This is a genomic window from Flavobacterium sp. FlaQc-48 (genome assembly GCF_044007335.1).
In the GTDB taxonomy this organism is placed as follows: domain Bacteria; phylum Bacteroidota; class Bacteroidia; order Flavobacteriales; family Flavobacteriaceae; genus Flavobacterium.
Genome location: NZ_JBIPCR010000002.1, coordinates 115,344 through 230,686, shown reverse-complemented (window position 1 = coordinate 230,686; position 115,343 = coordinate 115,344). Strand labels below are relative to the sequence as shown.

Sequence of the window (115,343 nt, the reverse complement as noted above, 5' to 3'; positions counted from 1 at the left end):
AATAGTCTGGTCCGGAAGCCAGTTTCCTGTTTTTTCAAAAGCTTTTTCACCTGCATATATTTCCTTCCACTGGATTTTTCTGCTGCTCCCGTACGCTTTTTGAACTGAAGCGTCAAAAACTAATCTTGAAGCTTTCCAAATATCCGCCCCTATGCCGTCTCCCTCAATAAAAGGAATTATAGGATGGGAAGGCACGACGAGTCTGCCGTTTTGAATACTTATTTTATTCTCATTCATCATACTGTAAATTTTTGAAAAAAAGTTCCACGCAGACTTTCTTTGGTTCAACTTTATTTTCGTTATTTAACCTTCGCTATTGACTTACTTAATTAAACGTAAGAAGTACAGCTAACTTTTACAAATATATAACATTTGTTATGTATTTAATTAATAAATGTTATATTTGTTTTATGAAAGATTTCTTTTCCCAATTTGATTTCCAGAGTAATCTGCTCTTTGAAGACCTAACGGAGTCAGAAAATCAGGCTGTTCAAAACGTTATGGAACCTCTTGTTATAAAAAAGGGCAGTATGCTTTTTTATGAAGGGGGCATCCCTACTGGTATTTATCAGATAAAGCAAGGCAAAGCCAAAAAATTCAAACGCGGTTTTAGCGGTGACGAACAAATATTTTACATTTATACCCAAGAAGATGTACTGGGGTATCATGCCCTGCTTGGACAGGAACGATATCAGGACTCGTGCGAGGCTCTCGAAGATTTAAAAGTAAATTTTATAGCTAAGGAAGATTTCCTTAGACTGCTCAGGGAAATTCCGGCCTTACAGCAAAAACTCATTAAAAACATCGGTCACGAATTTGGTGTACTGGCCAATATCATTGCTGTACTGGCACAAAAGAACCAGAATGCACGTCTGGCGCTGTTTTTACTCCTTTTGGAAAACAGGTTCAATCGAAACTCCCCAACAGTAAAAGGCATAGACCTGACACGTGATGATTTGGCGAACCTTATCGGGACATCACAGGAAAGCCTTGGCAGAAGCCTGAAACAATTCAAGGAACAAGGCTGCATTGAAACTGACAAAAGAAATATTTATATAAAAGACAGCCTACAGCTCGAGCAGCTCCTGCAGGTGAAAACAGACTGATTTTTACCTGCATAAAAATAGAACGGCAGCGTGTTTTAAAAAATGACGAAGATTACCTTTTGGGGTGATGTTCGTCATTTTTGTTTTTTTTACTTCCTCTTAACTTGCTCTCTGATACCTAACAACCAATACATGGAGATGCAAGTACAGAAAAAAAAAGTAGCTCTGATCGTGGCCCATCCTGATGATGAAACCCTATGGGCTGGAGGAATGCTGCTCAGTAATCCCCATTGGGAATGCTTTATAGTATGCCTTTGCAGAAAATACGACCCTGACAGGGCTCCTAAATTTTATAAAGCGCTGGAAGTACTGCAATGCACAGGTACCATGGGCAATCTGGACGATGGACCTGATCAGTTACCGCAGGATAAATCAGAAATCGACCGCCTAATACTGCAATTATTACCTGCAGATCACTATGATTTCATCCTTACCCACAATCCGCTGGGCGAATATACAAGGCATCTAAGACATGAAGAAGCAGGCTGCTCTGTAATAGGACTCTGGGATGAAGGAAAAATTTCATGTGGTGAGCTTTTGGTGTTTGCCTACGAAGACCACAATAAGCAGTATTATTCCAAGGCCATGCCTAATACTGATATTCAATTAACACTTCCATCTGATATCTGGCAGAAGAAATATGAAATTATAACCCGAATATACGGCTTTACCCCCGATAGCTGGGAAGCTCAAACGACTCCAAAAACAGAAGCATTCTGGAGATTTTCCAGCAAAAAAGACGCCCATAACTGGCTTAAAGAAACAAAATTATGAAAGTACTTGTACTATACGATTATCCGCCCACACCCGGTGGTCTTGCTACCCAGGGGGACCTGCTCTATAAAGGCCTTCTGGCCAATGGCGTGGAGGCCCATGCGGTTCATGTTGAATCAGCACTTGAAAAACAATGGTATTACGACTGGTTTAAACCGGATGTTGTCGTAGGCACCGGCTACTGGGGGCATACGCCACAGCTGGTGCTGCACCCTCAAAAATTCGGTATCACGGCTGTACCCTGGCTCGTGGCCGACGGCTATATTGCCAATTACCAAAATGTACTGAACGGGTTGCCGCTCATACTGGTCACCTCTAACTGGGTAAAGGAAATGTATGTAAGGGATGGCATAAGCGGGGATAATATTGAAGTTCTTCCCGTGGGCTGTGATACCGAAGCCTTTACGCCTTATGATGAAAATGATCCAAAAGTACTTGCAGCCCGCAAAGCTCTTGCAATAGCACCCGAGGAGCAGCTCCTGCTGACCATTGGCGGGGATGCAGCCTCCAAAGGCGCCCGCGAGGTCATGGAAGCCCTGGCTATTGCGGGGAAAGAACTGCCACCCTGGAAATATGTCTGCAAGGTGTGGCCACAGCCCAGAACTGCCCTTCAGAGCAATCTGGATCAAAAGCTTGCCGAACAACTCGGAATTAGCAATAACGTGATATTCCAAACCAGTATCATATCCAGAAATTTTATTCCGTATCTGTTAAATGCCTGTGATATCTATGCCGCCCCATCAAGGCTCGAAGGATTTGGTATGCCCCAAGTGGAAGCAGGTGCCTGCGGTAAACCCGTAATCGGGATTAAGGCAATGGGAATGCTTGATACCCTTATAGACAACAAGACTGCCTGCCTGGCGGGTATCGGACAAAAAATAGTAGTCAATGAAGTAACACTGGGTTCTGAATCAGGCTTTGAGGAAAACAGGCGAATTGTATTTGATGAGCCCAGAACAGTAGATTACCGCGCCAATGTAGCGGATATCAAAGATGCCCTTGTCAGATTAATGAACAATAAAGACCTGCGCGGACAGATGGGAACAGCAGGGCGAAAACGGGCAGTTGAAAACTTCGACTACAGGATTGTGGCAGCGAAATTTATAAAAATCATCAATGAAAGACTCCAAATTTATTAAATCCCACAGCTCATGGACAAAAGAAACTGGACAGAAATAGAACAAGCAAAGAGTGCAGCCCTTCAGGTACTGCTGCACAATGTAAAAGGTCCCTTTGACGGGCTTCCCAGAACTGCGGCATGGGGGTATCCCGAGCCTTATACGCGCGATTTAATGATTAGTATCCTTGGTGTTGCCGTATCCGAAAATGAAGAGTTAATAAGTGCGATGCAGAAAACACTTCAGGTGCTTTCTGAAAATCAGTCTCTAAGGGGAAACATCCCTTCACTAGTCCACGATCCTGACAATAGAGGAGCAAGTGATACCACGCCTCTATTTTTACTGGCAGTGGGCATTTTCCGAAAATTAACCGGGGAAAAGGATTTTCTGGAAGAGGCAGTCCAAAAGGCATTAACCTGGATGGAATACCAAAGTCCTTCTGATGATTATCTTGTGGCTCAACAGCCTACGAGTGACTGGCGCGACGAGCAATGGGTATTGGGCTTTGGCCTGTATGTTAATACCCTAACCTACAGCTACCTCATGATACTGGGGCATACGGAAAGGGCAATCGGGCTGCAAAACGCAATGGAACATTTTACCATTACCACCCCTACAAATCCTACTCATCTGCATGAGGGGATGCTGATAAAACAAAAGCCCTATTACGCCTTATGGTCTTATAAAATATACAACAGTGAACGATTTGACCTCTTGGGCAACAGTCTGGCTATTCTCTCAGGACTTGCTTCTGAGCAGAGGGCAGATGAGATTGTGAAATGGATAGAAAATCAATGTGATATTATGATACAGAATAAAGATCTGGCCTTAAAACTGGCCCCGAATTTCTTCCCTTATATCCTGCCTCAAGATCCCGACTGGATCCCCAGATATGAGCAGTATAATCTTCCCGGGGATTACCACAATGGAGGTATATGGCCTTTCATTTCAGCCCTTCACATAGCGGCTCTGGTTCGGGCCGGAAAACGGGAACTGGCAAGAGAAAAATTATTCCTGCTTACTGACCTTATTAAAAAATCAAGAAACAAAGACCTCGATTATGGTTTTAATGAATGGTACAAAGCCCAGGACGGCGAGCCTATGGGGCAGGACTGGCAGAGCTGGTCAGCTTCTCTTTACCTCTATGCCGTGGCCTGCGTAGAGGCCAATACGACCCCTTATTTTGGGGTGTCAAATCACTGAAATTGAAAAAAGCATTTCATCGAAAGAAAATCTTCCTGATTAAATCCAATAGCCTATTTTTTTCGATTAGCAGGTACAGCCTTAAAAAAGTGTTTCAGATCACTTTCAAATGTGCTGAACATCATTTGCTGGCTCCTTACCTAAATACATCTTTGCAATAAGAAAATTTCTCAAAAAAAATTAATCCCGATACTTATAAACAACCAGATCAGGCAATTTCAAAAAAAATAACCACAGTGGATCAAAAAGAAAATTTGAGGTTAAAAAATGAACTGAACCAGAACCACGAGAAGCTCAAAACAATGAGAGAAAAGCTGCGGGAACGTAACACGGAATTCGAAAATGGCATGCTCAGATTTGATGATTCTATTGTATCCAAAAATGAATCTTTTCAACGAGAATTCAACTACGATATGGATGAACTTGGCAAAGCGGTCAAAGACCTTTTTAAAAATAATGCAAAATAATCTAAAACAAATATCATGTCAATACAAACAATTGATCCCAATACCAACAGGCTTATCAAAAGCTTTGAAGAAATGACCGATGCTGCTCTGGAAACAGCCGTTGCCACAGCAGCTGAAACTTTCCAGAACTGGAGAAAAACATCCTTTCCCCAACGAATTGATTTGATGCATAAAGTGGCATCGCTTATGCGTAAAAATAAGCAGGAACTCGCCAGGATCATTACGCTGGAAATGGGAAAACTGATCTCGCAGGCAGAAGCCGAGATTGACCTTAGCGCCAATATTATCGATTACTATGCTGACAATGGAGAACAATTCCTGTCTGACAAACACCTGAATCCTGAATATGGCAAAGCTTTTATACGTTACATGCCTCTGGGTGTCTTATTTGGCGTAGAACCATGGAACTTTCCGTTTTATCAGGTAGCCCGTTTTGCAGGTCCTAATATCATCGCAGGAAATACAGTACTTGTCAAACATGCCTCGATTGTTCCTCAATGTGCTATTGCTATAGAAAAACTTTTTAATGAAGCCGGTGCTCCAAAAGGATTGTACACCAATCTTTTGATCTCCGGAAAAAGGGCTTCAGCGCTTGTTTCAGATCAGAGAATCAAAGGAGTTTCCTTAACGGGAAGCGAAGCCGCCGGTTCAAGTCTGGCAGCAGAAGCGGGACGAAACCTTAAAAAATCGGTTCTGGAACTTGGCGGAAACGATGCTTTTATTGTACTGGAAGATGCCGATATTGAAAAAACAGTCGATTGGGCCATCGTAGGAAGAATCAATAATAACGGACAATGCTGCGTTGCCTCAAAAAGATTTATAGTCGTTGAGGCTGTAGCCGATGAATTCCTTGCCAAATTCACTAAAAAAATGGCCAGCCTGAAAGTAGGTGATCCGATGGACAGAACAACAGAGTTAGGTCCATTGTGCAATGAAGAAGCTGCGGTACTATTGGCTGATCAGGTCATGAGATCTGTAGATGCAGGAGCAAAAATTGTACTGGGAGGCAGCCGCCTGAAACGTGAAGGAGCTTTTATGGAACCCACTATACTAACAGACCTAAAACCGGGAATGGCCGCTTATCATGAAGAACTCTTTGGTCCTGTCGCCTCGTTTTACAGGGTAAAAGATGAACAGGCCGCCATTGACCTTGCCAATGACAGCCCTTTTGGACTGGGAGGTTCTGTATTTACAAGTGACATAGAACGCGGTAAACATGTGGCAGACCAGATTGATACCGGAATGGTATTTATCAATCACCCAACCTGGACACAAGCCGATTTGCCTTTTGGCGGAACCAAAAGATCAGGCTACGGAAGGGAATTATCTGAACTGGGAATTAATGAATTTGTGAATAAAAAACTGATCCGTGTAAGTGAACTCTCTGATCCTTTTTGAATTGAATATTACTTATACGAAAAACACATTGTGAATTTTTAAAATATACCCTATGAAAACGAATGAAGAATTACAAAAAGACGTACAGGAAGCCATTAAATGGGAACCGCTTTTGCATGCCGCAGAAATTGGCGTTATTGTGAAAGACGGCGTTGTGACCCTTACGGGAACTGTAGACAATTATTATAAAAAGACGGAAGCTGAAAATGCTGCCAAAAAAGTAGGCGGTGTCAAGGCGGTAGTCGAAAAAATTGAGATACAGGACGCGCGGCACTTTATAAAAAATGATACTGATATCGCTTCAGATCTGGTAAAATCCTTTTCAGAAAACCTATTCCTTCCTCATAATAACCTGACAGTTAAAGTTGAGGATAGCTGGGTTACACTAGAGGGTCAGCTGGGATGGAATTATCAAAAAGAGCTGGCCAGAAAATCTGCTACCGAACTCAGGGGAGTTAAAGGTGTTATAAACAATATAACCGTTCAGTCAGAATCCAACAGTGCCATTGAGAAAAAACACGTTGAGAATGCCTTAGCGCGCCATTGGGCCATAAATGCCAAGGATATTACCGTATCGGTATCAGGAACAACGGTAACTCTTTCCGGCGATGTTACCTCTTTGTACCAAAAAGAAGAAGCGGCCAGAATTACCTGGAATGCCCCCGGAGTGGCCTTTGTAAAAAATGAATTGATAGTCGATTACGACTATTCTTTTACAGCATAACAATACAGGCCACTACCTGAAATATTACAAATACAAAAAAGCTTCTCTGGATAACTTAAAATTCAGGGAAGTTTTTTTTTGGACTTTTCTAAATGTAATAACGGTCACTTCCTGCAATGATGTTCATCATTTCTAAACGCACCATCTCATTGCATCTTTGTCTCAGGATATTACAATTATCCAAACGAAAGCTAAGTAAAAGTCCTGTCTGTAAAGTTCAGAATAAACTGCAGCAAAGTAAAACATATTCAATTTTATAGCGGTCAAGAGAAGAAAATTCACCTGTAAGGAAGATGCGGGTCCTAACCCGATAAAATTGTTTTTTAAACTATAATCTAAATCAAATCATCAATGATAGCCATCGTAAAAGAGCAGCTAACACAGGCAGGAAATTTTTCATTGTTTATCGGCCGTTTTTTTAGAGAAATTTTCGTCCCTCCTTTTCAAATCAATGAGTTCCTGCGCCAATGTTACACCATCGGATGTAAATCACTTCCGCTTGTAAGCATCACGGGTTTTATCATGGGTTTGGTACTGACTATTCAGTCCAGGCCGACCATGACAAAATTTGGGGCAGAATCCTGGCTGCCCAGCATGGTTTCACTTTCTCTTATCAGGGAAATAGCGCCTGTGGTTACGGCACTTATCTGCGCCGGAAAAATTGCGTCTGGAATTGGCGCCGAACTGGGCTCGATGAAAGTATCCTCCCAAATTGATGCCATGGAAGTTTCTGCCGTCAATCCTTATAAATATCTGGTAGTTACCCGAATATTAGCCACAACATTAATGGTGCCGCTGCTGGTTATTTTTGCTGATCTGGTTGGTATTTTTGGAGGTTACATCGGGTATAACATACACAATACCATTACAATGAGAAGGTACTTTTCAGAAGTCATTGAACATCTGGATTATCTGGATCTTATGCCCGCTACGATAAAAACGTTCTTCTTTGGATTTTTTATCGGAGTCATTGGCTGCTACAAAGGTTTTAATGCTTCAAGTGGTACGGCAAGCGTGGGACTTGCGGCAAATTCAGCAGTCGTAACAGCGTCACTTTCTATTTTTATTGTGGATATGCTGGCAGTTCAAATCACCGATTTATTTTTTTAAACCATGAAAGAACAACCCATTATAAAAGTCAAAAACCTGTACAAAGCCTTTGGGAAAAACAAAGTACTCAAAGGGATTAATTTTGAGGTAAACAAAGGCGAAGATCTCGTAATCTTAGGACGTTCCGGTTCAGGAAAATCAGTAGCCATAAAATGTCTTGTGGGTCTTCTCGATCTCGACAAAGGAAAAATGGAAATCCTGGGCACAGACATGACCAAACTTACGTATAAGGAACTTAATGAAATCAGGCTCAAAATAGGTTTTATGTTTCAGGATGGAGCCTTATACGATTCGATGTCGGTTCGTGAAAACCTGACTTTTACCCTCAAACACCATACGCGCCATTTGACAGAAGAAGATATTCAGCAGCAGATTCTTGAAGCCCTGGATAGCGTAGGACTACAAGAAGCTATTGACAAAATGCCTTCTGAATTATCAGGCGGAATGGTCAAACGCATTAGTCTGGCACGAACGATAATCATCAAACCCGAAATTATATTTTATGATGAACCCACCGCGGGACTCGACACCATTACGGCACAGGAAATCAGCGAATTGATCTTATCGGTACAGAAAAAATACAAAACAACTTCCATCATTATTACGCATGATATGATCTGCGCTAAAATGACCGGAAATCGCATCATTATTATCAAAGAGGGTCTAATCTATGCGCAGGGTACGTATGAGGAACTCGAAAACAGTACCGACCAATGGGTAAGATCATTCTTTTTTGGAACCAATTAATATCCCCACAAGCTCTTGCTTATTTATCTAAATAATACCATCATGAAGAAAAAATCAGACTATATCTGGAAATTGGGATTGTTTGTCATTGCCGCACTGACGATTTTTCTCGTTGCGGTTTATTTCATTGGCAAAAGCCAAAACCTTTTTGGTGACACTTTCCATTTAAAAGCAAAATTTAAAAACGTCAGCGGACTCAAAAACGGCAATAATGTGCTATTGTCCGGAATTACTATTGGCACTATAAAAGACATCTCCTTTATTTCCGATTCTACCGTAGTGGTCGACATGATCATCAGGGAAGAAGTACATCAATACATTAAAACCGATGCCTGGGCCAGTATTGGCTCCGATGGGCTGATGGGCGATAAAGTGCTGACGATTTCTCCTAAAAACAGTCTGGCGCAGGTGGTAAAAGACGGCGATATGATTGCGTCTAATGAAGCTGTCGGGATGGAAGATCTAATTGCCGGACTCAAAAAAAGTGTCGACAATGCCCAGATCATTACCAAACAACTTTCTGAATTCAGCTATAAAATCAATAACGGAAAAGGTGCACTCTCTAAAGTATTAACCGATGAGAATTTTGCAAACAGTATTGATGTTACGATGAAAAATCTAAAGGTCAGTTCCAATGAATTTGCTGTTTTTACCAAAAAAATAAACGACAAGGACGGCACATTATCAAAACTCATGACAGATCCTTATTATGCCAACAGTATTAAAAAAACACTCTCCGGTTTTGAGAAAAGTGTCACTGATTTAAATGTTTTTACCTCAAAACTAAATACCGGAAAAGGCATTTTGCCAAAACTGATCAGTGATGAGAAATTAGCCGGTTCCTTAGATTCAACCTTAACAAATTTACAAACAGGTTCAAAAAACTTAATTGAAATTGAACAGGCTGCCAAACAGAATTTCCTGCTAAGAGGTTATTTCAAAAAAAAGAAAAAAGAAGAGGCAAAAAAAGAACTGGAACTGCAAAAAGCATCCAATACTAATTAATACAGTAAATCTCAGGCAAAGTATGATTTTGATCTTCTCAATAAGTAATAACCGTCACTTATTGGTACGTTGTCTGTCATTTTGGTTTACCTCTAATAACTTCAACTTTGCCTTGAAAATCACCAACTCCAAAAACGAACATGAAAACCACTACTTCAAAAAGAGCTCATATAAGAAACCTTACCAACAAACTCTCCAGTATTCTTTGTGATGAATATATCCTTTTAACCAAAACTAAAAGTGTAGATGCGAACCTTCAGTATGTTGATTTTCAGGACAAGTATCTTTTTTTCAGTGCTCAATCCAGCGAAATTGATATTATAATCCAGCATATTGAAAAACGTGTTCATGCTTCAGGTCATTATGCAGATGCCATGCTGAAGGCTTTTTTAAAGGTAACGCGATTCAATAAAAAAAGAAAAAAAATAAATGACCGTACGGGTTATCTCAATGAATTACTTGGTGATCATGAAAACCTGATTGCCATACTAAAAAACAATACATCGCTGCTTGAAACGACTTCTAAAGACAGTAAAACAGATGATTTTGTTACCACACTAACCGAGAGCCATGAGAAAATGGCCTGGTTCCTTCGCTCCTACTTAAAATAATGTCTTTAATAAATTAAAAATAATCATGAAAACTAAAATAAAATTCGCTGTACTATTCCTGACGATAATCTTTTCAGGGCTGAACCAGACGGTTCTGGCACAATCCCATTTCAAAATTGGAAAATCTATAGTGAATGAAATGAAGATATCCGGAACCTCTACCTTTCATGACTGGACGATGAAAACAGGTACTTTTTCGGGAAAAGAAACATTTAATATCAGTGCTGAAAATCAAATTACAAAACTCAGCGCCATTGAGTTTAACCTCCCTGTGCTCACTCTTAAAAGCGGTCAGAAAAAATTAGACAAAAATGCGTACAAAGCCCTGAAAACGGATGAGTTTAAAGAGATCACATACAAACAGGTTTCTGCTGAAGTAATGAGCTTAAACAATTCCAAATTCCATATCAAAACGGCCGGAAAACTGACCATTGCGGGCGTCACCAAAGATGTTGTTATCGATTTATACTGTTTTGTAAATAAAGACGGAAGTATCAGCTGTGATGGCAATTACCCCATAAACATGAGCGACTACAAGGTCACGGCACCTGTTTTTATGGGCGGAGTCATGAAAACAGGTGATTCGATCAAACTTGAATTCTCTTTCCTTTTTGAAAAATCTTAATTCAAATGAAAAATACAATATCGCTATTACTGTGCCTTTGGATAACATTGGCGCAAGCACAAAAGAAACCTATGCAGTATTTTAGGTACAATGATCAAAGAGGCCTGAATATTTTTGAAACTACCAAGAAAGATACTGCATCTTTTGACGGTTTTAAAGTAAAAATGGGTGGTAATTTTACACTGGATTTCCAGGGATTAAACCATCAAAATACAGCGACTCCGGTACTGGTTAACGGCATAAACAGCAATGAGCTTATTGGTATTACAAATGGTTTCAATCTGGCTATGGCCAACCTGAACCTAGACACGCAGCTCGATGATGGAATCCGAATGAACCTTACTATTTACTTGTCTTCAAGACATCATGAGGAAACCTGGGTAAAAGGAGGCTACATACAGTTTGATAAACTGTTATTTTTAAAGAGCAATTTTGTCGATCAGGCCATGAAATATGTAACCCTGAAAGTTGGTGCCTATGATGTTGATTATGGCGACCAGCACTTTAGACGAAGTGACGGAGGAAACGCCATCTACAACCCTTTTATTGAAAATTACATTCTGGATGAATTTGCTACTGAAATTGGTGGTGAAGTATATTTTCATCATGATTCAGGCTGGATGGGTTTAGCAGGAATAACCAATGGCGCACTAAACCCAACGGTAGTTATTTCTACCAAAATAGATGCGGCAACAGGAGAATTAAACAAACCTACACCTGCATTGCACGCAAAAATTGGCTATGATAAACAAATAAACCAAGATCTGAGATTCAGGCTGACAGGTTCTTTTTATAATGTAAAAAGAGCTGCAAACAATACCCTTTTTGCAGGAGACCGAACGGGTTCACATTATTTTTATGTAATGGAAAATACAACGGCAACGGCCGTTGATAATTTCAGGTCCGGGCGTTACAATCCCGAATTCAGCCAGCAGGTGACGGCTTTTATGATTAATCCTTTTGTGAAGTTTAAAGGTTTTGAACTCTTTGGAACTTATGAAGTAGCCAAAGGCCGAAAAATCACTGAGGCCGATACACATCAGGTTATTCAATCTGCTATTGATCTTATTTACAGATTCCCGGCCGGGAAAGAAAATTTCTGGATTGCAGCCAGATACAATACCCTAAAGGATAGCCCGCTAAACCAAAATGACCAGACCATTAATCGTGTGGTAGGTTCTGCAGGATGGTTCCTGACCAAAAATATCCTGATGAAAGCCGAATATGTAAATCAGAAATATAAAAATTTTCAGGATACTGATATCAGACACGGCGGTCAATTCGACGGTTTTATGTTAGAAGCGACTGTGGGATTTTAAATAATAACCCAAAAACATACTTCGTAAAAAAGTGTCTAACATCAATAATGAAAATGAGTAACGTCATTTTGTGTAACAAAAGTTCTGCTCAATTTTGTACCCATATAACACGTCCGGTTTATTCCAATAAATCAGATATCAAACCTAACATCTATAAAATTTAAAATTATGAAAGCAAATTCAAAAAAAATGGTAGCTGAAATAACTACCGCAATTACCACTGCCATAACAGCAAAATCAAACAGTAAAAAGATTCTGAAAACAATTGATAATACAGCCAAAAGGATAGCTAAAAAAATCAATAAAAGAATCCTGAAAACTACTGAAAACACTAACGGAAAGAAATTAAAAAAAGCTCTAAAAACAAAAAAAAGCGACAATGGAATCCTGCCTGAGGTGAAAAAAAGAAAATTACTCACAGAGATGGCAGCTGACGAAATTAAAGCCAATTAAAATATCCTGCATTAAAGAAAGGTGAACATAACAGTATCTATTGTTATGTTCATTTTAATTAAAACTTATTCCTTACAAATTCCAGTGTCAAGAATCCCAGGCTAATAACTCCCCAATGAAATATAAATATATCTTGATTTTCTTAATGTGTAATCTTTGGATGATGTCCCAGGCAAATTCTATGGATCATGTTCAAAAACAGCTTCAGGAAAATGCTGCTGTGCAAATTGACACCACAAAAATTGCTGCTTTTTTTGAGAACTATCCTAAATTCAGCCCGTATCAGGCTCAGGTAAAACAGCTCTACAAAAAACATGGCGATTATATCTGGTACGACCAGAAAGGACTTATTGAATTTGCCTATGTACTGCACAAACAGGTAGGACAAATGAGAGAAGAAGGGCTTCCTGTTCCAATTCCGTATGAAATGGAATTTGCAAAAATATTTGAGCAAAATTCCAATAAAAACCCGAATTTAGAATCTGAGCTGCTGATCAGCTGCATGTATTTTTTCTATACAACCAAAGTTTTCAGCGGATTTACCATAGGAAAAAGCGAAGAAACAGGCTGGTACCTTCCGAGAGAAAATGCTTCAAATGCCGCATACCTCGATACTCTTGTGCAGGGAATTGGATCTAAAAAGGAATTCAAACACGACTATTTCAGTCAATATTACACTCTTAAACAGGCTTTAAAAAAATATCTTGAAATTGAAAAAAACGGTGGCTGGAAAATGGTTAAACTTGAAAAAGAAATTAAATTCCTTCATCAGCGTGATTCTTCTACTACGATACAAGAGGTCAGAAACAGGCTGTTTTTAGAAGGTTTTATCAGTCAGGATAACGCGTCTCTTCTTTTTGACCAAACCATAACTGACGGTATTTTGGCTTACGGAACCAGTCAAAATCATGATTTTGAAAACAAGATCACGCCCAGACTTATTGAAATGCTGAACGTTCCCGTAGAGAGCCGGATTAAAACCATTTCGGTCAATATGGAAAGATGCCGTTGGATCAGCCCTAAAATAAATACAGCACAGGAATATATCGCCGTGAATATACCTTCATTCAGATTGCTGTATTACCGTGATGGAAAGCCTTTTCTTGTTTCTAAAGTGGTAGTGGGAAAAGAATTTCATAAAACCATTGTTTTTAGTGGCAATATGAGTTATTTGGCCTTTAGCCCCTATTGGAATGTTCCCACAAGTATCCTTAAAAAAGAAATACTGCCCAATATAAAAAAGAATCCAAATTACCTTCAAAATCAGCATATGGAATGGCATGACGGACAAGTAAGACAAAAACCCGGAGGCAGTAACGCTTTAGGATATGTAAAATTTATGTTTCCCAATTCCCATAACATTTACCTTCATGATTCGCCATCCAAATCGTTTTTCAATAAAGACAAAAGAGCTCTTAGTCATGGCTGCGTACGGGTCGAGAAAGCCCGGGAACTTGCCATCGCTATTATGGAAAAAGAAGCCAACTGGAGTACCCAAAAAGTAGATGAAGCTATGCATTTGGGAAAAGAAAACACCTATGTACTTCAGGATAAAATTCCGGTTTACATTGCCTACTTTACCGCCTGGGCTGACGGCAGTGGAAATATTGCTTTTTACGATGACCTTTATAATCGGGACAATGCTTTGGCTAAAGTACTTTTCGAGAATTAATTTTTCATTTTACTTATTTTTATATAATCCAGAATTTTCAGCTGGCTGCCTTTTTTTTCTATTAATCCTTCATTTCTAAATTCGGTTAAGGTCCTGCTCACGGTTTCGGAAGCAGTTCCTGACATTGCTGCCAGATCATCCCTTGTTACATTGATACTATCCCTTTTTGCGGCTTCTTCCTGACGAAAGAGTCTCAGCAGGGATTCTGCAATACGCTTTCTGACTGACTGATAGGCCAGTTGCAGCAAATGCGTGTCTTTGCTCCTAATCTCATTCGACAAAATTTTAATGAATTTCTCCGCTACATCGGGATATAATTTTAGCAATTCTTCGAGTTGTTCTTTTGGAAAAAAACAAACCTGACTGTCTTCCAGTGCTGTTGCAGTATCGGTGTAGGTATCATCAGAGAGAATTGTATTGACCCCTAAAAAATCATTGGCATGATACATACCGGTCATCAGTTCTCGCCCGTCTTCAGACATTTTCACGGTTTTGATTTTACCTGAAATTACCAGATAAAGACCTATAGCACGATCGCCTTCATAGTGAATGATCTGGTTTTTCTTAAAGGGCCTGTGAATATGCTCATCGATCATTTTTTTTAGTTCAGAAAGCCCTTCCCTGTCCCCAACTAAACTCTCAAGATGTCCCAGGGACTGACTATAAAAATCCCTTTCTGAATTCTTTTTGTTCAGCCTGCTTTCAATGGCCTGTAAAAGCTCCATATCATCAAAAGGTTTGGTCAGGTAATCATCTGCCCCCATTTCCATGGCTTTTCGCAAATCAATTCTTTCTGATTTAGCAGTTATAAAAATAAAAGGAATAGTACTTGTTTTCGGGTTTTTATTCAGCATATACAATACACCGTAACCGTCGAGCTCCGGCATCATAATATCGCATAAAATAATATCGGGCAGGTTGACAACAGCAGATTCAACCCCCACTTTACCATTATTGGCCTGATAAACGGTGTAACCGGCCAAAGCAAGGATTTCAGCAATGTTTTCCCTAATCTCATTATGGTCTTCAATAATCAGTACTTTGCTCATGATATGGGAAATGTTAGGGTGAATAAGGTTCCTTCTTTTTCATTACTTTTAAAATCTGCTGTTCCTTTCATAAGTGAAACGTAACGGCTCACTATATTTAGGCCAAGGCCTGTCCCGGGTATACTTCCGGTGTTGTGCGCCCTGAAAAAAGCCTGAAATAAATGTTTTTGTTCCTCTAAAGGAATACCGATTCCGTCATCGTGAACTGAAATAATATAATCTAAATCATTAATTTCTGTTGTAAAATCAATACAGCAGCTGTCTCCGGAATACTTTATGGCATTTCCAATTAAATTAATGGCACAATTCTTTAACAAATTAGCATCGAGGTATATCATGGTTTGATCTCCGAGATGTTTACAAATGATATTTTGGCTGGGTTTGGCCAAGAGCTGCATTTCTTCGGTTATTTCCTCACCAAATTTAACCAGGTCAAAACAAGTGAAATCAGGTTTCATCTTGCCTATTTCCAATTTTTCAACATACAGGAAATCATTGAGTATCGCCGTTAAACTCTTTACCGAATTTTTGATCTTGGCAATATGTTTTCCGATAGGCTCACTTTCAAAAGGTATAGCGTATTTTTCTATTAGTGAAGCGGATAACTGCACGGTACTTAGCGGTGTGCGAAACTCATGGGAAGCCATCGATAAAAACCGGTTTTTTAATTTACTGAGTTCTTTTTCTTTCTCCAGGGAAATACTCACTTTTTCTTTTGCTTTTTCCAAAGCAAAAATTGTATCGTTGAGCGATTTTGTCCTCTCCTCGACCAGTTCTTCCAGATGCGATGCATAATCCTTATACCGTTCCTCATCTACTTTCTGCTGGGACAGGTCGTGAATGAAACCGGCATAAATAGTCCTGCCTGAATATTTTACCTCACTAACCCCAAGTTTCATCGGAAACAGATCACCGCCTTTACGCATTCCTGTGAGTTCACGCCCCACACCAATTATGCTGGCTTTTCTTGTTGTTTTGTACTTGCTCAAATAGTTATTGTGCCTTTCCCTGTCAGGTGAAGGCATGAGCATTGAAATGTTTTTACCTATAACTTCCTCTTGCTGATAACCAAAAAGTACACAGCCGGCCGGATTAATAGTTTCGATAGTACCAATATCATCTATGGTAATAATGCCATCCAAAGCATTTTGTACAAGAGCGTATAACAGTGCGGCATTGTCCATCATCAAATCGATCAAATTATGATGATCCTTATAAAGGTCGGCTATTTAAAAATGGGAAGTTACATTCTGTCTGAATTTCACACTATAATTAACACATTATCATTCATTTAACAGCAATCAGAACTTATCACGATAATTTTGACAACTCGACGTACTATTAAGGAATCTAATACTCTGGTGCTAAAAATGCTTCATATAGATTAACATTTTGAGTAAGTAAAATTTACTCTTTTTAATAACAGTTCATTTTTTATTCTAAAAGTGCCCAACATCATTTTTATTGCTGATGCCTGTCATTTTAGATTCTTTCCTGTTACCTCAACTTTGTACAGCAACGAAGAAGTATAATGAGGTCTTCTCAAAAAACATCTGATAAATTTTATAAAACAGCTCATTCAATACCATCAACATGAAAAACACAAATACATTAGTCGCTTTTTATGCCACGCATCAAAAAGCTGAAATAGCTATTAAAAAACTCGAGAAAAGCGGTTACGATATGACCAGGCTATCCATCATTGGAACTGACTACCATAGTGATGAAACTGTAACAGGTTACTACACTGTGGGAGACCGCATGAAAAAATGGGGAAGCTTTGGAGCCTTTTGGGGAGGCTTCTGGGGTTTACTATTTGGATCCGCTTTCTTTTTTATTCCGGGACTTGGTCCGCTGCTGGTTGCAGGGCCTCTTGTTTCTGCTATTATTGGAGCATTAGAAGGTGCTGCTTTACTGGGAGGCAGCAGTGTTATTGCAGCTGCATTAGTTAGTTTGGGCATTCCAAATGATGAAGTGCTAAAATACGAAACCCAAATTAAGGCAGGCAAATTTATGCTCCTGGCACATGGCAGCAAAACCCAAACTGAAAATGCCCGAAAAGTGTTGGGAATCCACATCCCTAAAGAAAACGGTATTAAAGAAAAAAACTCCGTTTCCCCTGAGGAAAGTGAAGCCTCAACAATACAATAAGTAAAAAACATTAAAACTTACACCTTAAAAAAAATGAAAACAATACATCAATTAGGCATTTACTTAGATCATGCCTCCGCCAATTTAATCGATTTTACCGATACTGATAAAGAGAATCAGACTATAATCTCTGAATTTGATATTCAGGACAAACATGAAACCCTGCAAAGGAGCGAAAGTGAAATGCATCATAAAGAACAGGATAAACAAAGAGCATACTTTAAAAAAATTGCGACTCTTGCCATTGGTTATAATGAACTCATCTTGTTTGGCCCCACTACGGCAAAAACTGAATTACTGCACTTTTTACAAAAAGACAACAGTTTTGGAAAAATCAAAATAGATACTGAAAATACCGCTAAAATGAATCTTCAGGAACAAGAGTTTTTTGTTTGGGGACATTTCAAAAAGTCTGACTTTAAAAATAGTTGAGATGGAAAATATACTTTTCAAAATAAACTACTATGCTGTGCAAAATGGAATCGTAGTCAAAGCTATTGCCTTATATCAGAGCATTCAGTATTATCTGGGAATTGTTTTTCGAGTCTGATAAACCCCTTAGCATTTGTCTCAACGCATTTTTCAAGGGATAATAACCCTCAAAATAAATTATAAATTTTTAAATACATACATTATGAAAACCAACGAAGAACTACAAAAAGACGTTCAAAATGCCATTAAATGGGAACCACTTTTACATGCTGCAGAAATTGGAGTAACCGTAAACGATGGTGTAGTTACCCTTACGGGCATTGTAGACGGATATTTTAAGAAAAAGGAAGCTGAAAATGCGGCCAAAAATGTATCCGGGGTAAAAGCGGTTGTTGAGGAAATAGAAATTAAATACTCTAATACGTTTACCAAAACAGACAATGATATTGCCCATGAAGTGTTAAAAGCCTTAAAAGACAATTGGTCCGTATCAGAAGATCATGTTAAGGTAAAAGTAGAAGATGGATGGGTAACTCTTGAAGGTGAACTGACCTGGAATTTTCAAAGACAAGACGCAAAAACGGCTATCAGCTTTCTCCCTGGTGTAAAAGGGGTGACCAATGAGATTAAAATCAAATCAGACATCAAGGATGCTATCGAGAAAAAGGATGTCGAGAAAGCACTTTCACGAAGCTGGTCACTGAACGCTAAAGATATCACGGTAACTGTAAATGGAACCAATGTAAAATTAACAGGTTTTGTTGATTCTATCTATCAAAAAGATCAAGCCGAGAAAATCGTCTGGAAAACTCCTGGCATTTGGTCTATCGACAATGATCTGGTGGTGGAATATGATTATGCAATGTTGTAAAATACAGAAGAAGCAGAGGATCATATCTTCTGCTTTTTTATTTAAAACCGTTTGTTATCGCTGATAAAATAACGATAGCTAAAATGAGATTATAAACTATAAATTGTGTACACCGGAAAGATGCAGGTCTGCCTTAAAGGTGTAAACCCTTGGTATTCCAGTTGCAATATTTACTTTGACAATGTCAAGGGGATTGATGTTTTCAAGGTACATCATCAGGGATCTTAAACTGTTTCCATGAGCTACAAGCAACACATTTTGTCCCATTTTTAATTTAGGTTCTATTTCTGCTTTATAATAAGGAACTACCCGGTTGTAGGTATCAAGAAGGCTTTCTCCTCCGGGAGGACATATATCGTAACTTCTTCTCCAGATATCCACCTGGGCCAAACCATACTTTTGAGCTGTTTCATCTTTGTTGAGCCCTTGCAAAGTGCCGTACATGCGCTCATTAAAAGCTTTATTTTTCACAATAGGAATCGTTACCTTCATTTCATCCAGGATAATCTGCAGGCTCTCCTGGGCTCTTGTAAGCATGGAAGTGTATCCAATATCAAAAACATAACCTATTAATTTTTGCCCTGCCAGTTTTGCCTGTTCTTTTCCAAGATCTGTTAGTGGAATATCCAAAATTCCTGTAAAACGATTCTCTAAATTATAAAGTGATTGTCCATGTCTGACAAAGATTAATAGTGCCATTTTTTTTCTTTAAAACCAGTATCAAAGCTAACGTAATAATAGCTAAAAAAAGTGTTTCAGATCACTTATTGCAATGTTGATGATCATTTCTCTATTAGCTGTTTTAGGTCAAATTTGCTGGACAGATTTAAAATTCAATCTTCTAAAAATTATAATCATGAAAACATTATTCGCACTTATCGCACTGGCCGCTTTAACAGCCACTATTCTTATGGATACTGTAGGCCGAAGAGTCAAACCAACTAAAACCAAGCTATAACCCTAACCCTAATATCATTACAACTTTTTTTTACGAAAGTTATCTTGTATCAGATGATGCTTTTTTGCTTGTGTAATCGATCTGTCAGTATAGTTGATCATGTCAGAAATAAGAATCAGTTATCTTAAAAAAAATATAAATTATGGAAAAAGTAAACATGGATAGTCTCGTCACTGTACTGGCTGAAATAGAAAACCTGGGATTTACATCCCAATTTGAAGTGAAAGGAAAAAGTCTGGTTTCACTCAAGACAGATCATCACTTTATGCCCAATCAGATAAAAATCGTCCATTTTTATCGTTTTGAAGGCGAATCAAATCCTGAGGACAGCTCGATCATGTATGCCATTGAAACCAATACTGATGAAAAAGGTACTCTTGTGGATGGTTACGGAACTGCAGCAGATCCTGCAACAGCAGATTTTATGCGCAAAGTAAATGACATTCATAAATAACAAATCCTATACTAAAGATGAAAAAACTGAATCCCTCCATTGCTGTCATTTTTGTAATCTCGATAAGTATTATTTTACTCAACAGATATACCCATTTTCATATCAATGATTATCGGGTACATTTCTTTTTTTTGTTTTTTGCAGCTTCATCACTGGTAATTGTTATTGGACAATTCTTTAAAAAATTAAAAACCAACTGGTCCATTGTTACGGTATTTGTACTAATTGGAATCCTATGCGGACTGAAAGCTTTTTTTACCTGGGGCGGAGACTGGAAAACACAAATAGTGCTTTACAAAAATATAGAGAATCCGGCTAAAACAATTAATTATCAGCTTCGCGGAGACCGATTTGCATTTGGCTACAAAAAACGTGTTGTGGGCATTTACCGTTTAGCACCTTTTATGGAGTGGACAACAGATATTGATACGCTTCATTTGGATAAAACAAAATGGAAAAAACTAGATCTGAAGCTTAATGAAATGAAACTAAAATAGGAAAATCATCATCTAAAATTGCTGAAATAATTTCAGAAAAACCTTCAAACAACGATTTCAGTTAAAGAACAAACACCATGAAAAAATTACTTGTTACCACAGACTTCTCGAGTATCTCAAGGGCAGCAATACGATTTGCGATTCAATTTACTGCCCAGACTCCCTGTGAACTCATATTCTACAGCGTAAACACCAAAACCTTTGAGGATAGTATCGACAATTATTATAAAAAAACCACGCAGGATTATAAACTTAAAAAATTCATATTATCGATTTACAAAACGACCAAAAAAGAGCCTGCTAAGGTGGAATTTGTAACAGAGAACCATACTCATGTAGACCAGGCCATTATAGCTTATGCACAAAAATGCCATGTCGATTTTATTTGTATCAATACATCCGGTCCCGGAATATTTAATCAATTGACAGGAACTACTGCCACAAAATTGATTACTACTTCCCCTATTCCCCTTTTGGTTATTCCCTACAACTATCGCAGGAAGCCAATACAGCTTTTATTGTATGCCTCAGATCTTGCTAAACCAGGTGTGGAACTGCCTTTTGTTAAAAAATTTGCAGCCCTGTTTGCTGCGGATGTTGCAGTGTATCATTACGACGAATTATTAGATCAGGGAAATTTCAAGGAAGATTTCAATACAATAGCCCAAAACTACCAATCAGACAAAGTCTCTTTTAATTTTAAAAAATTAAATATCGAATATTCCTTACTGAATCATTTAGAAGTTGATATCAGAACAATAAGACCGTCAATCGTTGTCATGTTTACCAAACAAAACCGTGACTGGTTTGAACGTCACTTTCTTTCGAGTAAAACCAAGGAATTTGGCTTTGACACCCATACTCCTATACTTGTTTTTAGAAAGTAAAAAATACAATTGAACAATGACTGCAAACAAATTCAATACAGCTGGCTTAACCAATGCGCAAGTACTTGCGGCCAGGAAAAAATACGGCCAAAACGTATCTTCGTATAAAAAAACAAACCGTTATACTGCTGCGATGATCCAAATGATCAAGGAACCCATGATGATTCTGTTATTGGTTGCATCGAGTATTTATTTTATCAGCGGAAAAACTGCCGATGGTTTCTTTTTAGCTTCAGCGATTGTTTTAATTGCGGCTATTTCATCTTATCAGAATGCCCGAAGCCGAAATGCTTTGGATCAATTGAAAAACTTTACCAAACCCAAATGCAAGGTCATAAGAAATGGCGATTCTGTAGAAATAAAAACAGAAGAGATCGTTATTGGAGACAGCCTTCTGGTCGAAGAAGGTGTATTGATAGCTGCTGATGGAATCATCGTGCATTCCAATGATTTTTCGGTAAACGAATCAATTCTTACCGGAGAATCCATGGCAGTCAGCAAAGACAAAGAAGCGAAAGACAATAGCATTTATCAAGGTACCACGGTTGTTGGCGGACTCGCCATTGCAGCGGTCACTGCCATTGGAAGTGAGACCAAACTGGGTAAAATAGGCAAAAGCCTTGAGGGAATAAAAGAAGAAAAAACACCTCTGGAGATTCAGATTGGTAATTTCGTAAAAAAAATGGCTATTGCCGGAGCGGTAGTTTTTTTGATTGTTTGGGGAATCAACTACTTTCATTCCTTTAAGATATTCGACAGTCTGCTAAAAGCCCTAACACTTGCCATGAGCATCCTGCCTGAAGAAATCCCGATTGCTTTTACCACCTTTATGGCCATTGGCGCCTGGCGGATGATGAAAGAAGGGATTATTGTCAAACAAATGAAAACCGTCGAAACATTAGGCAGTGCTACCGTGATTTGTATTGATAAAACAGGAACTATTACTGAAAACAAAATGAGTCTGGCTAAGATTTTTTCGTTACAATCAGAGAAAATTACAGATTTAGAGGGTTCGTTATCTGAGGATGAAAAAAAGTTAATTACCCTATCGATATGGGCAAGCGAACCCATTGCCTTTGACCCGATGGAAATTGCTCTTCATGAAGCTTATGCAAAAATCATCGAAAAAGATCAGAGACCTGATTTCAAACTGGTACATGAGTATCCTTTGTCGGGAAAGCCCCCTATGATGACGCACGTTTTTGAAAATAAATCAGGTAAAAAGATCATTGCCGCTAAAGGAGGCGCAGAAGCATTAATGGAAATATCGGTACTTACTGCCGATCAGAAAAAAATAATTCTAAAAGCAATTCAGGAATTATCACAGGAGGGTTACCGTGTCCTGGCAGTTGGAGAAACTCACGATACCTCTGAAAATTACCCTAAAACGCAACAGGAATATAAATTTGAATTCATTGGATTGTTGGCCTTTTATGATCCTCCAAAAAAGAATATCAAACTCGTTTTACAGCATTTTTATAAAGCCGGAATTAATGTAAAAATTATAACGGGTGACAATGCACTGACTACTTCATCCATCGCTAAACAGATTGGCTTTAAGGGATACGAAAAAAGCATCTCGGGAGATGAGTTGATGAAACTTAACAAAAAAGAACTCAAAAAATGCGTTAAGGATACAACTATATTTACCCGAATGTTTCCTGAAGCGAAACTGAAAATTATCAATGCCCTGAAATCAAATAAGGAAATTGTTGCCATGACCGGTGATGGTGTAAATGATGGGCCAGCGTTAAAAGCCGCTCATATAGGAATTGCAATGGGTAAAAAAGGAACTGAAATTGCCAAACAGGCAGCTTCACTTATTCTGGTCAATGATGATCTATCAAAAATGGTGCATGCTATTGCCATGGGAAGAAAGATTTATGCTAACATCAAAAAATCAATCCAGTTTATTATTTCGATCCATATTCCCATCATATTTACAGTTTTTATTCCATTGGCGCTGGGCTGGCGATATCCAAATATATTCTCCCCTATTCATATCATCTTTTTAGAATTGGTGATGGGGCCTACCTGCTCTATTGTATATGAAAATGAACCAATGGAAAAAAACACCATGGCACAGCAGCCAAGACCTTTTACTTCGACATTTTTCAACTGGAAGGAACTCTCTACCAGTATTATTCAGGGATTGGTAATCACTATTGGTACATTATTTACTTATCAATACGCTATTTATAACGGTTATGACGAGCAGCATACCCGAACTATGGTTTTTATTGTACTGGTAACAGCCAATATCTTTTTGACATTAATGAACCGCTCTTTTTATTATTCCATTTTTACCACTTTGCGCTACAAAAATAATTTAGTTCCTTTAATTATAAGTATTACTATTTTCATTACCGGAATGCTGCTTTACATCAAACCATTTGCAGTATTCTTTGCATTTGAACGTCTTGATCTCCTTTCGCTGTCTATGGCAATTGGAGTAGGTTTTCTGTCTGTTATCTGGTACGAATTGGTAAAATTATGGAAACGAAATTTTAAGGAATTCAAAGCCTGAGTTACCTGCCTTTAAATTGTATCAGATGCCTGTACTTCCTTTCCAGTAAAACAGCATTAAAACGAATCCTGTCATATAAAAGTCCTAAAAGCAAAGCGACAACTCCAATAAGTAAAACATGTAATCCCATATTCGAATAAAAAATACCGCCAATAATGCCACCAAAAAAGAAAAAGCTAATAATGGTCATTCGCAATTTTATAGATACAAAGAGTTTTTTCCGAAAGAGTTCCTCCTGATAAAAAAACAGTTGGGATAATTCGATTCCAAGGTCTGTAAAAAGCCCTGTTAGGTGTGTTGTTCTTACTGTGGCATTAGAAATTTTTGTTACCAATGAATTTTGCAGCCCCATGGCAAAGAGTAACGTATAGGCTATAAAATCAGGATTATGTACAATTAAATGCTGCCCAAAAACTGCAATGCCAAATAAAATAGCACTTTCAATTGCTGTTGGAATTACATAACTGTATTTTTCATTTCTTCGCAAAAGAAACTCTACAAGCAGACTGGAGAAAAAAGACCCCAGGAAAAAGAAGAATATATATAAAAAGTATATAAAACCCTGTTTGAAATTGAGTTTAAAAACCTCATCTACAAAAAAGGCAAAATGTCCTGTAACATTGGTAGTCAGTTTTTGAACTGCCAGAAAACCAGCTACATTGACCAGTCCCGCAACAAACGATAATAAAGAGGCTATTTTTAGATTGTGCCTTAAGTTTCTTTTATTTCCGTGATGTTTGAACATTGTTTTGTGGTATTCTATAATTATTGAATTATAATATCCTTTTAGAAATATTTTGATTGTATTTAATTGCTGTGACTTTAAACTTTGCATAACTGAAATCTCCCGCTTTTAATTTCCAAATTACTTCAGCTGAAACAGGAATTTTCACTCCATTAATTTCTTTATAATTTTCCATTTTGCAAAGCCATGGTTCCCTTTTATTGGTCATGAAGCGTTGGGTTTCCATTGTAACAATTTCACCCACAGTATTAAATGTAACGATACAATCAAATGAGATCTCTTTGTATAGAAATGATAATTTTGCCGAATTTTCATCTATTGCGATCCATGTTATATTTTCTGAAGGTAGCAAATTTGTTGGAAACCAAACGCTTTCAGCCAGCCAACGCTGCATTTCGCCTTCGTTAATTTCTGTGCCTTTGCCATCAACCACTGTAAAAATATTAAATAATGAAACTTTTAAATTTCCGTTGTCAGCAATAAAACTATCTCTTGCTGTAAAGAACAGGGTTGTGCCTTTCCATATAAATTGTGGTTTTTGCGCAGAAAAGTATTGCTCGCCTTTAATATTGATAAATGCTTTTTTTAGATTAGTTTTGAACAGGCCATTGTGCTTTAATCTCACTAAACTTATATAAGACATTCCGTCTTTCAGTACATAGTTAAAATAGCGCTGCACTGGTTCGGGCAAGCCATTTAATTGACTTATAGTATAAGTTTTATCAGATATATTCAATGCATTTGAATACAATACCTTAACCTGATTTTTGAATTTTAAAAACATGGTTATTTTTCCCAGAAGTACAACCAAAAGTAATACTCCAATAATCATTAGTAAAAGTATCATTGTTTGTTATTTTTATTAGGTTGGAAGGTAAAGGGTTTTACATAATTATTTCTTGTCTGCGGCAATAACGAAACAATAAGCATCGGAATGGTGTATAGCATATAAAACATTTGCAGCCAACCAACTCCCTGTATGAAATAGGTTTCTACCTGTATCCAAATAATGAGCGCAAAAGCGATATAAATACTATAAGTCCAAGCCCAATACATGTCTTTAAAAAGATTTAAATGTTCTGCAAACGGTATGAAAGGTCGCTTGACTAAAGCCATTACAATCAGAAGTGGTAAAAAGCCCAAAACGAAAAATAGAATAATACCTGGAATCAGAAAATCAGGAAATGGTGAGTTTTCTAAAATAGATAACGGCAATCCTCCAAGAAGTTTTCCCGATGGTGAAATAATTAATGCACCTCCGCCAATCATAGCGGTAAGTCCCAAAAATGAGAGAAGTACACGATGTGTTTTTTGAGCTGTTTCTTTCATCACCCTATTTGGTTTAACCGTCTATTATAATTACTCCTATTATCAGCCAAAAGTCTTTAAATTGGCAATATGATATGAAATTCTGCCCCAACATTTTCTTCGGCTTTAGAGAAAATAATTCCCTTATGATTTTCTACAATTTTTTTTCCAATTGATAATCCAATACCTGTACCGATATAGATTCCATTATTGTGAAGCCTTTGAAAAATAGTGAAAATTTTATTTTCATACTCCTGATTAAATCCTATGCCATTGTCTTTAATTATGATCTCACAATATGCTAAACCCGGGTCCAGATCAGGATATGTTTTAACTTGTTTTAAAGTCAGTTTTTTGGAACTTATCTCTATTTTAGAAATTAAATTATCCTTTTTATAAAACTTAATAGCGTTACTGATTAAATTATAAAATAACTGATTCATTTGCAACGGAATTGCATTGATAATGGGTAAATGACCTGTTTTTATTTTAAAATTGCGTTCCTGAATCAACAGTTCAAAATCAATTAAAATATTGCCGATAACGGTATTCAAATCCGTCGCCATAAATTGCCTGTCAGGATTATCAAGGTAGGAATAGGACAGTAAATCTTTAATAAGCGTATTCATCCTTATAGATGATTGACTTATTTTTTCGAGCAGCATAAGAGCCGGATCAGAAATTTTTTCCTCCATTTGCAAAAGCCTGCTGATAAACATCAGGATTTTACGCAGCGGCTCCTGCAAATCGTGGCTGGCCACATAAGCGTATTCCTGTAATTGATCATTGGCAGTGTGCAGATTTTTGACAGAGGTTTCTAATTCTTTGTTGGATGTAAGCAGGTCTACTGTACGCTGCTGAACTTTAACCTCTAAATCATCAGACATTGCCTGTAATTTCTTTTCAATGTTCCTGCGTTCGGTAATATCTTCAATCGCCAGCAGAATTAGTTGTCTTTTACTACTCTCGTAAGTGACCTGTCTGGCATTTAGAAGCAGGATACTTTCACCGTAAGGCAAAAGATTTACTGATATCTCATAATCGTCAAGCTGCGTTTTTTGCTGAAGTACTTTTTCAAGCATGGCGCGCATTTGAATATCCCCAAAAAGATGATTTTGAATTTCATATATAAGCCGGTCTGCCGCTTCTTCTTTGGTAATATTATATTTTTTGGAAAATGCCCTGTTAATGTTTTTTATTCTGAGCTTGTTATCCAAAACCACTATAGGTTCACGAAGCGTGGCTACTATTGCCTCTGTATAATTTTTTGCAATATTAATTTCCAGCTGTTTGTTCAAAAGTTCCTGATTAATCTGCGATAGTTCTTCATTGCTGGATTGTAATTCTTCTTTAGAAGTTTCCAATTCTTCATTCAGACTTTGCAATTCCTCGCTTCCGCTTAATAATTCCTCATTGGCGCTCTGGAGCTCTTCATTAGAAGCTTCCTGTTCTTCACTAATCGCATTTACGTCATTGTGTATTTTTTCCAATTCTTTTTCAAGCTGTGCAATCCTTTTTAAATTGACATCATTGCGGATTTCTTCAGCCGTCATATTATTTGAGGATACTTCGGGCCGCATCATGCTGGTTTTATAAAACAAGATTAGAAAGTAAGGCTCAGAAGTATCAGGCAATGGCTGTACTTCTATTGTAACTTCACTTATAACTTCTTTCTTTTTAACCTGTATTCCTTCTTTTATGACAAGTGATCCTGTTTCTTTAGATTTATGCAAGGCATTACGAAGTTCAAAAGCCAGTCCTTCGTGAACCATTTTGAGCAAACTAAAAGTGGGCTTGCCCTGTGAAAATTTAATAAAATCAGTAATATTTCCCATAATATGTAAAATATCCACCTGTTCATTCACTATGATACTCGCTGGTCTGTAATTCGAAAGCAAAATTGATTCTGCACTTTTTATAAAATCCTCTTTTATGATTTCTTTTTTAGGAAGTTCTGATTTAAAACTTTTCAATTTTTCAGTCCCTCCCGATCCCCAGCGAGAATTTGGCGATCTTCCTGAAACCTCTTTTCTGGTGTATATTTTTCCGGCTTTATCAAAAGGCTGAAAAAGTTCACCAGCCGGAATGGCAGTTTCAGATTTTCCTAAAAGTAAAAAACCGTTTTCTTTTAAGGCATAATGAAAAGTACTCAGAGATTTTTTCTGTAAAAATGCATCCATATAAATAAAAACATTCCTGCAGGTAATCAAGTCCATTCTGGCAAATGGAGGATCTGTGAGGAAATTATGAACGGCAAAAACACATAAATCCCTTATTTGCCTTTTAATAGTGTAACCATTGGTATTGGATGTAAAATATTTGGAAAGCGTAGCTTCAGAAACATTACGCATTTGAGATTTTCTGTAAAATCCGGCCCTTGCCTTTGCAATAGCTACTTCTGAAATATCCGAGGCAAAAATCTGGATTTCTTTTCCCTGAAGATTTTCACCCAAAAATTCATGAAGGGCAATAGCCAGAGTGTACGCCTCTTCACCGGTAGAACATCCTGCAATCCAGATTCGTATTGCATTGCCTTCCGGCACCCTGCCTACTAATAGAGGGAAAACTTTTTCTTTTATCACCTGAAAAATTTTAACATCCCTGAAAAATTCCGTTACCGGGATCAGCAGATCGTTAAATAAATCTTCAGAGGCCAATTTATCACCTCTCAAAACTTTAAGGTAATCCCTAAGATTGATGATTTTATTTAATGCCATTCTTCTGGCAATACGTCGGCGTATGGTCGTTTGTTTGTAATAGGCAAAATCTACCCCGCTGTGATGATGCAGAATTTTAATTATTTCATGAAATACGGCCTCATCGTTAAGTTCATTATCTTCGCCAGAAATCGCTTTTGCTTTACAAAGCTCAATTAATTTAGCTACCATTTTTACTGGTGATAAAACGTAATCGACCACTCCGGCATTAATTGCATTTTGCGGCATTTCATTATAAGAAGCATCCATATCCTGGGCAAAAGTTATGCCTCCGTGTTCTTTGATCGATCCCAGGCCAATTGTCCCGTCAGATCCGTTTCCCGAGAGCAATACGCCGCAAGCCAGATTCAGATGAACCTCGGCCAATGAATTAAAAAATATATCTATTGCCTGATTTTTTGTGTCCTTAATACGCGGACTCAGTTTGAGTACGCCGTCAAAAGAAGTCAATATTTTATTTTCCGGAATAACATAAATAATATTAGGAGCCAAATGAACATCATCTGTAATTTCAATAATTGGTATTCTGGACACACGAGAAAGCAGTTCTGTAAGTATACTGTCATGCAGTGGATGTAAATGCTGTACAATGACATAGGCCATCTGAGAGTCATCAGGAATAGCATCAATAAACTGTGTAAAAGCCTCAAGTCCTCCTGCCGAAGCTCCAATACCGACAATAGGAAAATCCTGGCGTGTAGCCTTAGGCAGAATATTTTTTTTATGGTACATGACTTGTAGTTTTATTTTGTTGTAAAGAGCTTGCTCTCAAAGAACAGGAATCTGAGTATAGAATTCTTTTCAATCCTAAAGCGCGATGATAAAGGATTCGAATTTCGAATGTTTTAACCTTTCTTTCCAATCCAATTGGATAACCTTTTTTACCAATTTCTTCAAATCATTAAAATCAGTAGGTTTAACCACATAGGCATTGGCACCCAATTTAAAAGTATTTTTTACACCCTCTTCGGTTGCCGAAGTAGAATAAATGGCTATTACCGGAATATTCTTAAATAAAATGTCTTCCCTAATTTGCTGCAATGTTTCAAAACCTGACATTACCGGCATATTAAGATCTAAAAAAATGATATCAGGAATAAAAAGAGTGCTGTCGTAAAGACGTTTTAAAAGTTCTACTCCATTTTGACAAAATTCAACCGGAAAATTAAGGTGAATATCCTGAACTGCTTCAGCAAAAAAATCCCTGTCATCCTGATCATCATCAGTGAGCAAAATACGTATATTCTCCTTATTATTCATTAGTTATCTCTCATTTACTTCAAATGTACGCTTTAATAAACGTTAAGTAATTTATTATTGTTTCAACAATAAATTAAAACCAGACAGCAAGTACCACAATTGTATTGCTTTATCCATCCCTTTAATAATATTAACCTATACTAATCAAACTCTACGTAAATTTCATTGTCGACTTGCCAGACTCCCGCTGTATTCCACGCTATCCTTTCTGCCTCTTCCTTCTGAAAAAGGGAACTAACTATACCACTAAGAAATATTGTTTTGCCATCAACCCTGACTTTAATATTCCCTATATCAAGTATCCAGCTGCGCTTAAGGGCTTTCTCTACGATCTTTTTCTCTAACTCATTTTCTATTTCAGCTTCAATCATTATTTTGTCAACAACTCCTCTTACACCTTCCAAATATCGAATAGCATCATCTGCAGTTTTCCTTTGGAAATTCCAATGCAAAATACCCTCAAGGGTTACCCATCCGTCTTCGACTGTAACTTTTAATCTGTGGTTAGGTATAACCCACTTTCCGTCTAATGCTTTGATAACCGCCCTGGCAATCTCTTTATCATTTCTAATTGTTGAAACGGAAAGGTCTACCCTGACATCATCGATAATGGTCTTTACTCCTGAGATATCCTTAACAATATGTTCAGCTTCCTTTTTTTGATTGTAATTATCGACAGTTCCTGCCAGAGTAACAATCCCTTCCTGAACACTAACCTCTATTTTATTAGATTCTAAAACAGGTTCCCATTTTATAGCTTCCATAACTTCTTTACGTAAAACATCGTTACTTTTTTTCATTAGATTTTCATTATTATTTTCAATAGTAAGCATTGATATACTTATTTTTATAAGTATAATAATCTCTATATCCATAGGCAAAATTGAAACATATAGAGGCGAAAAAAAATGATTTCTATCAATCAAAAAAGTGATAAGAAACATTTAATATAGTAAAGCGACAGCCAGATTAGCGCATTGTAATCACTCAATTTAAATTAGAAAATATAATCTAAACCCCAGGGAAATTCAAGAGAAATACCCTTATTGGGTTGTATTTACAACCTGAACTTTTGTGGGTACTTTTTCTATTGAGAGAAAAGAATTTAATAAAAGAAGAACTATAGCTACAAGAATGGCAAAAGTGGTCAACCCCACGCCTTGCATGTACCTTTTGCTTGCTTTTAATGTTGCTCTATTATTTTTATTGTAAGAAACCTTGTTTGCTTCGATTTCATAAAGCAATATCTCTTCATATGATTTCTTTAGTAAGGCTTCATACTTCGTAACAGATAAAGCCTGATCCAATGGTTTACTTCTAAAAATACTAAGCATTAAAAGAATAGAACTGATAAAACATGCGATAGGTATAATCGTAATTAATTGGATACTTTTATTAGCCCCCTCTAAACTATTTAAGAAGAAAGGAATAAACAGTACCGTAAAACCAATAATGGTACCTGCATAAGAATGTTGCTGGCGATAGGAGTCTACTTGTTTTTCTATAACTTCTTTAGAATTCAGGGCTAGAAATTCTAAATATTTAAGGTCTTTTTCCATGTAAAATAATCTTAAGGTATTAAAGGCTGTAAAAAATCCTGTTGAAAATAACTTTCCAACAGGATTTAATGTATTGCTTTAAGATTGATCCAGTATCTGTTTCTTTTCGTTAAATTCTTTTATATCGATCTTTCCGCTGGCATAACGTTTTTTCAAAATATCAAGTGGCGTCTCTTTTAAGTTTCTTTGTCCCGGTATGTTATAAGGAACAGCAAATATCCAAAACAGAAGCAGTACCCAGATAATCCACCATATAAAATTCATTCCCCAATAATAGTTTTCGTAGTGTATCATAATGTTTATTTTACAAATAACAGATTAGATACAAAAGTCTCCGTATAGGAATCTCTTTTGTCAGGACAACCCAAACGGTTCTATTTTTTAATTTTATATCCCCAAATTTCAACATGGGCTTTGTCATCCTGGCGATTAGGCAGCGTTTTATAAACAAAAATAATTTTTTGAAGTTTGCGCTCCCCTCCTGTTAAAGAGATCTTGTGGCTTTCACCATTGGCTTTAATTGGGCTGTTCACTTTTACAGTTTGGTCATTTCCCTCACTAAAATGTAGTTTCAGGCTTATGATATCAATAGGCGTTTCCTTTACCACGAATTTAAGTTCTGTAAATTTGTTCTCCCCTATTACTAAAATTTCATCAGTGTCCTTTTTGAAATTAACTGTAGTCTCCCCAATCTTGTGCCAGCCTTCTTTAGTACTTGTCATCACTTCAACTTTTTGTGCCTGCAGCGTGTTGCCTGCCACTGTAATTATCAGTAACATGGCCATAACTATCTTTTTCATATGTAATTGTTTTAAATTATCATACAAATCTCGGGGATAAATATTCATTTAGAAATGACTGCTGTCACTGCTTAAAATGATCCTTATCACTATCCATCTATGTGATTTAGGAGAATGCAAAATATTATCCTTTAAAGTTGTGGCTTTTATTATTAAATAAATACAGCATATTGTAACAGTAATCACCAACTGTTGCTTATAACTTCATTGCATGATTATATATTATCAGAAATCTTTTAATGCATCTTCTAACTTAAATTTCTCCTGAAGATAGTCTTCTTTTAATGAGTCAATTGTATGCTGTAGAGCTGGATCATATTTTTCAATATGAATTGCAAACTCTCTAATATATTTTACTTTTTTCTTCAATTGATCAAGATGCTGTTGAGCTTCCCCAATACATGAATTAATGTACTCGCGCTCATCTGGCGGATGAGATTCCACTTCCTTTCGCTGCTGCTCTATAGTGAGCTTGGCCGAAGCCATTATACTATCTGATTCCCTATTCAATAAGAACCACTTTCTAACCATCCTATTACTGATTTCTGAAGTTTCAGATGAATCTGTGTCAACACCATTCTCATTAGAACCTGTCCAATCCTTTTGTTGGCAGCAATATAACAGTGTGACCATGACAATCAGCAAACTTAACTTTGTTTTCATCTGTTTATTCATTAAATTTTGCCTTTTATTAAATATTTAGAAGTGCTCTCTCTCTGAAGAATTTCAGTTCCCTCCAAAAATTAACCAGAACTACGAAACGCTGGAATTATAAATCGCAAAAAAGGCATTTGCAATTGATGTACAAGAAATTACTACAGGAATAAAAGTAGAATAAAAGGAAGTTCAGGAAAATGATATTTATCCATTTAATATGTGATATATAACATATAATTTATCTAGCTCTGAGGTGTCGAATAATCCATACAATTGATCGTCCGCACTAAAATATTCCAACCACTAAATTGATTTAAAATGACAAGTGAATTTTTAAATATTGTATTTCATTAATTCAATTATATTATATTAGTAAAATAAAAACCGGAAATTGATACCTTTTTTACCACAAAAAATTAAGTCAATCAAGCTATTTGCAGCATATGGTTTTATAAAAAACCGAAACTTGAGTATTGACTATAAGTACAGTAAGTGGGCTTGAATCTAAAGTCCTTCAATACAAAACAGGGCTTCCCGGCATCCCTCGGCCCCGATAGCAGTGAAATTCTTTACGACGGGGTGCTGGCGCAAAGATTGGAGCATATAGCGGGAAGAGCTCCTGAAAAACAGATACTGTCAATCCATACTCTATTTTATGATGCTAATAGGATTTCATATTATCTTAGACAGGCCGTTCACAATCAATTCATCACTGACATATTTTTCTTCCGGGCTTTTAAAAAACCAATTCTCAAAAAAAGAAATTATAGCCCCTGCAGGTCAAAAGAAAGAATATCTTTCCTTTCTATTTTAGCCTGTAAACTAACTGCTGAATAATCATAAGCCAGATTGTAGTTAACAGCATAGTTGAAGTAATTACAGCCAGTGTTATTTGATACGTATAATTTTCTACTAATTGTAAAGAAGCTGCCATGGTCATCAAAATAAAGCTGAATTCCCCTATCTGCGATAAGAGTGCCCCTGCATATAAACTGTCGCGCCAGGAGTTCTTAGTCAGTTTAAAAAGAATCGTATTGATGAGACTGTTTATAAAGAGTACTGAAAATGAAATCAATATAATCGTACCTGCATTTTGAATAAAAAAATTAATATCTAACTGCAGTCCTACAGCTAAGAAAAAGAAAGCCATAAAAAATACCCTAAAAGGAATAAGGGAACTGCCCAGCCAGTGCGTTGCCTTATCATGCCCGATTAGTATACCTGAGGCAAAAGCACCAAAAGCAGTAGACAAGCCAAACCATCCGCTGATCCAGGCCATTGTGAAACAGATACTAAAGCCGATAAAAACCTGCAGTTCATGGTCAGCAGTAATCTCTTTCTGCATCGGAATTTTAAAAAGTTTCTTCGTCAGAGCCCCTTTCAAAAAAAGAATCATTAATACGCCTCCTGCGCATACTTTTATCAATTGGGTTGCTGATACAGCAGCACCTGACATAAAATTCAATGCCAGCATCATAGGTATAACCAATATATCCTGCATTAATAAAACACCGCAGGTAATCATGCCGAGCTGACTTTTAATTTCGCCTGTTCTGGCCAGATACTGAAATACAATGGCCGAACTGCTGATGCTGATTATAAAAGCAGTCAGTACAATTGTTGTAATTTCCCATCCCGCATATGATCCTACAAAATACATGCACATAAAACTAAGCACAATCTGAACAACTGCAATCAACAGCGGCTTGTAAAAATTACGTGTGAGATAACGAAGGTCAATTTCACTTCCTATAGAAAACATCATAATAATGATCCCTATTTCACCAAGTTCTGATATCACATCAGGTTTTTGAATAATATTAAATACTTGAGGACCCAGAAGTACACCAGCCACTATGTAGGCGATAAAGTAAGGCTGCTTTAAACGCCGAAGCAATAAAATCAACAATAAGACAATAAGGGAAAGCACAGCTATCCCTGAGAATAATTGTGACAGCATATTTTTAAATTATTATCAAGAAAGCTGCCTTTATGGGGCAGCTTTCAATAAAAAAATAGATAAAAGTTTTTAAGAAATCTCTATCATCCTTGGGGACTTTTGTCTGGCCTGTTCCAGTTTTGGAATCGACAGCAGTAAAATTCCATTTTCGTAACGGGCACGAATTCTATCTTCGTCCACTACATTTTTAGGAAGTACAAAACTTCTCTGGAAAGATTGATAACTGAACTCTCTGCGGGTGTAATTTTCTTCCTCTTTATTTACGTGTTCCTGCTTAAACGAAGAAATAAACAGCTGTCCATTATCAAGGGTAACCTTAAAGTCATCCTTGCTCATGCCGGGAGCCGCAACCTCGACTTCATAATTCTCGTCAGTTTCCTTAATATTCACTGAAGGCAGTGTAGTGCTTGTGGTTGAAAAATTGTTGTTTTCCCAATTGAAAAGATCGCGGCCAAAAACATCATCAAAAAACAAGCGTTGGAAAGCCGGCACGCGGCCTCCGTTTCTTTTAATAAGATTCATAACAGTAATTTTTAAAATTGTTATACAATAAATTTTTGAACTTGCACAAAGGTGTGCACAAGGAAAAAAACAAAAAATATGCCAGGGGTTAATTCTGACATTTTTTCATTATTCACTATGAAAAAATGTCATTTTAATCTCCGATGAATGCCCTTTTTTTTGCGCTGCTTATTTTCAATATTGAGAGAAGCTGCTGTCCTTATTTTTTACGATCCAAATTTAATAGTTTCAGGAAAAAATGTCACTTCACCTGTAGTAATGTCGTGTGATCCTCCAACAATTCCAATTTCTCCACTTTCTATCATTTCTTTCAATATCGGACTGCGTTCCATTATTGATCTAACGGTACGTTTAACATTAATGATTGAAACATTCTCTACAAAATCAGGATTGCCTGAATTACGATTTTCTGTGGTCTGTGTCTCATCATCAACTGCCGGTCTTATTTTGGTCAGCAGCGCTGTGAGGTTACCCATTTCAACGTGGTCGCAGGCACCTTTTACAGCTCCGCATTTTGTATGACCTAATACCACGATTATTTTTGAACCCGCCACTTTACAGCCAAACTCCATGCTGCCTAAGATGTCCTCATTGATAATGTTTCCGGCGATACGCACACTGAAAATATCGCCAAGTCCCTGGTCGAAAATTAATTCCGCTGAAGTTCTGCTGTCAATACAGCTCAGAATCACAGCAAAAGGATGTTGTCCGTCTGAAGTTTCATTGGCCTGTTGTAAAAGATTACGGTTTATTTTCAGGTTGCTTACAAATCTCTGGTTTCCTTCTTTTAAAAGCTCTAAAGCCTTTGAAGGAGTTATTGCGGCCTGCATTTCTTTGGTTAACGTTTTCATTTGTGATTGGTTTTAAATGTTTATGATAAATAAAATTTTTCCGGCTGTTGCGGTTTAGGCACATCCGATTCTTTTAATAACTCCTTAATATTGATTTCAATTGTTCTTGCTATTGCTGTCATAGGAGTATCAGTAGGACGGTTTCTAAAGGGGTCCTGCATGTGGGTAGCAGATCTTTCTAAAAGAAAAAACATCGTTGAGATCGTCAAAAGCAGCGGAATTTCAAAATAGCTTTTTATATCCCGCAATGCAATGGAGAGCGTGACAATAAAAATGTAGATAAAAAAGTGTAAAAATATACGATAGGTTACAGGAAAAACGGTGTTTTTAATGCGCTCAGCCATTCCCATAGCATTTGAAAAATTAACTAAAGTATTATTTATCTGAATTTGTGAGAAGATGCTTATTGCTCTTTTTTCTTTTAATTCCAATATCTGAAGTGTATTTAACTGTAATAATGCTAAAGGTTTATTGCTCTGTTTTTCTATTTCTTCCAGGTCTTCTTTAGAGATCAAATTCGTTAAATTTTCAACAGGATCAAGACCCCGAAGGCTCTGCCCCAGACTGTAACACCATGCAATATGCCTAAAAGCGATTTCTTTAACTTCATCTTGATTTTCCCTGGCAACAAAAGACTGCAGCTGCAATACAAAACTACGGCTGTCATTTACGATACTTCCCCATATTTTGCGGGCCTCCCACCAACGGTCGTAAGACTGACTGAGTTTGAATGAAAGAATAACAGAAATCGCTGTTCCGATAAATGCAGGTACTGTAATGGGCATCACCGGAATAATATTTTCAAATTGAGTAGTAACATAATGAACTAAGGTGCCAATAATTAATACGTAGAAAATTTCATACTTTACCTTATTAAAAAGATAAGAAACCGGGATTTTAGTATTGATCAGCATATAATGGGATTTGAATTGCCATACAAAAATAGTAAAAACGATTTTTCATAATAGTAATACTATTATAAATAGTTGTTAAATATTTTTAAAGATATGATTACTATTAAACAGTAAATGTTTATTACATTTGCTGAAATGATTATTAATATGGAATTTCAAGTAAAATTTGATATCAATGAAAAGATATTTCTGCGAAATCCTGAAAGCAGTGAATTAGGTAAATTAATGGTAAAGAAATCAATTGACTTAATAAGTCAACTTGGTTTTGAACAATTTACTTTTAAGAAACTCGCCATAGAAATAAACAGTACTGAAGCCAGCATTTACAGGTATTTTGAGAATAAGCACCGTCTTTTGCTCTATATCTTAAACTGGTATTGGTCTTACATGGAATTTTTAGTAACTTTTAAGTTAGAAAACGTAACTGACAAAAAGGAAAAGCTGAAAATAATTATAAGCCTGCTTACCCACGAATTCGAAGAAAGCACTACTCAATTTGACTATAATAAAAAGCTGCTTAATCAAATCGTTATTGCAGAAAGCAGTAAAGTTTATCTGGTAAAAGAAGTTGCCCAAATCAATAAGGATGAGGTATTCAAGCCTTATAAAGACTTATGTGGAAAGATAGCAGAAGTTATCTCAGAATATAATCCTAAATATAAATACCCAAGATCACTAAGCACTACCCTGATTGAAACTTCTCATCAACAGCAATATTTTAGTGCTAATTTGCCTAAACTTACAGATGCTACCTCAAAAACAAACCTGGAATTTACGGGCCAGTTTATCGAAGATTTTTTATTTAAAGTACTGGATTAGAAGCTAAAGGATTTAATCTGCTTTTTAATAACTTTGGTTTTATGTCCCAATACAAGCACATGTAAAAAAGTCGTTTAAATAAGACCTGAAATTATTTTTTTCAAATGAACAGATACTATGTTCTTATTTTAATACTGAATCATTCTTTTATCTTCTTCAATACTATTTCTATATCCCAGAAATGAGGGACAATGCTAACAGATAGACTAATAATTCTAATTTCTAAATTGTCCGAATCTAATTTCACAGCGTCATTATTGGCCTTAGAAACAACAAAAGTATTTAAGGCTTTTTAAAAGCGAAAACAGAAGAAACCAACATCTGGTCGAATCTTTATGATTCAGATTTTATAGTTAAATAGTTATTTTATAAAAATACCTCATATGGGGCATTCCCAAAATTCATAAAAAATGATCCCTTTTATTCTAAAATTTTAGGCATAAAAAAAACTGGCTTACGCCAGCCTTATTACTTAAAAACGATTCTTTTTTAGCTGACCGCATACTCTATGAGTAGGTCTCCTTTCTCCACTAGATTATTTTCAGCAAGATGGATTTTTTTAATAATCCCTGCTTTTCCAAGTACGGTATTTTCCATCTTCATGGCCTCAATGGTAAAGAGAGGCTGATCATGTTTCAGTACATCCCCTTCCTTTACCCATATTTTACTCAACAGTCCCGGCAGTGGAGCACCAACATCTGCATCAGTGAGCGCTTTTCTATTTTTTACTCCTTCTGTTTTTATAGATTCATCTTTGATTTCAATAGCTTTGGTCTGGCCGTTGAGTTTGAAATAAACCGTTCTCATTCCATGAAGGTCGGGCTCGGACTTGTAGAGAAACTTTACAATAATGGATTTGCCCTGAGAGATATTCACAATCACTTCCTCATTGGGTTTAAGTCCATAGAAAAATACCGTAGAAGGGATAACACTTACGTCCCCGTATTTCTCACAGGTTTTAAAGTATGCTTCAAAAACTTTCGGATAAAATTTGTACGACAAAAAATCAGCCAGTGTGCAGGAGCCAGAGAACTTCTGCTGAAAAATCTCAAACTCCTTATCAAAATCAATAGGCGTTAAATGTGCATTGGGAAGATCTGTAAATGGTTTTTCTCCTTTAAGCACCATTTTTTGAAAGCCCTCTGGCCATCCTCCATCAGGCTGTCCCAGTTCTCCTTTAAGCATTCCTTTGACAGAATCAGGAAAAGACAGAGAATCTCCTTTTTCTAAAACATCCTTTTTGCTTAAATTACCACTGACCATAAACATAGCCAGATCTCCTACCACTTTTGAAGAAGGGGTAACTTTAATAATATCACCTAAAAGATTGTTTGAATCCTCGTATGCCTGTTTAATTTCGGTCATTCTGCTCTCCAGACCCAGCGAATAAGCCTGAGGTTTTAAATTGGAATACTGTCCCCCTGGAATCTCATGTTTGTAAACTTCTGCCGTGCTGGATTTTAAATCCGACTCAAAAGGATAATAATACTCTCTGATATCTTCCCAATAATTGCTGTACTGATTTAATTTTTCAACATCAAAACCCGCATCACGAGAAGTGCCTTTTATGGCCTCTGCAAAAACATTGAAATTAGGCTGTGAGGTAAGTCCCGACATAGAGGCCAGTGCCACATCAATGATATCCACTCCCGCCTCTACGGCCTTGAGATAAGTCGCCGACTGAATACCTGCCGTATCATGGGTGTGCAGGTGAATCGGAATAGTAATAGACTTTTTGAGCTCGGTTATTAGTTTTTCTGCCGCATAAGGCTTTAATAATCCTGCCATATCTTTAATACATAAAATATGGGCTCCCGTATCTTCAATTCTTTTGGCTAAATCTAAATAATAATTGAGATTAAACTTAGGGCGTTCTGGATTGAGTATATCACCCGAATACCCCATACATACTTCAGCAATAGAGTCTGTGTCTCTGAGCACTGAGTTTATACTGGTTTTCATATTGGCTATACTGTTCAGCGAATCAAAAATCCTGAAAACATCGATCCCCTTCCGGGCGGAAACTTCTATGAATTTCTCCACCAGATTGTCCGGATAGGCCGTATATCCCACTCCGTTGGAACCTCTGAGCAGCATTTGAAGCAGTACATTTGGCATTGCTTTTCTCATCTGCTCGAGCCTGTCCCAGGGACTTTCGTTTAGAAAACGCATCGCAACATCAAAAGTAGCCCCGCCCCAGACTTCCATGGAAAACATCTGCGGAAAATCTTTGGTGAAGGCTTCCGCGTAAGGCAGCATATCTATGGTACGCACACGGGTAGCCAATAAAGACTGATGCGCATCACGCATGGTACAGTCCGTATATAAGATTTGATTTTGATTGGTGATCCACTGCGCAAAAGCTTTGGGTTTAAGAGTCTCAAGCAGCTGTTTGGTCCCATCGGCATGAACCAAACTCGAGGGCAGGGGTAATTTTGGGGTCAGAAATTTTTTCTCGGGCAGAACAAATTTAACATCCGGATTTCCGTTTACAATCGTATTGCCTATATAGGCCAGGCTTTTAGTTACATAATCCGATTTTCTTTTGATCTGCATAAGGGATGGGTTATCCCCTATGAAATTCACGGTAATGCTTCCCGACTGAAAATCAGGATGAACAATCAGGTTTTCCAAAAAGGGAATATTGGTCTTCACCCCTTCAATGGTAAATTCTTTAAGGGTTCTTAAAAGGCGCTGGCTGGTGCCCTCCAGCGTTCTTCCCCGGGCCGTAATCTTTACAAGCATCGAGTCAAAGAAGGGCGAAATTTTAACTCCAGAATACGAACTTCCCTCGTCTATCCTGATTCCATATCCCCCTGCATTTCTATAGGCAACAATGGTCCCGTAATCGGGCGTAAAATCATTGGCTGGATCTTCGGTGGTGATTCGGCACTGAATGGCAAAACCGCTGCACTTTAAACTTTCCTGGCTCTTGATATAAATCCCGGGACTTGAGAGCTTGTGCCCGCAGGCAATAAGGATCTGACTTCTGACAATATCAATTCCCGTTACCTCCTCAGTAATGGTATGTTCCACCTGAATTCGGGGATTGACCTCTATGAAATAAATATTTTCCTGCGCATCGACTAAAAACTCAACGGTTCCCGCATTATTGTAATTTACTTTTCTGGCAATACTCAGGGCATACTCATATAATTTATCTCTGGTTTCCTGTCTTAAATTAGGCGCCGGAGCTATTTCCACTACTTTTTGAAATCGCCTCTGCACACTGCAGTCGCGCTCAAATAAGTGCACAATATTACCATGCTTGTCCCCTAATATCTGTACTTCAATATGTTTGGGGCTTTCTATGAATTTTTCAATAAATATCGTATCGTCTCCAAAGGCTGTTTTGGCTTCTCTTTTGGCATCGTTAAACAAGGCCTCCAGATCCGTGGCTTTTCGAACCACACGCATTCCGCGGCCTCCTCCGCCAGCAGCCGCTTTAAGCATCAGGGGATAACCGATACGATTGGCCTCCTCTTGGGCGATAACAAACGAAGAAAGATCGATTTTACTATCCTGAATTAAAGGAACATTTGCGGCAAGGGCAATCTTTTTGGCCGCAACCTTATCACCTAACTGCTGCATAATTTCAGCATCCGGCCCAATCCATAAAATACCGTTCTGGGCACATTTAGCCGCAAAGAGTACATTTTCAGATAAAAAACCATAACCGGGATGAATAGCATCCACTCCCTGGGCTTTGGCTGTTTTAATAATTTCATCAATATCGAGATAGGGCTTTAAAGGATCTGTGTCCTTACCTATCTGATAAGCCTCATCGGCTTTGTACCTGTGCAGTGAATACCGGTCTTCATAGGTATACACTCCAACAGTTTTAATTTTTAATTCCGCAGCGGCGCGGAAAATACGTATTGCAATCTCTCCTCTATTTGCAACTAGTAACTTAGAAATTATTTTCATTGTAAAAAATTAAGTTAAATATCCATAAACAAAAAAATATTTCATTTTAAATAACAGGCCTGCTTTAGATCGTCTACTCTTAAAACTTTAAATCCAGTTCTTTCAGGGCTCACTCCCCGATCGTGTGAATTATAAATAAAGTAAGAATCCTCCCTGCCCATATTTAGAAATGTAAAAACTATAAAACCATTATTTTAATAACTCCAATCCCGCTCAATCCTATATTGACCAATGCTCTGGGACATTCTTTTTAAAAATAAATCAAAACGCTTCTGCATAAAATTTCGCGCCAGTACCCGAAATAAAAACATCTCAACCTTTGAACGCATTTTGAATTGATAGGTTGCCGAAACTGTACAGCTTTCCTCTGCGCTGTCAAAAAAGACAAACTGATATTCTACCCATCTCAGTGGAGTTAACCATATAGAGGAAAAATTATCAATCCGCACTGAGAAGGACCAATCGGTAATAAAGGTCAAGAAAATCTGCCGGGCAGAATTGCTGTCCTCAAAAAAAATAATTCGCTGACTTCCCGGATTGCGCTCTGTGTCCAGCGAACCAATCGGGGCAAAATCAGCAACAAAGGGAATATTATCAAAAGCTGTTAAAAGGTCTCTCTCCAGTACATGTTTAAACAATTCTGCAGCAGGGGAACTAATAACTTCAGAGGATTGTATCACTATTGTATTCAAGATTATTTTTTATTTCGTTAATAGAATTTGACCCTTAGTCCAAAACGTTTTACAGCAGCACTGCTGCTATAGTTACAACTAATACCAAATGCTGTTTTTATAGATCCCAACATTTAAAATAACTTTGCCAAAAGGGTAATTTACTCAGCGAATGTAAAATATACCCGGCACAGTTTCTGTGTGTTTTGTCACAGTTCAGCAAATATTTAGCTCATTAATTATGAAACACTTACACATACGGTAACCATTCACAGTCTGCAGGTTTTAGCCTTGGTGTAAATTGAAATCCAATACTGACTTTTCTAAAAAAAAAGAGCTGTTGGCAAACAGCTCTTTTAGGTCTTTCATGAAAAATAATAACTAATTCTACTTCTAAAATAAAAATGATGAAAGACGACCTATTAAAATTTATGGTAAAAAAATAGTAGCCTATTTTGTGATAATTGTTTATTTAATTCCAATGCTGCTTTTCGATAGCTTTTAATTAGTTGCAGTAAGCTAAATTTGGTGCTTTTTGAATTGTATTTTCTAACCCAGTCCGATTTGTAACAGTACACTGCGCACCAATGTGTGATCACTAGGAAACCAGGTCTGAACAATAAGCGCGGTTCCAAAAACAAAAAGGAAAAGCCCGGTTATTTTTTTCATTACTATGATACGCCCGGTGGTAAGCCTGCTTTTTAGTTTTTTTGCCAGTAGTATTTTCGGCAGATCGGCAAGCATGTAGCTTGCAAATACAATTATAAAAAAATAAAATATTTTCCCTTTATCCATATCCATCTTGGGACCAACAAGAAGCACCACCATCAGCCAGAAGCCGAAAACACCAACATTTACAATATTGATCAAAAAACCTTTCGTAAAGAGAGCGGCAATATTTTTTCTGCCTAAATCCATACTCGTGCCATCCTGTGAGCCCTTTGCAGCTGTAATAAAGGAAAAAACACCGTAAAGAGCCATCACAGCGCCCCCTGCTATATAAAGTTTCGGCTCATTTTTAATGGTCTGCAGAAATTTGTAACTGAAACAGACCGATATGATGATAAAAATAATATCAGCCGTGCAGGCGCCAATATTAAATGCAATGGCCGCCCTTACCCCTTTTGTAGCACTGGTCTGAATGAGCATTAATAAAACCGGACCTACCATCAGGCTCAAAAAAACTCCCGTATAGAAAGCAATTAGTATCTCGGCTAATTTCATATGCTAAAAATTATATTTAAGATTATTTAAAAAGCGATAGTCAGATCGATACTATGAAACGAGCTGGGTTTGTATCCGTTTGAAAACAGTGTCCCTACCCTAAACTGCAAAGGAAGAATGAGCTGCAGCGGAATACGGACTGCCGCAGGCATATCATAGTAATTTAGTTTTAGTAAAGACGCCAACTGTATCCCTACCGAGGGGACAAAAACCGGATTTGCCCTTCCCTTTGAAAACAGCAGTCCTGTTTCGAGATAACTGTTAACCCCAATAAACCTATTATCGCTTATCCATACATCAAAGTTGCTGCGAAGTCCGCCTTTGATAACTTTCATCTCATCGTATGAACCCAAGGGACTCAACGAACCTGATGAACTAATAGTACCAATCTTTCCCCATCCGTAGCTGAGCGTATAGCCATACCAGGAATCCAGCTTTCCTTTTTTTTCTCCCTCCTTGTTATAGGAATACTTTCCGGCAAAATACCCAAAGTTTAACCGGACTTCGTAACCCTGCAGATAATTTTGGCTTAAAAGAGGGGTGCTGCGTCCAAACTCTATTGAATTGGCAATACGGCTTCTGATGAAATTACGCTGCTCGGGCATACCCCTTGTGCCGAGCCCCTGCATCGTTATACGCTCTGTTGGAAAAGAATCATTAAGATGTCGATTGTAGGGCAGCGGTATTAAATCCAGTATCTTACTCTGCTGCGCAGTTCCTAAGCAGGCCGCTCCCTTATCAAAGGCAATAAGGACCTCTTCAAGAGAATTCTCTACAGCCTCAATAACTTTATCCTCACCCCCTTTGTAAAGGAAACCGTCTCCGTATGCCTTCCACTCCACACCATCTTTTCTTATAACCGGAGTTCCCTGTTCTGAATAAAAATCATGCAGGGCCTTCGTATTGGTAAAGGAAGAAAAAATACTGCGGTTGATCACCATATGCCCCGATGAGAACATATCTTCGAGAAAATGATCTGCAAAACCATTAAATAGTATTGCCTTACAAATCAGCTCTTTTGCTTTTGCAGGATCACTGGCATAGATTTTACCTGCCTGATCGGCCAGGGTTATAGCCATTTGGTGCACCGTAGTGTACATTAATACAGAATTGGTACTGTTTAATTTTGAAAATACTGCCTTAGCCTCCTCAGTATCCGCACTGAGCCCTTTTTGTACCATATCGGAATCGAAGCTTTTCAGGTGATATTCAAGATCCTTTCCATACATATAAAAATGCGATTTGTTGGTAAGAGCAAGGGTGACATAGCGAAAATCTATTTTTGCCAGTTTCTTATCAGGAGCGGCAATAAAGCCATTGGCAAGATACTCTTCATGAAGGCTGAATATTGACTGTAGTTTGGAGTTTTGATCCAGCAGTTCTTCAGAGAGTGACAAGGGATCCTCCACATGGTCTCCTGACAGCCCCCCAAGCACTCCGTAGGTCACAGGGTATGATGATCCTTTTGATAAAAAAGAAAGTGCTTCATGGGCGGAATCAACCCCCAGTGACGAAAAAAAGAAAGTACTCTTTGCTCGTTTGCTTTTAGTAAAGAACATTGCAAAAGCCCTGTCTCCAATCCTTTTGTGCTCGCCATAAACATAAGCATGACATTTAGTGGAAAATATAATGAGAAAACTCATTACAGCCGCCTTTATGGGAGAATTATTCATTACTATTTTTTTTCTTTTGATTTTTTTACAAAGTTAGAATTTCATGCCCCCTTTAAAATGACTTCTATACAAAGCCTCCCAAAAACTATATCAAAGCTTTCGAAGGATTTTTTGGTCGAGACAGAAGGGCACTTGGTCTAAAATACCAATAGGGATCCCGAGATTTAACAAAATTTTGCCTGTTGTATAAGCAGGCCCGATGCATAAAGATTGGAGCTTTCCTTATTTCTTTTTCATACAGTATACTCAGGGCGCATGCTACTGCCTTGAGAATCCAGCCCTTTACTAAAAAAAAGTGCTGATAACCCTTTTTGTATAATATTGGGCAGGGTTTGTATAATAAAAAAAAGCACAGTGGACCCACCTGTTACCTTAGATGCGTTAAATAAAAAGATCTTTCTGCAAAGATCATAAGCCACTACTATTTTATGTCTAAAAATATAATTACCACACTGCTGCTCAGCTTTATATTCCAGGCGCAGGCGCAGGAGAACTGGAAGCTTAAGGAGTGTATCGCCTATGGGCTGAAAAACAACGGGAACAACACCATTTATGCCAACCAGAAGCTGGCTGCTGATGCCAGGGCCAAACAGGTGCTTGCCGATTATCTTCCCCGTGTGAGTCTTACCTCTTCACTGGACAATAACCTTAAACTGCAGCAAAACGTAATTCCTGCCGGGATTTTCGGACCTGATGAAATGCGGGTATCGCTCACTCAGAAATTTAATTCCAATTCCGTTGCACAACTCGATCAGGTCATCTATGACCAGTCCATTCTCACTGGTATCAAAGCCAGTAAATACCACAAAATGGAGGCGGATGTCAACACTCAGATCGGTCAGGAAACCATCATTTATAATATTGCTGTGGCCTATCTGCAGATATTCATCTACAGCCAGCAGCTGGAAATCCTCAACTACAATAAAAATACCTATGAGAGCCAGATGCAGATTTATGCCCTGCAGGTCAGCAAAGGTGTTACCCTTGAGAAAGATCTGGACAAGGTAACGGTGGACTACAACAATACACTCTCACAGATCCGCGTAGCACAAAGCAACATAGAGCTGGGAGAGAATGAACTGAAATTTGAAATGGGGTTTCCCATTAGTGAGCCACTTAAAGTAAATGTATCGGGAGAATTGCAGGATCTGGCAGGCCTTAATGATGTCCCGGGGATATTTTCTGCCCAGCAGCGGTCCGATTACAAACTCAGTGAGCTCAACATCAACATACTCCAAATCGAACAGGACCGCATCAGATATGGAGCCCTTCCCAAGCTTTCGGGTTATGCGCGCTATGGGGCTGTTGGTTTTGGGGGCCAGTTCAAAGGGGCATATGATGACCTGCTTCCCTATTCGGCTGTGGGTTTAAAGCTCAGTATTCCTTTTCTTGATTTTTACAAGCGTAACGCGCAGTATAATGAGGCTAAGCTCAACCGCATGAATGCCGAGGAAAACCTCAAACTCTCGCAAGGGAAATATCAGGTGGAATATGAAAACTCCCACACCAAACTCTTAAGAGCCAGGGCTAATGTGGAAAATGACCAGCGGAATGTAAAACTGGCAGAATCGGTCTTTAAGGTAACGGACCTTCAGTTCCAAAAAGGAACCACTGACCTTACCGACTGGCTCAATACCCAGAACTCACTGCGGGAAGCCCAAAAAAATTACCTCAGTTCTCTATACAGTTATTATCAGGCCCGCATTGATCTGGAAAAAGCAGCCGGTACACTCAAAACTTTTTATAATTCACTCTAAAAAACGATGAAAAAAAAAATTATACTCATCCTGATTCTTCTCACAGCGGTCTTTATTGTCTATAAACTCTTAAGTAACAAAAAACAAATTAACCTGAGAAACAGGCCCTCAGAGAGCGAAAATTTGCACATCCCTGTAACTATAGCTCCGGTTAAAGAAGAACTATTGGAAAATAAACTCAAAAAAACAGGAATGCTCGCCCCGTTTCAAGAGGCAAAAGTACTCTCGGCAAACAGCGGAATTGTAAAGCGTCTGCTCTTTAACCCCGGAGATAAGGTCAGCAAAGGACAAATTCTCGGCATTATTGATACGCGTCTGCTGCAGATTGATCTTCAGAAATCCCAGTCCAATGTCTCCAAACTCAAAGGCGACCTCAAAACCTATACGGAACTCCTGCAGGGTAATGCCGCTACACAGGAAAAAGTCAACGAAATCCGTCAAAACTATAATGACGCAGCCAGCCGCTCAGAGCAGTTGCGCCAGCAGATTGCAGATGCCACCATTAAAGCCCCGACTAACGGTATTATCGGTTTAAAATCCGTAGAAGAGGGAATGTTTGTAAGCACAGGAGCGGAAATTGCATCGATTGTCAATCTTTCCTCTGTAAAAGTGGCCGTTTATCTTACAGAATCAGAAGTATATAAAATCAGTACAGGGCAGCAGATCAAACTCACAACCGATATCTACCCCGATAAATCATTTTTTGGAAAAGTTACCTTTATCAGCCCCCAGGCAAATGAAACCTATAATTACAAGGTAGAGATTACAGGGGTCAATGATCCGCATTCCCCACTTCGTTCGGGCACTTTTGTCACTGCGGACTTTTCGGTAAAAACAAAACAAAAAATCCTTACCCTGCCTCGTCAGGCTCTCCTTGCCAGTATGCAGGATGCATCGGTTTACGTATCTCAAAACGGTAAAGCCATTCTTCGAAGTATCAAAACCGGGGAAGAATACGGCAGTACTGTACAGGTTATTACTGGTCTTGCTAAAGGGGATCAGGTTATTACCTCGGGACAAATTAATCTTCAAAACGGCACATTAATTAAAATTTCTAAATAAAGAGAATCCAGATGTCAATAACCGAAATTGCTATAAAAAGGCCCTTACTGCTTATTGTAATATTTACAGTACTGGTACTCTTTGGCCTACAGTCTTATCTGAGCCTGAACTACAATCTGCTTCCAAAAATTGAAGTGCCTACCGTTACTATAAGCACTATATATCCGGGTGCCTCTGCGGCCGAAGTGCAGACAACAGTAACAAAAAAACTCGAAGATGCATTCTCCTCTGTAGAGCGGCTCGATCAAATCAACTCCACTTCTCAGGAAAGTCTTTCCATTATCACTATATCCTTCAAAAGCGGTACCGATATTGACAAGGCCGAACGCGATGTGCAGCGCAAGGCTGACCAGGCCATAAATACACTACCTGACGATGCCCAGCGGCCGCTTGTCAATAAAGTTAATCTCGAGGAAACTCCCGTGATCAAGTCAAGCGTAACTGCAGCAATGTCCCCGGAGAAACTCTACGACCTTATCGACAAACAGATTAAACCTATACTGCAAAATACAGCCGGTGTGGGACAGGTGAATATCATAGGCGGAGACAAACGCGAGATCCAGGTAAATATTAACCAGGAAAAACTATTGTTTTACGGATTGTCGATTACACAAATTACCCAGGCAGTAAACAACAGTAACATTTCTTTTCCTGCGGGAAGCATTGAAACAAAAAACCAGCAGCTTTCCATCTCTTATGATGCTAATATTAAATCACTTGATCAACTACGAAATCTCATCGTGCTTAATCACCCTGCGCAGGGTGCCGTTTACCTGAAGGATGTTGCCGAAGTAATTGATGCAGCAGCAAAACCCACAGCCGTGAATCACAGTAACGGTATTCCCTCAATAGGTATTCAGATCATCAAACAGAATGATGCCAATGCCGTAGAGGTGAGCCGTGAGGTAAAAAAAATAATTGAAAACCTGCAAAACCAATATAAAGCAAAGCAGTTAAAATTCAATATATCCACAGACCAGAGTATCTATACACTTCATGCAGCAGATGCCGTTATGTTTGACCTTATGCTCGCTGTATGTATCGTAGGAATTGTAATGCTCGCATTTCTGCACTCGGTGAGAAGTTCTATTTTCATACTCATCGCACTTCCTGCCTCGATTATACCCACCTTTATTGCCATGTATCTTTTGGATTTTTCACTCAACCTAATGACACTTATGGCGCTATCCCTGGTAGTGGGTATTCTGGTGGACGACTCCATTGTAGTACTGGAAAACATATACCGCCATATGGAAATGGGTTCCGACAAACGAAAAGCAGCCTTGGAAGGGCGAAATGAGATTGGATTTACTGCCCTTTCCATTACCCTTGTCGATGTGGTGGTATTCCTTCCCCTTGCACTGGCCGGGGGGATGATTGGTTCGATACTGCGCGAATTTTCAATGGTTGTGGTCATTTCCACACTCATGAGTCTTTTTGTTTCTTTTACCATAACCCCGCTTTTGGTGAGCCGCTTTGGAAAATTGGAACATTTAAGCCCTGATACGCTCTGGGGCAGGATCAACCTCTCCTTTGAAAGGTTTATTGATACCCTCAAGGAAGATTATGCACAGCTGCTTGAAAAAGTACTAAGTAAAAAAAGATGGCTTTTATCGGGCACCATACTTTTGATAATAGCCTCAATTGCCCTGGTGCCAATGGGCTTTATAGGAGCTGCCTTTATACCCAAAGCAGATCAGGGGGACCTGATACTGAACATGGAACTGGAACCGACAGCTACAATTTACAAAACCAACATGCTCATGCAGCAGGCAGAGAAAATTATCCTTGAGCAGCCGGAAGTCGAAAAGGTATTCTCTAGCGCTGGTTTTGTCAACGGAAGTATCTCGGGAACGGGAAGCAATAACAACCTTGCAGAGCTTTCAATTTCTCTTGTCGATAAAAACAAGCGCAGTATGAGCGCAGAGCAATACGGCAGTTACCTACAGCAAAAACTCAGCGGTATAATTACAGGGGCGAAGTTTACACTCTCCTCCACATCCATTACCGGAAATGTCAGCAAGGCACCCATTCAGATTGCCATTAAGGGAGTTGACCTGAATCAGGTGCGAACCGTTGCAGAGGCATACCAAAAAATAATAACCCAGGTGCCCGGAACTCAGTTTGTAAAGTTATCGGTTAAGGATAGAAAACCTGAGGTCGAAATCAGGCTCAACAAGGAAAAAATGAGCTTTATGGGAATTAATGCCCAATCAGTAGGCGCTGCGCTGCAGAATTCCTTTAGCGGCAGTAATAAGAGCCAGTTCAAACAGGACGGAAATGAGTATGATATCATGGTTCGTCTGGACAAATTTAACCGTTCCGATATGGGCAGCATCAGGAATCTTCCCTTTATTAATGCGCAGGGACAGACAATTGTTCTAAATCAGTTTGCACAGGTAGGTGAATCTCTCGGTGAGACGACCCTGCAGCGTATTGACCGCATGGGCTCTATAACTGTACAGGCGAACGTAATGGGAAGGCCCACCGGAACTGTTAGCGATGAGATAAAGGCGAAAATCCAGTCCTTAAAAATCCCTCAGGGGGTCAGCGTTGAATTCCTTGGTGACTCCAAAAGCCAGAGTGATGCCTTTGGAAGCCTGGGCTTAGCCTTACTAACAGCTATACTGTTGGTTTATCTCATTATGGTGGCACTATATGAGAATGCAGTATATCCGTTTGTAGTTTTGTTTTCCATACCGGTCGCTCTTGTAGGTGCTTTTTTAGCCCTTGCCCTTACTATGGAAACCCTAAATATATTTACCATCATCGGAATGATAATGCTTCTGGGACTTGTCTCCAAGAATGCTATTCTGATTGTCGATTTTACCAACCATCTTAAAGAGAAGGGATATAAGGTCAGGGAAGCACTTGTAGAGGCTGGAAAAGAGCGTCTGCGCCCGATATTAATGACTACTTTAGCTATGATTTTCGGAATGCTGCCCATTGCTATTGCAGGCGGTGCCGCTTCTGAGATCAAGAACGGAATGGCATGGGTCATTATAGGGGGACTGAGTAGCTCAATGATCCTGACACTTTTTGTCGTTCCAAGCATGTATCTGATCATCGATAATATGCTCGCCCGATTTTCAAAGAAAAAAAAGACCAATTAATTAGGTGAACGCCCTAGGTAGTACATAAAAAGTACTGCAGTTGTATTGCAAGTGTCAAACCAGAATATCAGTTTCCCTAAACGGATGCTGGTATTACTGGTTTATATCCATCGAACAACATTAGGAATACGATTTTACACTAATTTAACCGTTACTAATTTAAGAATCCAAATTAATGGCACCTCCCAGATAAATCCTGAAGAAGTCTTTTTTATAGACTTCACCTAAAGGAATTTCCTGATCTGCCAGGTAAATATTATGATGATCAAATGAATTGATCAGTTTTAAGTTCACCACATAAGATTTGCTCACCCTTAAGAATTGCTGCTGGGGAATCTTATTATGAATGGTCTTCAGGTTCATGGCGGTGATCACTTTCTGGTTTTCCATATGGATCACCACATAGTCTTTGAGGCCTTCTATAAAACGGATATCAGCAAAGAAAATCCTGAAAAACCTTCGCTCAGCCTTTACGATCAAGAAATCAGCTGTATGCCCCTCAAGTGTTGCCTTTTGGGTATCATCGGATAAAAGCTTTTGGTATAACTTTGCCTTGGCTATGGCTTTTTCCAGTCGTTTTTTTTCAACGGGCTTCAAAATATAATCAATAGCATCAAGCTCATAACTCTTCAGGGCATACTGCGGGTAGGCCGTGGTGAAAATCACCAGTGTCTGCCCGGGAATATGTGCGGCAAATTCCAGGCCGGTGGTCATAGGCATTTCAATATCCAGAAATACAAGGTCAACCTTATTTTCCTTTAGAAAATCCATTGCAATAGCAGCATTGGAGAATTGTCCTGCGATTTCAAGGTCCGACACATCTTTAATAAGGGCCTGCATTTCCTGTCTTGCCAGGGGCTCGTCGTCTACGATAATACAATTCATAACGGGATTGTTAGTTTTACTTCATATTTGTTCACTGCAGATTCGATTTCCAGAAGATGGCTATGTCCGTATAAAAGCTCAAGGCGTCTTGTGATATTGGCAAGACCAAGCCCGTTGCTCTTAAACATTTTGGAAGGCCTGTAATTAGGGTCTTTGGAATTAACACAGACAAAATAAAGCCTGTCTGCATTTACTTCAATCTCTACACGCACAAAGGAAGCCCCGGAAATTGTATCAACGCTGTGTTTGACGGCATTCTCAACAAAGGTGGTAAATAAATTGGGCGGCAGAAAAATGCTGTTGATGCTGCGGCCATGGGCATTGAGTTTTATGTCAGTGGAAAAATTATCTCTTCTAAGTGTTTCCAGGTCCAGAAAATTAGACAAAAAGTTGATTTCTGATTTAAGCAGTGCTTTTTGATCGTTGCTCTCATAGAGCTGGTAGCGCAGAAGCTCGGATAATTTCATGATTACCTGAGTGGCCTTTTCCGAATCTGTTCTGACCAGTGATTTTATGCTATTGAGCATATTGAAAAGGAAATGAGGATTAATCTAGTTTTTAAGCTCGTTGAGTTCCATTTGCATCCTGATACTGTTGAGTTCAATGATCTTCTGGCTGTCACGCATCCACCTCTGGAAAAGCTTAATCATCGTGGTGACCAGTATAACCGAGGCCATAATTATAACGCCTCTTAAAAGCTTAGGGCTTTCATCGCTCATGGATCCCGGGAAAAATCTTACCGTGGCCATTGTCATAAGCATCAGGGTGATGAATGTCAGTACAAAAAGAACTATAAGATAAACCAGATACCGGCCTTTAAAAAAAAGCAGCGGCACCAGGATATACATATTGGTATACAATATCGCTACGACGGGGATATAGATAAAGAAAAACTTCAGGTATCTGACAGCACCATGGTATTCTATAATGTCTTTTGAATACAGAAGGACACCAAAGAGCCCCACAAGGAGTGTAACATGGCGCAGCAACCTGTATTTGTCTTCTGTTATAAACCTGATAACCTTCGTATCCTGCACTTCTAATGAATCGTATTGCATAACCGCTTTCACTTGATTAATCACTAACAAAGTTAGGGTTAAGTCTGTTATAAAATTTAAAAATTATACCAATGGGGTGCTGTTTCATACCAAAAGCTTCGAAAAAGGGAATTTAGTATAAAATATAAGTCAGTTGGTATAATAACCAAAATTGCTTTTTCGATTATCTGTTCATTTGTCTTGTCAATAACCCAAAATTCAATTTCAATATGTTTGACGCATGCTCTACGGACATTAATCAAAACTTTATAAATAAAATATGGAAATAATTAAAAAAACAGTCTTATTCATCGTCTTGTTATTTTGTACTGCAAAGGGTTTTTCCCAAAACAATGATACGGTTCCAAAAATCAAAAAAGACAGTACCGGTACACCAAGGCGCGCGGTAGCCTACGCAGCCGATAAGTTTGCCATAGTGCGGCCCCTGAATATGGAATATTCAAGTGTTTCTCCTTACAGTTTTAGTTCCAAGACACCCAACAATTCCTTTCCCCAGGGTAGAACCAACAGCTTTAATCAGTTTAAAATCAGCGCCAACTATAATTTTATTAAAAGAAAGACCTGGCTCCTGGGAGCCACCGCGGGATATCGCTACACTCAGGCAGATGCCGGCATGACCAATCCTTTTTCCGGAAGCCCTGCTGCACTTAATGAAAATTTCCACCACCTGTTCTCATCGGTAAATTTCACCTATTTTTCTACCCTTTTCAACAAAAGAGCCATCTATGGTTCGAGCTTAATAGTGGACGGAAGTGACCAGCATCTGGAAAGAATTAAAGGTCTGCTAACCGGGGTAATCTTACTGAAAGCCAATCAGAAAACAAAAATGGCTGTAGGGCTTGCACTTTCTATCGACCCCAGTAGCGGACTGCCAATTATTCCCGTTTTTACCTATGAGCACAAGTTCAACAACGGTCTTATTGCAGATGTCACCCTTCCCAAAAGCGTATACCTGCGCAAATATGTCTTTAATACTGCAAGGCTGTCCCTCGGATCGGAGCTTGATATGTCGTCCATGTATCTATATAATTTAGATGGTACCCGTCAAAGATATGAGTACAGGCAGGTAGATATTAACTCGGGCCTGGTTTACGAGCATGCAATCGGTAATTTTGTAATAACAGGAAAAACAGGAATGAAATTCACCCCTCAGGGAAGATTGTTCAAAAAAGAAGATTCCTTTAATGATCCCGTATTTGAAACAAAACCCGACCCTGCCTTTTATTTTAATCTGGGCATCTCATTTAATCCTTTTACATTCCTTAAAAACAATAATAAATAAGAGCTGCAGGATAAAAAACTTGAAAATTAATTTTAATTCAAACATTAAAGGCAGCCAAGAGGCTGCCTTTAATGTTTTTTATTCTTTTTATAATCCCGCAAGATAGCGCTCTGCATCAAGGGCTGCCATACAGCCAGTGCCTGCAGCGGTAATAGCCTGACGGTATACATGATCTGCGGCATCACCGGCTACAAAAACACCGTCAACATTCGTTTTAGAGGTTCCCGGAGTGTTGATGATATAACCGGTTTGATCTAGATTTAAGTAAGCTGCAAATATATCTGTATTTGGTTTGTGGCCAATGGCAACGAAAAATCCTGTTGCAGGAATTTCAACAACTTCAGCAGTGGTTTTATTTAATGCTTTTATGGCATGTACCACATTCTGATCTCCTAATACTTCAACAGTATCGTGGTTCATTAAAATCTCTATATTTTCGGTTTTGCGAACGCGTTCTTCCATGATTTTTGAAGCCCTGAATTTTTCACTTCTCACAAGCATGGTTACTTTTTTACACAGTTTGGATAAGTAATGCGCCTCTTCGCAGGCAGAATCTCCAGCTCCCACAATCACGACTTCCTGATTGCGGTAGAAAAAACCGTCACAAACTGCGCAGGCTGAAACTCCACCTCCCATCTGCAGGTAATGCTGCTCTGAGGGCAGTCCCAAATATTTAGCCGAAGCTCCTGTAGAGATAATAACCGTTTCACAGTGCAATTCGATGCTATCGTTAATCCAAACTTTATGGATACTGCCTGAAAAGTCAACTTTCGTAGCCCACCCGTCCCGGATATCGGAACCAAAGCGTTTTGCCTGTTCCTGTAATTGTATCATCATTTCAGGTCCTGTAACTCCATCGACATAACCGGGAAAATTCTCCACTTCGTTTGTGGTTGTGAGTTGTCCCCCAGGCTGCATCCCTTGGTACAATACCGGATTCATATTTGCCCTGGCTGCGTATATGGCCGCGGTATAACCTGCAGGGCCAGAGCCTATAATTAAGCATTTAATTTTTTCTGTTGTATTTGCCATCATATTTTTTGATAATTGCTTTATTGCTGTGCGTGTTTTAGAGGCTAAAAAAGTCTTTCGTAATCTCAGCTGTCATGCTTTGGCGCCCTTTATGAATATATTCATTTGCAGATGGTTCATAATAATAGTCATTGGACCATTGATGGCAGTTTTGGGAAACCTCTATAATCGAGTCACATATAAAATTGATTTCAGCATCTGTGAGTGTGGGATGAATCGACATGCGGATCCATCCCGGCCTGTCTATCATAGAGCCTTCCTGTATCTTGTTTTTAATTGCTGTGGATCTCTGCTGATCCACATTTAATAAAAAATGCCCATAGGTACCCGCGCACGAGCACCCGCCCCTGGTCTGGATACCATACCGGTCATTTAATAATTTTACAATTAGATTAAAATGCACATCGGTAATGTAAAATGACAAAATACCAAGTCTGTCAGTATGCTGGCCAGCGAGGATAACGATATTATCCACATTGGAGAGTTTATCAAAAACAATAGCCATCAGTTCATGCTCCCGTTCCAAGATATTGGCAACGCCCATCTTCTCTTTCAATTTTACCGCCATGGCAATTCTGATGGTCTGCAGAAAACCGGGAGTACCTCCGTCTTCGCGAACTTCCACATCATCAATATAATCATGGTTCCCCCACGGATTGGTATAGGATACAGTGCCTCCTCCAGGATGATCCGGAACAATATTTTTGTATAGTTTTTTATTAAAAATTAATACCCCTGATGACCCCGGGCCACCTAAAAATTTATGAGGAGAAAAAAATATGGCGTCCAGATAGGCATCATGATCCCCCGGGTGCATATCGATTTGCACATAAGGGGCTGAGCAGGCAAAATCAACAAAACAAAGTCCCCCATATCCATGAATCATTCTGGCTATACGATGATAATCAGTCTGAATACCAGTAACGTTGGAACAAGCCGTTACTGATGCTATTTTTATGGGGGTGTCCTTGTGTTGAATTAACAATTTTTCAAAACTTTTATAACAAACCAGGCCCTGCTTGTCGCACGGGATTATTTTAACCTCCGCAATGGTCTCCAGCCACGAGGTCTGGTTAGAATGATGCTCCATGTGCGTTATAAAGACAATCGGGCGCAGTGCGTCCGGAATTTGGGTATAAGGCCTTAAATTCTCACTGACCTTTAACCCTAAAATACGCTGAAATTTATTGATCACTCCGGTCATACCGGATCCCTCGACAATCAAAACATCATTAGCATCGGCATTAACATGCTTTTTAATCATCTCGCGTGCATCGTGATAGGCATGGGTCATAACCGAACCGGTTATGGAAGTTTCCGTATGCGTATTGGCCACAAAGGGACCAAGTTCATAACGCATTTTGGTTTCGATGGGACCATACAATCTTCCACTGGCTGTCCAGTCGGCATAAACAATTTGTTTTTTCCCATAAGGAGAATCAAAGGTCATGTTAATTCCAATAGTATTTTCTCGGAAAACAGAAAAATAAGATTCTAATCTCGAGGATTCCTCCTCGGTTTTATGATCCTTTTTTATGACTTTTTTTAAACTTGAAATAATTTTCATACTATTTTACTATTTTTGGTGCTTTCTTTTTCAGAAGACCTGCCCATGTAACATCTTATTTAGAACAGATTATAAACAAACATTAAGGTTCCTGACACATAATCAAATATCTTTTCTGCCAGGAACTCCTTCATTCTCTCATAAGTATTGATCCTGGCTCCAGTTCCGCCAAAACAAATACTCTGGTTAAAATTTGCCGCATCGGCACCAATTTTCAAATCATATCCATTTTTAAGATAAATGAGTGCATGCTGCGATCCGTCGGAAAGATTATAATTGCCGGTTTTTACTTTAACACTATCAGAGAAAGTTCCGTCATCGGCAACGGTAATGGTTTTTATAATTTTACTCTGTGAGATAATCATCAGAGAATCTGAACTCTGATGGTTCAGGGTTCCCGACAATATTGCATAATTCTTATCAGCATCAGTTTGGCAGGCTGTCAAAGAGCATACAAGACCCAATAGCAATGCTACTTTTTTCATATTTATATAAATTTAGATTCTATCCCTTATTAATTTTTAACAGACTATAGATTGTTACTAGGGCCAAAAGACATCAGTAATATTTTTTAAAAGAGCTGTCGGCAAAACAGCTCTTGTTTTGTCTTCCATAGAAAATGGCTTACTAATTCAGATTCTAAAATGAAATTATGAAAGACTACTATTAAAATTATTGTAAAGGATTACCATTCTGATCCAGAGATCCTGACTTGATGGTAATCATTTTGTCTAATTGGATGTATTTTTTAATGGCAGCATTGACTTGCTCCAAGGTCACCTTATCGATGTCTTTGGGATATTGCTCGATATAATCAGGCTCCAGGCCTCTTTCCACAAAATTCAAAATTGTTCTGGAAATCCCCTCTGTTGTGGCCATCCCTACTTTAAAACTTCCAATTAGATTGGTTTTCTTGTTTTCAAGCTCCTTGGCCGTAATACCTTCTTTGACCCATTTGCTAACCTGAACTATAGTAGCATCCAGGCCTTTTTGAAATAAAGAAGGATTAAAAGAAGCGTTGATGTACCAATACCCTCCTGTGGTTATATTTCCCCCTATCAGTGAATTAATTCCATAGGTTAGCCCGTCATTATCACGAACAGTCTGCATTAAACGGCCTGCAAAACCACCTCCCAGGGTATAATTGGCTATGAAAAACGGAATATAATCCGCATCGGCTCTCTTAAGTCCGGTATACTGCCCCATGAATAATTCAGCGCTTGGTTTTTCGGCAATGGTAATAACTGTTGTTTGAGAAGCCCCTTTTGTGACCTCTCCAAACTTCAGACTCTCCGTAACACCGCCTTTCCAGTTAGCAAATGATTTTTTTAAAGATGAATTTAAATTTGCCCCATCGGTGTCCCCGACAATAACTAAATGCATGGATGAAGGACCAAAATATTTGGCATGAAACGCTTTTATATCTTCCAGAGATACACTTTTTACATTGGCCAGTTCCTCTTCTAAAGTTAAGCTGTAATTTGGATTTCCCTTTGGGTAAATAGCCTGCGTCAGGGCAATGTTTCCTTTTTCAGCCGGATCGTTTAAACTCTGCTGAATCCCTCCGATAAACTGCTGTTTGAGATTTTCCAGTTCCTTGGCGTCAAATAAAGGGTAACGCAATTCCTCAGCCAACAGGACAATAACCTGGTCTAAATCTTTTTTCAGGCATTTAAAACCAATATTTATCTTAGCTGTAGTGGCACTCACATTAATCGTTACGCCTAATTTTTGAAGTTTTTCAGAAAACTTAAATTTATCATTACGCGTAGTCCCTTTAGAAAGCATGGATGCTGTTAAAGAAGAAATCATTGAATTTTTGTTCTCATTTGTAAAGTTTCCAAGCGAAATACTTCCTGCAACAGTTACAAAATCCTTAGCCGATGTTTTTACCGAAACCACATCAATTCCGGCGACTTTCTCTCTTTTATAAACCGATGCACTTTTATCCGTGGAAATATCGGCGGGCATATCAGGTGTTTTTACAATTGCAGTATTTGAAACAGTTGTAATTTGGGCTGATTTTTCTATGTGGTTATATTTTGGATCCCTGAAATAATAAGGCCCGTTTTCTGGCATAAAGTTATTGGCCCCAGGTTGCGTCTGCTCCTGTGCACCGGACTGCTTTGGAATGAAATATCCTGTTGTACTTTGGTCTTCTACTAAATATTTTTGAGCGACACGCAGCACATCCCCAGGTGTTACCTTTTTAAGTTTTTCAACACCGGTAAAAAAATCGGTCCAGTCTCCTGCTGCAATGGCCTCGGTCAGTCCCGATGCGATAACCCCGGATCCGTCACGGCTTAAAATAGTCTGTGCGCTGATTTGAGCCACCACACGGTCTACTTCCTCTTGCGTGACACCGTCTTTTTGAATTTTAGCAATAACTTCGCTTATTTTAGCGTCGATATCCTCAGGTTTTGATGAGGTTGAAAATCCAACACCAACTGTAAAAAGCCCGACTTCTTTCAAATTACTGGCATTTGCATAGGCATAAATTCCCATCTGGGTATCCACAAAAGTTTTATTAAGAACAGCTGAGGCCCCGGATCCCATGATTTGGGACAGGATAGTTAAAGCAGGCAGATCCTGGTGCAAAGCTCCCGGGATTTTATAGGCTTTAAATACAACACCCATTTCCCCTGGTTTTTTAATTGTGATCTTACGCGGACCGTATTGCTGCGGTTCTTCTGTATAAGGTTCCGGCATTACATTGGGCGCTTTTGTAATTTTTCCAAAATAAGTTTCGATCAGTGCAAAAACATTTTCCTTTTTAAAATCGCCAATAATGGTTAAAGTAGCATTATCGGGCCAGTAATAGGTATTATAAAAATTGCGCAGTACTTCAATTGGGGCTTTTTCTATATCTGATTTCCAGCCAATTGTAGTATGGTGGTAAGGGTGTGCCATATAGGCAGTTGCCCATATTTCTTTATATAACAAAGCATTTGGATCATTCTCCCCTTGCTCAAATTCGTTACGCACCACGGTCATTTCAGCCTCTTTGTCCTCTTTTAAAAGGGAACAATTGCGCATTCTGTCCGCTTCAATCTCCAGTGCCAACCCTATTTTATCACTTGGCAGTGTTTCATAATAGTTGGTACGGTCGTAATAAGTAGTAGCATTCATTTCAGCGCCTGTATTCTGCAGGACATCTGTAACGCTGTTTCCATTATTTTTATTAAATTTTGGAGATCCTTTAAACATTAAATGCTCCAGAAGATGCGTGGATCCGGTGTTTCCGATAACTTCATTTTTAGATCCAACGCGATATACGATCTGGACCGTTGCCACTGGTGATGCATTGTCCTGCAAAAGCAGTATATTCATACCGTTTGGCTTATAAAGATATTCCTCTATACCTCCCAGTTCTTTGATCTTTATAAAATTATCCGTCTTTTTTTGTGCCGACAAGAGGGTGCAGAACGCCAATGAGCAGTAACCCGCAAAAATATACTTTTTCATTTTTTTTGATTGTATTGTTGCTAACTTAAGTAGTAAAAGAAGCTATGATTTACTGAAAATTTCTTTGATTTTGGATTGAAGTTCTTCTCCCCTGAGATTTTTTGCTATGATTTTACCATCGGGCCCGATCAGCACATTGGTAGGAACTGACTGAACACCGTATAAAAGGGCAACTTCATTTTTCCAGCCTTTCAAATCTGAAACCTGACTCCAGAGAAGTCCGTCTTTTTGGATCGCTTTCTCCCAAGGGTCTTTTTTATCATCGAGCGAAATACCCAAAACATCAAACCCTTTCTTATGATAGGCTTTATAAGTCGAAACTACATTAGGATTTTCCGCACGGCACGGTCCGCACCAGCTTGCCCAAAAATCTATCAGAACATACCTTCCCCTGTAATCTGATAATTTTACCATCTTACCATTTACATCACTTTGAGCAAACTCGGGAGCGCTAACGCCAACTGCTGTTTTAGCGGCTATAACAATTGTTTCTTTTATTTTTTTTCCATAAAAAGATTTTTGAATCTGCGGAGACAAAACCCCATAGTATTTTTCTAATTTTTCAGGCATTCCAGAGGCAACAATATCAGATATAATCAGTGCTGCCGCCACTTTATCTTTATAGCGTATGATGTATTTGTCTGTTATTGCGTCTGCATAGGTTTTTAAATCTGCCAGTCTTTTATCTATCATTGCTTTTTGATCAGCAGTAAGCTGAACCTTTCCACCTTTGGACAAAGAATCAGAAGCCTTAAAAATTGGAGCTGCTATTTTCTGGATTTCCTTATATTCATTGTTGTAATACAATTTATAGATGGAATCCTGTTTTGCTCCGCTCAAAGTACCTTTCATAATAGAATCTTTTTTAGCCTTGAAAGTAACCTGTTCATTGGCTAAGAGAAAAAAAGTACCGTATTGCATACCTTTAAATTTAATGCTGCGCATCATTGGCTCATCCATAGTTCCTGTAAAAGAAAAATGTCCGTCTACAACCTTCGCAGAATCAATGACCTTCGCAGTATCCTCGACCGTTTCAAGATAGATCATTGCTGATTTGAGCCCTTTGATTTCTCCGGTAATTTTATATCCGTCCTTTTTTTCCGAACAGGCAGTAAATGCTGCAGCAAATCCCATTAAAAACAGGCTGTTTTTTAAAAAATTCTTTTTCATATGTTATTGTTTTAAATATTGTTTTGATATTTTAATATTGAATCAATATTTCTATTTTTTAAATTTTGAAATCCCCGATTGCAGCCACTTGTAATACTCTTCCTTGTCCGGTGTATAGGCAACAGGATCCACAAGGTTTTCCTCTTTATGATCCATAAGCACATAAAAAGGCTGAGAGTTTGCTTTGTATTTTAAGGTCTGCAGCTCACTCCATTTTTGCCCAATGTATTTGAGTTTTTTCCCCGGATGCAATTTAGATTCCACAACATCTCCCGGGTCAAGTTCTCTTTTATCATCAACATACAGAGAAATAAGTACAACATCATTTTTCAATACCGCAAGTACTTTGGGATCAGGCCATACATTCTGTTCCATCTTTCTGCAGTTTACGCAGGCCCATCCGGTAAAATCCAGCATAACAGGCTTCCCTACTTTCTTTGCGTAAGCAATCCCTTTATCATAATCATTAAATGCCAGAATATCATGTGGGGCAAGCAAGTGAGCACCTTCCGGGATATCTGCATGGCTGCTTCCTGTACTATTTTCTCCACTTGATTGTGAAGATCCGACACCATAGGGTGATTCGCTGTAGTCCTGAGGTGGCGGAAAGGCGCTAATTAAGTTAAGCGGTGCTCCCCAAAGCCCGGGAATCATATAAATCGTAAACGACAACACTACAAGTCCAAACCCTAATCTTCCCACTGAAATATGATTTAAAGGAGAATCATGTGGCAAAGTGATTTTACCAAATAAATAAAATGCCAGAGAGCCGAAAACAGCAATCCATATCGCTAAAAACACTTCCCTTTCCAATAAATGTGTCTGCAGAACCAAATCTGCCTGTGATAAGAATTTAAATGCCAAGGCGAGTTCTAAAAAACCTAAAACCACTTTTACTGTATTGAGCCAGCCCCCTGATTTGGGTAGTGAATTCAGCCAGCCCGGAAAAGCGGCAAACAAGGCAAATGGCAAAGCTATAGCCAGAGAAAAACCAAACATCCCGATAATTGGAGCCAATCCTCCTTTTGAGGCAGCCTGTACCAGCAGGGTTCCTACTATTGGGCCTGTACATGAAAAAGATACAATTGCCAGGGCCAAAGCCATAAAAAAGATCCCGATAAGCCCTCCTTTGTCCGCCTGCGAATCTACTTTATTAGCCCATGAGTTAGGCAACATGATTTCGAAAGCACCTAAGAAAGATACAGCAAAAATGATCAACAGGAAAAAGAAGATGATATTGAACCATACATTGGTTGCCAGTGCATTTAAGGCATCTGCGCCAAAAATTCCCGTTACGGCCGTTCCCAGTAATACATAGATAACAATAATAGAAATTCCATAAATAACGGCATTTCTGATCCCTTGTGCTTTTGTTTTGCTCTGCTTGGTAAAAAAGCTGACAGTCATTGGAATCATTGGAAATACACAAGGTGTAAGAAGCGCTGCAAATCCTGATAAAAAGGCAATAAAAAAGATACTCCAAAATCCTTTCTCGGGCTCAGTATCGTTTGCTTTAATTGAATTTTTACTGGCAACTTTAACCTCGGCTGTTTTTACCGTATCGTTTATAACTGTTTTTTGTGATTTACTTAGAGCTGAATCTGCATTTAAAATGGTATCTGCTCCTTGATCTGTACCCTTATCCGCATTCTTAACAGGAATTACTTCTTTAATGGGAGTGATTTTCATCCCCACGGGAACAGTAAAGATCAAATCTACTTCACTCGGAGGCAGGCAGCGTGTATTGTCACATACCATAAACTCAACCGAGCCGGATATTTCCTTTAGCTGCTCAGTGAGGACCACCTTTTGTTTGAAAATGGCTTTATCTTCAAAAAATTTAATTCTAATTCCAAAAATGGGATCATCTATAACGTGGCCTTTTCCTTCTTTGGTAGTGCCTGTGATTTTAATACCTTTTTTGGAATATTTAAATGATGTGGCCACAGGGCCATCTTCAGGTACAATCTGGGAATACAAATGCCAGCCTTTTTCAATTGTAGCGGTGGCTATGAGCTCAAGGCTGTTGTCCGATAACTTTTCCACTGAAGTTTTCCATTTCACCGGCTCAAAGATCTGGCTTTGAGCAAGATTCATGGTCAGCAAAGCCAATATGAATACTATTTTTTTCATTTTTTGAATACTAATTTTAAGCATAGTTTTAGTGTATAAAAACCATACTTATGTTTTTATAATTTGATATTTAGTAAGTTTAAGAAAAGCCCCGGATAACATTTAGCGTATGAATACTATTCTTTATCCTCAAGAGAAAAAGCGTAAACACTATTGATCCAGGTAAAGGATCAGCTTCTTGTTTAGTTAGTTTTTCAAAAAGAAGCTGTCTTTACTATTTGGTCAAACCAGAAAGGATTTTGTAATTTAAAATAGGGTTAAAATGAATTTTATTTTTTCATTTTTGGCCAAATCATACCCTGTCCAAATTCAATTGGAGAGCATTACTGCCAAAATAATTTCACGTTTAGTTTTTATCTAGTAACCAGGGTTCTGTTTGATTACACCGCCGCCTTGCTGAATGGAAGAATACGGAAAAGGCATGATGAATTTGTTGGGATTAGTCGCTGTTGCTTTTACATCTGAAACCTGAAAACCGGTCCCGAACCCATCGGCATAATCATAGCGTACTAAATCAAACCAGTCTTCACCATTCTCTGTGGCCAGCTCAATTCTTTTTTCCATCCTTACCAATTCCAGAAACTGAGCATAGGTTACTGTTGATGGATAAACTTCAAAACCATCTCCACCTGTAGCGGTAGCACCGGCTCGAACCCTAATGTCATTTACAGCTTTTAAAGCTTCACTTGACACGGCTTTTTTACTTCTGGCATCCGCCTCGGCGTAAATTAGATACATTTCTTCAATTCTTAAAATATATAAGGTTTCACGGCCTCCGGACATTTGTCTGAATTTCATATTCCCATTACCCAACCCTGCAATCAAAGGTGCTCCGGTTAAAATAAAGGGCACCCTTGTAGCATCGTAATTGATTTTCTGCCCATTGATATTAAAGGTATCCTCTGTGGCCTGTTTTGCGAATGTGTCAGAAAAATTCAGGAAATAACCATTCCAGTAAAAACCCAGTCCGATTAATTCATCGTTATCCGAGTACACATTAAAAAGAGAACTTACATTATCAAAAACTTCAGCTGACTGGTGATCAAACAACCCGGCGTAGGTTGGTAATAATTTATAATTAGCACCAGAATTATGAATCACATCATACGCTAAGGCCGCAGCCTGAGTGTAATCCCCCTCATAAAGCAGTACTTTGGCTTTGAGCGCTTTTGCAAAGGTCTTACTAACATAATACTTAGGCTTGGCGTCCGCAGCGCTGGCAATAGCGCTGTCAAGATCATCCATAATAGCAGCATAGGATTCTTTAACCGAACTTCTAGGGAGCACTTCTTTGCTCTTTGCCGGTTGTAATCTAATTACAATTCCGTACTCAGAGTTCATATCGTAGAAATACCCAAAAGTGCGCAATAAATTAAAATGCCCTAATGCACGGAGTGTTTTGGCCTCTGCAATAATTTCATTTCGCCTTGCCGGGATCGCAAAATCAGTGTCTTTTAAAGCTCCTACTTTTTCAATAACCCAATTGGCACGGTTGATTAAATTATACTGCGTAGAATAAACATCCAGTAATTGTGTACCGTCCGTCACCGGATTGTTTTTGGCATAACCCATATGCTCAGGATCGGCATTACCACTGGCAATAAAAAAAGAACCTTCATCCATACCGCTTAGCATGCTTGGCAAAACAGAATAATAAACATTTTTCTGCAATACACTATAGGTACCCGTTAAGGCAAGCTCCGCTGAAGATTCATTATAAATTGCCCCTTCAGCCGGCAGTGAATAAAGAGGTTCGTAATCATCCAGATTAGGCGCTAGGTCACAAGATGTCATTACTGTAATAAATAATGAGAATAATAATATTTTGGTTCTAATATAAATTTTCATAATTTTTTTTTTAGAATGTTACATTTATCGACGTAGTGAAAGTTTTAACAAGCGGATAAGAAAACCCCTCATCCCTGGTCAGATCAAAAACACCAGTTCCAGGTCTTACTTTACTTACCGCCTCAGGATCTAAGCCGCTGTATTTGGTAAATGTCAATAAATTATTCCCCATTACAGAAAAACGCAAACTTGAAAGGCCATACTTTTTAAGTCCCTGTGATGGTAAGTTATACCCCAAAGACAATGATTTAACCCTAATAAAAGAAGCATCTTCTACAAACGTGGACAAATAGCCGTTACCTCCTGCGTCAACCGGTGACCCTAAACGTCCGTATTTGGCACCTGTATTCTCAGGTGTCCAGGTATTATATGCTCCGGTTGTCGTAGTGTTACTATAAGGATCCTCATTAGTCAGGTATCGAGTCATCACATTACTGATCTCCCTGCTGTTTCCTTTAACAAATTGAAAGTTTAACCCCAGGTCAAAGTTTTTGTAACGGAAAGTATTGCTCCACCCTCCGTAATAATCCGGCACAATGCTTCCTAAAGGAACCCTGTCATCGGCAGTAATTTTACCATCTCCATTGACATCTTTTATGATATAATCCCCAGGCTGCTGAAGTGAAGCCCAATAACTCCCATCACTGGATTCGCTATTGAGTTTATCAATTTGAGCCTGTGATTGGGCAATTCCAATTACCTGATAACCTATCAAAACTCCTAAAGGCTGCCCCTGTACCAAACCACTTATATTACTGCCTCCGGAAAAATAAGACCCTCCATGTAAATTATCAACCTTGTTTTTTATAAATGAAATATTCAGGTCCGAAGTCCAGCTAAAATCTTTAGTGCGGATAATATTAGCCCCTAAACTTATTTCCCATCCTTTATTACTGACATCGGCAATATTGGAATTAAAGGTAGAAAAACCTGTTTCAGGCGGCAGTGGAGTATAGAGAATAATACCGCTGGTGTTTTTTTGAAAATACCCCACTTCTCCATAAATAGCATTGTTAAAAAGCCCAAACTCCATACCCAAATCAATTTGATTGGTCTGTTCCCATCTTATATCGGGATTAGGAATACCATTTACGGCAGTACCATTGATATCAACATATCTGTTTCCGGAAGTAAAATAAGCCAAATAAGAAAAAGAAGCTAAATTATCAGAACCTGTTCTTCCCACAGAGGCTTTTAGTTTTAACTTATCGACCACTTTATTTTGAAAAAACTTCTCGTTGTGAAGATTCCATGCAATGGCTCCCGATGGGAAAAAACCATATTGGTTATTAGGTCCGAACTTTGTAGAACCATCTCTTCTGGCAGTAAAAGTAGCCAGCCATAAATCCTTATAGTTGTAATTTACACGTACAAACTGAGAATTGAGCCCGCTCTCAATTGCATCACTACTGAACTTATTGACCCTGTTGGCATTTCCTATATTGGTCAGGATATAATCATCAGGAAATCCTAAATATTCCTGTGAATTTAATTCCTGCTTTGACCTGTCCCAGGAAACTCCCAATACTGCGTCAATATGATGAGATCCAAATGCTTTTATATAAGATAAAGTATTACTGAAAACCGTTGTATACCCGGTTGAAAACTGATTATATAAGCTTGCCTCTAATGTCCCGCCATTTAATACTCTGGAAATAGCATTAAATGAAGGAGAAAAATTATTGGTCTGACTTGAGGTTAACCCAACATTGACCTGGGATTTAAATTTTAAACCTTCAATAATTTTATACTCTCCGTAAACCGTTCCGTACATATTCTGACCCGTTCTTTTATTGCGATCCTGCCCTACTCCGCCTACAGGATTTCTGACATTTAATATACCATACAAGGGATATGAGGTATACGCACCCGACTGATCGTAAACACCAAGGTCAGGTCTAAATGTGGAGATACTCTCCATATTGGTAATTCCTGAAGTTTTATTAACCGTATAACTGTAGTTTATCGAAGCTCCAACTTTAAGTGAATTGGTTATATCTGAATCTATATTCATTGTCAGGTTATAAGCATTGTACTTGGATCCCAAAAATATTCCCTGCTGATCCGTAACATTACTCGAAACAAGAAAATTAGTATGCTCCGTGCCTCCGGTAAACCCTACCCTGTAATCGTACCACATTGCAGCAACATTGGTAGACTTACGCTGCCAATCTGTATTTTGTGTTCCAAAAAAAGAGGCAGGATCATTTACAATCTGATCATCCAAAGCTGTAGAGGAGCCATTTGCAATTCTTGCCGCGGCACCGGCACTTACAAAAGCTTTATACTGTGAAGCATTTAAAACATCGTAAGTCGCTATAGGGGTCTGAATAGTAGTATTGACAGAAGCGGTAAATTGAGGTTTAACATTTCTTTTGCCTCTTTTTGTGGTAATTAAAACCACTCCGTTTGCAGCCCTTGATCCATAAATAGCTGCAGCTGAGGCATCCTTAAGTACATCTACACGTTCTACATCATCAGGGTTGATTGCCAATAGTGGATTCTCTCTGTTACTGGCTAATGTTGAATTGCCAAAGAGCGGATTAATTACAATGGGAATACCATCAACAACATAAAGGGGCTGATTATCTCCCGTAATTGCGCTCATACCTCTAATGGTAACCATCGAACCGGCTCCCGGCCCTCCTCCTTGTCCCTGAACGTACACTCCTGACATTCTTCCTGCCAGGGCGTTGTCTATACTCTGGGTCTTAACCTGTTGTATTTCTTTGGCGCTTACCGATGCTATACTTCCGGTAAGATCTTTCCTTTTTGTCTGGCCATATCCCACAATTACAACCTCATTTAATTTACTGGTTTCTAATTTAAGCTGAATTTTATAAAAGGATTTCGCACTTGTTACTACCTCAGAATAGCACTCATGGCCCATGTAGGAAATAATTATATAATAACCTGTCTCGGCATCTAATGAAAAACTACCGTCATAATCCGTACTGGCCTGCCTTACTACATTTGCAAAAGTTCCGTCTGCATTAGGTTTATTTCTCGATATGACAACGTTCACACCAGGAATGGAAATCCCCGATTCATCCACAACCTGGCCTTTAATTTTAACCAATTGCGGTTTTACTGGGCTTTCATCAATAACAATAGTGCTTTCATCAGTAAATCTAAAATTAAAACGGCCTTTTCCCAAACTAAGGGCAAGGAGATCATTCGCTTTTATGACACCTTTTTTTACTTCAACTTTCGGATAACTATCAAAGAGATTTGCCTGATAAATAAAGACATAGTCAGTCTGACTCTTAATCAACTTAAATACCTGATCAACAGTAAGAGTTTGATTCGAATTAATAGTAATTTTTGCGTTCTGTGATAAAATTTTACCTGGGGTAAAACCAAAAACTGCAGAACATACTAAGAAGAGAAAGGTTCGCATAAGAATTTGAAAAAGTTTATTTCCATTAAAGAAACAAACATTAATAAATTTATTTTCCATAAATTTGGACGGTATTAATTGGTTAAATTATTTTGGCTAATTGTATTTGAGGGGATAGAGCCGAATATACTTTGGCGAGTGACAGCTTTATTCCCCTATTTTTTTAATAAAATAGTCTTGTTTTTTATTTCATAGGCATTAATAAAATGAGTGTTTTTAATTAAATCTAATATTTCCTTTAAATCCTTACTTTTTTTAATTTGTCCGTTAAACTTAATGGATTCGAGTTCTTTATTCTCAAAAACAATATTGACATCATACCACCTTGATAAAACGACCATAATTTCTTTTAATGTTTTATCGTCAAAACTAAACACTCCGTCTTTCCATCCTGTTTCATATTGTGTCTCTACCTTTTTTACGGTTATCAAATTGGTTTGCTTATTTAGTACTGACTGCTCTCCCGGAACCAGCTTTCTGCTTTCTTTAAATAAATGGTGCGCTATAGAACCTTCCACTAAGGTGGTATAAATGTCGTCCTCATCCTGATAGGCTTTGATATTAAACTGGGTACCCAAAACCTCAATCTGCTGTTCTCCTGTTACGACCTTAAACTTTGACCCCTTATGCAGCGTACTTGGAGAAACCTCAAAATAAGCCTCACCGTAAACCAGTTCTACATCCCTTGGATTTCCATCGACAAAATTTACAGGATACTTAATCTTGGATTCTGAATTCAGCCATACTTTGGTTCCATCGGAGAGCATAACAAAAAACTGGGCTCCCCTTGGAATAGTTAAGTAATTATAGGCCGTTTTTTTTGCGATATAATCCTGTTCATCATTATAATAGATTTCACTTCCCTTACTATGGGCATTGCTTTTATTAAATGTTTTTCCCTCTTCGAGCAGCACTACAGTCCCGTCTTCCAGGGTCAAGGCAGCCTTATTACTTCCTGCGGGAATAGAAACAATCTTTTGTTCGATCCTCTCTTTAGGGGTATTAGTAGTTGAGGTAGAAAAATAATACCCAATTCCAAACAAGCCAATAACGGCGGCGGCGGCATAACTCCAATACATTTTTCTTACCGGTACCTCTATTTTTGACTTTATAATCTTCCAGTCTTCCTTTGAATCAATCTGACTTTTTAAATAATTACGCTCAGCCGACTTTTCTTTATCAGTGAACTCTTTAAGTATATCCTGTTTCTCTTCAGGGGTAAAAAAATCTAAACGGTCTATCTCCGTCGGATTTTTCCCCTTTAGTAAAGAGGATGCGATTTGCCTGGAAGCACTGATGATTTTATCTATATTTAACATGAAATTAAAGATCTGTTTATTAGTAACACGATTAAACTTTACAATAGGGTAAAAAAAAGTTAATTTATTTTATTATTTTTTTTAATGAAGAAGAATTATTTTATCCCGAACATAAACTCTGTTAGAATTTAAAGCCAAATAGTTTGATAAATAAGAATAATAAATGATAGTTTTTCAAAAGAGGCCTTAATTTTTCATAGCCGATCTTCTTATAATACTTAACTGTATCTATAGAAACATTTAATTTCTCAGCAATTTCAACATTGGTGTGCTCACTAATGCTCAGCCTTAAAATTACAGCGCATTTTTTAGGTAATGTATCTATTGCTTTGTCTATATGAGAAGAAATTTCGGCAATAGCCACTTCTTTTAAAAATACCGAATCGTTATCCACTATTTCAACCTCTTTATCAGAAAGAGCATCAGTGATTTTTACACGTTTGCTTTTTAAATGATCCAAAGACTTATTTTTTACAGAGGTGTATAAAAAAGACCTGATAGTATTTTCACAGATATAGGGCACTTGTTTTTCCCAAACTTTTATAAATACATCCTGAACAATATCTTTAGATAAATCCAGGTCATGTACATACTCGTTAGAAAACAAGCATAAACTAACATAAAGCTTATCATATATTTGTTTGAATTCTTTTAAAGTCATTACTGTAAATTAAATATTTATCTGTGATTCTTACCAAATTTAAGTAAAAACAGCTAAAAACTTAACGTTAACATAAATTTAATAAAATTGTTTTTTTTTATCCCTTTTTTTTGAAAAAAATCAGGGATATACTTTTTTAATGTTGATTTAATAACATACATCACTTAATTCGCTTCATTTGATAATTCAGCAGTTTTGGCAAAAAGCTTTAAAATCCTACAATCTTATTTTAAAAACAGTAGTGTTGGTTATACAAAATTACAGTATAATAACGGTTAAAAAAGCAGTGCTGTCATAACACCAAAAAGCAATACTTAAGCATCTTTTTTTAAATAAAAACGAGCTGAAAAAACACTTTGTTATTATAATATTATTCATTCTTTTAACTATTGTTTTTAGGTTCATTTACAAAGAGTAAAACAAAAAGCTCAGCATACAGCTGAGCTTTTTGAAAATTATTTCACTTCTATTTCCTGGGGCTATAATTCTATTATGAGATATTTCTTTTGGCAATATTCACATATCCCAAAACGGCAGTAACTGCAAAACATATACTACTAAAGACAGTAACTGAGGAAACACCAAAAAGTAATGGGACTTTAGTGACTCCCGAAACCGATAATACGCAAAACGAATATGGAAAATAAATCGCTTCAGGCAGCTGAACAATCAGAACACCAATAATGGCCAAAAACACACCAAATCCCAGAGGAAAAATAAAGTTCTTGAACCTAAAACTCAACCAAAACTGGATTCCAATAATTCCCAGACAAGCTAGAAAAACATTGCCAAGGAGCTTTATATTCTTTAAATGTTCAGGTTGAAAATTTAAAAAAGCCAAATCGGAATGAATGAGTCCCAATAATAAACCCGATAATACAATGGCAGAATAATTAAGAATAAAAATAGTAAAGATGGCGAAAATGACAATAGTCAGTTTACCAAAATACACACTCCATTTAGGGACAGGCTGAGCAAATACATATTTCAATCCCAGTGATTTATGTTCAATTTGCATAATTAAACTTGCAATCAGCACAATAAACATTGGGATAAAAAAAGGAACGAAAGATTGAATCTGTGAAGTAATAAACTGCTCCCATGGGTTTACTCCTGCCAGAGGAGCTAATTTTTTATGCATAAAAAAGTATCCGGTAAAAAATAATACCGGGAAAAGTAATGCCGTGATAATTGTGAGCCAAAAAGCAGACGTATTTTTTAGTTTAATAAGTTCACTTTTTACACTTGATATATAAAATGATATTGCTGTCATAAGGTTTAGTTTTCTGTCAGTGATAAGAAGAGGTCTTCCAGATTATTTTTTATTGAAACTTGATAAATATTAATCTTCTGAGCCCTCAAAGCATCAATTACTTTTGTGATTTCTTCTTTATTTTCTACTTCAATTTGTAAAAAATTATCAAGCAAAGAAGCGTTTTCTTTTTTTAAATTTTCTAAAACTCTCATTGCCTCAATAAAATTATCAACTTCGATATCTATTACAATATTTTTTCCCTTAGATTCTTTTAAGGCCGCTACAGTGTCCTGATAAACCATTTTGCCATTTCTGATAATACCAACATGGGTACATGTTCTCTCTATCTCACTGAGTAAGTGACTGGAAATAAAAATTGTAGTCCCCAATTTTTTGTTTAAATCGATAATCAGGGCTCTCATTTCAATAATCCCTTTGGGATCCAGACCGTTTGTTGGCTCATCCAGAATAATAAGTTCCGGATTGCTTAACAGCGAAATAGCCAGCCCCAGACGTTGTTTCATTCCCAAAGAATATTCTTTTACTTTTTTCTTTCGGGCACCTGCCAGATTTACAATCTCTAAAACTTCATCAATTCTGGCAGGGGAGATATCCTGACGGTAATTTGCTGCAATCCTTAAATTATCTACAGCATTTAGATGCTCATACAGAGAAGGATTCTCTATCAAGGCTCCAACTTTACTTAAAATATCAGTCCTTGTTTTTTCATCATATTTTTGTCCAAAAAGAGCAACCGTTCCTGAATGCTTTTTTAAAAGTCCTAATATTAAACGAATCGTTGTGCTTTTTCCGGCACCATTTGGTCCTAAAAACCCATAAATACTGCCTTTAGGAACATTGATTTCCATATTTTCAATATCCTGATGTGTTTTGTTATAGGAGAAATTAAGGTTTTTTGTATCTATTATAAACTCGCTCATATACTTTCTGTGATTATTTAAATAATCTATAATTGTTTTTCCTTATTTTAAAAGGCTTAACAATGTGTATAGCTAAGCCTTTTTTTTAAAATATTCAATATTATTTCGCTGCTTTTTTCTTGTAATCTTCAAGATTTATTTTGTACTCTTTTAGAAGATCATCATTAAAGAAGCCTTTCATCTCAGGCTGTACTTTTACAAGTTCTATGGCTCCATCTATGGCTTGTTGCTCTGATGCCGCTGCCTCTTTATAATATCCGGCTCTCGCCTCTAGTAAAGCAACTACATGGTAGATGGCAGGACTGTCCTTTTTTAATTGTCTTCCAAAATCCACCGAATATTTTTTCATTTTAGGAGATAGGTCTTCTCTTTGCAGCATATAAATAGTCAAAGACTGTACCCCAACATTTCCTTTTAATACTTCATCTCCGTATGCGATGGCCTTGTCTTCGCCAAATTGATCTAACAATATTCTAAACTTATCAGTCATAAATACAAACTTAAAGTCAGGCATGTCGGCCATTGCTGCATCTACATAACCCAAAGCCTTTGTATAATCTTTTTCAGATTCTGCCTTGGCAATTAAAGATTTATGATCTTCCATCTTTTTTGTAAAGGCAAGTCCTTCAGCCTGCTGTTTATCAAATTCTGCCCTTGCCTTATCCACATCATACGAACCCTCTGCAATAGCTTTTAGAATATCATTTAAACCATCAGGGTGTCCAATCCAGGCGATTTTTCCTTTTTGAATCACAAAAGAGGACGGTATCCCTTCCACACCTGCTGCCTCAAGCCAGTTTTTGTTCATATCCTGTGCATTGTTATCCATAATGACATTATAAGTCATCCTTTTAAGCTCATTTTGCTTCTGAACAAAACGGGTAACTTTTGCAGTACTGGATTCATACGGTTTATCTCCCACTTTCTCCAGTACGTTACAGCCAATAAAAACGTGTGTTTTACTGTATTCTTCTGCCAATTTTGAAAGATGCGGCATCGCCATAATACATGGGCCGCACCAGGTTGCCCAAAACTCGACAACATAAATTTTATCCTCTTTGATCTCGGTAACAGGTTTTCCCTGAATCCATTTTGAATACTTAAGTTTAGGTGCCGGGTCCCCAATATTTAACTTAGCTGGCGCGGCAGATGCAGTACTTCCACTTTGTGCAAATACTTGTGTCGAAAATATTGACAATGCTGCCAAAGTCATAATTCCGAAATGTTTGATTCTCTTGTTCATGGTTATATTTGATTAATAATTATTTATTTCTTTTAACAGTATTTAATCCATGTTAAATAGCAACCTATTTAACCGTGATTTTAATCCTTTGCTTTTTAAAACAATTTTATAAAATCCTTAGTTGCAGATTCTTAAAAAGGCTTGATAGCAAAACAGTAAACCTGGAAGTCCATAAAATAGCATCAGTCTATTTTATTGCCTTTTTCTTGTACTCATCCACCTTATTTTGGTATTCTTTCATAACATCAGCATTAAAAAAGCCTTCCATATCAGGTTTTTCTTTCATTAAAATTTTAGCCTGATCAATTGCTTTTTGTTCAGATACTGCTGCCTCAGCATAATATCCTGCCCTATCCTCAAATGATGCTATGATATGAAATGCTTTTGGAAAATCCTGTTTCATGCTTCTTGCAACTTTCACTGCGTACTGGTTCATCTTGGCAGACATATCTTTTTTTTCATATAGGCAGGCTACAAAAACCTCTAAGCTTACACCTCCATTTTTTATTATTTGATCTCCATATTGCATTGCTCTTTCTTCACCATAATGATCCAGTAATACTCTAAATTCATCCTCTATATACATAAACTTAAACTCAGGTTGGGAAGCCTTCGCCTCATCTACATATTGCAATGCTTTTGCATAATCCTTTTCAGTCTCCGCTTTTGAAATTCGATCCTTATTTTCTTTTAGTTTCTGTTGAAATTTTACTCCGGGATCATTCTGCTCTGCATATTGTTTCTTTGATTTTTCTATGTCAAAAGAGCCATTTTCAATAGAAGCAAGAATATCACCCAAAAAATCAGGATGTCCCATCCAGGCAACCTTTCCTTTGTTTATCACAAAAGTTACAGGTATACCTTCAATGCCTGCTGCTACTAACCAATTTTTATCCATATCCTGCGCATTGTTATCCGCAATTACATTATAGGTTAGCCTTCCAAGTGCTTTTTGCTTTTGAACAAAACTGGTCACTTTTGGAAGTATGGACTCATAAGGTTTATTTCCTACTTTCTCCAATACATTACAGCCAATAAAAACATAGGCTTCACCATATTTTTTTGCCAATTCTGAAAGATGCGGCATGGCATGAATACATGGACCACACCAGCTTGCCCAAAATTCGACAACATAAGTTTTGTCATTTGTCATTTCACTAACAGGATTTCCCTGTATCCATTTAGAATAAGCAAGCTTAGGCGCATTGTCTCCAATAGCTAGTTTAACTTGTTCATTAGAGGCCGAATGACCTGTACTTACCGTATTTTGTGAAAAAGCTTTTGTGGTACACACACTAAGTATATATAAAGCTGTAAATCCAATTTTTTTGATAGTTTGGTTCATTATTTTACTGGTTGGTTTGTTATTATATTTGATAATAGTTATTAGAAAATTAATTTGGCAACATGATATAAACTCTTAAAAAAATCACATCTTAAATGGTTAACAAGCAGACTTATATAAATTAGCACCTTACTAAATGACGAGCTGTTAAAATTTTGTTTTTCATACACTCCTTAACAAAGAAGCTGTATTATATTTATCAATAATTGTAATTTTCTAAACATATCTTATAAAATTCAGGCACTTTTAATACTACTTACACGATTAATAATGATCGAAGGGTAAAAAAAATTGAAAAATTTATATTTTTTTTAAACTTGATTCCAATAATTTAACCTTTCTGTAAATTCTATTTCATGTAAAATGCTATTAATTCCACCAATACATTTTCACCAATAAGTCTGCCGGACTGCAATGGGTAAAATATCACTACTATATATTATGGTGCTTTTTTGGCATAATAAATAAAGGCCGGAGGAAAATTGAGCAGCTCGAACCCTAATTGAATTTCATCATAATGATCTTTAATCAAGCCATAATCATTTAAGGCATACTGAAACTGAATATAGAGTCCTCCAGGTTTTAAAATAGCATAACACGATTTTAAAATTTCCTTTTTAGTATGCTTGTCCATATTGGCAAGGGGAAGACTTGAAATGATAAAATCTACCGAATTTTGCGCATTGAAACTCGAAAGCCTAAGGGCTGATTCCATCATAGGGTTAAATCGTTTATCTTCTATTTTTGCTATTTCACGAAATAGATACGGGTTGATCTCAAAACTCATCAAACTTGAAAAGGAACTCATCTCATGAAGAATATGTCTTGTAATAACTCCCTGACCTGCCCCTAATTCAACTATTTTCAATCTCTGGCTAAAGTCAATATCCTGGGTCATTTTAGCGGCAAGAAACCTGGAACTTGGAGCAACTGACCCCGTCTGTTTTATATTTCTAAATGCTTCTCTAAAAAATGTTGACATTTTGCTTTCTATTATTTTCTTTTACAAATTTAGAGTCATTTATAATTGTTTTTTTTCTTTCTATACCAAGAGGGGAGAATACTAGACTAAAATATTTTTTAGATTGTTTTATCTATTAAAAGTCCTGTTTTGTATAAAAAACATCAAAAAAGTAATTAAAAATTCGAAATTTGAACTTTAAAAAGCCTAAATTGTAATAGATTATGAATGAGCCAGAGAAACATCAAATCCCTAAGGAAGAACCCTTGTTAAGGTTTATTGTGGATGACAGGTACAGTATATATCGAAGAGGTATCCTGTTCCTGTTTTTAATGCTGTTTCTTTTATTTGTAAGTTCAGGAATTGACAAAGGCCGGGAAAAAGATCTTTTGGGGTTCTATATTATAATGATGATCGCGCTTATAGGCCCGATCCTTGTGAACATGTTTGTTCTTATTCCAAAATTTCTTTTCAAGGGAAAATATCTTCGCTATTTCCTCTGGCTGATCCTAAATCTTATTGTTTTTTATATTATTCTGGCTGCTTATCTTCGGTTCTGGCTGCCCAAAAATGCTGAAGGGCCTAAAACGATCCCAATGGAAGCTTTGTGGGCGGGTGGCGTATTTTATATCATTATTTTAGTTATCCTCTGCAGCGCCTCTGCCGCTATTAAACTCTTTCAAAGATGGCTCAGGGATAAATACAGAATCGTTCAGCTTGAAAATAGTCTCTTGCAGACAGAACTGGATCTGCTCAAAACCAATATCAGTCCACATTCCCTATTTAATATGCTAAACAGCACTGAAGTGCTTATTCAGACTGATCCCCTCAAAGCAAGACAGATCGTGCAGAAACTATCAGAGTTTCTCCGGTATCAGTTATATGACAGCAATCGCGAAAAGGTGCTTTTGAGTGCTGATATACTCTTTTTGGACCATTTTCTTAGTTTAGAAAAAGTGCGCCGTGACTTTTTTGAATTTGAAATTAAACAAACCGGTACCCATCGGCAGGTAGAGGTATCTCCACTGCTATTTATCCCTTTTGTAGAAAATGCAGTTAAACATAACATTACATCCGGACCCGGGGCATTTGTGGAGCTGTCCTTTATTCTCAATGAGCAAGGACTGGTCTTTACCTGTAAGAATCCGGTTTCTGATTCAAAAAGTGCTGAGCATGGCGGTTTTGGACTGCCTAATTTAAAACGCCGCCTGGAACTTTTATACCCCGGCAGGCATGAGCTTCAAATGCAGGAAAAAAACGGAATATATTGTGCAACTTTAGTCCTTAGCTTATGAAATGTATTATTGTAGATGATGAACCACTAGCCCGAACCGGGATTCAACTATTACTCGAGGAGTATTCTGACTTGAAAGTGGTCGGAAGTTTCAATCAGGCGGCATCAGCTTTGGCCTTCCTGATGCTTAATCCTGTAGATCTTATTTTTTTAGATATCCGCATGCCCGGTATGAACGGTCTTGAGCTCGCACGTTCCATTGGAAAAAATACCATGATTATTTTTGTAACCGCTTTTTCTGAGTATGCACTGGATAGTTATCAGGTCGATGCTATTGACTATCTGGTAAAACCTATTCAGCCCGAACGCTTTCATCAGGCAGTGCGTAAAGCCTTGGATTATACAGTACTACTGGAGCAGGCAAACCAGAATACTTCTTTGGAATTTTCTTCAGATTATATCATGGTAAGAGCCGATCGCCAGTTCATTAAAATCAAACACAATGATATTTTCTATATTGAAGGACTAAAGGATTATGTTATATTATTTCTTAAAGACAGTAAAATAATTACCAACATGAATCTTAAGATGATTCACCATGAATTGCCCCAAAATCAATTTATAAGGGTCAGCAAATCCTATATCGTTAACAGCCTTTATGTGAATGTTTTTAATAACAACACTATTACAATACTAGATAAAGAAATCCCTATAGGCAATATATACAGGGAAGATTTCCTGGATCGGGTGGTCAGAAAAAAATAACATCAAAACAAAAGAATTACTAGAAGTTCTAATTCTGCATCTCTTACTAACAAATCAGGGATCAATATTATATATTTTAAAATATGATTTAATTATTGCAAGAACCTATTGAATGTATATAATTCCATTTTAATTGCGACTTACTAAAAGAGTATCTTTTTTGAATTTCTTTTTTATCCATTATGCCTTAATAATTACCTTTTCCTTACCGGCCAATTATCACACTTAATAAGAATCTTACCGCCAAGATCCCTGCTTTGCAATTCTTGGCTACCTCCTATTTCTTATACGGCTTAGTGAAACGGCAGTTATGCCTAAATAGGAAGCGATGTGATTTAAGGGTACACGCTTTGCTATTTTAGGCTGTTGGTGTAATATTTCCTGATATCGTTTCTCCGGATTGTCTTTGATACGTGAAATAAAAAGCTTCTGATAAAACAAAAACCATTGTATAGTAAGCTCCTCAATTCCAATTTTAATTTCAGCTGAATTCTCAATAATAAATTCAAAATCCTCTTTAGAGACAGTTCTGAGAGTACTGGGTTCAATACTTTCCAGGGCATACAAACTAGGCTGTCCTGTTTTGAAACTTTCTATGCATAATATAAAGTCTCCTTCAAAGAAAAACTGAAAGGATATGTCCTTACCGTCATTTTTAAACCAAAACCGTAAACATCCCTTTTCTACAAAATAAGCTTTCTTGCAAACCTCACCTTCTTCTAATAAAACTGTTTTTGCTTTAACAATTTCCTGTTTAAACAAACTGCCGAATCTATCCCAATTTCCTGACTTCTGTAATAGATTTAAGTCCATTTAAGTTTAAAATATAATTTATTGTATTAAAATACTCGAAAATGACATGTACACACGAAATGATTAAATTATTATTCCTGTAAAAATTATTCTGGATTCCTTGTGATATAAAATTACAAACAGCCTAAAGAATCTAACCTGAATTAAAATTCACCTGTGACTTTCACTAAAACTTATAAAAATCATTTTTTAAAACCTGGTTTGTCTAAAAAACAGCCGCTTTTGTATAATAAACAAAATAACGGTTCCTGTAAATGATAAATTTGATTTTTCAAATTCAAAACATAACCTGTAAAAGCTTCAAAATAAAAAAATAATACATGAAATACTTTCATTATTGCTGTCTTGGAATCATTTAAATTTTATGTACTCGGGAAAAATATAGTAAAATGCAACTTTTAGATAATCCAAGATTTTCTGGTCAAATGTATCATTTTTTAACCCGTAAATTATCACACTTACCTAAAGGTAACTCATTACTTTTAGGTAACTAAACTCTCAAATCAAACGCATGACAACTTTTAAAGAAGAAGAAAAAGACAGAACAGATAAAACACTTGACAAGTCACTGGTACTGCAATGCAAATCGCAGGTACTTCCCATTATGGACGCCCTGTACATAATCAGTGGTAAATGGAGAATTCCCATAACCATTGCACTTATGCAGGGAAACAAAAGATTTGGTGAAATTCAGAAAGAAGTTTCAAAAATAACCTCCAAGGTATTGGCTCACGAGCTCAAAGAAATGGAACTTAACGGATTTATTGAAAAGAAGATTCACAAAGATTATCCACTGAGAATTGAATATGAGCTGACTCATTACAGCTGGTCAGTAAAACCTGTAATTTTATCACTGCTGGATTTTGGAACAGAGCACCGCAAAAAAATACAGGAAGAAAGAGGGAGAAAATCTTTGGAATCAAAATAAAAAAAAACACCTTCCAAATTTGTTAGAAAAACATTAATGCCAATAGCATTTTTCAGGGTTAAAAGTTCTTAGAAATCAAATATCCTCTCAAGAATCACCATAGTTGTTTCAGGCTATGATACTTTGGGGGATTTAATTAATTTCTCTACAAGAATTTCTGTGGAAAGAGGCCTGAATTTCCTAAACAAACCTATGGAATTGAACATTTTTATTACACTTACTGCTATTTTTTCTAGCAATCGATCTGAACCTTTCCTTGCCAGAGGTCCTGGTCTGAAGATAACATACTGAAAAAAATCAAGCTCCCTGATCCTTTGCTCAAGCTGTCCCTTCATTCTGGAATAAAATAATCTATTTGCTAAAAAAACTATCCGATACAAGAAAAAGATTAAAGCTAAAAAATGTTACAATAGAAAGGGGCTGAATTCTTCAGCCCCTTTTATCTAATTTTTAAGCATTATTAGTAACCAGTAAATTTACTTCTATATTCCCACGGGTGGCATTGGAATAAGGACAAATCTGATGCGCTTTTTCTACCAATTCATGGGCCTGGTCTATAGTGACCTCCGGAATATTTACCTGCAGCTCTACTGCTAAGGCGAAACCTCCTTTATCATTTTGTCCGATTCCTACCTTTGCAGTTACGCTTGTTTCGCCTGTTTGAATTTTCCCTTGTTTTATAATCACACTCAGTGCGCTGTCAAAACAGGCTGAATAACCTGCTGCGAATAATTGTTCAGGATTGGTGTAATTATCATTGGCACCGCCTAGTGCCTTTGGCATTCTTACCTCTATATCTAATACTCCGTTATTGCTTTTTACATGGCCATTACGGCCTCCTTTTGCAGTTGCTTCTGCGGTATATAATATTTTCATTTCTTTTTTTATTTATCTATAAACTTCCTTTGTGATTATTTTACTTGTAAGACAGAGCGCTGATGACTGAAGGTTCCAAAACTAAACCTGCCATGATACTTCCCAAATCCTGAAGCTCCGACTCCGCCAAATGGTAGGAAGTGAGACCCTACATGAATCAGTGTGCTGTTTATTTCCGCATCCCCGCTGCTGGTGTTGGAAAGTACATTTTCCGCAAAAGCCTGGTCTTGAGAAAAGACATACAAAGCCAATGGTTTTGGACGGCTGTTAATTTCTTTAAGTACATCATTCACATCGGTATAACTTAAAATAGGCAGGATGGGCCCAAAAATTTCCTGCTGCATCACAGCATCACCCCAGGTCACATTATCTAAAAGTGTAGCTTCAAAAAATCTATTTTCTAAATCATACTTTCCTCCATAAATTAATTTATCTTTTGAAGACTCAATATAACCGGCAAGATTTTTAATTTGCTTTTGCGAAACTACCCTTCCAATTTTACCCAAAGATTCATTTTGATAATTATCTTCAAGGTAATCTTTCATTTTTTCGATAAAGGCTTCTTTCACTTCCTGGTGTACATATACATAATCCGGCGCCACACAGGTTTGTCCGCAATTGGCCCATTTACCGCGGGAAATTCTCTCAGCTGTTTTATCCAGATCCGCATCCAGATGCACAATAGTTGGAGATTTCCCTCCCAGCTCCAATGTTAAGGGGGTCAGATGTTTCGCTGCGGCTTCCATTACAATTCTGCCCACAGCAGCGCTTCCAGTAAAGAAAATATAATCAAAAGGCAGTCCGAGCAGTAAAATATTTTCTTCGGTACCGCCTTGTACCACTGCTGCATAATCAGTAGAGAATGCCTCACTTATAATGTTTTCTATAACGGCTGCTGTCGCAGGGGTATTTTCTGAAGGCTTTACAATAACTGTGTTTCCAGTCATCAAAGCGCCAATAAGCGGACTGAAAGTTAACTGGACAGGGTAATTAAAAGGCCCTATTATATAGATAACACCATAAGGCTGATGAGTCACTTTGCTACTTACCTTATCACCAGAAGGCAGTGATTTAGAGGGAACTTCCTGAGGTTTTGCCCATTGGTCCATATTCTCAATACAGTAATCAAGTTCTTCCACCACCAATTGCACCTCGGCATATTGAGCTTCTTTTCTGTTTTTTCCCAAATCCGTCCATAAGGCCTCACAAATAGCATCGGTATGGCTAATAAAAACTTCACGAAGACGCATCAGCTGTGCTTTACGAAAGGGCACTGATTGTGTTTTTTGTGTGGCAAAGAAATCTTTCTGACTTTGAAATATCTCTTCTATCTTTTTTGAATTCATCATTTATTTTTTTATCAATATCCTTTTAAATCTTATAAACTTTGACCTACAATTTACTTAGACGTGATATCATTTTATCGGCTACACTTTCTGAAGATCCCGGGTTTTGTCCTGTAATTAACAAACCATCTTCCACTACATGTATCCCCCAATCGGCCGTTTTGCTGTAATGCCCTCCTAATTTTTGTAATTCAGTTTCCAAAAGAAAAGGAACCACATCAGTTAATTTTACAGCATCTTCTTCTGTATTGGCAAAACCGGTAAAGTTCTTACCTTTTATAAAAGGATTTCCGTTTTCAAATTTTACATTCAAAAAGGCACCTGGAGCATGACAAACTGCTCCAACTAATTTGCCGCTGTTATAAAAATCTAAAATCAGCTTTGCCGAATTGCTGTCATTTGCTAAATCCCAAAGCGGACCATGGCCCCCGGGATAGAAAACCGCATCAAAATCTGTCGCTTTCATCTCAGAAAGCTTATGGGTGTTAGCAATAACTTCCTGGGCTTTTTCATCTTTATAATACCTTTGTGTCGCTCCGGTTTGGGCAGACTCTATCTCACTGTTTGGATCAATGGGCGCCTGGCCTCCTTTTGGTGTGGCTACTGTGATCTGGTAACCTTCGTCTAAAAATTTATAATACGGGGCGGCAAATTCTTCTACCCAAAAACCTGTTTTGTGTCCTGTATTTCCTAATTGATCGTGTGAGGTAACTACAAATAAAATTTTCATAATATTTTCTTTAAAAATGAATATTTGGTTTTTATTTTCAATTCCGCAAAATCCGCTGCGTAAAGCAGCCTGAATTTGTGCTTTTGTAAATTTATAACAACAATTTACAAAATATTTAAAACACAAGCATGGCAGTAAACAATGATTTGTGTCTTTCTTAACATATGTTAATTTTAAATTCGATGTACATCTCTTTTTTCAGATTCAAACTCCAAAAAAAGCCTGACTTTAAATAGTCAGGCTTTCATATTAAGTTTATCTCAATTTGTTAAACGCTATTTCTATTTCTGGGTTTTCTGATTTTTGTAATCTAAAACCTGCTACTTTTTAACAAAAGATCTGCTTATAAAATCATTTCCTGTTGCAATACGCAGCAGGTAAATCCCGGGAACGAGATTACTACAGTTATAGACAACATCAATTCTTCCAGCCTGATATGTTTTATCTGCAACAACATCCACTTTACGTCCATTGATATCAAATAATAAAATAGTAACGTTTTGCTGCTGAGTTTGCATAAAAGAGATCGTTAGGTTCCCGCCTGTTGGATTTGGGTAAATATTTAAACTAACATCTGAAGATTTCTGAACTGCTTTATTCGTGCTAAGTGTTGCAGTGGTACAAGTTGGCGTTACACTAAATGCCATAGATGCTGGTGAAAAATTGGTAATCGCCGGATTGATATCTATATTAGATACATCGCTGGCACCTTTACCATCACATTCTGTTCGGCCATTTCTCCAGTAAGGAAACTGAAGATAAACACCCGCAGTAGAACAACTTCCTATTTCGGCATCACCGCCCACGATAACAGATCCTCCAAAGTTGCCGGCAAACAGCATCGCATTTCCTTTAATATTGGCAGTGTTTGCTACAGATCCGCCTTCCATCCAGGCATTCCCTTCCACTATAGCACTGCCGGATAAAGTGGCATTGTAAAGACATGCATTATCCCTAACTATTGCATTTCCGCTGATATTGCCGCCATCAACCATAGCATAACCATCGATACGGGCATTGCCGGAAATAGTCCCGCCCCTTACAATTGCATAAGGACCAACAAATACAGATGATGCAACATTGGCATTATTTGATACCCATCCTCCTCCATTGGTATGGATACGTCCGTTGGTTTTAAGAAATTTTCTAAAATCGGCTGCCGGCTGAAAACCTTCCGGGGTAGCATTGGCAATTTTTACCTCATAAGGATATCTTCTTTGTTTTGGGTAACCTACATCCATATTATAATTTTCGTGAACTTTTGGAGCTGAAAATACGACCAGGTAAATCCCTGCCTCTGTTGATGAGTTTAAAGAAAATGATGCCTCACCATCGGTTTTGTACATTGGACTGTAACGCGATACCGTTCCATCAGCTTTTGTGGTAACAAAACCATAGCGCCATCCTGCCTGGATTGGGTTTACTTCTGAATGCCCTTTGAATTTAATGGTAACTTTCTTCTCCGTTGCTGAACATGTTGGGTATAACGGTATGATATTCATTCCATAATCCTGAGGAGCCCAGTCATCATTGGTATAATATTGGTCAGTTGTACCTGTTACTTTTGTAAGCAGCGTGAATTGTCTGCTGGTATAACGAGGCATATTGTTTTTAATAAAACTATAAGTCTCTCTTATTTTTTTTCCAAAATTACTGGTATTGTTTATTTGAGAATTCCATTGAATGGGATAGTCAAATGCCGGCTGTCTTTGCGCATATCCCCAAAGATAATCGTTAAGCTGTTCCTGGGTAAATCCTTTAAGTCTCTTAATGGTTTCCAGAGGATGCTCCTGATTTTTGGACTCGGCCCACATTCTTCGGGTAAAATCAAAACCATCTTTTTCCTGCACATAATACATCAAATGAAAATTGGTGTAATGATGACGGTTAGACGACCACATAAAATTTCGGGTTTGTATCCATCTGGTTAAGGTTCCATCAATCTCTGCCCATTGCGGGTACGCCTGGGCCCTCATAAAATTAGCATGACCTTCATAAAACGGACCCGCCCAGTCATAACCGGCAAAGGCAGTCCCATTTCCGGGATTCTCCTGTATGGCCATCATCATTTGAAGCGTGTGGGCAAACTCATGAGATAATGCCCCGCCATCTCTTGTTGCCTGAGGATGTACAAACATAGCGCCAATGGTATTACTAAAAGAACTTGCATGTGCAAATGCCTCTAAACGCGGATCTGTAGAATTCCAGGTATTCATCATCATGATGATGATCTTATACTTTCCAAAATTTGTTGTTGGTGCATTATTGATGAACTTTAAATCCGTTATATACCGCTTAAAACTGTGTTCAAGTGTATCTGCTACTGATTTTGGGGTAAAGCGCAATGCGGCATCTGAATACGAAGCAGGATTGGTGCCGACTTTATCTCCCCAATAGAGTACAAAATTTGTAGACTCATACTTTCTGGAGTTTGATATCTTATTAAAAAATTCATTATTGGGATTACTCCATTCTGTAGGTGTGAACAGTGTTTTTTGTCCTATTGCAAAATAGCTGCAAAGGAAAAGGGTGATCGATAAAAAAAATGTTTTCATATAATAAATGATTTGGGGGCAATAGAATTCATTAATAAATCAGTAACATATTTGGAATGCAAAAAATATCCTGTTGATGATAAGACAACAGGATACTTTGCTATGTAATTAAAAAGAACCGCAGGTGTTTCCTGAAAATGTAGCACCGGCTCCGCTGGTGATATCATCTTTTACTGCAGAAACTGCAAGCATTACAATAGAATATGGTGGTGTAAAGCTGGTTTTGTCTCCTGCTGTATTACCGGTTGAATTTAGAAACTGATTTCCAACTGAAGTAACAGCAGTATATCCTGTCATTAAATCAATAGGTGTTTTAACCCCTTCGAAAACATTCGTATCTACACGGACATCTGCCTCAAAACCGGCAGCTACACATTTATTGCTTACTGTACTGTTAAAGTAACTATTGACAATATGTATTTTCCCAAAACGGATTCTTGGCATTCTTTCTCTACATCCGGGAGCCCACCAGCAACGCGCAAAAGTTATCCTTAGCTTTCCGCGATCTGCAGTAGCAGTATCACTCGAACCAATTAAATTAGAAAATCTATGGTCATCTGTACCTCCGGGACCTCCCGCTTTTGGCGTTTTTAAATACGTAAATTTTGTATAGGAAACCGTAACAAAATCTGATTTGTTTTTGATGTCCAGATTGCCGTCTACACCATCTCTGAATTCGCAGTGATCTACCCATACATTTCGACAGTCATCTATAATAGCATTATCCCAGCCGTCAGTATCATAAGCGCCCGGGCCTTCAAAAACAAGATTTCTAATGATCAGGTTTGTACACCCTTTGATATTAATGATACCTGAACCATCTTTAGTCTGATTTGTAGAAACTAATTTTGCTCCGCTGGTACCATAAATTGTTTTACCAGACTGGTTTTGAAGCGTCAGTCTTGTCGTAATGGTAATAGTACCAGTGACTTTAATGACTTTTACGGCATTATTTTCAATTGCAGATTTCAACTCAGCATAATTGGTAACCGTGGTCTCTGTTGCATTTGCTCCCCCGGTTGTACCACCATTTTGGGATGCCCAGCCGGGAACTTCTGCACAATTACCGACTTTGGCCGTACTGCCTTTCGAGGGGTTGACCGTAGCTGCTGTTAAAGCGCTTTCTTCATTTTGTTCGGTATTACAAGATGTAAAACACAACACGAAGAGTAATAAAAACATTGGGGTTCTAAATTTTAATTTCATAATAAGTACTATTAAAGTTATTTTAACAGTACAAATCTGTTTATAATTATTTCTCAAAAAGTTGAACAAGTTCAACCTTTTGAGAAATATTGTTTCTAAACCTGTTTTCTTAACAAATGTTAAGAAGAAAAGGTTGTTCAGAAACACAAATAATTCTTACATATCTATTAACTTTTCGACTTTAATACAGCAATTCGGTTACTTTTAGGTAAGCGGATTTTGCTTTCTGCGCTCTCTAATTCGATATTTTTACTGCTGTTGAAATGTTATTTTCCGTTAATTTTAAAAGGCAAATTATTAAATCCCAAACACAGCTAAACAACAGAAAACAAACAAAATAAACCCTGGTATTTTCCGTTTTTGATGCAAAAAAAAAACTTATAACAGTCTGGTTTTCTAAAAAATTATTATATCATTTCAAAAGCTATTTTTAATATGATTTGTAGTCATGGCTAATTTTTATTATTTGTATTTATTCTAAATAAATATAAATTTGCAGGATAAAAAATTTAAATAACCGCCATGAAGTTTACTTATTTATTTGCGCTGCTTGCCTTTTTTAATATCGGGCTGGCACAGAATGCCAAAATTACAGGAACCATAGTTTCTGAAAATAACCAAGCTGTATCTTACGCAGCAGTATCGATTAAAAGCCTTAAAAAGAGTGCTACTGCTGATGAAAAAGGATATTTCGAAATCAATAATCTTTCCCCTGGGAGTTATACAATTCACTTTTCAGCAATGGGATTTTCTCTTAAGGAAAAAACAGTTGAATTACATGATAATGAAAGCCTTAATCTTCCTGTTACTTTACAGGAAAATATCAATACACTGCAAACAGTAGAAATTACAGGCAGAAAAGAGAAATCTTATCGAAATACCAAATCATTTATTGGGGCAAAAACCGAAATTGCCTTAAAAGATTTGCCTCAGGCCGTCTCCTATGCTACAAAGGAACTAATTGCCGATCAGGGAAGCATTCGCGTAGGGGAAATCGTGAAAAATTTCAGTGGTGTTAGCCAGTTTACTTTTTACGATGACATTTCAATCAGGGGATTTAGGATTAACGGAGGAAGTAATACCCAATTGCTTAACGGAATGCGAACATCGACCGGATTCTGGAAACAGCCCCTGGCAAATTATCTGGAACGTGTAGAGGTTTTAAAGGGACCTTCATCAGCATTGTTTGGTAATGCTTCGCCTGGAGGAGTTATAAACAGGGTTACTAAAAAACCTTTGGACCAGGCGGCCAATAGTGTGAGTTTCTCCACCGGAAGTTTCAATACCTTAAGAGCACTGGCTGATTTTACCGGACCGCTTACCGAAGACAAATCGCTTTTGTACCGTTTGAATCTGGGGTATGAAAATGCAAACTCTTTCAGGGATTTACAGTTTGACAAGAATTTTGTATTTGCTCCTTCCCTGTCTTTTTTACCAAACGACAAAACAAGCATTAATTTTGATTTAATTTATACCAGCTCAAAAAGTATCCTTGATCGCGGGCAATCTACTTACGAAAACAATTTGTATTCTACCAAAACATCCAATTCATTAAACTCAACTAATGATTACCTGAATGAGGAGACGTATATTGTAACAACCTCTTTAAATCATCAGTTTACAGATCGTTTGTCGTTCTCTGCTTCATACATAAGAACAGGCTATAATGAAGATCTTTTAGAACATCGCGGTGCCAACAAATACGCATCAGCAGGAGATGGAAGCACGATACCGACAGCCATAGAAATGCAGGTTTTTATGCGTAAACGCAAGCGTTATATCGACAATCTCTCGACCTTTTTTAAATATGAAGCTAAAACCGGTGCATTAAATCATAATTTAATTTTAGGATACGATTATGCTCAGGAACAAGTGCCTCCGGGAGGTTCGCAATTGCAGGCAACAGGATACAGAAATGCGGCCAATACCGGATCGATTGCTACTTACAACCCGAATAATAAAGCGGCTTACTTATTGGATTCAAAAGGAAATCCTGTTCCTAATGTGGCGCATTTTGACCTTACAAATCCATCTGCATCACAGCAGTTAAAAGATATGAGCAAGTATTTTTATGTTGCTCGTCCCTTTGATCCAACGTACTATTCCCTATACGGAATTTACCTTCAGGACCATATTAAATTTGGAGCTTTTCAGGCCTTAATAGGAGTTCGTTATGACCAGTATACCGATAGGGAAAATTATAAAAAAACTAACGAAGACAAAGTAAAACAGCATTCGTTTTTACCTCGTTTTGGACTAACTTATACCTTAAATCCAAATGTAAACCTTTACGGTACTTATGTAAAAGGATATAACCCGCAAACTGCATCTTCATTATCCAATCCCAATGCAGGAGGTCCGTTTGATCCCTTAGAAAGTAATATGGTAGAGTTTGGAGGAAAATCTTCCTGGTTTAAAGAAAAATTATTTGTGACCCTTGCTGTTTTTAAAATTGAGCAAAAAAACACTTTATACAGTGCCAATGATCCGGCGAATATCGACTTAATGAGAGCAATTGGACAGGAAGAATCAAAAGGTATTGAAATCGATATTAACGGAAATATTACGCGTGAATGGAGCATTTCTGCCGCTTATTCGTATAATGAAGCTCATATTACCGATAGCCCAATCGCCTCTGAAGTAGGAAGACAAAAACCAAATACGCCAACCCAGCAGGGAAATGTCTGGACACGTTATAATTTTACGCACGGTGCCTTAAAAGATTTTGGTCTTGCCATGGGATCTAACTTTGTTACCACACGTAATTTAAGCAACAATGCAACCCAGACTATTCCGGGTTATACTTTATTTAATGCTGCATTGTATTACAACATCAACAAGTTTAAAATACAGGTAAATGCGAATAACATTACCAACAAAACCTATTGGGTTGGTGGTTATGATTATATCCGTTTATTTCCCGGAGCACCAAGCAACTGGCTGCTCACACTTGGTTACTCATTTTAATATACTCTTTATTTACTGAATTAGTGAAGAGCTTTTCTATGAAGAAAACATTGAAAAAAAATATTGAAAAACTACATTTATGGCTCGGACTTACCTCCGGGCTTGTAGTTTCTATAGTTGTCTTAACGGGAAGTATTTTGGTTTTTGAAAATGAAATCGATCCTCTTATTAACCCAGAATTTCACATTGTTTCCAGTATTGGCAATTCAAAAAAAACTTTTCCATTACCAGGCATCATCTACATCATCGCCTTTTACGTTATGATTTTTTCTAGTCATTTGGTTTTGAATTAAGGTTGTTTTTAGTCGCTTTTTTCTTTCTAAGGTAAAGTTGTTATAAAAAAAAGGCCAGTTTTTACAAAACTGACCTTTGCAACATAGTCATGTTTAATGATCGCTGAGAATCAAAAAGAACTATAATGACCGCAAAACAACAGGTGGGTACTCTATCATTGACCGGATAAAATTATCAGCAAAATCAAAACTTATTTGATAAGTAAAAAATTATACGAAATCTTTATCTTATCGGCAATCTTTCTACGAACCATACTTGGTATTTCAATATCAAAATCTTCAGGTTTTACGTCAAAAGATCCATTTAACAGAACTCCGTTTGCTGTTTTTGAAGCTTTTACAGTTACTGATACATTTTTTGTTTTACCGTGTATGTTAAGATTCCCTTTTAAAACAAAAGTTTTTCCGGCCGCTGTAATTTTAGAAACATCAAAATCTTCAAATTTACCTTTAAAGGTGGCTTTGGAATACTTTTCAGATTCCATATAATTTTCATTAAAATGCTCTTCCATTAAGGCAACCTTAAAACGAAATCCTTTTATAAGTACCAAGGCTGCAAAATCTCCGGTAGATTGTTCTAAAACAGCAGAAACACTTTTACTTTCAGCAGCTACTTCTTCATAAGATGGCATAGAAGTATTATCATTACGATAAGGCCCTCCTGCCCAAATAGTCTGCTCGTTGAGCTGCAGCGTCTGATTTACAGGCTGGCCATATAACATGGCTCCAAGTCTTCCGTTACCCAGTGGAAGCGCCTCAAACCAATTGTTTCCAGGAGTATCATAGCGCAGTATATTTTCAGTATACTGCGCCCTTAAAGGAAAAACGACAACTATGCTCATAAAAAGCACATACATAAAAAGAATGGAGCGCTGCTTTTGTAAAAGAAATAAACTTTTGGAATGAAATTTTACGGGCATAGCAAATCTTTTTTAATTAATGGTTAAAATGACCTCCAAGTATACAGTTTTTTTATAGATGGAATTGGAATTTGGTTCTTTTGTAATTTTTTCGCCTTTTAAAATTTATAGATAATCTTTTACAAACCTATGATTATTTCATTAAATCACATTTTACAAGCAGTTAAAAAACCTTAAATCAATAAAATCGCAATAAAAATTTCATTTGGTATAAAATATACAGGCTTTGGTATAGAAACAAAAGACGCACCTTTTTTCTTTATTACCTTGTCTGATCTAAATTATAATATAGCATTCAAACAAGCAATAAAATTAATTATAAAAGTGATCTAGATGTCTTTTAAAGAAAATAATACACAGGCTCCTGCTAATCAATCTACCTCTGCTGCAACAGAGTGCCGGGTCTATGCCTCAGAAGGGGAAAAACTAATACAATATGACCTTAATTGTGATGATGCCTCCCTGATCAGAAAATGGTCTTTAACCCTGCCTGCTTTTATTCAGTCAGGGTGTTTCCATCCAACAAAACCTCTTTTTTATCTGGCGCTCAGTAAGGGAGGATATGCGGCAGCTGTTCCTATCGAAGAACATTACCTTATGGCATTTAAAATAGAATCCAGCAGTACATTGACCCAGATTGGAAAAACCATTTCGCTGCCTTACCGGCCAGTTCACATCTCTCTGGACAAAACAGGGGTTCAGGTACTAGTGGCTTACAATGTACCTGCGAGCCTTAGTATCCATGACATTGCAGAAGATGGGTGTCTTACAGAAGCATTCCGGATACCCGATCTTACGATGCGAAAATATCCGCATCAGGTAAAGACCTCTCCAAAGAATGATCTGATTACCATCTGCGCCACCGGGCAGGAAATGATTATGGATTCCACTAATTTTAGAGGAGCAATACATGTTTTTGGTTACAAAAACGGACACCTTACCGGTACTTTGAATTCTGTTTCCCTTAATAATGGACTCAGGTTCAGTCCCAGACATTTGGAATTTCATCCTTATCTTCCCTTAGCTTATGTATCTCTGGAGCGCCAAAATGAGCTGCATGTATATCACTATGATCATAAAGGATTTGATCCGGAGCCTCTTTTTGTCCATACCACCTTGTTTGGAGGCGCTTCAAAATCAATGCAGCTTTGCGGCACCGTGAAAATACATCCAAACGGACGATATGTTTATGCTGCCAACAGGACACTTGGATGGTATGAAGAAAACGGTAAAAAAATGCTGGCCAAAGGAGGTGACGATATTGCTGTTTTTGAAATTGATGCCCTTACCGGCGCCCTGACCCCACTGCAGCGAATAGACAGTGAAGGGATAATGCCCAGAACAATGAGTTTTGATACTGAGGCAAAATTACTTATTGTTGCCAATCAGTTTGAGGCAGAAGCCCTTGAGGGAACTGAAATGAAACATATACCACAGGCCCTTGCAGTATATAAAATAAATACAGACGGGCATTTAGAACTTGCCAATAAATATCCACTCAGTAAATACCAAAAACCGATGATCTGGATGGATGTCTTATGCAGAAACCTTTAAAATATTTCGGCTGATTCTCCGGAAATAATTACTAACCACTAATTTATAATACATATTACCATAATGGATTTATTGGAGGAAATACAGCAGGCGCACAGAGAATTATATAGTATTATATTACCTACGCCTTTAACTAAAAGCCTAAATCTCTCCAACAAGTATGGTTCAAGTATCTTATTGAAACGCGAGGATCAACAAATAGCCCGCTCTTTTAAAATAAGAGGAGCATATAACAAAATGATATCCCTAACCAATTCCGAAAAAGAACGTGGAATCATCTGTGCAAGCGCCGGAAATCATGCTCAGGGAGTTGCCTATTGCTGTGAGCTTTTAAAAATAATGGGCAAAATATATATGCCAAAAAATACGCCGGCCCAAAAAATAAAAAAAGTGGAACTTTTAGGGGGAAGCTTTATAAAAACTGTACTGGTCGGCGATTTTTTTGACCAGACCTATTCAATAGCTATGGGCGATGCTTCTATTAATACCAGGGCCTTTATACATCCTTTTGATGACGTAAAAGTTATAGCCGGGCAAGGTACAGTAGGTATTGAAATTCTTGAAGAACATCAAAAACCAATTGATTATATTTTTATCCCTCTTGAGGGAGGAGGTCTTGCTGCAGGAATTTCAACTGTATTTAAGCAATTGAGCCCCCTTACAAAAATTATTGGAGTTGCAATACAAGACGATAGTTCCTGCGGAATTTCAACACTTGACAAAAACTCATTGGATCCAATTGATCAATTTATTGTGGATGAACCTATTACAAAAAGAAACAGTCTGACAGCTAAAATCTGTCAGAAGAACTTAACAGCAGTATTAAAAATTCCAGAGGGAAAGGTATGTTCTGCTGTTTTGCAGCTATTCAAAGAGGAAGGTATAAACATTGAGCCTACAGGAGTATTAAGTATCGCTGCATTGGATTATTATACTCAAGAAATAAAAGGCAAAAAAGTAGTCTGCATTATAAGCAACGGCCTGAAAAATAGCCAAAGAGAACCTGAAATACTGGAGCGTTCTTTATTATATGAAGGATTAGTCCATTATTTGAAGGTTGAATTTCCCCAGGGCCCCGCATCATTTAAAGAATTTGTAAATGAAGTTCTTGGTCCGGAAGATCAAATCACTTATTTTCAATCTGTCAAAAAAGATAATTGTAAAACAAAACCTTTTTTAATGAGATTAGAATTAAAAACTCCAAATACTATTTTAGCCATAAAAGCCAAAATGCTGGCAAGGGAATTCCTTTATCAGGATTTAAGCCAAAGACATGATTTGTTTACCTCAAATTTCTGTCCCGGAGATACGGCTTATCTTTGGGAACAATAATACCATACATTCAGAGTTTACTATGCAGCGATAAAATCAATGGGATTGCGAACCACCAAAATTAATTCACCTAGTGGTGCAGAAATTATAGTTCCCAACGGAAATTTATTATCTCAAAACATTACGAACTTGACCTATACTGATAATTTAAAATTTGTAGAAATGACAAATATAAAGTGTTGGTGAAATTTTGGTGCAGCATTTATAAAACAGAAGAAACACTTAGCAATACAAAGCAAGAATTATTTAATAGTTTCAAAATAACAGAATTGACATTTCTAAGCTAATATATAATGTATTGGCATAAAGAAAAGCTTTAAAATCACAAAAAATATAATAATGTAACTTGTTGGTCAAGCTTAAATAGTAAAAATAATGCTTTTTCACGCAAAAATGCCCCCAAATAGTATCTCACTTTTGGGGGCATTGCATTATGCTTTGAGCTATTCTCTTTTAACTAAATTAGATATTTCCATTTTTTAGTTTTCAATAATACCGATAGCGTAACCTCCTCCGGGCGCAGAGAACTGGGTTAATTTAGTTTTATTTGTCACAGGAATTTTTCTAATGGTATAGGCTTGTGGATTTGTTTTGTAATTCGCATCTTTAGCATCCGCATAGATGGTAGCGGTATATTTTTTACCCTTTTCAAGAAAGCTAAAATCAATATTTGAAGTACGGGGTGTTTCTCCATTTACATTGCCTAAAAACCAGTTATGAGTTCCTTTGGCTTTTCTTGCAACGGTAATATATTCACCGGGCTCAGCTTCCAGATATTTGCTGTCATCCCAATCAAGGGCAACATCTTTAATAAATTGGAAGGCATCTGCAAAACGTTCATAATTTTCAGGAAAATCTGCCGCCATCTGTAATGGACTGTACATAGTAACATAAAGTGCCAGCTGGTTGGCAATGGTAGCGTTTACATGCGAGCCATTTGTAAGATCCATTTGAAAAATTCCCGGAGTATAATCCATCGGACCACCAATCAATCTGGTAAAAGGTAATATGGTAACATGGTTGGCATGATTTCTCTCACCTCCGAAAGCCTGATATTCGGTGCCGCGGGCAGCTTCATTTCCGATAAGGTTCGGATACGTACGTGCTATTCCTGTTGGGCGTACCGCCTCGTGTGCATTTACCATAATTTGATAATCTGCTGCTTTTTCAATGGCATATTGATAATGGTTATTGGTCCATTGACTGTAATGTTTTTCACCAATTGGAAGAATATTGCCCACATATCCGCTTTTCACTGCATCATATCCGTATTGTTTCATCAATTTGTAAGCAGCGTCCATGTGGCGTTCATAATTACGTATCGATCCGGAAGTTTCATGGTGCATGATGAGTTTTACCCCCTTAGAATGCGCATAGTCATTTAATCCTTTAAGGTCAAAATCAGGATATGGTGTAACGAAATCAAAAACATAATCTTTTTCATGACCAATCCAGTCTTCCCAACCCGTATTCCATCCTTCGACCAGTACGGCATCAAATCCATTTTTAGCCGCAAAATCTATATATCTTTTTACATTGGCCGTAGTGGCACCATGTTTACCATTAGGCTTTGCTTTGGCAAAATCGGTAACCCCTAATTGTACCGCAGGGAAATCATCAGTATATGACCAGCTGCTTTTTCCTGAAATCATTTCCCACCAGACACCCACATATTTTGTGGGTTTAATCCATGAAGTTTCTTTTATTTTACTTGGTTCGTTCAGGTTGTAAGTCATTTTCGAAGCTAAAATAGTACGCGCATCGTCACTTACAATAATAGTTCTCCATGGCGTGGTGGAAGGCGCTTGTATTTTACCTTTATCCCCATGTGAATCAGGCGTCAGCCAGGATTCAAAAACAAAATTTTTCTCATTTAAATTAAGATGCATACACGAGTAATTAATAAGCGCTGCTTCATGCAGGTTGATATACAATCCATCAGCACTTTTCATCATTAAAGAGGTTTGTACCCCCGTTGGAGAGAATGAAGTTTGCGAAACATTTCCAGTGGTGTAAGCTTTTTCCATTAAGCCTTTTATTTGGGAAAGTTTCGAAGTAGTGTAATTATATTCCTGGGTATCATAATCTCCCGGAATCCAATAAGCGGTGTGATCTCCTGCCATCACAAATTGTGTACGTTCTTCTTTAATGGTAAAATACACCAGGTTTTTTTGCTGAGGAAATTCATACCTGAAACCAAGTCCGTCATCAAACAAACGAAAACGAATTATCATTTGTCTATCGGTTCCTTTTTGATTTAGAGTAACAGCCAGTTCGTTATAATGATTACGGATTGAGGATACTTCTCCCCATACTGGTTTCCAATTCTCATCAAAAGTACTCACTTTGGTATCCTGCGTCTTAAAATCATTTAAAAGTGATTTAGCATCGTTTTTAAGTTCTAAGCCCAGCTTACTTGTTTTTATAACCTCCTTGCCTTTATAGATAAGTTTATAGACCGGTGTCCCATCTACTTGAAGGGAAAAATTCATTAAAAAATTGCCGTCGGGCGATTTTAAGTCTTGCGCCTTAACGGTAAAAATACCTAGCCACAAAACAGCTGTTAGAAAAAAATGTTTCATTGTGAATATAATAAATATTTAATTTTTAATTGTCGTTACGCTGCTCTTACCCAGATCAGGCAACTTTACGCAGATATTTTTTTGAGCTTCATTCCAGCTCCAATTCATTTTTACAAAGTCTGTCTCAATATTTTTCTGCATAAGATCAGCTTTTAGCTTTTTAAGTTTTACCCCATCGATAAAAATGTCTTTTGGCTGGCCTGCTGCGTGAACTTTTATTATAAAATTCCTTGGCCCTGCAGGCTTAAAACCTTTTGATTCGCGTTGTGATATAGAAATAACAATTCCTTCACCGGTTGTTTTAGAAGTTATTTTGGTTTTACAATAAACGTCTTTCTCATAATCACGGGTTTCCCCGTCGTCTTCATAAAGAGTAAATGATGCCTCTTTGTTTAAAGCCGCTGGAAAAACATCAAACGTAACCGGATAGGAAGTCTTTTCTCCAATGAACTGCATCACTGGCATTTGCGGGATTATACTGCCTTTCTTGACAAAAACAGGAATAGTATTCAGAGGCGCATCCACTGTAATCCACTGCTCTCCCTTATATTGGATCAGTCCTGAATTAAAATCAATCCACTCTCCCTCGGGCAGATAAACTTCCTTGGTAATGGCGCCCTGTTCTACAACTGGCGCTACCAGCAGTTCTTTTCCAAAAAGGAACTGTGAGTTTAATTTAAACGTCTCCTTGTCATTGGGATACTCTAAAAACAATGCTCTCATTAAAGGCATACCTGTATCATGAGCTTCCCTTGCGTAGGTATAGATATAGGGAAAAAGTTTGTATTTGAGTTCAATGCTTTTTCTGCTGATATTTTCAGCTTCCATGCCAAATTTCCAAGGCTCCACAGCATTGCCTCCTTCATGATGCGCACGGCTTAGTGGGTTAAATACTCCAAACTGAAGCCATCGCACATATAATTCTGCCATCGCGTCATAATCTTTAATATCACCACAATAGCCTGAGATATCACAGGTCCAAAACGGAATGAGTCCCATACCTGCAGAAAGCCCTACAGGAATCTGATTGGCCATTTGTTTCCAGCCGTCCAGTACGTTACTGCCATTTCCAGAGTCACCGCTCCATCCAAAAGTATAACGCTGCAATCCTGCATACGCAGCACGTGTCATTTGGAAAACACGCTTATTTGGATTACGCTTATAAAATTGTTCTGTAACTACCTTATCCCAGGTGAAGCCAAAAACATTATGTATCTCATTGTGCATACCTAAATGATGCTTCATCTGGAGCCTGTCTGCAGCATCTTCATTACTCCATGCAGGCTCTCCCATATCAGTCCAAAAACCACGGACTCCATCATTTAAAGGTTTTTGTTGATATTCGCCCCACCAATCAGCCACCTCTGGTTTTGTAAAATCAACAACCCCGCAATTTCCTCCCCATGGCCATGGCATATCATATGATTTACTGGTACGGATATCCTTTACCAGATAGCCCAATGCATCGGCCTCTTTCCACTGTTTTTCATTGGCCTGCGAAATCACCGGATCCTGGGAAACAATCATTTTAAAGCCCATCTCACTAAGGTCTTTTACCATTGCTGCCGGGTTTTTGTAATTATTTTTTCTCCAGTCAAAATCCTGCAACCCTTCGGTCCATCCTATGTCCTGGTAAATGATATCACAGGGTATTTTCCTTTTACGAAATTCCGCTGCTACTTCCCTGGCTTGGTCTTCCCGGGTATAATCTCCCCTGCATTGAGAAAATCCTAAGGCCCACTGCGGCGGCATAATGGGTTTTCCTGTTAAGGCGATGTAGTTTTTTATAATCTCTTTATAATTGTTTCCAAACATAAAGTAATAGATCATTTGTCCTGCGGGGGCTTCAAATGAATAGTATTCATTACTCTCGCTTCCAAACTTGAATTCTGTTTTATAGGTGTTGTCAAAGAAAATACCGTAATGATTGCTGCTCATAAAAAAGGGAATGCTTTTATACAGTGGATCCTCGTTTAGCCCATAACATGGCTGGTCGCTGTTCCACATTTTGTAACTGCCACCACGTCGATTCAGAGGCCCTGATTTCTCCCCTAAACCAAAAAATTGCTCATCATGACGCAAAGTTTTATAGGATTTAATTTTATCACTATTATAGGCAAATCCTTTTTCAGCATAATCACTAAAAAGCAGTTTTTGATACTTGTCAAATATTTGTAGCTGAAACGGGGCTTTATTGACCCTTATTCGTAATTGCTCAGTAAAAATTTCGTAAGCAGAAGTTTCTTCCTTTACATGGATAACGTCCTTCCAGCCCAAATCTTCTTCAACAACAGCAAAGGATTCATTGTTCCTTATAAAATTGCCATTGGCCGAAACCCAAATTTTAATCACTTCACCACTGCATAATTGCAGCATGACTTTTGCTTTATTGCTGCAGTTAAAAACAATTTTATTCCCCGTTACTGCATAACCGGAACAATTTCCTAAATACTGTTCTTTGGTCTGCGAATATCCCGTAAAAGCCAAAAGGCAAAAAAGGACACAACAATAAAAAATAGTTTTTTTCATAATATATCATATCGATTAATTGAACACTCAAAAACACTAATGCTTCATAAATGTGTTTCTCATTATACAAAGATGCTCAAGCTGTTAAAAAAATTGCCCCTTTGTTATGGGGCAATTCGTATTTTGATTCTTCACTGCCCGGCAGCTACCAAAGTCCGCTAGAGCCACATGCAGGGACAATATAAAATCCTAATAACCTAGATTTTGAGTCAAATTAGGGTTTCTGTCACGCTCAATTTGCGGTATAGGCAGCAGCAAATGGTGCTTATCTGCATTAGATTTGCCAATAGAGTGTAGGAAATCAAGTCCGTACTGGCCATTATCTACCCGTACAAGATCAAACCATCTTTGTCCTTCAAAGGCCAGTTCCATTCTTCTTTCATGAAGTACTGCCGCTCTAAATTCAATTTTTCCAAGCCCTGGAGCTATATTGGCTAAACCAGCACGTTTACGCACCAGATTAAGCGGAGCTTCTGCCAAGGATGTATTTCCTAGTTCATTTTGCGCTTCAGCTTTCATTAAAAGAACATCAGAATAGCGCAATACAGGAAAATTAAGAGGGCTGTTATCATAAGAAGGCGAAATACTAAGGGGTACTAAAAACTTTCTTAAACTATATCCTGTCAATGAATAGGAGGAACTATAAGGAATCCCCTGAAAGTTTGGCCCTCCCTGATACAATACCGTTTTATCGCGACGAAGGTCCCCGCTTTCATAACTGTTGAAAAATTCTTGTGTAGGCTGACTCCATCCAAAGGCTCCGGCAACCATATTAGAACTTCTTGGTCCTGTAAATGTGCTTACCCATGAAGCCTGGTTTTCATTACTCCAAAAATCATAACCTGCATTGGCTGCGTATTGAACTTCAAAGAGCGACTCATTTGAATTTTCAGTTTCAGTGTTAAAATTATCAATGTAATTAGCATTAAGGCTGTAGCCCATTGTTTCTAATTTTGTTGTCAGACTGACCACTTCCTGCCAGTTGTTCAATGTCAAATTTACTTTGGCCAACAATCCAATGGCAGATCCTTTGGTGGCACGGCCTTTATCGGCTTCTGTATAATCCTCTTTATTGGGAAGTAAGCTTACTGCGTTTTCCAGGTCACTTAAAATTTGCGCATAGACTTTATCTTTTGATGTTCGCGATGGGTAGAGGTCACTGCTTGAATTTTGCGGTTCAGTAATCAGGGGAACATCACCGAAAAAACGCACCAAAATAAAGTAATACTGAGCCCTCAGGAAATATGCTTCCCCCATACTTCTGTCTTTAATAGATTGTTCAATTTTCAATCCCGGGGCAACCAATAGTACAATATTGGACCTCAATATGCCCGGCCAGGGTCCGCGCCATAAATCCAATACCCCTTGATTATCAGTTGTCGTAACAAAATTAGATAAGTTCGTGGTTTCAATACCATCTTCTCCTCCTCCTGCTCCTACAATACTGTTACCTGCAAAGATATCACTGGTCCACATTCTGAAATTATATAGTTTAGGCCATTGCAAGGGCTGATATGCGCCATTGACCATCGTGATCAATTCCTCTGCATTGGTAGGATAATTTCCCGTATTAATTGTATCGGGTTGTGTTTTGTCTAAAAAGTCATCACTGCACTGCACCATTAAAAGTGACAAGAATAACATTAAGCTTATTTTTATATTTTTCATTTTCGTAATTTTAGAATCCAACATTAAGTCCCACCGAGTAATTTGTCGTAACAGGATATACATTATTGTCAATACCATTTGCCAAAACCTCAGGATCAAACCCTTTGTAATTGGTAAAGGTCAAAACATTCTGAGCAGAGAAATACAATCGAACTGATGAAAATGTACTGCCTAGTGCCTTTTGCGGAAAATTATAACTAAGGCTGATATTTTTTAACCTCAAATAGGAACCGTCTTCAATGAACCGGTCTGAAACCCTTGCATTATTGTTAGGATCTCCATAGACTGCTCTGGGCATGCTGTTGCTGGTCCCGGCACCTGTCCATCTACCCAGTGTGGCGGTAGTCTGATTATTTGCAACGGACATTGATTCAGTATACATGCGGTTAGCATTATAAATATCATTGCCATATACGCCTTGTAAATAAACCGTTAAATCAAAATTCTTATAGGAAAATGTATTGTTTAGTGAGTAAGAAAACTTAGGATTTGGATTACCTAAAAATGTTCTGTCCTTATCATTTATAATTCCGTCATTATTGAGATCTTTAAATCGTACATCTCCCGCAGCAGTGCTCGTTGCAGTATTAGAACCTGCCATCTGCACTGCATGATTATTCACATCGGCCTGAGACTGAAAAATACCATCGGTAACATATCCGTAAAAAACGTTTACAGGATAACCTGCCTGAATAAGGGAAATACTGCTGTTAAGACCTGTACTTCCAGTAATTATTGGGGTATCCCCATTAATACTTTCAACTTTGTTTTTGTTGTAAGAGAAAACAACGTCGCTGGACCATTTCAAATCGTGCACCAAATTTTTTGTGGATAGGGAAAATTCTATCCCTTTGTTTTGTATTTTCCCTGCGTTAATAGATGGAACATAAATATCTGAATATCCAGAGGTTACTGGTACCGACATGGGAACGAGCATATCATTGGTGTTTTTCACGTAGGCATCAACAGTTAAATTGATTCTGTTGTCCAAAAGTGAGGCGTCCAACCCCAGATTAAACTGTTCCTGACCCTCCCATTTTACATTAGTATTTGGCAGTACAGTGGGTACAACAGCACTTACGTAGGTATTGTTAAAATTATAAAGAACTGTATTATAAGAAGATGAAAAAGCATAATTGCCAATATCCTGGTTACCAGTTATTCCATAACCAAATCTTAATTTTAAATCATTAATGGCAGTTACTTTTTCCATAAATTTCTCAGATGAAATTCTCCATGATATTGCTCCTGATGGAAACCAGCCCCATTTGTTACCCTGTCCAAAACGGGAAGACCCATCTCTTCTAATGGTACCGGTAATATAATACTTACCATCATAATCATAATTTGCTCTGGCCAGATAAGACATGATAGCCCATTCCGATGCATTGCCACCTACGGTTGGCTGCAGGGTTCCATTATCAATTTGCTGGGTTCCGTCACTGGCAAATTTCTGAATAGAGCCGTTTAAAAAATCATATTTATTAGACTGTGAGCTGCTTCCCACAACTGCATTAAAATTATGGGCTCCAAAATGAGCATCATAAGTAAGGGTATTATCCCAAAGAATGGTAATACTTCTATTGGTACCTTGTGAGAGGTAGGAATTGGTCTGCACGTCAGATCCCCAGGAATATTTAGGTGACCAGGTGCGGTCGAACCAAATATTGGCTTCAACACCACCCAAAGACTTAAAAACCAAATTTTTTAAGATATTGATTTCAGCAAAAAGATTACCCTGAAGATTATATCCTTTTGTTGATCTTTCAACAGTTGTTGCTTTTCCAATTGGGTTCTCAATATCTCCAGAATACAGAGGATTTCCAGTAGGTCCTGTAAAATTTCCGGTTGCATCATAAATAGGCTGAGTAGGATTGGCCAGTAACGTACTGCGGATATCATATGCGCCGCTTTCTTTTATATCATGTGCCATTTTTATACTGTTGCCAAATTTGATTTTGCTGTTTATTTTAGTATCTGAATTAAACTGTACAATGAACCTTCGATAATCTGTATTTAAAATAATTCCTTTTTGGTTAAAATAATTAGCTGAAACATAGATATTTGATTTCTTTGTTTTATTTCCGTAAGACAAAGTATAACTTGACATTAATTCCGGGTTAAATAAGGTTCCTACCCAATCAGTTCCCGATCCTAAAGAAGAAGGATTGGTCCAGAGTGGATTTGGCGTAAGACCACCGTTTGAAAGCATATCATTGTTTAAAGATGCGAATTGTGATGCATTTAAAACATTTACTTTGTTGGATGCATTTTGTACAGCTGTAAAAGTGTCGAATGTCAAGGTAGAGCCTTCTTTTGTGCCGCCTCTTTTAGTGGTTACTATAACAACTCCATTTGCCCCTCTTGAACCGTAAATTGCTGTAGAAGAAGCATCTTTAAGTACACTTATCGACTCAACATCATTCATGTTTACCTGGTTAAGCCCGCCATTTAATGGCATTCCATCTACTACAACTAAAGGATTATTATTGGCAATAGTTCCTGTTCCTCTAACCCTAAAGCTAACATTTGATCCCGGTTCTCCACTCGAAATGACCTGAACACCTGCCGCTCTTCCTTGCATAGCTTCACCAACATTGACCACGGATTGCGTTTTTGTCCCAGCCAAATTTATTGATGAAATTGACCCCGTTATATCTTTAGCTTTGGCTTTTCCATAGCCAATGACCACAACGTCGGTTAAAGCTACGGCATCAGTTGCCAGTTGTATTTCCACATTTGAACCTTGGGCGGCGATTTCTTTATCAGCATAACCTATATAGGATACGATAAGTATGATATCGGCTGCGCCCGAAGCGATAGAAAATTTTCCATCAAAATCTGTTGTTGTACTTGTTGATGTTCCTTTTATAATGACAGTTGCTCCTGGTAAAGGCTCATGTTTTTCATTATAAACGATACCTGTAATTATCTTTTGCGTACTTTTCACTGTTGGCTTCTGTTGTTGTGTTTCAGCAGCAAAAGCGGTATTACAGAATGAAAAAACAACAAGCATAAAAAGAATCAGGACGACATCTTTTGCATATTTGTTATTAATGTCAATTTGATGATAGGATCTCATTTATTATTTTGTTTAAGTTAGGTTAGTTAAAAAAGTAATTTGTTTTTAAGATTAAGGCTGTGCCCCTTTGAGTGGTTATTTCATAATTATTTTTTGGTTATACTTCATTACTCATTGTTGTGAATTCACGGATTTACATCCTTAATTTGATCTGATCAAAGCAAAGGAACAAAAATCCACAAGTGAAAAAAGAGCAGTTAGAAATCATATAGAAAAAACAAATAAAAACAAAGGATAGAAACAACGTAAAAAACTAATAAACAATACTTTACAAAAAACAAACTACATAATTTCATATAGATTATTACTTTTAAAAACATAACAAAACAGCAGTAAAAAAACATAATTTGTAAAAATAAGCCTAAAAAAATAGATTATTCTTACTTCGAAAAATCAGGTGTCGGTATAGATTTTAGAAGACATAAAAAAAATCCCACTATAAAATAGTAGGATTAAAACTTGAATTAATTTAAAGAGGTTATAAAAAAATTAATTTTTAATGGTAGTCTCCATCATAAGTTTATCGTCAAAATCATCATTCTCAATTATGGATCTGTTTCTGATCTTGGTCTTATAAGCATATATGGAGTTGACCGAATACCCCAGAATTTGTGCAATTTTTTCATTATGCTTTATTCCAAGACGGATCAGGGCAAAAATTCTTAATTCCTTATTAAGGATTTGATTGGCTTTAAGCTCAATGCGTTCACCAGGTTTCATTAAGGAATTAAACACATCTATAAAATCTGGAAACAAACTGATAAAAGCAGTGTCAAAATTTTTTAAGAGCTTATCTTTTTCTTTTTTTAAATCATACTTAGATATTCTGAATTTTGCTTTAGCATAATCGCCAGAATCAATATCTTTCTCAATATTGGAAATAAACTCATTGAATTTTTCAAAAATATCATCGTATTCGGTAAAGAAAAAACCGATATACTCTTCATTGATTTTATTGGACTCAAAGAGACGATTGTTAATTGATTCTATCTGATTGTTCCGGGCCTTGATTTGTTCATTTACAACCAAAAGCTGCTTATTTACTTTCTGAAGATCACCATGGGCAGCAGCAATTATTTTTTTTGCTTTCTGAATTTTCTTAAATTGAATAAAAGTCAATATCAAAAAACAAATTACAACTAGTGAAAAAACAATTGCACCGATATACTGAAAATAAAGACGTTTTCTTTCTCTCTCTATATTCTGTACTATTTCCTGCTCTATAAGCGGGAGAATAGCACCTACTTGTAGCTTTCTCTGTTGTGCTCCGTAAAACAAAGCATCATCATACGCCTTTTGTACCAATCCCGAAGCACCTGGCAGATCTTTTTTCTGAATAAAAGTTCGGAAAGCTTAATAAGGGCCAAAGATTCTTTTGTTGAAATCTGTACATCTTCTATAGCGGCCTTGCTGTAGAAAATAATCGCCTGATCATCTTTACCGGATTCCCTGTAAATCTCCCCCATCATATAATGCAATAAAGCTTTATCGCGATCACTTATATTGGTATTGAGCATCATTTGAAATCCTCTTGATGCACTCTTTAAATCCCCATCTTTATATTGGTTGAAAAAATTCAGGAATGAATTAAAAAAAGTACCGCTGGCAGCTAGTTTTAGTGCCTTAACGCGACAATCCTTGGCCAGCTTATTATATTTTTGACTAAAAAATGGAATACTGCTATATTCAGCCATATCACTGTAGCAGCGGCCTAACAATCCGTAATACATCGAACCGTTCTCATTGTTTATTTCTTCAGGTTTAATCAAAAAAAGATAATCCAATCCTTCTTTATACATACCGGCCGAAACACTTATGTTGGCCAGATTAATGTTGGCCTTCATCAAACTGGACTTATCATTAAGGCCTTCTGCCAATGATTTGATCCTTAAGGCATAATTAAATGCTGAATCCCTTTTAAAAACAACATATTGGTCAAAAAGCTTTTGATTTAATTCCAGTTGTCTATAAGGATCATTCTTAATCTTTCGTAATTGATTTTGTAAACTATTGATTGTTTTTATTTTATAGCCATCATAAACCGACGAGGAATCAATGACCTGGTCAAGCTTTTTAAGCAACTCTGCCTGCTGTCCATAAAAAGACTGTGGATTAAATAGTAAAAAAAGTAATAGAATAGTACTCTTTACAATAAATTGCCAATCAAAACAAGAAATAATATTTCCAAAGAAAAATGGATGTAACTTGTAGTATCTTCTCTTTTTAATTGAAATTACCCTTAACTTTTGCATTAAAAATTTATTTTAGTAAAACTTAAAAATCAAATATACAAAAGTTGATTACATACTTAGTTCAACTCAATAAAACTAAAAAAAAACAATTTATTTATGAGACGATTTAAGGCCCATAAATATGAGTGGATAACTTTGGAGTTCATACCTGAAATTGGACACAGAAACACAAGATCTTTGGTTTTAAAACAAAAAATGTAAAATCAAAGGCAATCGTACAGATTAGATTTCAAACTTCAGGCTGTAAAGCTGGCTGCAGAATACAATAAAACAATTCAGGCTGCTTAGGAACTGGGCACAAGTGTGGAAAATATCCGCAGATGGAGACGTCAGCTTGAAGAAGGATTATTAGGCCGCAAAACGCGACAGAATAAAACAAGCAAACTCCTGCAATTAAAAAGGATGATAAACGTTTTTCTCATGACATTTTATATATTCTATATAAGAACTCAAATTTTGATAACATTTTTTTACTTTCAAAGCCACTTAACACAGCGATAATTTTAGAAGAAATATATTTGAGTACATGTAATATTGTGCCTTGCGAAGTTTAGTGTTTAATTGCTGTTGAAAGGAATATTAGCTATACTGTTAAATTTTCTCTTTCTGATGTTAAATATGAGTAAATCCAATGCATACTTCAACTTGTTTATCTATATTTGTAATAGACACCACGGCAATTTGCGCTATCATTTTTTAAAGTGATATAATCTTAAGATTTATTGCCGAAGATTGCAAAAAATGTTGTTAATTTATATACTTTGTTTTCTGGATGTCTGAAGACCATATAATGCCTAATAGCCCCAAACTATGAAAAAAATTACTCTAATGATTTGCCTGCTGCTGACAGCTGCCGGCGCAAGTGCACAGCAGGAAAAAGGAATTATAGGATACAGCAACTGGCTGGATAACTGGACCGAATTCAAGCCTCAAAAGGCCGAGTCCAAAGATGCAAATCAAATTTTAGCCGGAAATATTACTGAAAACACAAAACTGCTGAAAAGAAATGTGTATATCCTTCAGGGAAATGTATATGTAACTAATAATGCAGTGCTCACTATTGAGCCTGGTACAGTAATTATTGGAGATGCTGTTTCAAAAGGTACTCTTGTAATCACAAAAGGGGCCCAAATTATGGCAGCAGGACTGGAAACAGACCCTATTATATTTACCTCAAACCAAAGTGTGAAAAAAGCAGGCGATTGGGGAGGCGTGGTAGTTCTTGGTGATGCTCCAATAAATAAATTTGGCAGTGCTGGTTCTTACAGTATGGATCTTGATCCGGCACTTACTGTATATGGAGGTAACAACCAGGCTTCAAATTCAGGAGTATTAAAATATGTAAGAATTGAATTTGCCGGTAAAAAAGTTAAAGGAATGGATTCTTTTAATGGATTGACTATTGCAGGAGTGGGCAATAAAACCATTTTGGAGAATATCATGGTAAGTTACTCCGGCGGTGATTCATTTGCTTTTTACGGAGGTGATGTGAACACGGCTCAATTAGTATCCTACAAATCCATCAATGATGATTTTAAATTTACACAAGGAATCCAATGCCGATTATTTAATTCTTTAGCGGTGAGATCATCTTATTTATCGAGCAATAAAGATGGATCCAGATGTCTGGAAGTAAGAACCTATGAAAAGAAAAACGAAACGGACTTTACCAAAAAAGCCACATTCGTTAGTGCTTCGAACATGACAATGCTAAACGACAGTGAAAATATTACAGCAGACATTCAGGCAGGTTTAGTTAAAGAAGCTGTGTATGTTGGTGAAAATGCATCTTTGGAATTAAAAAGAAGTGTAGTTTCTGGTTTTAATCCTGCAGTGCTTATAGACAGTAAAACTGAAATCAATGAGGTTAGCCTAAAAAAAATCAAATTTGAAGAGATGTTCTTTAACCAATGCAGTGGCAATATCTTTACAGAAAACCAGGCTGACAATACCGATTTAGAAAACTGGTACGGTAACAGCATCTTTTTTAATGTTTATTCCCACGCAGATAACAAAGAAACTTTTGTTGACGTTTATAATCCAAAAAGACCCGATTACAGACTTCAATTAGGGAAAATTACTGCCTCTAGCGGGAAATAGATCCCGATTATTTCGCATAAAAATCAATATAAAAGGAAATAGCGTTTATTAGCTGTTTCCTTTTTTTATTTCTAATCCTTTTAAAATTCTGTCTGCACTAGATCATTTGATATAAAAAACCGGAACAGGATTACTCCTGCCCCGATTTAATTTATAGTTTGAATTTATTTAGTTTTTTGGCATTACCTAAAAAACTTCAATCAGTGCCTGATAAACTAAGCTATAGTATATTTTTTTCTGTAATAGTATTGGTAGTTTCAGTGGTTACACTGTCTACAAATCGCCATTCCGCTTCAGAACCAGATGGTGTAAATTTAAGATATGTATATCCTCGCTTATACAAATTTGCATATTCTAAATCATCTATCAGTACTGTGAATGCTTGTGCAAGTTCTATCGCTTTTGCAGGGTCTGAGGTAATTCCAAGATAAGCTTCCAGTCCCGGTGATGAAACAGAACTGCAGGCTATTTCAGTTCCAATATGTTTACCCTGCATATCAGTAAGTTTACCCATCCACGCATTATGAGTATCTCCTGCTAAAACCACAACATTTTTTCCGGATAGCATCGCATACAATTGTTCTCTTTCTGCAAAATAACCATCCCAGGCATCCAGATTATAAGGTAAAGTTGTCGTAACTCTCGCAATTTCCTGAGCAGTCAGGGAAGGATCATTTTGTTTATGTCTCATTTTAATAACAACAAGTGCAGAGATTGCACTAATAAGAGCCTGCATCGTTGCCGGCTGTGCACTTCCAAAATGATCCACTTCTGCTAAAACCTGATTCAAGAGCAGCAGCAGCTCTGCAGGAATGAGCATTTTTGTCATCAGGATTTGCTGGCCTAATACTTTCCATTTAGCAGTATCTGCATTGATCTGTGATCCCAGCCAGGTCATTTGTTCGCTTCCAATTAATTTTCTGCTGGTACTTAATAAATCCGTTCTAAATTTAGTCTGGTCAAAATTTCCGCCATTATCAATATAATCAGAATAACTCATCTGCTTATCTCTTGCGATCACTCTGGTATCCATCATGTAAAGGGAAAGAATGTTACCGAAATTAAAACTTCTGTAAATTCTAAGATCTTTTCCTGTTTTAAGCGGAATATATTCGCTGTAGGCCTGAAAAGCAGCCATTTTTCTCATCTGAAAATCGCCTTCGGATGGCTGATGGTTTTCTGCACCGGATTTATAAGTATCGTTAGCAAACTCATGGTCATCCCATACACATATAAAAGGTTTTTTCTGATGAAGAAGCTGAAGATTTTTATCTCCTCTATATTGTCTGTATCGTTCTCTGTAATCACTGAGGCTTGTAATCTCCCTGGCTGGCTTATGTTCTCTGCCCAGCGCGTTGGTAAAAGGATTTGTTCCGTACTGCCCCGGCGCATATTCGTAAATATAATCTCCAAGATGAACCACTACATCGGCATCTGAAGAAGCAATCGCTCCATACACATTGAAAAGTCCTGCCGGAAAATTAGAACAGGAAACAACAGCCATTTTTACCTCATTTACAATATCTGTTTTAGACGGCAGCGTGCGTGTTTCTCCGGTAACAGTTACCTGTTTGGTTTTGGCATTGTAAAATCTATAATAATATTTTGTATTGGAAGGAATATTCTGAACATCTACCGCTATTGTAAAATCATTCGTGGAAGATGCTCCAGCCTGCCCCTTTCTTGTTACTTGGGAAAATGCGGCATCCTTACTTAGCTCCCAGGTAATTTCAGCATCTAAACCTGCTGAGTATCTTGTCCAGATAATCATTCCTGTTTCAGTAGGGTCAAAACTGGCTACTCCTGTCTCAAAACCTTCATTTTTCATTCCGTCGGGCGCGCCGCTGTTATCCGGTTTATCATCGTCACTGCAGCTTTCAATAAGTGGGGCGATGAAAACTCCTCCGGCAGCCAATAAAGAATTTCTAAGAAACCTTCTTCTGCCTAAATCATTGTTATTTTCCATAAAAAAATTTTTAAACCAAAAAAACAATTTAATATCAAAACTCAAGTTATGGTATATTTAAAATTACCTTACATTAATATTAACAATCTATTTACTATAATAAATCATCAATCTGTTTAAGATCTTTAAACTGGAGTTTATAGCTTTTTCAACAACGAAGACTTTATCAGACTTACTTTATGTTATAGTTTGATTAGCTGGCAGATCGTAGAATTTTCTTGATTTGGATTGGAACTGATTGGCAGGAATATTTGGCAATTAACTTTTTAATTGTATCGGTTCTGTCGCATCTGTCAGAATAAGTAATTTAAAAGTTAGCCCGCCAATTTACAGAATGATTTAAACATAGTTGCCCTGTTTATAACCGGGATTTTAGAATCTACTTATATTCATTGTAATTAAATCGATTTTCGAACCTACAAGTTCCTAAATGTAGTGTGTTATATATCTGCAATTATTCCTGACTTAATTCGATTCGAATATACAAAGTTCTTTTTAACATATTAATTGTCAATAAAATGTAAATTTAATTCTATTCAAAAGATCATAAATTAAAAAATATAACTACTTTTAAGTCCCCTTAATTCCTTTTAATTTCATAAACAAAATTCTAACCGCCTAAAATTTTTAGTGTATGAAATGGTTTAGTCGCTTTATAATAAAATGTAAGGATGTCTTTTTTGAATCAAATCCCAAACAGGAATTAGTCAATTTAAAAAAAGGAAAAGACCTCTATTTATCAAATAGATTTGGTGAGGCCTTATCATACTTTGATAATTCAATAAATTCTGGTTCCGATTTAAAAGTTTTTAGATTAAGAGCAAAGTGTCTTCAGAAATTAAATAAACATTCTCAGGCAATTGAAGATCTTGATAAATTGATCGAAAATAATCCATTAGAGTTTTCAAATTATTACAGACGTGCTATTTCAAAAAATGCCGTATTTGATTTAAAAGGCCAGATTGAGGATCTTCATAATTGTATTTACTACTACAAGAAAAATAAAAATATTGAAAGCAATATTCTAAAAAATCTCGAAACAGATTTGATTGACGCTGGAAATTACATAGAAATGGTAAAAAATTCTATTACTTCAATTCATAATGTTCCCTACTTTGAAATAAAAAATCTCGTTAATGAATGTCTACATCAAATCAAAAAAATTAGAGTTCAAAATAAATTTAGAAAACAATCGAATCCTGTTACGAAACTAATACAGGTGTAGAAATTAGATTAATATATTCTCTAGGTGTATAAGTAGTAATTTCTTTAAAATACCTGTTAAATGATGATTTTGAATTAAAACCAGATTCATAAGCCAGGTCAAGAATAGTAATACTGCCATTCTTTTCACATAAACTCTTTAATTTCTGCTTTACATATTCTATCCTGTACTCATTAATAAAAGTGTAGAATGGTTTATTAACGAAATGGTTTAATGTTTCACTTATGTGATATTTATTAAGACTGGTAAGTTTTGCCAGTTTATCGAGCGTTAATTCGTTTTCCCTAAAATACTGCTCCTTTTCCATAGCTTTTTCAAGCTTTAGCAATATTTTAAACATTTCACTTTGACTTAAAATTTCTTTTCGCTTTTGAGGCTGCAATGTTTCTTTTTCTTTGATTAAGGTATTTTCAATAATAGAATCGGGTATATAATTATTTGCAGCACCTGAATTCATTTCATCACTAATTTCTGAAGGGCCATTATAGCCAACTACAGATGAAAAAATCTCATTATTTAGAGCAATTGAACCAGAATCACTAACAGCTCCGTATTTATAGGTGATTATTTTAATCGTAATAACAATAAGCAGTGTATAAATTATAGATCGGCTTAGATAATTTAAGGAAAAAGTGAACGGCCTGAATACTGTAAACAAGACGCCTAATATTCCAATACATAAAAAAAGTGATGCAAGCTGCACAATTAATTTTTTCTCCTGACTGTTTCTTGGTAATTTATGTATTGCCAGATAAATTATGCCAGAGGAAAAAATGATATCCAGAGGAAGCAGTGTGTAAAGACTAATCGTATTATACCAGTATAAAACTAAATAGGCATTTGGCGATGTAACTGATAAGACACAAACTGTAGAAAAATAACCTATCGCCCCAATTATAAACGGAATAAAAATGTACCATTTTGAAGCACTGACAAATTCAGGACGAATCGTTTTTAAAGTGTATAAATACAATAATGGTATGTAACAAAAGCCGATAAAAGTATTCAGCATATTAAGTACCTGCTGATCCTCAACAAAAGTAAAAATGAAAAACTTAATAGAGAGGTGCAGTCCAATACATACCACTAAGGAAATTAGTAAATCATCTGCATTTTTTCGATACCTGCTCCTTAAAAGTAATACTACGGCTAATACCGCCTGAAATATTCCAATTGCAATAATATATTTCATCTTAAAATCTTTGTGCTAAAGTACCATGAGTCTGTTAATTTAATGTTTAATAAATGCAAAACAATTGATTCATAACAATTTAATAACAACAATTAAAACATTGTAAATCAAACCACTAGTCACAATTAAAAAGATTGGCACTTCGTAAAAGTAGTTCTGGTTCGACAAAGTCGTTTCATAGTTTAAATCAAAGCAATCTTTGCAAAAAAACTATAAAACATGACACCTAAAATTATTTTAAAATCTTTGTTTAAGCAGGAAAAGATATTTAAAAAAATACTTTTCACAGCCGTATTCACAGTTTGCTCTATATCGAGTTATGCGCAGACGATAAAAGGAATTGTTACCAGCGATGCAGGAACGCTCCCAACAGCTAACATTGCCGGAAAAACTTTTAATAATTCAACCATTTCAGATTTACAAGGTGCTTTTACAATTACAGCACCGGCTGAAGGAGAAGCTGTTATTGAGATTAGCTACATAGGCTTTGAAACAAAATCTATAACAGTAAATCTCGTAAAGGGAATAAATGATCTTGGCTTAATTCAAATGTCGCCTGATGGTTCCAGTTCTCTTAAAGAAATAGTAGTAAAAGGTACAATGGCACCATCTCAGGCTAAAGCTTACAGCATCAAGAAAAACTCACTTGCCATTATGGATGTCATGGCTGCAGATGCAATTGGTAAATTACCAGACCGTAACGCTGCAGAAGCTGTACAGCGTATGCAGGGTGTTGCAGTTGCACGTTATCATGGTGAAGCTGATCAGGCGACTGTGAGAGGAACTCCCTTTGCGTGGACTTCTACTCTATTTAACGGAAATCGTCTTCCTAGTTCAAATGTTATGGGTAACCGTTCTTCAGTGCTGGATGCCGTGCCTTCTGAAATGATTCAGTATGTGCAGGTAGCAAAAGCTATCACTCCTGATATGGAAGGAGATGCTATTGGCGGTTCTATCAATTTTATTACCCGTACAGCACCATCAAAACGTGTTTTGAATGTCAGCGCCGCAGGAGGTTACAACACATTTAGCGAAAACGGTACTTATAATGCGTCCGTAACTTATGGTGACCGATTCTTTAATAACAAACTTGGTGTAATTGTTTCAGGAGCAATCTGGAGCAGACAATGGGGATCTGATGAATTTGCTGCTACCTATAATACCGGCGCTACAGTTGCAGAACAAAAAAAATCGCTGAATACCGTGCTTTTTAAACGCTACATGGGAGAACGTGAAACCAAAGGTTTAAATGTAGGTGCAGAATATAAACTTACAGCATCTGATAAAATATTCTTTAGAGGAATGGCTAATAAATTCGATGATATACGTCCTGTTTATGAATCTTATATTGATTACACCAATTCTCGTTTTCAATACAATTACAGATACTCTCATTATCAAACTGCTTTAAATGGTTTTGAAGTGGGCGGTGAACATCAAATGAGTGAAAAATTTAAACTGGACTGGAGTTACAGCAATCATAAATCAGAATATTATTTAGATACTCCTCCAACTTCTGGCAACAAAGGTCTCCCTATTGCTACTTTCCGTCAGAAGATAACAGGAGGTTTCAATGATCTTTCAAGCGATGGAAAACGTTATTGGGGGTTTGACTCTCCAAACGGAGTTGGCGGTACTGTAGATCATTTTGAAACCGGTCTTACAAATCCAAACGAAGTAATGAGCGCTGATAAGTTATTACTGAATCAATTGGTAATTGCACAGCTTAATAATAGCGAAAGAGATCAAATTGGACAAGTAAATTTAAAGGTAGAAGCCAGTTCTAAAGTAAATTTAAAATTTGGGGCGAAATACCGTCACAAAGACAGAACAAATACTTACGGATCGAATTTCGTTTATCTGCCGGGAGTAGCTGTTGGAATTCCAAATTCTCCAGCCTTAGTACCGCTTTCAGCATTGCAGACTACCAATTTCCCTGGCGGAAGTAAATTTTTCGGAAACATGA

Annotated in this window: 93 protein-coding genes (2 of these 93 cut by a window edge); 38 read left to right on the top strand and 55 right to left on the bottom strand. The window is 37.4% G+C overall.

The window, feature by feature from the left end; translation table 11 throughout:
* Positions 1–249: the start of an NADP-dependent isocitrate dehydrogenase gene (gene icd, locus ACHRWY_RS04220; RefSeq protein WP_395353207.1), read on the bottom strand. The gene continues 984 nt to the left of window position 1, outside the view; only the first 249 of its 1,233 coding nucleotides appear in the window; the start codon lies at positions 247–249; its stop codon lies beyond the left edge, outside the window.
* A 161-nt stretch (positions 250–410) separates the two neighbouring features.
* Here icd and ACHRWY_RS04215 point away from each other — a divergent pair, with 161 nt between their 5' ends.
* From ACHRWY_RS04215 to ACHRWY_RS04145, 15 genes are all read left to right on the top strand, one after another.
* Positions 411–1,106: a Crp/Fnr family transcriptional regulator gene (locus ACHRWY_RS04215; RefSeq protein ID WP_395352830.1), complete on the top strand. Its 696-nt coding sequence runs from the start codon at positions 411–413 to the stop codon at positions 1,104–1,106.
* Between the two features lie 42 nt (positions 1,107–1,148).
* Positions 1,149–1,880, top strand: a complete 732-nt coding sequence (locus ACHRWY_RS04210) for a PIG-L deacetylase family protein (protein WP_395352828.1) — start codon at positions 1,149–1,151, stop codon at positions 1,878–1,880.
* Positions 1,877–3,019: a glycosyltransferase family 4 protein gene (locus ACHRWY_RS04205; protein WP_395352825.1), complete on the top strand. Its 1,143-nt coding sequence runs from the start codon at positions 1,877–1,879 to the stop codon at positions 3,017–3,019. The genes ACHRWY_RS04210 and ACHRWY_RS04205 overlap by 4 nt, the downstream gene beginning before the upstream one ends.
* Before the next feature lie 12 nt (positions 3,020–3,031).
* On the top strand, positions 3,032–4,201 hold the full coding sequence (locus ACHRWY_RS04200) for a glycoside hydrolase 100 family protein (protein ID WP_395352824.1): 1,170 nt from the start codon (positions 3,032–3,034) through the stop codon (positions 4,199–4,201).
* Positions 4,202–4,437: 236 nt separating this feature from the next.
* Positions 4,438–4,668 carry a hypothetical protein gene (locus ACHRWY_RS04195; protein WP_395352822.1) on the top strand — a complete coding sequence of 77 codons (231 nt, stop codon included), beginning with the start codon at positions 4,438–4,440 and terminating at the stop codon, positions 4,666–4,668.
* A 15-nt stretch (positions 4,669–4,683) separates the two neighbouring features.
* The gene (locus tag ACHRWY_RS04190) at positions 4,684–6,066 is read left to right on the top strand and encodes an NAD-dependent succinate-semialdehyde dehydrogenase (protein ID WP_395352820.1); all 1,383 of its coding nucleotides are present in this window, start codon (positions 4,684–4,686) and stop codon (positions 6,064–6,066) included.
* A 52-nt stretch (positions 6,067–6,118) separates the two neighbouring features.
* A complete protein-coding gene (locus ACHRWY_RS04185) occupies positions 6,119–6,790 on the top strand; it encodes a BON domain-containing protein (protein ID WP_395352819.1) in 672 nt (223 codons plus the stop codon).
* Between the two features lie 351 nt (positions 6,791–7,141).
* On the top strand, positions 7,142–7,900 hold the full coding sequence (locus ACHRWY_RS04180) for an MlaE family ABC transporter permease (protein ID WP_395352817.1): 759 nt from the start codon (positions 7,142–7,144) through the stop codon (positions 7,898–7,900).
* 3 nt (positions 7,901–7,903) lie between these two features.
* The gene (locus ACHRWY_RS04175) at positions 7,904–8,647 is read left to right on the top strand and encodes an ABC transporter ATP-binding protein (protein ID WP_395352815.1); all 744 of its coding nucleotides are present in this window, start codon (positions 7,904–7,906) and stop codon (positions 8,645–8,647) included.
* Between the two features lie 42 nt (positions 8,648–8,689).
* Positions 8,690–9,652 carry an MlaD family protein gene (locus tag ACHRWY_RS04170; protein WP_395352813.1) on the top strand — a complete coding sequence of 321 codons (963 nt, stop codon included), beginning with the start codon at positions 8,690–8,692 and terminating at the stop codon, positions 9,650–9,652.
* 140 nt (positions 9,653–9,792) lie between these two features.
* Entirely contained in the window at positions 9,793–10,263 is a 471-nt protein-coding gene (locus ACHRWY_RS04165; protein ID WP_395352811.1) for a ferritin-like domain-containing protein, read from the top strand.
* Between the two features lie 25 nt (positions 10,264–10,288).
* Entirely contained in the window at positions 10,289–10,888 is a 600-nt protein-coding gene (locus ACHRWY_RS04160) for a YceI family protein (RefSeq protein ID WP_395352809.1), read from the top strand.
* Positions 10,889–10,893: 5 nt separating this feature from the next.
* Entirely contained in the window at positions 10,894–12,207 is a 1,314-nt protein-coding gene (locus tag ACHRWY_RS04155) for a hypothetical protein (protein ID WP_395352807.1), read from the top strand.
* A 168-nt stretch (positions 12,208–12,375) separates the two neighbouring features.
* Entirely contained in the window at positions 12,376–12,660 is a 285-nt protein-coding gene (locus ACHRWY_RS04150; RefSeq protein WP_395352805.1) for a hypothetical protein, read from the top strand.
* A gap of 115 nt (positions 12,661–12,775) precedes the next feature.
* Positions 12,776–14,332 (top strand): murein L,D-transpeptidase, encoded by a 1,557-nt coding sequence (locus tag ACHRWY_RS04145; RefSeq protein ID WP_395352803.1) that lies wholly within the window; start codon positions 12,776–12,778, stop codon positions 14,330–14,332.
* Here the strand turns inward: ACHRWY_RS04145 and ACHRWY_RS04140 are convergent.
* Together ACHRWY_RS04140 and ACHRWY_RS04135 are read right to left on the bottom strand one after the other, a co-directional pair.
* A complete protein-coding gene (locus ACHRWY_RS04140; RefSeq protein ID WP_395352801.1) occupies positions 14,329–15,381 on the bottom strand; it encodes a response regulator in 1,053 nt (350 codons plus the stop codon). The two genes, ACHRWY_RS04145 and ACHRWY_RS04140, sit on opposite strands and share 4 nt — an antisense overlap.
* Entirely contained in the window at positions 15,378–16,568 is a 1,191-nt protein-coding gene (locus ACHRWY_RS04135; protein ID WP_395352799.1) for a PAS domain S-box protein, read from the bottom strand. The genes ACHRWY_RS04140 and ACHRWY_RS04135 overlap by 4 nt, the downstream gene beginning before the upstream one ends.
* A gap of 406 nt (positions 16,569–16,974) precedes the next feature.
* On the opposite strand from ACHRWY_RS04135, the gene ACHRWY_RS04130 reads away from it, so the two are divergent.
* The 3 genes from ACHRWY_RS04130 (at position 16,975) to ACHRWY_RS04120 (ending at position 18,835) form a co-directional block, all read left to right on the top strand.
* Entirely contained in the window at positions 16,975–17,532 is a 558-nt protein-coding gene (locus ACHRWY_RS04130; RefSeq protein ID WP_395352797.1) for a general stress protein, read from the top strand.
* 33 nt (positions 17,533–17,565) lie between these two features.
* A complete protein-coding gene (locus ACHRWY_RS04125; RefSeq protein WP_395352795.1) occupies positions 17,566–17,964 on the top strand; it encodes a hypothetical protein in 399 nt (132 codons plus the stop codon).
* Between the two features lie 202 nt (positions 17,965–18,166).
* Complete coding sequence (locus tag ACHRWY_RS04120) at positions 18,167–18,835, top strand: BON domain-containing protein (RefSeq protein ID WP_395352793.1); 669 nt, start codon at positions 18,167–18,169, stop codon at positions 18,833–18,835.
* 96 nt (positions 18,836–18,931) lie between these two features.
* On the opposite strand, the gene ACHRWY_RS04115 is transcribed toward ACHRWY_RS04120, so the two are convergent.
* Positions 18,932–19,534 carry a 2,3-diphosphoglycerate-dependent phosphoglycerate mutase gene (locus ACHRWY_RS04115; protein ID WP_395352791.1) on the bottom strand — a complete coding sequence of 201 codons (603 nt, stop codon included), beginning with the start codon at positions 19,532–19,534 and terminating at the stop codon, positions 18,932–18,934.
* A 401-nt stretch (positions 19,535–19,935) separates the two neighbouring features.
* On the opposite strand from ACHRWY_RS04115, the gene ACHRWY_RS04110 reads away from it, so the two are divergent.
* The 4 genes from ACHRWY_RS04110 (at position 19,936) to ACHRWY_RS04095 (ending at position 24,158) form a co-directional block, all read left to right on the top strand.
* On the top strand, positions 19,936–20,247 hold the full coding sequence (locus ACHRWY_RS04110) for a hypothetical protein (RefSeq protein WP_395352789.1): 312 nt from the start codon (positions 19,936–19,938) through the stop codon (positions 20,245–20,247).
* Positions 20,248–20,264: 17 nt separating this feature from the next.
* Entirely contained in the window at positions 20,265–20,744 is a 480-nt protein-coding gene (locus ACHRWY_RS04105; protein ID WP_395352787.1) for a hypothetical protein, read from the top strand.
* Positions 20,745–20,821: 77 nt separating this feature from the next.
* Entirely contained in the window at positions 20,822–21,631 is an 810-nt protein-coding gene (locus ACHRWY_RS04100) for a universal stress protein (protein WP_395352785.1), read from the top strand.
* Positions 21,632–21,647: 16 nt separating this feature from the next.
* Positions 21,648–24,158, top strand: a complete 2,511-nt coding sequence (locus ACHRWY_RS04095) for a cation-translocating P-type ATPase (protein WP_395352783.1) — start codon at positions 21,648–21,650, stop codon at positions 24,156–24,158.
* Between the two features lies 1 nt (position 24,159).
* Here ACHRWY_RS04095 and ACHRWY_RS04090 read toward each other — a convergent pair whose 3' ends face one another.
* The 14 genes from ACHRWY_RS04090 to ACHRWY_RS04025 form a co-directional block, all read right to left on the bottom strand.
* Positions 24,160–24,903, bottom strand: a complete 744-nt coding sequence (locus ACHRWY_RS04090) for a YoaK family protein (RefSeq protein ID WP_395352781.1) — start codon at positions 24,901–24,903, stop codon at positions 24,160–24,162.
* 28 nt (positions 24,904–24,931) lie between these two features.
* Positions 24,932–25,750 (bottom strand): DUF6544 family protein, encoded by an 819-nt coding sequence (locus ACHRWY_RS04085; protein ID WP_395352779.1) that lies wholly within the window; start codon positions 25,748–25,750, stop codon positions 24,932–24,934.
* Positions 25,747–26,232 carry a hypothetical protein gene (locus ACHRWY_RS04080; protein ID WP_395352777.1) on the bottom strand — a complete coding sequence of 162 codons (486 nt, stop codon included), beginning with the start codon at positions 26,230–26,232 and terminating at the stop codon, positions 25,747–25,749. The genes ACHRWY_RS04085 and ACHRWY_RS04080 overlap by 4 nt, the downstream gene beginning before the upstream one ends.
* Positions 26,233–26,288: 56 nt before the next feature.
* Positions 26,289–29,660 (bottom strand): CheR family methyltransferase, encoded by a 3,372-nt coding sequence (locus ACHRWY_RS04075; protein WP_395352775.1) that lies wholly within the window; start codon positions 29,658–29,660, stop codon positions 26,289–26,291.
* 75 nt (positions 29,661–29,735) lie between these two features.
* On the bottom strand, positions 29,736–30,188 hold the full coding sequence (locus ACHRWY_RS04070) for a response regulator (RefSeq protein ID WP_395352773.1): 453 nt from the start codon (positions 30,186–30,188) through the stop codon (positions 29,736–29,738).
* A gap of 140 nt (positions 30,189–30,328) precedes the next feature.
* Positions 30,329–31,063: a BON domain-containing protein gene (locus ACHRWY_RS04065; protein WP_395352770.1), complete on the bottom strand. Its 735-nt coding sequence runs from the start codon at positions 31,061–31,063 to the stop codon at positions 30,329–30,331.
* Between the two features lie 168 nt (positions 31,064–31,231).
* Positions 31,232–31,747 carry a hypothetical protein gene (locus ACHRWY_RS04060; RefSeq protein ID WP_395352768.1) on the bottom strand — a complete coding sequence of 172 codons (516 nt, stop codon included), beginning with the start codon at positions 31,745–31,747 and terminating at the stop codon, positions 31,232–31,234.
* 78 nt (positions 31,748–31,825) lie between these two features.
* A complete protein-coding gene (locus ACHRWY_RS04055; protein WP_395352766.1) occupies positions 31,826–32,041 on the bottom strand; it encodes an SHOCT domain-containing protein in 216 nt (71 codons plus the stop codon).
* An 80-nt stretch (positions 32,042–32,121) separates the two neighbouring features.
* Positions 32,122–32,547 (bottom strand): hypothetical protein, encoded by a 426-nt coding sequence (locus tag ACHRWY_RS04050; RefSeq protein ID WP_395352764.1) that lies wholly within the window; start codon positions 32,545–32,547, stop codon positions 32,122–32,124.
* A 225-nt stretch (positions 32,548–32,772) separates the two neighbouring features.
* The gene (locus ACHRWY_RS04045) at positions 32,773–33,210 is read right to left on the bottom strand and encodes a hypothetical protein (protein ID WP_395352762.1); all 438 of its coding nucleotides are present in this window, start codon (positions 33,208–33,210) and stop codon (positions 32,773–32,775) included.
* A gap of 799 nt (positions 33,211–34,009) precedes the next feature.
* Entirely contained in the window at positions 34,010–35,164 is a 1,155-nt protein-coding gene (locus ACHRWY_RS04040; RefSeq protein ID WP_395352760.1) for a cation:proton antiporter, read from the bottom strand.
* Positions 35,165–35,233: 69 nt separating this feature from the next.
* Positions 35,234–35,686 (bottom strand): Hsp20/alpha crystallin family protein, encoded by a 453-nt coding sequence (locus ACHRWY_RS04035; protein ID WP_395352758.1) that lies wholly within the window; start codon positions 35,684–35,686, stop codon positions 35,234–35,236.
* Between the two features lie 206 nt (positions 35,687–35,892).
* Positions 35,893–36,537: a carbonic anhydrase family protein gene (locus ACHRWY_RS04030; RefSeq protein ID WP_395352756.1), complete on the bottom strand. Its 645-nt coding sequence runs from the start codon at positions 36,535–36,537 to the stop codon at positions 35,893–35,895.
* A gap of 20 nt (positions 36,538–36,557) precedes the next feature.
* Positions 36,558–37,451, bottom strand: coding sequence for a bestrophin family protein (locus ACHRWY_RS04025; RefSeq protein ID WP_395352754.1), 894 nt, complete (start codon positions 37,449–37,451; stop codon positions 36,558–36,560).
* A gap of 147 nt (positions 37,452–37,598) precedes the next feature.
* Here ACHRWY_RS04025 and ACHRWY_RS04020 point away from each other — a divergent pair, with 147 nt between their 5' ends.
* Positions 37,599–38,270 carry a TetR/AcrR family transcriptional regulator gene (locus ACHRWY_RS04020; RefSeq protein WP_395352752.1) on the top strand — a complete coding sequence of 224 codons (672 nt, stop codon included), beginning with the start codon at positions 37,599–37,601 and terminating at the stop codon, positions 38,268–38,270.
* A 489-nt stretch (positions 38,271–38,759) separates the two neighbouring features.
* On the opposite strand, the gene ACHRWY_RS04015 is transcribed toward ACHRWY_RS04020, so the two are convergent.
* The 4 genes from ACHRWY_RS04015 to ACHRWY_RS04000 all read right to left on the bottom strand — a co-directional run bounded on the left by ACHRWY_RS04015 (position 38,760) and on the right by ACHRWY_RS04000 (position 45,765).
* Positions 38,760–42,197 (bottom strand): pyruvate carboxylase, encoded by a 3,438-nt coding sequence (locus ACHRWY_RS04015; protein ID WP_395352750.1) that lies wholly within the window; start codon positions 42,195–42,197, stop codon positions 38,760–38,762.
* Between the two features lie 194 nt (positions 42,198–42,391).
* Positions 42,392–42,889, bottom strand: a complete 498-nt coding sequence (locus ACHRWY_RS04010; protein WP_395352748.1) for a hypothetical protein — start codon at positions 42,887–42,889, stop codon at positions 42,392–42,394.
* Between the two features lie 528 nt (positions 42,890–43,417).
* A complete protein-coding gene (locus ACHRWY_RS04005; protein WP_395352746.1) occupies positions 43,418–44,092 on the bottom strand; it encodes a LysE family translocator in 675 nt (224 codons plus the stop codon).
* A 26-nt stretch (positions 44,093–44,118) separates the two neighbouring features.
* Positions 44,119–45,765 carry a hypothetical protein gene (locus ACHRWY_RS04000; RefSeq protein WP_395352744.1) on the bottom strand — a complete coding sequence of 549 codons (1,647 nt, stop codon included), beginning with the start codon at positions 45,763–45,765 and terminating at the stop codon, positions 44,119–44,121.
* Positions 45,766–46,193: 428 nt separating this feature from the next.
* Here ACHRWY_RS04000 and ACHRWY_RS03995 point away from each other — a divergent pair, with 428 nt between their 5' ends.
* From ACHRWY_RS03995 to ACHRWY_RS03985, 3 genes are read left to right on the top strand one after another with little or no spacing between them, the layout of a single operon-like run.
* Entirely contained in the window at positions 46,194–47,522 is a 1,329-nt protein-coding gene (locus ACHRWY_RS03995; protein ID WP_395352741.1) for a TolC family protein, read from the top strand.
* A 6-nt stretch (positions 47,523–47,528) separates the two neighbouring features.
* On the top strand, positions 47,529–48,584 hold the full coding sequence (locus tag ACHRWY_RS03990; protein WP_395352739.1) for an efflux RND transporter periplasmic adaptor subunit: 1,056 nt from the start codon (positions 47,529–47,531) through the stop codon (positions 48,582–48,584).
* Between the two features lie 11 nt (positions 48,585–48,595).
* Positions 48,596–51,697 (top strand): efflux RND transporter permease subunit, encoded by a 3,102-nt coding sequence (locus tag ACHRWY_RS03985; protein ID WP_395352737.1) that lies wholly within the window; start codon positions 48,596–48,598, stop codon positions 51,695–51,697.
* A gap of 159 nt (positions 51,698–51,856) precedes the next feature.
* On the opposite strand, the gene ACHRWY_RS03980 is transcribed toward ACHRWY_RS03985, so the two are convergent.
* The 3 genes from ACHRWY_RS03980 to ACHRWY_RS03970 are packed head-to-tail and all read right to left on the bottom strand — an operon-like array spanning position 51,857 to position 53,640.
* Entirely contained in the window at positions 51,857–52,582 is a 726-nt protein-coding gene (locus tag ACHRWY_RS03980; RefSeq protein WP_395352734.1) for a LytR/AlgR family response regulator transcription factor, read from the bottom strand.
* On the bottom strand, positions 52,579–53,133 hold the full coding sequence (locus ACHRWY_RS03975) for a sensor histidine kinase (protein WP_395353205.1): 555 nt from the start codon (positions 53,131–53,133) through the stop codon (positions 52,579–52,581). The genes ACHRWY_RS03980 and ACHRWY_RS03975 overlap by 4 nt, the downstream gene beginning before the upstream one ends.
* Positions 53,134–53,640 carry a hypothetical protein gene (locus ACHRWY_RS03970; protein ID WP_395352732.1) on the bottom strand — a complete coding sequence of 169 codons (507 nt, stop codon included), beginning with the start codon at positions 53,638–53,640 and terminating at the stop codon, positions 53,134–53,136.
* Between the two features lie 259 nt (positions 53,641–53,899).
* Here ACHRWY_RS03970 and ACHRWY_RS03965 point away from each other — a divergent pair, with 259 nt between their 5' ends.
* Positions 53,900–54,922, top strand: a complete 1,023-nt coding sequence (locus ACHRWY_RS03965; protein ID WP_395352730.1) for a hypothetical protein — start codon at positions 53,900–53,902, stop codon at positions 54,920–54,922.
* An 87-nt stretch (positions 54,923–55,009) separates the two neighbouring features.
* Here the strand turns inward: ACHRWY_RS03965 and trxB are convergent, their stop codons facing one another.
* From trxB to ACHRWY_RS03890, 15 genes are all read right to left on the bottom strand, one after another.
* On the bottom strand, positions 55,010–55,954 hold the full coding sequence (gene trxB / locus ACHRWY_RS03960) for a thioredoxin-disulfide reductase (protein ID WP_395353204.1): 945 nt from the start codon (positions 55,952–55,954) through the stop codon (positions 55,010–55,012).
* Positions 55,955–55,991: 37 nt separating this feature from the next.
* Entirely contained in the window at positions 55,992–57,521 is a 1,530-nt protein-coding gene (locus tag ACHRWY_RS03955; protein ID WP_395352729.1) for an aminotransferase class V-fold PLP-dependent enzyme, read from the bottom strand.
* A gap of 59 nt (positions 57,522–57,580) precedes the next feature.
* Complete coding sequence (locus tag ACHRWY_RS03950) at positions 57,581–58,006, bottom strand: hypothetical protein (RefSeq protein ID WP_395352727.1); 426 nt, start codon at positions 58,004–58,006, stop codon at positions 57,581–57,583.
* A gap of 187 nt (positions 58,007–58,193) precedes the next feature.
* Complete coding sequence (locus tag ACHRWY_RS03945) at positions 58,194–60,986, bottom strand: M16 family metallopeptidase (RefSeq protein WP_395352725.1); 2,793 nt, start codon at positions 60,984–60,986, stop codon at positions 58,194–58,196.
* A 42-nt stretch (positions 60,987–61,028) separates the two neighbouring features.
* Positions 61,029–62,156, bottom strand: coding sequence for a redoxin domain-containing protein (locus ACHRWY_RS03940; protein WP_395352723.1), 1,128 nt, complete (start codon positions 62,154–62,156; stop codon positions 61,029–61,031).
* Positions 62,157–62,207: 51 nt separating this feature from the next.
* Positions 62,208–64,289: a cytochrome c biogenesis protein CcdA gene (locus ACHRWY_RS03935; protein WP_395352721.1), complete on the bottom strand. Its 2,082-nt coding sequence runs from the start codon at positions 64,287–64,289 to the stop codon at positions 62,208–62,210.
* Positions 64,290–64,646: 357 nt separating this feature from the next.
* Positions 64,647–66,137: a RagB/SusD family nutrient uptake outer membrane protein gene (locus tag ACHRWY_RS03930; protein WP_395352719.1), complete on the bottom strand. Its 1,491-nt coding sequence runs from the start codon at positions 66,135–66,137 to the stop codon at positions 64,647–64,649.
* 10 nt (positions 66,138–66,147) lie between these two features.
* On the bottom strand, positions 66,148–69,537 hold the full coding sequence (locus ACHRWY_RS03925) for a SusC/RagA family TonB-linked outer membrane protein (protein WP_395352716.1): 3,390 nt from the start codon (positions 69,535–69,537) through the stop codon (positions 66,148–66,150).
* A 155-nt stretch (positions 69,538–69,692) separates the two neighbouring features.
* Complete coding sequence (locus ACHRWY_RS03920; RefSeq protein ID WP_395352714.1) at positions 69,693–70,856, bottom strand: FecR family protein; 1,164 nt, start codon at positions 70,854–70,856, stop codon at positions 69,693–69,695.
* A 121-nt stretch (positions 70,857–70,977) separates the two neighbouring features.
* Positions 70,978–71,517 (bottom strand): RNA polymerase sigma-70 factor, encoded by a 540-nt coding sequence (locus ACHRWY_RS03915; RefSeq protein ID WP_395352712.1) that lies wholly within the window; start codon positions 71,515–71,517, stop codon positions 70,978–70,980.
* Between the two features lie 490 nt (positions 71,518–72,007).
* Positions 72,008–72,790: an ABC transporter permease gene (locus tag ACHRWY_RS03910; protein ID WP_395352711.1), complete on the bottom strand. Its 783-nt coding sequence runs from the start codon at positions 72,788–72,790 to the stop codon at positions 72,008–72,010.
* Positions 72,791–72,795: 5 nt separating this feature from the next.
* Positions 72,796–73,713 carry an ABC transporter ATP-binding protein gene (locus ACHRWY_RS03905; protein ID WP_395352709.1) on the bottom strand — a complete coding sequence of 306 codons (918 nt, stop codon included), beginning with the start codon at positions 73,711–73,713 and terminating at the stop codon, positions 72,796–72,798.
* Between the two features lie 100 nt (positions 73,714–73,813).
* Entirely contained in the window at positions 73,814–74,956 is a 1,143-nt protein-coding gene (locus tag ACHRWY_RS03900) for a TlpA family protein disulfide reductase (RefSeq protein WP_395352707.1), read from the bottom strand.
* A gap of 187 nt (positions 74,957–75,143) precedes the next feature.
* Positions 75,144–76,301 carry a redoxin domain-containing protein gene (locus ACHRWY_RS03895; protein ID WP_395352705.1) on the bottom strand — a complete coding sequence of 386 codons (1,158 nt, stop codon included), beginning with the start codon at positions 76,299–76,301 and terminating at the stop codon, positions 75,144–75,146.
* 439 nt (positions 76,302–76,740) lie between these two features.
* Complete coding sequence (locus ACHRWY_RS03890; protein ID WP_395352704.1) at positions 76,741–77,283, bottom strand: class I SAM-dependent methyltransferase; 543 nt, start codon at positions 77,281–77,283, stop codon at positions 76,741–76,743.
* Between the two features lie 203 nt (positions 77,284–77,486).
* Between ACHRWY_RS03890 and ACHRWY_RS03885 the strand changes: the two genes are divergently transcribed.
* On the top strand, positions 77,487–78,557 hold the full coding sequence (locus ACHRWY_RS03885) for a sensor histidine kinase (RefSeq protein WP_395352702.1): 1,071 nt from the start codon (positions 77,487–77,489) through the stop codon (positions 78,555–78,557).
* Positions 78,554–79,261, top strand: coding sequence for a LytR/AlgR family response regulator transcription factor (locus tag ACHRWY_RS03880; protein WP_395352700.1), 708 nt, complete (start codon positions 78,554–78,556; stop codon positions 79,259–79,261). Before ACHRWY_RS03885 ends, ACHRWY_RS03880 begins: the two co-directional genes overlap by 4 nt.
* 270 nt (positions 79,262–79,531) lie before the next feature.
* Here ACHRWY_RS03880 and ACHRWY_RS03875 read toward each other — a convergent pair whose 3' ends face one another.
* Positions 79,532–80,074, bottom strand: coding sequence for a Crp/Fnr family transcriptional regulator (locus ACHRWY_RS03875; RefSeq protein ID WP_395352698.1), 543 nt, complete (start codon positions 80,072–80,074; stop codon positions 79,532–79,534).
* Positions 80,075–80,585: 511 nt separating this feature from the next.
* Here ACHRWY_RS03875 and ACHRWY_RS03870 point away from each other — a divergent pair.
* Positions 80,586–81,002: a winged helix-turn-helix transcriptional regulator gene (locus tag ACHRWY_RS03870; protein ID WP_395352696.1), complete on the top strand. Its 417-nt coding sequence runs from the start codon at positions 80,586–80,588 to the stop codon at positions 81,000–81,002.
* Positions 81,003–81,452: 450 nt separating this feature from the next.
* Here ACHRWY_RS03870 and ACHRWY_RS03865 read toward each other — a convergent pair whose 3' ends face one another.
* The 5 genes from ACHRWY_RS03865 to ACHRWY_RS03845 form a co-directional block, all read right to left on the bottom strand.
* Positions 81,453–81,878 (bottom strand): organic hydroperoxide resistance protein, encoded by a 426-nt coding sequence (locus ACHRWY_RS03865; RefSeq protein WP_395352693.1) that lies wholly within the window; start codon positions 81,876–81,878, stop codon positions 81,453–81,455.
* Between the two features lie 35 nt (positions 81,879–81,913).
* Positions 81,914–83,227: an NAD(P)-dependent benzaldehyde dehydrogenase MdlD gene (gene mdlD / locus ACHRWY_RS03860; RefSeq protein WP_395352691.1), complete on the bottom strand. Its 1,314-nt coding sequence runs from the start codon at positions 83,225–83,227 to the stop codon at positions 81,914–81,916.
* Between the two features lie 43 nt (positions 83,228–83,270).
* The gene (locus tag ACHRWY_RS03855) at positions 83,271–83,954 is read right to left on the bottom strand and encodes a type 1 glutamine amidotransferase domain-containing protein (protein ID WP_395352689.1); all 684 of its coding nucleotides are present in this window, start codon (positions 83,952–83,954) and stop codon (positions 83,271–83,273) included.
* A 320-nt stretch (positions 83,955–84,274) separates the two neighbouring features.
* Entirely contained in the window at positions 84,275–86,509 is a 2,235-nt protein-coding gene (locus tag ACHRWY_RS03850; protein ID WP_395352687.1) for a DUF6055 domain-containing protein, read from the bottom strand.
* A 108-nt stretch (positions 86,510–86,617) separates the two neighbouring features.
* On the bottom strand, positions 86,618–87,715 hold the full coding sequence (locus ACHRWY_RS03845; protein ID WP_395352685.1) for a polysaccharide lyase family 1 protein: 1,098 nt from the start codon (positions 87,713–87,715) through the stop codon (positions 86,618–86,620).
* Positions 87,716–88,237: 522 nt separating this feature from the next.
* On the opposite strand from ACHRWY_RS03845, the gene ACHRWY_RS03840 reads away from it, so the two are divergent.
* Both ACHRWY_RS03840 and ACHRWY_RS03835 read left to right on the top strand, forming a co-directional pair.
* The gene (locus ACHRWY_RS03840; protein WP_395352683.1) at positions 88,238–90,682 is read left to right on the top strand and encodes a TonB-dependent siderophore receptor; all 2,445 of its coding nucleotides are present in this window, start codon (positions 88,238–88,240) and stop codon (positions 90,680–90,682) included.
* Between the two features lie 38 nt (positions 90,683–90,720).
* Positions 90,721–90,975 carry a PepSY domain-containing protein gene (locus ACHRWY_RS03835; RefSeq protein WP_395352681.1) on the top strand — a complete coding sequence of 85 codons (255 nt, stop codon included), beginning with the start codon at positions 90,721–90,723 and terminating at the stop codon, positions 90,973–90,975.
* A gap of 191 nt (positions 90,976–91,166) precedes the next feature.
* Here the strand turns inward: ACHRWY_RS03835 and ACHRWY_RS03830 are convergent, their stop codons facing one another.
* Positions 91,167–91,817 carry a glycoside hydrolase N-terminal domain-containing protein gene (locus ACHRWY_RS03830; protein WP_395352679.1) on the bottom strand — a complete coding sequence of 217 codons (651 nt, stop codon included), beginning with the start codon at positions 91,815–91,817 and terminating at the stop codon, positions 91,167–91,169.
* Positions 91,818–92,228: 411 nt separating this feature from the next.
* On the opposite strand from ACHRWY_RS03830, the gene ACHRWY_RS03825 reads away from it, so the two are divergent.
* From ACHRWY_RS03825 to ACHRWY_RS03815, 3 genes are all read left to right on the top strand, one after another.
* Positions 92,229–93,449: a lactonase family protein gene (locus tag ACHRWY_RS03825; RefSeq protein WP_395352677.1), complete on the top strand. Its 1,221-nt coding sequence runs from the start codon at positions 92,229–92,231 to the stop codon at positions 93,447–93,449.
* Positions 93,450–93,512: 63 nt separating this feature from the next.
* A complete protein-coding gene (gene ilvA / locus ACHRWY_RS03820; protein ID WP_395352675.1) occupies positions 93,513–94,781 on the top strand; it encodes a threonine ammonia-lyase IlvA in 1,269 nt (422 codons plus the stop codon).
* 39 nt (positions 94,782–94,820) lie between these two features.
* Positions 94,821–94,967, top strand: coding sequence for a mechanosensitive ion channel domain-containing protein (locus ACHRWY_RS03815; RefSeq protein ID WP_395352672.1), 147 nt, complete (start codon positions 94,821–94,823; stop codon positions 94,965–94,967).
* 293 nt (positions 94,968–95,260) lie between these two features.
* On the opposite strand, the gene ACHRWY_RS03810 is transcribed toward ACHRWY_RS03815, so the two are convergent.
* From ACHRWY_RS03810 to ACHRWY_RS03785, 6 genes are all read right to left on the bottom strand, one after another.
* Positions 95,261–97,363 carry a glycoside hydrolase family 97 protein gene (locus ACHRWY_RS03810; protein WP_395352670.1) on the bottom strand — a complete coding sequence of 701 codons (2,103 nt, stop codon included), beginning with the start codon at positions 97,361–97,363 and terminating at the stop codon, positions 95,261–95,263.
* Positions 97,364–97,381: 18 nt separating this feature from the next.
* Positions 97,382–99,892 carry a glycoside hydrolase family 31 protein gene (locus ACHRWY_RS03805; RefSeq protein ID WP_395352668.1) on the bottom strand — a complete coding sequence of 837 codons (2,511 nt, stop codon included), beginning with the start codon at positions 99,890–99,892 and terminating at the stop codon, positions 97,382–97,384.
* Positions 99,893–100,081: 189 nt separating this feature from the next.
* Complete coding sequence (locus ACHRWY_RS03800; RefSeq protein WP_395352666.1) at positions 100,082–101,560, bottom strand: RagB/SusD family nutrient uptake outer membrane protein; 1,479 nt, start codon at positions 101,558–101,560, stop codon at positions 100,082–100,084.
* Between the two features lie 10 nt (positions 101,561–101,570).
* On the bottom strand, positions 101,571–104,642 hold the full coding sequence (locus tag ACHRWY_RS03795) for a SusC/RagA family TonB-linked outer membrane protein (RefSeq protein ID WP_395352664.1): 3,072 nt from the start codon (positions 104,640–104,642) through the stop codon (positions 101,571–101,573).
* Positions 104,643–105,131: 489 nt separating this feature from the next.
* A complete protein-coding gene (locus ACHRWY_RS03790; RefSeq protein WP_395352661.1) occupies positions 105,132–105,947 on the bottom strand; it encodes a DUF6377 domain-containing protein in 816 nt (271 codons plus the stop codon).
* Positions 105,884–106,894: a hypothetical protein gene (locus ACHRWY_RS03785; protein WP_395352659.1), complete on the bottom strand. Its 1,011-nt coding sequence runs from the start codon at positions 106,892–106,894 to the stop codon at positions 105,884–105,886. Before ACHRWY_RS03785 ends, ACHRWY_RS03790 begins: the two co-directional genes overlap by 64 nt.
* Positions 106,895–107,704: 810 nt before the next feature.
* On the opposite strand from ACHRWY_RS03785, the gene ACHRWY_RS03780 reads away from it, so the two are divergent.
* The gene (locus ACHRWY_RS03780) at positions 107,705–108,994 is read left to right on the top strand and encodes a hypothetical protein (RefSeq protein ID WP_395352657.1); all 1,290 of its coding nucleotides are present in this window, start codon (positions 107,705–107,707) and stop codon (positions 108,992–108,994) included.
* Between the two features lie 220 nt (positions 108,995–109,214).
* Here the strand turns inward: ACHRWY_RS03780 and ACHRWY_RS03775 are convergent, their stop codons facing one another.
* Positions 109,215–110,960 carry an alkaline phosphatase D family protein gene (locus tag ACHRWY_RS03775; RefSeq protein ID WP_395352655.1) on the bottom strand — a complete coding sequence of 582 codons (1,746 nt, stop codon included), beginning with the start codon at positions 110,958–110,960 and terminating at the stop codon, positions 109,215–109,217.
* A 634-nt stretch (positions 110,961–111,594) separates the two neighbouring features.
* Between ACHRWY_RS03775 and ACHRWY_RS03770 the strand changes: the two genes are divergently transcribed.
* A complete protein-coding gene (locus ACHRWY_RS03770; RefSeq protein WP_395352653.1) occupies positions 111,595–112,185 on the top strand; it encodes a hypothetical protein in 591 nt (196 codons plus the stop codon).
* Here the strand turns inward: ACHRWY_RS03770 and ACHRWY_RS03765 are convergent.
* Entirely contained in the window at positions 112,163–113,377 is a 1,215-nt protein-coding gene (locus tag ACHRWY_RS03765) for a helix-turn-helix domain-containing protein (RefSeq protein ID WP_395352651.1), read from the bottom strand. The genes ACHRWY_RS03770 and ACHRWY_RS03765 overlap by 23 nt on opposite strands.
* Positions 113,378–113,596: 219 nt before the next feature.
* On the opposite strand from ACHRWY_RS03765, the gene ACHRWY_RS03760 reads away from it, so the two are divergent.
* On the top strand, positions 113,597–115,343 hold the 5' portion of the coding sequence (locus tag ACHRWY_RS03760; protein WP_395352649.1) for a TonB-dependent receptor. The gene runs 1,154 nt beyond the window's last position; only the first 1,747 of its 2,901 coding nucleotides appear in the window; its start codon is at positions 113,597–113,599; the stop codon falls past the right edge of the window.

Coding starts and splice junctions, on each gene's coding strand:
- ACHRWY_RS04215 (WP_395352830.1), top strand. CDS start 411: ATGAAAGATTTCTTTTCCCAATTTGATTTCCAGAGTAATCTGCTCTTT.
- ACHRWY_RS04210 (WP_395352828.1), top strand. CDS start 1,149: ATGACGAAGATTACCTTTTGGGGTGATGTTCGTCATTTTTGTTTTTTT.
- ACHRWY_RS04205 (WP_395352825.1), top strand. CDS start 1,877: ATGAAAGTACTTGTACTATACGATTATCCGCCCACACCCGGTGGTCTT.
- ACHRWY_RS04200 (WP_395352824.1), top strand. CDS start 3,032: ATGGACAAAAGAAACTGGACAGAAATAGAACAAGCAAAGAGTGCAGCC.
- ACHRWY_RS04190 (WP_395352820.1), top strand. CDS start 4,684: ATGTCAATACAAACAATTGATCCCAATACCAACAGGCTTATCAAAAGC.
- ACHRWY_RS04185 (WP_395352819.1), top strand. CDS start 6,119: ATGAAAACGAATGAAGAATTACAAAAAGACGTACAGGAAGCCATTAAA.
- ACHRWY_RS04180 (WP_395352817.1), top strand. CDS start 7,142: ATGATAGCCATCGTAAAAGAGCAGCTAACACAGGCAGGAAATTTTTCA.
- ACHRWY_RS04175 (WP_395352815.1), top strand. CDS start 7,904: ATGAAAGAACAACCCATTATAAAAGTCAAAAACCTGTACAAAGCCTTT.
- ACHRWY_RS04170 (WP_395352813.1), top strand. CDS start 8,690: ATGAAGAAAAAATCAGACTATATCTGGAAATTGGGATTGTTTGTCATT.
- ACHRWY_RS04165 (WP_395352811.1), top strand. CDS start 9,793: ATGAAAACCACTACTTCAAAAAGAGCTCATATAAGAAACCTTACCAAC.
- ACHRWY_RS04160 (WP_395352809.1), top strand. CDS start 10,289: ATGAAAACTAAAATAAAATTCGCTGTACTATTCCTGACGATAATCTTT.
- ACHRWY_RS04155 (WP_395352807.1), top strand. CDS start 10,894: ATGAAAAATACAATATCGCTATTACTGTGCCTTTGGATAACATTGGCG.
- ACHRWY_RS04150 (WP_395352805.1), top strand. CDS start 12,376: ATGAAAGCAAATTCAAAAAAAATGGTAGCTGAAATAACTACCGCAATT.
- ACHRWY_RS04145 (WP_395352803.1), top strand. CDS start 12,776: ATGAAATATAAATATATCTTGATTTTCTTAATGTGTAATCTTTGGATG.
- ACHRWY_RS04140 (WP_395352801.1), bottom strand. CDS start 15,381: ATGAGCAAAGTACTGATTATTGAAGACCATAATGAGATTAGGGAAAAC.
- ACHRWY_RS04135 (WP_395352799.1), bottom strand. CDS start 16,568: ATGATGGACAATGCCGCACTGTTATACGCTCTTGTACAAAATGCTTTG.
- ACHRWY_RS04130 (WP_395352797.1), top strand. CDS start 16,975: ATGAAAAACACAAATACATTAGTCGCTTTTTATGCCACGCATCAAAAA.
- ACHRWY_RS04125 (WP_395352795.1), top strand. CDS start 17,566: ATGAAAACAATACATCAATTAGGCATTTACTTAGATCATGCCTCCGCC.
- ACHRWY_RS04120 (WP_395352793.1), top strand. CDS start 18,167: ATGAAAACCAACGAAGAACTACAAAAAGACGTTCAAAATGCCATTAAA.
- ACHRWY_RS04115 (WP_395352791.1), bottom strand. CDS start 19,534: ATGGCACTATTAATCTTTGTCAGACATGGACAATCACTTTATAATTTA.
- ACHRWY_RS04110 (WP_395352789.1), top strand. CDS start 19,936: ATGGAAAAAGTAAACATGGATAGTCTCGTCACTGTACTGGCTGAAATA.
- ACHRWY_RS04105 (WP_395352787.1), top strand. CDS start 20,265: ATGAAAAAACTGAATCCCTCCATTGCTGTCATTTTTGTAATCTCGATA.
- ACHRWY_RS04100 (WP_395352785.1), top strand. CDS start 20,822: ATGAAAAAATTACTTGTTACCACAGACTTCTCGAGTATCTCAAGGGCA.
- ACHRWY_RS04095 (WP_395352783.1), top strand. CDS start 21,648: ATGACTGCAAACAAATTCAATACAGCTGGCTTAACCAATGCGCAAGTA.
- ACHRWY_RS04090 (WP_395352781.1), bottom strand. CDS start 24,903: ATGTTCAAACATCACGGAAATAAAAGAAACTTAAGGCACAATCTAAAA.
- ACHRWY_RS04085 (WP_395352779.1), bottom strand. CDS start 25,750: ATGATACTTTTACTAATGATTATTGGAGTATTACTTTTGGTTGTACTT.
- ACHRWY_RS04080 (WP_395352777.1), bottom strand. CDS start 26,232: ATGAAAGAAACAGCTCAAAAAACACATCGTGTACTTCTCTCATTTTTG.
- ACHRWY_RS04075 (WP_395352775.1), bottom strand. CDS start 29,660: ATGTACCATAAAAAAAATATTCTGCCTAAGGCTACACGCCAGGATTTT.
- ACHRWY_RS04070 (WP_395352773.1), bottom strand. CDS start 30,188: ATGAATAATAAGGAGAATATACGTATTTTGCTCACTGATGATGATCAG.
- ACHRWY_RS04065 (WP_395352770.1), bottom strand. CDS start 31,063: ATGGATATAGAGATTATTATACTTATAAAAATAAGTATATCAATGCTT.
- ACHRWY_RS04060 (WP_395352768.1), bottom strand. CDS start 31,747: ATGGAAAAAGACCTTAAATATTTAGAATTTCTAGCCCTGAATTCTAAA.
- ACHRWY_RS04055 (WP_395352766.1), bottom strand. CDS start 32,041: ATGATACACTACGAAAACTATTATTGGGGAATGAATTTTATATGGTGG.
- ACHRWY_RS04050 (WP_395352764.1), bottom strand. CDS start 32,547: ATGAAAAAGATAGTTATGGCCATGTTACTGATAATTACAGTGGCAGGC.
- ACHRWY_RS04045 (WP_395352762.1), bottom strand. CDS start 33,210: ATGAAAACAAAGTTAAGTTTGCTGATTGTCATGGTCACACTGTTATAT.
- ACHRWY_RS04040 (WP_395352760.1), bottom strand. CDS start 35,164: ATGCTGTCACAATTATTCTCAGGGATAGCTGTGCTTTCCCTTATTGTC.
- ACHRWY_RS04035 (WP_395352758.1), bottom strand. CDS start 35,686: ATGAATCTTATTAAAAGAAACGGAGGCCGCGTGCCGGCTTTCCAACGC.
- ACHRWY_RS04030 (WP_395352756.1), bottom strand. CDS start 36,537: ATGAAAACGTTAACCAAAGAAATGCAGGCCGCAATAACTCCTTCAAAG.
- ACHRWY_RS04025 (WP_395352754.1), bottom strand. CDS start 37,451: ATGCTGATCAATACTAAAATCCCGGTTTCTTATCTTTTTAATAAGGTA.
- ACHRWY_RS04020 (WP_395352752.1), top strand. CDS start 37,599: ATGGAATTTCAAGTAAAATTTGATATCAATGAAAAGATATTTCTGCGA.
- ACHRWY_RS04015 (WP_395352750.1), bottom strand. CDS start 42,197: ATGAAAATAATTTCTAAGTTACTAGTTGCAAATAGAGGAGAGATTGCA.
- ACHRWY_RS04005 (WP_395352746.1), bottom strand. CDS start 44,092: ATGAAATTAGCCGAGATACTAATTGCTTTCTATACGGGAGTTTTTTTG.
- ACHRWY_RS04000 (WP_395352744.1), bottom strand. CDS start 45,765: ATGAATAATTCTCCCATAAAGGCGGCTGTAATGAGTTTTCTCATTATA.
- ACHRWY_RS03995 (WP_395352741.1), top strand. CDS start 46,194: ATGTCTAAAAATATAATTACCACACTGCTGCTCAGCTTTATATTCCAG.
- ACHRWY_RS03990 (WP_395352739.1), top strand. CDS start 47,529: ATGAAAAAAAAAATTATACTCATCCTGATTCTTCTCACAGCGGTCTTT.
- ACHRWY_RS03985 (WP_395352737.1), top strand. CDS start 48,596: ATGTCAATAACCGAAATTGCTATAAAAAGGCCCTTACTGCTTATTGTA.
- ACHRWY_RS03980 (WP_395352734.1), bottom strand. CDS start 52,582: ATGAATTGTATTATCGTAGACGACGAGCCCCTGGCAAGACAGGAAATG.
- ACHRWY_RS03970 (WP_395352732.1), bottom strand. CDS start 53,640: ATGCAATACGATTCATTAGAAGTGCAGGATACGAAGGTTATCAGGTTT.
- ACHRWY_RS03965 (WP_395352730.1), top strand. CDS start 53,900: ATGGAAATAATTAAAAAAACAGTCTTATTCATCGTCTTGTTATTTTGT.
- trxB (WP_395353204.1), bottom strand. CDS start 55,954: ATGGCAAATACAACAGAAAAAATTAAATGCTTAATTATAGGCTCTGGC.
- ACHRWY_RS03955 (WP_395352729.1), bottom strand. CDS start 57,521: ATGAAAATTATTTCAAGTTTAAAAAAAGTCATAAAAAAGGATCATAAA.
- ACHRWY_RS03950 (WP_395352727.1), bottom strand. CDS start 58,006: ATGAAAAAAGTAGCATTGCTATTGGGTCTTGTATGCTCTTTGACAGCC.
- ACHRWY_RS03945 (WP_395352725.1), bottom strand. CDS start 60,986: ATGAAAAAGTATATTTTTGCGGGTTACTGCTCATTGGCGTTCTGCACC.
- ACHRWY_RS03940 (WP_395352723.1), bottom strand. CDS start 62,156: ATGAAAAAGAATTTTTTAAAAAACAGCCTGTTTTTAATGGGATTTGCT.
- ACHRWY_RS03935 (WP_395352721.1), bottom strand. CDS start 64,289: ATGAAAAAAATAGTATTCATATTGGCTTTGCTGACCATGAATCTTGCT.
- ACHRWY_RS03930 (WP_395352719.1), bottom strand. CDS start 66,137: ATGAAAATTTATATTAGAACCAAAATATTATTATTCTCATTATTTATT.
- ACHRWY_RS03925 (WP_395352716.1), bottom strand. CDS start 69,537: ATGCGAACCTTTCTCTTCTTAGTATGTTCTGCAGTTTTTGGTTTTACC.
- ACHRWY_RS03920 (WP_395352714.1), bottom strand. CDS start 70,856: ATGTTAAATATAGATAAAATCATCAGTGCTTCCAGGCAAATCGCATCC.
- ACHRWY_RS03915 (WP_395352712.1), bottom strand. CDS start 71,517: ATGACTTTAAAAGAATTCAAACAAATATATGATAAGCTTTATGTTAGT.
- ACHRWY_RS03910 (WP_395352711.1), bottom strand. CDS start 72,790: ATGACAGCAATATCATTTTATATATCAAGTGTAAAAAGTGAACTTATT.
- ACHRWY_RS03905 (WP_395352709.1), bottom strand. CDS start 73,713: ATGAGCGAGTTTATAATAGATACAAAAAACCTTAATTTCTCCTATAAC.
- ACHRWY_RS03900 (WP_395352707.1), bottom strand. CDS start 74,956: ATGAACAAGAGAATCAAACATTTCGGAATTATGACTTTGGCAGCATTG.
- ACHRWY_RS03895 (WP_395352705.1), bottom strand. CDS start 76,301: ATGAACCAAACTATCAAAAAAATTGGATTTACAGCTTTATATATACTT.
- ACHRWY_RS03890 (WP_395352704.1), bottom strand. CDS start 77,283: ATGTCAACATTTTTTAGAGAAGCATTTAGAAATATAAAACAGACGGGG.
- ACHRWY_RS03885 (WP_395352702.1), top strand. CDS start 77,487: ATGAATGAGCCAGAGAAACATCAAATCCCTAAGGAAGAACCCTTGTTA.
- ACHRWY_RS03880 (WP_395352700.1), top strand. CDS start 78,554: ATGAAATGTATTATTGTAGATGATGAACCACTAGCCCGAACCGGGATT.
- ACHRWY_RS03875 (WP_395352698.1), bottom strand. CDS start 80,074: ATGGACTTAAATCTATTACAGAAGTCAGGAAATTGGGATAGATTCGGC.
- ACHRWY_RS03870 (WP_395352696.1), top strand. CDS start 80,586: ATGACAACTTTTAAAGAAGAAGAAAAAGACAGAACAGATAAAACACTT.
- ACHRWY_RS03865 (WP_395352693.1), bottom strand. CDS start 81,878: ATGAAAATATTATATACCGCAGAAGCAACTGCAAAAGGAGGCCGTAAT.
- mdlD (WP_395352691.1), bottom strand. CDS start 83,227: ATGATGAATTCAAAAAAGATAGAAGAGATATTTCAAAGTCAGAAAGAT.
- ACHRWY_RS03855 (WP_395352689.1), bottom strand. CDS start 83,954: ATGAAAATTTTATTTGTAGTTACCTCACACGATCAATTAGGAAATACA.
- ACHRWY_RS03850 (WP_395352687.1), bottom strand. CDS start 86,509: ATGAAAACATTTTTTTTATCGATCACCCTTTTCCTTTGCAGCTATTTT.
- ACHRWY_RS03845 (WP_395352685.1), bottom strand. CDS start 87,715: ATGAAATTAAAATTTAGAACCCCAATGTTTTTATTACTCTTCGTGTTG.
- ACHRWY_RS03840 (WP_395352683.1), top strand. CDS start 88,238: ATGAAGTTTACTTATTTATTTGCGCTGCTTGCCTTTTTTAATATCGGG.
- ACHRWY_RS03835 (WP_395352681.1), top strand. CDS start 90,721: ATGAAGAAAACATTGAAAAAAAATATTGAAAAACTACATTTATGGCTC.
- ACHRWY_RS03830 (WP_395352679.1), bottom strand. CDS start 91,817: ATGAGCATAGTTGTCGTTTTTCCTTTAAGGGCGCAGTATACTGAAAAT.
- ACHRWY_RS03825 (WP_395352677.1), top strand. CDS start 92,229: ATGTCTTTTAAAGAAAATAATACACAGGCTCCTGCTAATCAATCTACC.
- ilvA (WP_395352675.1), top strand. CDS start 93,513: ATGGATTTATTGGAGGAAATACAGCAGGCGCACAGAGAATTATATAGT.
- ACHRWY_RS03815 (WP_395352672.1), top strand. CDS start 94,821: ATGGGATTGCGAACCACCAAAATTAATTCACCTAGTGGTGCAGAAATT.
- ACHRWY_RS03810 (WP_395352670.1), bottom strand. CDS start 97,363: ATGAAACATTTTTTTCTAACAGCTGTTTTGTGGCTAGGTATTTTTACC.
- ACHRWY_RS03805 (WP_395352668.1), bottom strand. CDS start 99,892: ATGAAAAAAACTATTTTTTATTGTTGTGTCCTTTTTTGCCTTTTGGCT.
- ACHRWY_RS03800 (WP_395352666.1), bottom strand. CDS start 101,560: ATGAAAAATATAAAAATAAGCTTAATGTTATTCTTGTCACTTTTAATG.
- ACHRWY_RS03795 (WP_395352664.1), bottom strand. CDS start 104,642: ATGAGATCCTATCATCAAATTGACATTAATAACAAATATGCAAAAGAT.
- ACHRWY_RS03785 (WP_395352659.1), bottom strand. CDS start 106,894: ATGCAAAAGTTAAGGGTAATTTCAATTAAAAAGAGAAGATACTACAAG.
- ACHRWY_RS03780 (WP_395352657.1), top strand. CDS start 107,705: ATGAAAAAAATTACTCTAATGATTTGCCTGCTGCTGACAGCTGCCGGC.
- ACHRWY_RS03775 (WP_395352655.1), bottom strand. CDS start 110,960: ATGGAAAATAACAATGATTTAGGCAGAAGAAGGTTTCTTAGAAATTCT.
- ACHRWY_RS03770 (WP_395352653.1), top strand. CDS start 111,595: ATGAAATGGTTTAGTCGCTTTATAATAAAATGTAAGGATGTCTTTTTT.
- ACHRWY_RS03765 (WP_395352651.1), bottom strand. CDS start 113,377: ATGAAATATATTATTGCAATTGGAATATTTCAGGCGGTATTAGCCGTA.